Here is a 110927-nt window from a genome sequence, read left to right as displayed (position 1 = left end):
CTTCTGGAAAGAGCTTCCCGTCCTCATCGTGGTCGCCGTCGTGCTGGCCCTCGTCATCAAGGCGTTCGCGGTCCAGGCGTTCTACATCCCGTCCGGCTCCATGGAGAACACCCTCCAGGTCGGCGACCGCGTCCTGGTCAACAAGATCGTCTACCACACGCGGGACATCGCCCGCGGTGACGTCATCGTCTTCAACGGCCTCGACTCCTGGGACCCCGAGGTCCAGGTCGACGAGCCCAGCAACCCTGTCTCCAAGGCCTTGCGCGCCGTAGGCACCGCCTTCGGCGTCGCGCCCAACGAGAAGGACTACATCAAGCGCGTCATCGGCATCCCCGGCGACCACGTCAAGTGCTGCGACGCCCAGGGCCGCGTCACCGTCAACGGTGTCCCCCTGGAAGAGAAGTCCTACATCTTCACCGACCCGGTCACCCATGAGCAGAACAAACCCTCCAACGACCCCTTCGACGTCACCGTGAAGCCGGGTCAGCTCTGGGTGATGGGCGACCACCGCGAACTGTCCTACGACTCCCGCTCCCACCGCGGCGACCCGGGCGGCGGCACCATCCCGATCGACCGCGTCATCGGCCGCGCCTTCGTCATCGTCTGGCCTCTGGACCGCCTCGGCACTCTGCCGATCCCGGCCACCTTCAAACAACCCGCCCTGGAGAAGTCCGGCGCAGCCGCCCTCCCGGCGGCCCCCTACGCCCTGGGCATCCTCTGCACCTTGCCCCTCGCGTACCTCAGACGCCGCCACCACTACAAACCCTGACCGAAGCGCCAACCCCCAACGAAGCCGACCCGCGCCTGTGAATCCGCACGCCTGATCGGCCACATCGCCCAACCTGGCGCGCGAAACCGCCCTAACAGGGACATGCCGCGCGCTAACCCGCGCGTGACGCGCATCCGCAGCCGAGCTCGGACGGCAGGCACCGCCATGCCCGCCCATCCGTCCAGGCCCCCGGATCGCTCGCTGCCCCAACCCGCGGGATGCGGGGCCCGCCCAGGGAGCGCGTCGCTGCACTGCCGCTTCTGGCTTGGGTGGATTTCGGTGTGGTGCGGCATACGGCAGTAAGGGAGGCGTTCGGGGAGCGCTCGGGGCTTCCTGGGACGTACGCTGCGGAGCATGAACGGTCGTCCACTCCGCTTCACGCCGCGCCGGGACGCAGGACTGTTCGCGTACGAGCGGGCTCTCGGCCACGCGGGTTTCAGCCCCGTCGCCGGGGTCGACGAGGCGGGGCGGGGAGCCTGTGCGGGGCCGATGGTCGTCGGCGCGGTGATCCTCCAGGGCGGGCGAGGGAAGATCGACGGTCTCACGGACTCCAAGCTGCTCACACCCGCACGCCGGGAGCGGTTGTACGCCGAGATCACCGAGCGCGCCTACGCGTGGAGCGCCATCGTCATCCCGTGCCATGACATCGACCGGCTGGGTCTGCACCGGTGCAACATCACCGGGATGCGCCGGGCGCTGGCCGCCCTCGACAAGCGTCCCGCGTATGTGATCAGCGACGGCTTTCCGGTGCCGGGGCTGGACGTCCCCGGCCTCCCGATGATCAAGGGCGACCAGGTCGCGGCCTGCGTCGCCGCGGCGTCCATCATCGCCAAGGTCACAAGGGACCGGATCATGGTGAACCTCCATGAGCGGTATCCCGAGTACGGCTTCGATGTTCATAAGGGTTATGTGACCCGTGCGCACGGCAGGGCGCTCGAACTGCACGGTCCGTGTCCTGAGCATCGGTTCTCCTACGTCAACGTCGGGCGTGCCTTGCGTAACAATGGAGATGTGGTCCTGGAGGAGGAGACCGAGGGGGAACTCCCTGACGAGGACCGCACGGAAGGGGCACGAGCGTGAGCGCGGAGGATCTCGAAAAGTACGAGACCGAGATGGAGTTGCAGCTCTATCGCGAGTACCGCGACGTCCTCGGGCTGTTCACCTACGTCGTCGAGACCGAGCGCCGGTTTTACCTGACGAACTCGGTCGACCTCCAGGTGCGCAGCGTCGACAACGGCGAGGTCTTCTTCGAGGTCACCATGCAGGACGCCTGGGTCTGGGACATGTACCGTCCGGCCCGCTTCGTCAAGAACGTTCGAGTCGTCACGTTCAAGGACGTCAACGTCGAAGAACTGGCGAAGAGCGACTTCGAGCTCCCCTCCGAGCAGTAGCCCGTCGAAACGCACGAGCTGTCCTCCTGAGTCGATGTACGCCGGAAGAGCGCTCCTTCCCTCCAGCCAAGTTGGGTGCTCCCTCGCAAAGTCGCCGCTGATCTGGTGACTGCTGGGGGGAGCGAGTCCCTTCACGCCGGTCTGGTCGTTGCTCCAGCGGGCGGTCAGTGCGGAGCTGGTGTTGCTGGTGAGAGGGAGCGCTTCTCTTCGGCCAGGTTCGTCCTCAAGAGTGCGGTCGTCGCTGATCTGGTTGCTTGCTAGGGACGCATCCCTCCGGTTGGGTCGGTGCTCTATCGCGGGGTTGCTGCTGATCTGGTGTCTGCGGGGGGCGCGGGTCCGGTAGCTGCGCGGGGACGGTCGTTGATGGTGGATGTGTGCGGCCGGGTGACCTGTTTGCGTGGCTCGGTGTTCTCTGGGCTGCAGCCAGGGGCAGGCGTGTGATCGTGGTGTGGGTCATCGGGGTTCCTGTGGGTGGTCGTTGTCGGTGCGGGGGAGTTCCGGGGGGTCAGCTGCCTGGAGAGTGGGTGGCGTGTTCGACCTGCCGGACTTCGTCAGGCGCCAGCCGGAGGACGTGCGCTCTATGAAGCCGCCCGCGGCGAGCAGGCCGAGTTTGGCGTTGACGGTGTTCAGGTCCACGCCCGCCTTGACGGCGAGCTGGGCGGGGCCGGCCGCGCCGCGGGCCGGGAACGCCTCCAGCACGGAGCGGGTGACCGGTTCCAGCCGGTCGCGGGGCAGGACGGGGGTGGCGGGCGGCGGGGCCAGGTCGGTGCCGATGCGGCCGACGGCCTCGATGATCTCCTCGGGGCGGGTGACGAGCGTGGCGCCCTCCTCGCGCAGGAGGCGGTGGCAGCCGATCGAGGAGCGGGAGGTGATCGGGCCCGGCACCGCCATGACCATGCGGCCGAGCTTGGCCGCCCAGCCGGCGGTGTTGAGGGCGCCGCTGCGCGCTTCCGCCTCGACGACGACCGTGCCCCGGGAGAGTGCCGCGATCACCCGGTTGCGGACGAGGAAGCGGAGGCGGTGCGGGTGGGTGCCCGGCGGTGACTCGCTCACCAGGAGTGAGCGCCGCGCCATCTCGGCGAAGAGCCCCTCGTTGGAAGCCGGGTAGGGCACGTCCACGCCGTTCGCCAGGACCGCCACGGTCGGGCCGTCGGCGGCCAGGGAGCCGCGGTGGGCGGCCGCGTCGATGCCGAGAGCCCCGCCGGAGATCACCGTCCAGCCCTGGTCGGCGAGTTCGGAGGCGAAGTCGGCGGCGGCGCGCAGGCCGTAGGGGGACGCGGCGCGGGAACCGACGATGGCGACCGAACGCAGGCAGCTGTAGCGCAGGTCGCCGGGGCCGCGCAGCCACAGGGCGTACGGGCGGCCTGCGCCGAGATCGTCGAGGGTCGTCGGCCATTCGGGCTCTCCCGGGCAGATGAGGCGGCCGCGGAACTGGGCGCACACGGACATGTCCTGGTCGGGCTCCGCCGCGATGAGCCGGATCCGCCAGTTGTCGAGACGCCGGACCTCCTGAGGGGAGGCCGACAGGCCCTGGGGGAGCCGGGTGGTCCGGATGGCCTCCAGTGCGTCCTCGGGGCCGCAATGGTCGATCATCCGGTTGAGGAAGGCGTCTCCGGGTTCCGCGACCGCGGTCAGGGTGGCGCGGGCGGTTCGCTCGTCGCTCATTGGCGCCCCGCTGACCAGAGGGTGAGCGCTCCGCCGACGTCGTCCGGCCCCGGCTCGTCGTGGCCCGCGAGGTCGGCGATCGTCCAGGCCACCCGCAGGACGCGGTCGAGGCCGCGGGCGCTGAGCGTGCCCCGGTGCAGGGCTTCGTCGGCGCCGTGCATCGCATCCTGGGGCGGTGTGAAACGGCGACGCAGCTCCGGCCCGGGGACCTCGGAGTTCGATCGCCACGGGGTGCCGGTGAGGCGTCTCATCGTTCGTTCGCGCGCCAGCATGACCCGTTCGGCCACCACCTTGCTCGATTCGGCGAACTCCAGGTCGTAGCGGAGTTCGGCGCGGCTGGCCGGGGCGAGCTCCAGCTTGAGGTCGATGCGGTCGAGCAGCGGGCCCGACAGCCGGCTGGCGTACTTGCGGCGCACGCCCGGGGCGCAGGAGCAGTCGATCTGTTTCGCCGCGGCGCACGGGCACGGGTTCGCCGCGAGGACGAGAGTGAACCGGGCGGGGAAGTGCGCGATGCCCTCGATGCGGCTGATTCGCACTTCTCCCTCCTCGAGTGGTTGCCGCAGGGCGTCGAGTGTTCCGGCGATGAACTCCGGCGCCTCGTCCAGAAAGAGGATTCCTCGGTGGGCCAGGGAGACCGCGCCAGGTTGGAGCACGCGGCCCGAGCCGCCGCCGACCATCGAGGCACGGGAGGCCGTGTGGTGCGGTGCGTAGAACGGGGGCTGCGTGATCAGGGGCTGCCCCGGACGGAGGGTCCCGGCGATGGAGTGGATCGCGGTGACCTCCAGGGCGACCTCCGGTTCGAGGGGCGGCATCAGCGTCGGGAGCCGCTCCGCGAGCATGGTCTTCCCGCAGCCGGGCGGACCCGCGAAGAACAGGTGGTGCCCTCCGGCGGCGCTGATCTCCAGAGCGCGGCGCGCTTCGGCCTGGCCTCTGACGTCGGCCAGATCCAGGTCGGGCGAGATGTCCTGTTGCCGCAGGCCGAACCCCTTCGGGGGCGAGGGAGGGGCTTCCTCGTCCTCCTCGAAGGGCGGTGGCTCGTCGCGCAGTAGGCACAGCAGCCCGCGGAGCGTGTTCGCGGGCACCACCTTCGTATCCGGGACGAGTTCGGCTTCCTCGGCGTTGGCGCGCGGGACGACGACCGTGCGGTAACCGCGGTTCGCGGCGGCCAACACTGCGGGCAGCACGCCCTGGGCGGGGCGGATGCGCCCGTCCAGGCCCAGCTCTCCGATCAGCACCATCTCCGCGCCGCTGCGCGGTGGGATCACCTCCGCCGCCCCGAGCAGCGCGATCGCTATCGCCAGGTCGAAGGTCGCGCCCTTCTTCGGCATGCTTGCCGGGAACAGGGAGACCGTGACATGGCGGTTCGGCCAGTCCTCGCCGGAGTTGAAGATCGCCGCCCTGACGCGGTCGCGGGCCTCGCTGAGGGCGGTGTCGGGGAGGCCGACGAGGTGCAGGCCCGGGACGCCGCTGGTGATGGCCGCCTCGACGTCCACGACGAAGCCGTCCACGCCGACGAGGGAGACCGAGCGCGTTCTGGCGAGCGTCATCTAGCACACCTCCTTGAGATGATCGATCGAGAAGTCGTCGCCGTCGCCGATCAGGCCGAGCACGTCAACCCGCATCGGCGCGCCGCTGACGCCGTGCGCGGCGGCCCACCTCCAGGCCAGCCGCCGTAGCCGGGTCGCCTTGCCGACGGTGATCGCGTCGAGGGGATCACCGAAGCGGGCCGACCGGCGGGTCTTCACCTCGCACACGACGTGCCGGCGCCCGTCAAGGGCGATGATGTCCAGTTCCCCCTCGGGGCACCGCCAGTTGCGGTCGAGGATCGTCCAGCCGAGTCCGGCCAGGTACCGGACGGCGGCGTCCTCGCCGCGGCGGCCGAGATCAATGTGGGCAGTCATGGGCCTCACCTCCGGACTTCGACAGTGCCGGAGTCTCACGGAACGTAGTCGCAGAACCGCGTACTGTGGATAACTTGGGGGAGCTTCCGGGTGATTCGCTCGAAACCGGGGTTCGGTGCTTGCTTCGGTCGGGGCCTTGGCGCAGCGTGACGCCTGTGACCAACGCGCTGGAGGACGCCGTCGCCGAGTTCGGCCGTCATCTGCGCGCCGAGCGGGACGTCTCGCCCCACACCCTGCGGGCCTATCTCGGTGATCTAGCCGACTTGTGCGCCTATGCCGCCCTTGCCGGCCTGACGGAACCGGCCGAACTGGATGTCTCGGTGCTGCGGGCATGGCTCGCCCGTCAACATGCTCTCGGCCGCTCCCGAGCGACCCTGGCCCGACGGACGGCGGCGGCCCGCGCGTTCACCCGCCATCTGCACCGGCGGCGGCTTCTTGAGAACGATCCCGGTCTGCTGCTGGGCACGCCCAAACGACGGCGTGATCTCCCTGCCGTCCTCACTCAGGACGATGCGGCACATCTCCTGGATACCGTCGACGTTGAAGGTCCCGTCGGGCTCCGCGATCTGGCCGTCCTAGAGGTTCTCTACGCCACGGGAGTCCGCGTGAGCGAACTGTGCGGGCTCGACATCGACGACCTGGACACTGGGCGCAGGACCGTTCGAGTGCTGGGAAAAGGTGGGCGTGAGCGCACGGTTCCTCTAGGAGAGCCGGCTGCCCGCGCTGTCCAGGATTGGCTGCGCGCCGGACGTCCCGCACTCGCGACCGAGAACAGTGGCCCCGCCCTCTTCCTCGGCACACGCGGAGGCCGCCTGCACCCCACGAGCGCGCGGCGGATCGTCCATACGAGGATCTCGGAGGTAGGGCAGATTCCCGATCTCGCTCCGCACGGCCTCCGCCACTCTGCCGCCACCCACCTCCTCGAGGGCGGCGCCGATCTGCGAAGCGTCCAAGAGATCCTCGGCCACGCGTCCCTGCAGACGACCCAGATCTATACGCACGTATCCGCCGAGCGCCTGAGACAAGTCCATCGCCAAGCCCACCCCCGAGGCAGCCGCTCCGAGTAGCCCCGAGACAGGGCGGCGTTGTTCGGGGATGGCTTGCCGCCCGGCTCTGGTGGAGCCGGGCGGCATGGGTGGGTCTGGTCAGGGGGCGCGGCGTAGGTGGCGTTCCTGGGAGAGGTTGATGACGCCTGGCGGCTGACGGCGACGGCGGTGCAGTCGGAAGCGGAGGCGGGTTCGGCGCCACGCGAAGGCCAGGGCGAAGGCCAGAACCATGCCCGACAGTGCTCCGCCCGTGGCCGTGGCGGCGTCGCGCAGGGCCATCCTTGGCTGTGGCGACGGCGAATCGACGGGACGCGGCGTCGCCGTGGGTGTGGGCCGCTGCCAGAGAGGCAGGAGACGCACCTGGCGCTGGACGAGGTTGAGCGGATTCAGATATAGGGCACCGCGGCGCAGACCCCAGTGCAGGCATGTCATGGGGCAGTGGAGCAGCCCCCGTTCCAGAACGCCGATCCGTGTGCCGGACGTGACGCGGCGCCCGACATGGATGCCGGGACGGACGGGCAGGTACGTGGTCCGCAGGGCGCCGTGGTCGATGGTCACGACGCCTCGTCCCGCTAGATCGTCGGCGTACGCGACGCGTCCTGGCCCGGCGGCGTAGACGGACTGCCCCGGACGCGCCGCGAGGTCCACACCGCGGTGGCCCGCGCCCCAAGGGATGGCCGGAGGCGAGAAGCCGCGCACCACCGGCGGGGCCGGCGGCCCTAAGGGCCAGCGCCAGGCGTCCAGGCCGGGCGATCCGATGGCGATCATGCACGTAAGGAGCAGCGAGAACACGGTCATGGACCGAACCCTGCCCGGCGGCGGACGGGCTCGTCGATGGGGTTCGCGAACTGTGGATAACTGCGGGGAAATCGATGAGGCCCGGACACCTTCGCGCCCTGATAATCTGTAGGTGTGTCTGAGAGGACACCGGTCAGGGCCAGGCCGTCGTCGTTCCGCTCCAGGGCGGGCGGCGAGAAGCCGCTCCCAGAGCGGACGGGACCCAGATCCGGCAACGGGTCACAGCCGCCTGGAGGTATCCCGGCGGCTGATTTCACGCGTCCGCATGCCACCGCGATGGTGGGGCGCAGTCCCTCGGTCCGTCGCCTCGGCGACGGTGGGGCCGCACCCGGGCGCAGGCAGATAACCAAATGCGGCCCGACAGGGTCAGAGAAGGAGAACACGGGCAATGGCACCCGTCGTCACCATGCGGCAGCTCCTCGAGAGCGGCGTCCACTTCGGCCACCAGACCCGCCGGTGGAACCCGAAGATGAAGCGCTTCATCCTCACCGAGCGCAACGGCATCTACATCATCGACCTGCAGCAGTCGCTGTCCTACATCGACCGCGCGTTCGAGTTCGTCAAGGCCACGGTCGCCCACGGCGGGACGATCCTGTTCGTCGGCACCAAGAAGCAGGCCCAGGAGTCCATCGCCGAGCAGGCGACCCGGGTCGGCATGCCCTACGTCAACCAGCGCTGGCTGGGCGGCATGCTCACGAACTTCTCCACCGTCCACAAGCGGCTCACCCGGCTCAAGGAGCTGGAGGAGATCAACTACGACGACGTGGCCGGCTCCGGCATGACCAAGAAGGAGCTCCTCGGCCTGCGCCGCGAGAAGGACAAGCTGGAGCGCACCCTCGGCGGTATCCGCGACATGGCGAAGGTTCCGAGCGCCATCTGGATCGTGGACACCAAGAAGGAGCACATCGCGGTCAACGAGGCCAAGAAGCTCGGCATCCCGGTCGTGGCCATCCTCGACACCAACTGCGACCCCGACGAGGTCGACTACCCGGTCCCGGGCAACGATGACGCCATCCGCAGCGTCAGCCTGCTGACCCGCGTCGTGGCCGACTCCGTCGCGGACGGCCTCATCGCCAAGGCGGGCGCCGCGCCCGGTGGCGACGAGAAGCCGGCCGAGGGCACCGCGGCCGCCGGCAGCGAGCCCCTGACCGAGTGGGAGCGCAATCTGCTGAAGCCCGGCGAGGCCGAGGGCGCCGCAGAGGCCCCTGCCGAGACCGAGGCCGCGGCCGAGGCCCCTGCCGAAGCCCCCGCCGAGGCGCCCGCGGAGGCTCCCGAGGCCGCCGCCGAGGCCCCGGCTGAAGAGGCTCCGGCTGAGGAGGCCCCGGCTGAGGAGGCCCCGAAGGCCGCCGAGGCCGAGCAGGCTTGATCCGCCGGTCCCGGCGGTGTCCACGCGGACGCCGCCGGGACCGTCGCGGGTCCCACGACCAACGACGAGAGAAGCGAAGAGAGCGATGGCCAACTTCACCGCCGCTGACGTCAAGCGGCTGCGCGACCTGACCGGCTCCGGCATGATGGCCGTGAAGAACGCCCTCACCGAGGCGGACGGCGACTTCGAGAAGGCGACCGAACTGCTGCGTCTCAAGGGCGCCAAGGACGTCGGCAAGCGCGCCGAGCGCACCGCCGCCAACGGCCTGGTCGCCGAGCACTTTGCGAACTCCGGTGACGGGGCGCTCCTGGAGCTCAACTGCGAGACCGACTTCGTCGCCAAGAACGCGCAGTTCATCGAGCTCGCCCAGCGTCTGGTCGAGTTCGCGGCCGCCAACGGCGCCGCGGACGCCGCCGCCCTGCTGGCCGCCGAGATCGAGCCCGGCAAGACCGTCCAGGCCCTGATCGAGGAGAACAGCGCCAAGATCGGCGAGAAGCTGGAGCTGCGCCGGTTCGCCCACTTCCAGGGCGCCTATGTGGCCAGCTACCTGCACAAGTCCGACCCGTCGCTGCCGCCGACCACCGGCGTGCTGGTCGAGCTCGACACCGAGAACGCCGAGGTCGCCAAGGACATCGCCCAGCAGATCGCGGCGATGGCCCCCAAGTACCTCACCCGCGAGGAGATCCCCGCCGAGGCGGTCGAGAAGGAGCGGGCGCTCGCCGAGCAGCTCACCCGCGACGAGGGCAAGCCCGAGCAGGCCATCCCGAAGATCGTCGAGGGTCGGGTGAACGCCTACTTCCGCGACTTCGTGCTCGTTGAGCAGGCGTTCGTGAAGGACAGCAAGAAGACGATCGCGAAGGTCCTCGACGAGGCCGGCGTGAAGGTCGTCCGCTTCGCCCGGTTCAAGGTCGGGCAGGCTTAAGGGCACTCTGGAAACGAGTACCCGAGACATAGCGAACGCAACGAGGAGGCCGCCGACGTGCCGGACAAGACGACCAGTAGCGCGACGGCGGCCTCGTCGTCCGGCCAGCACGCGCCGCGCGCGGGCTGGAAGAGGGTGTTGCTGAAGCTCTCGGGCGAGGCCTTCGCCGGACGCGACCCGCTCGGCATCGACCCCGAGGTCGTCCAGCATGTCGCCGAGGCGATCGCCGAAGCCGTCCGGGACGGCGTGCAGGTGGCGGTCGTGTGCGGCGGCGGCAACATGTTCCGCGGCGCCGTCATGGCCGAGCGGGGCATGGACCGCGGGCGCGCCGACTACATGGGGATGATCGGCACCGTCATCAACTGCCTGGCCCTGCAGGACTTCCTGGAGAAGCTCGGGCTCGACACGCGCGTGCAGACCGCCATCACCATGAGCCAGGTCGCCGAGCCCTACATCCCGCGCCGCGCCATCCGGCACCTGGAGAAGGGCCGCGTGGTCATCTTCGGCGCCGGGCTCGGCCAGCCGTTCTTCTCCACCGACACGACCGCCGCCCAGCGCGCGCTGGAGATCGGCGCGGAGGCGGTACTGAAGGCCACGCAAGTGGACGGTGTCTACGATGCCGACCCCCGAAAGAATCCAGACGCGGTCAAGTTCGACCGTTTGGAATACGGTGAAGTTCTACAGCGGAGCCTGAAGGTCATGGACGCCACGGCCATCAGCCTCTGCATGGACAACGCGCTCCCCATCGTGGTCTTCGACCTCATGGGGCAGGGCAACATCGTCCGGGCCGTCCGGGGTGAGAAGATCGGCACGCTGGTCAGCCCGGCGGAGGGCTGACCGCAGCCCACGGCCGCGCCGGACGCGGCGCGGAACCGCAGGACCAGGGCCGACCAGATGACACGGGAGTCACAGTGATCGACGAGACCCTCCTCGAAGCCGAGGAGAAGATGGAGAAGGCGGTCGCGGTCGCCAAGGAGGACTTCCAGGCCATCCGCACCGGCCGGGTCACGCCCGCGATGTTCAACAAGATCACGGCTGAGTACTACGGGACGCCGACGCCGATCAACCAGCTCGCGTCCTTCACGCTCCCCGAGCCGCGGATGGTCGTCGTCCAGGTCTTCGACAAGTCGTCCATGCAGGCGGTCGAGCGGGCCATCCGCGACAGCGACCTCGGCGTGAACCCCACCAACGACGGCAACGTCATCCGGGTCGTCTTCCCGGACCTGTCGGAGGAGCGTCGCAAGGAGTTCATCAAGGTCGCCGGCACCAAGGCGGAGGACAGCCGGGTCTCGATCCGCAACATCCGGCGCCGCGCCAAGGACGCCCTCGACAAGCTGGCCAAGGACGGCGAGGCCGGCGAGGACGAGGTCAGGCGTGCCGAGAAGGAACTCGACGACACGACGCACCGCTACGTGGCGCAGATCGACGAGCTACTTGAGCACAAGAAGGCCGAACTGCTCGAAGTGTGATGAGACTCGATGACGCCGGGGAGCCCTCGGGCTCCCCGGACGAGCCGGAGGTCGACATGGCCGGCCCACCCCCCGGAGAAGCACTGGACTCGCCCCCCGGGCAGGGGTCGGACGGCTCCGGCGATCCCCCCACCCCCGGTGAACCCTCGCCTTCCGGTGGCGCGACCCCCGCTGGGAAGCCGCAAGGCAAGACGGGGCGCAACCTCCCGCTCGCGATTGGCGTGGGCGTCGCGCTCGGCGCTCTCGTGTTGCTTTCGCTGTACACGGTCAAGGAGATCTTCCTTGGCGTGATGGTCGTGTTCCTGTTCCTCGGTATGCGGGAACTGACCGAGGCCCTCAAGAGCCGTGACATCCGCGTCCCGTTCATCCCTGTCGCGACGGGAATGGTCGGCACGCCCGTCGTCGCCTACGTGTGGGGGTCCACCGCAACCGTCGCGGCGGTCTCGCTGACGGTCCTGGCGTTGCTGATGACACGCATGACGGAGGGCGCCTCCGGATACGTGCGGGACGTCACCGCCGGATCGCTCGTGGCCGGCTACCTGGTGCTGATGGGCGGGATCGTCGCGCTGCTCATGCGCCCCGCCGACGGCGACCACCGGATCGTCATCTTCATCGCCACCACCGTCGCCAGTGACATCGGCGGCTATTTCGCCGGTTCCTTCCTGGGCAAGCACAAGCTCGCGCCCACGATCAGCCCGAAGAAGACGTGGGAGGGTGTCACCGGGTCCGCCATCACCTGCATGATCGTCGGCGGGTGGCTGGTGTGGTGGCTCCTGGACGGCGGCCACATCTGGCAGGGCGTGATCATCGGGCTCGCCGCCGTGGTCACCGCGACCGCCGGCGACCTGGTCGAATCGATGATCAAGCGCGATCTCGGGATCAAGGACATGGGGACGCTCCTGCCCGGTCACGGGGGAGTGATGGACCGTCTCGACTCCCTGGTCGCGACCGCCCCCGTCGTGTGGCTGCTGCTGGAGTTGTTCGTCCCCAGTTAGGACGTCCCGGGGCGTTCCTTGCCCTGCCCGTGCCCCAGCCCCTGGGGGTCTCTAAGAGACGACCCACGAACGGCCCTGCTGGGCCAGTCGCCGGATGAGCGCGTCGGATCCCTCGCTCTTGGCGAATCTGTGTTCCTCGGCCGTGATGGGCACGAGCCAGAGCCATCGGACGGCGTCGCCGCTGAGTGTCAGGCCGGTCATGCCGGGCGCCTCAGGACCTGCGAGACGGTTCGGGTCGTCTAGGAGAAGCACTCCCTCCCACGACGACTCGCCATTGCCGAGGGGGAACGTGCGCGCCTCGTGGTACCACTTGACGACGTCCCCCGGAGCGAACCACGTCACCGAACGCCACGGATACTGCGCCAGCCACGGGAAGATGCTGCCCGACCGCTGGCTGGGCAGCGTACTGGCAACCGCCAACTCGATGCGTCCGTATGGGGCGACGTCATCTTCGTAGAGTTCGACCGTGGGCATCCGCTGGCGGCTCATCCCGACCGTGCTCAGAACGGTGAACTTCCGGTCACCCCTTGCGGGCCGTTCCGATACCCCTACTGTCGGGGCCATGCTCGGCCTGCCGTTCGCCAACTGGCGTCCGACATCGTGCCAGTAGTGGCCACTGGGACCCAGGCGTTGCAGGAGGTGACCGAGAATCGACTGCTGGAACTCCGCCCAGGAGCCGTCCGCGCGGCACCTTTTCCAGTGCTCGCGCGCCTGGTCGACGCGCGGTCCGAAGTCCTCGATCTCCTCGTCCAGAGGAAAGGCGAACGGGCTCTGCAGTGTGGCGTCGCGAGCGTAGCCGGGGATGCCGCGCCCTATGTCGGACCAACCGGGAATCACCGCCAGCAGGCCGCCCTCCTCCAGGAGCGCCACACCGTCGCCCTCCTCGAACCAGACGACCTCCAGCGTTTCCGGTGCCAGCGCTGGGCGTCCCGCGGGGTGGCGCACGTGGGACTCCGGCAGGAGAGGGGCGCGGCCCGCGTCGAGCCGCGACCGGTCCAGATCCCGTGGGGCTTCGCGGTGGTTCGCGACCCAGACCGCCCCGATCACCGAGTCTCGCGCGTCCTTCAGGTAGGCCGCGGTGACCTCGCCGTCGGTCTCGACGGTGAGCCGCCGGCTGCCGTACGGGCTGGCCGCCGCGTGGACGACCGTGGCCGCGGACCCCTGGGGCGAGGCGGCGCCCCTACGCAATACCGACATGATCGAGACCTTAGCCGCAGACAGGACCGTGTGCAGGAATGTCGCTGTTCACGTATGGGCGGGCGGCCAGGTACGGACGAGGCACGCGCAGGTGTTTGCGACACTGGAAGGACCATGTCTACCACCCAGCCCTCCGCGACCGGTGCCGCGCCCAAGAAGACCCCGGCGAAGCTCGTCTTCGCCGCACCGAGGCGCGGCAAGCCGCCGAGGCATCTCGCCGACCTCACCACGGCCGAGCGTCGCGAGGCGGTCGCCGCGCTGGGGGAGAAGCCGTTCCGCGCCGACCAGCTGTCGCGCCACTACTTCGCGCGTCTGGTCGACGATCCCGCCAAGATGACGGACCTGCCGGCCACCGTCCGGGATCGCCTCGTGTCCGAGTTGCTGCCCTCGCTGCTGATTCCAGTACGCGAGATGGACTGCGACGGCGGGACGACTCTCAAGACGGTCTGGAAGGCCTTCGACGGCGTCCTGTTCGAGTCGGTCCTGATGCGTTATCCGGACCGGGCGACGATGTGCGTCTCGTCGCAGGCAGGCTGCGGCATGAACTGCCCCTTCTGCGCGACCGGTCAGGCCGGGCTCACCCGCAACCTTTCCACGGCCGAGATAGTCGAGCAGGTCGCCGCGGGCGCGCGCGCTCTCGCAAGCGGACGCGTCCCAGGGGGTCAGGGGCGCGTCTCCAACATCGTCTTCATGGGCATGGGCGAGCCCCTGGCCAACTACAAGGCCGTGATAGGCGCGGTCAGGCGCATCACCGATCCGGCACCCGCCGGGCTGGGTATCTCTCAGCGTTCGGTCACGGTCTCCACGGTCGGGCTCGTCCCCGCCATCGAGAAGCTCGCCGCCGAGGACATGTCGGTCAGGCTCGCGGTGTCCCTGCACGCGCCCGACGACGAGCTGCGCGACGACCTCGTGCCCATCAACAACCGGTGGAAGGTCTCCGAGGTGCTGGACGCCGCCTGGGCCTACGCCGAGCGCAGCGGGCGCCGCGTCTCGATCGAGTACGCCCTCATCAAGGACGTCAACGACCAGGCCTGGCGGGCTGATCTTCTCGGAAGGCTCTTGCGCGGGCATCTCGTACACGTCAATCTGATCCCGTTGAACCCAACGCCGGGTTCCAAGTGGACCGCCTCCCGGCCCGAGGACGAGCGCGAGTTCGTCCGGCGCCTGGAGGCCCACGGGGTCCCGGTCACGGTGCGCGACACTCGGGGCAGGGAGATCGACGGGGCCTGCGGGCAGCTGGCCGCGGCGACCAAGGACTGAGCGCGCCGCGGGCGCGTTCCTGGTGCCGCGCGGTGCGCGGGGACACGGCTGAGGAGCGCGGTGCCGGTGAAGACGGGTACACGGCTGCCGGTGGTCTTGAGGGGCTATGACCGGGCCCAGGTCGACGTCCTGCTCAAACGGATCTCGCAGGCACTGAACGGCGGACCGCCGATGTCCGCGGACGAGGTGCGCCAGGTCCGCTTCACCACCGTCCTGCGCGGCTACGACCACCGCGCCGTGGACGAGCTGCTCCGCGAGTGCATCAGGGAGCTCCAGGCCCGGGCGCCGATCGGGGAACGTCCCGGCCGCACCCGTGCCCAGCCGGCCTGGCTGATCAACTGGATCCAGAACGCGCGGTTCTCCGGCGCCGGCCTGCGCCCCGGCTACGACGTGCGGGACGTGGACGCCTTTCTCGAGCGCGTGATCGCCGGCCTGCGCGGCGTGGCACCGCCCGTGACGGCCCGCGACGTGCGGGAGAGCGCGTTCCGGGCGGTCCGCTTCGGACCCGGCTACGACGAGCAGGAAGTCGACCGCTTCCTGCTGCAACTCGCCGCCGCCCTCGAACGCTGACGAAGTTATCCACAATTTCGCGGGATGCTGCGCGCCGTGTGAGGCCCACGCCACGCTACGTGCATGGATCCCTTCGCCGCACAGAACCGACGGCTCCGAGCCCTGTTCGACTCCTTCCTCACGCCTGAGATCACGGCGATCCTGCTGCCTTTGATCAAGCCCGGGCTGCGCCTCTCCACCTGCGGTGAGGTGCCCGTCCACCTCGGCGGCGCCCCGCTGCTCCCGCCGGACGAGCCATGGCCGACGTGGAACGGCCGCCCACTCGACTTCTTAGGGGCGATCGACTTCGCGGGCCTCGCCGGCCTGCCGCGGGCCTCCGGCCTGCCGGCCTGCCGCGCCGCGTTCTACTACGCGACCGAAATCCCCCGTCCATGGGGCGACGAACCTGGCCAACGCGACGGCTGGCGCGTCTTTACCGGCGCCCTTCGCCCTGTGACCCCGCCGGCGGGCACCCTGCCCTACCCGCAGACCACGCTGGGCGCCGCGCCGTTCCTCTCCCTGCCCTCTCCCCAGGAGGCCGTCATCCAGCGGCTGGAGATGGTTTGGGACGGCATCGTGCCCGTGTACGAACAATTGCACGCCGCATGGACGCGCCACACCTGCCCGGACGATGCACCCGCCCACCAACTGGGCGGCTGGCCGACCCTCGTCCAGCGCCCCCTCGGCCCCGACTGCCTTTACGCGTCGACCGGCCGCACCCTGAATTCCCTCAACCCACCGGCCCTCACGCCGGACGAGCAACGCGCGGTCGAGGAGTGGCACCTCCTCCTCCAACTCGACTCCGACGACCGCCTCGGCTGGTACTGGGGCGACCCGGGCCGCATCTACTTCTGCAACCGCCGCGACACACCTTTGGAGCAGACATGGCTAACCGTCCAGGCCGCGTAACGCACGCCCGGGCATATCCCGGACAGCCGCCCACCCCACCAGAGCAGGCCGCGCAACGGTGGTGGGTGGTCAGGGGGTGCGGCGGGTGGTGAGGAGGTAGGCCGTGCCTACGACTGTGGACCAGACGAGGAGATGGAGGGCTGTGGTGGGGAAGTGCGAGACGAAGACGTTCGGGCCGTCGTGAGCTGCGCGCATCCATCCGATCATTGGGATGGAGAGCCAGGAGAGGCGTCCCATGCCGAGGAGCAGGAGCGCGGTCGCGCCGCCGAGGAGCGCCATCAGCGAGATGCCGGGATCGGGGATGACGGCGCGGCTCGTCCAAGCCCCGAGCAGCGTGCCCGGGACGGCGACGAGGAGGTTCAGCGCACAGCCCGTCAGAATCGCCCGCCCAGATGAGCCCACCTGGAATGCCTGGATGAGAGGGACGGCCAATGCCGTGATGCCCAGTGCGATGTTCACGCTGTACGCGGCGAGCAGGCCCGCCCACGTGGGCCCGGACTGGTGGCGGGCCGCAGTGGCGGTCAGAGAGCGCTGCTCGTCGGGTTGCGTGTCGAGGAGGGCGCGGGCCGCCCAGGCCCACACGGGGAACATGAACGCCGCCACGTCCGCGAAGGTCCGTACGGCGAGCTCCCCGGCGTCAGGGCCGCTCGGCCCCTGCGCGAGGACCAGCGCCACGAGCAGGGCCACGACGATCAGCGGCTGCAGGACGCGCAGCGAGCGAAGGTAACCCGCCACCTGGAAGCGGATGATCGCGATCATTGTTCGCGCCTCCGCACCCGGTAGCCGTCGGCCCTCAGCTTCGTCTCCAGGGTGTCGGCCTCGTCCTCGGGCACCTCGACCTCCAGGACGGTCCAGTGACCGGCGCCTTCAGAAGAAAGCGGAGTAACGGTGCCGTTGGCGACGTGCAGGCGGTCGACGGCGGGCATCGCCTCGATGCAACGCTGATGGTCGCTGACGACGACCGTGGAGCCGCGCGAGGCGAACTCGGAGATCAGCTCGGGCAGCGAGTCGCGCGTGGCGGCGTCCAGGCCCGCGAAGGGTTCGTCCAGGATCAGCAGTTCAGGGTCCGCCATCAGCGCCTGCGCGAGCCCGATCTTCTGAGCGCTGCCCTTCGACAGCTCGGACAGCCGGACATCGAGGAGGTGGTCGAAGCTCAGTCGCTCCGCCCAGACGTCGCAGGTCGCCGCAGGGACGCGCCGTATGGCCGCCATGTGGCCCAGGTAGGCCCGGACGCTGAACGGCTGGTCGACCGGAAACCGCTCCGGCGCATACCCCACTCGTGCGGGACGGTCTTTGACGGCGCCCGCTCGTGGTCTACGCAGGCCGGCCATCACACGGAGAAGCGTGGACTTCCCCGCGCCGTTGTGACCGGTCACCTCGGTCACGCTGCCCTCCGGAAGCGACACCGTGACGTCCCGGAACACCCAGGGGTCCCGGCGCCGATAACGAAAGGCGACACGCTCCAGCCGCATGAAACCCAAACCGTAGAGACCCCCGCGTAAGGACGGTGTTAGCCCACACGGCCCCGACCCGCGCCTCCCCACAAGCAGACCGGCGGCGGGAGCCTTGGGCCCGCCGAGTACAGCCAATCGCTCTCACAACACATGCTCCCGGTCGCCCCGAGGTCGGCCTCAATGCCCGCGCCCCGAGGCCAGCCTCAAGCGCTGCTCGTCATCAGGAGATGTGATCTCAAGCGGGCCGGGATTCGCTCTTGCGGACGTCGGGGCGGGGCGGCGGGTGAAGCGGCCCGGTGGGGTCTGATTCTTAGTTCTTCCTCGCCGAGCAGTACCTGGTTGGGGAGTCATCGTCGATGCCGACTATGACGAGTTTGTCGGGGTTGGGGGGCGTGCTTGGTGAAGTGTTTGTTGACCGCGAACCGGGCACTGGCGTGTACCCGTCGCTGGAGGCTGGATGGCGCTGGAAGGCGGCGGGCTGGGGCGCTGAGCCGACGTGGTGTGGGGTGGCCGGTAGTCGTGCCGCCCGCTCGGCGGTGATGGGCTTGGCCGGGTCCTGAGCGCGGCGGGGTGGGTGGTGGCGTGCATGGGTGGCTGGCCGGGCGGTGGGCGATGGCGTGCGTGAGGTGGGCGTGGGGGGTGGCGGTTTGCCGGGTGGTGGTGGCCTTGTGGCCTTGTGGGGTGGGGTGGTCTGGGTGGTGGTGGGGTTAGGGCTGGAGTGCTTTGGTTAGGCGGGTTGCGTAGGTGGCGGCTTCGGAGTCGGAGGTGTATTTCTGGCGTGGCCAGAAGAAGCCGCGGAGGCCGTCCTTGGGATTGCGGGGAACTACGTGTACGTGCAGGTGGGGGACGCTCTGGCTGATCCGGTTGTTCATGGCTACGAACGAGCCCGCTGCTTCGAGGACGGATTCCATCGCTTTCGCAAGGCGTTGGGCTTGCGCGAAGAACGGCCCGATAAGGTCCTCGGGCAGATCCGTAAGCGTCTCGTAGTGCGTCCGGGGGACCAGCAGTGTGTGTCCCTTGAACAGGGGCCGGGCGTCGAGGAAAGCCATCGCGTCCGGCGTGTCCAGCACGACGTGCGCGGGCCGCTCTCCCTTGATGATTTCGCAGAACAGGCACGCCTTGGTCACAGGTTCACCCATCCCCCTATTCTTCAGCCCCACCCGTCGGCAACCGCAAGCATCCCCGGAGGTGCGCTTGTCACCATCTCGGCCCGTCACCGATGGGCGGAGGGCTGGGCGTGACCGGCAGGCCAGAGTCAGCGCGTGTGGAGGTGGCCGATGGGGCGGGGCCGCGTGTTGGGCGTGAGGGGTCTCGTGTGGCGGGTCAGGGCATGGCCAGTAGCAGGGCCGTGTAGGGAGGGATCGGGTCTGGGGCGGACTCCGCCGGTTCTTGGGCGGCGGCGTGTTCGTAGAGGTCGCGTTCGGCGCGGTCCAGGGCGGCTGACAGGACGAAGTCGGTGACCGACCAGCCGATCAGCTCGGCCGCCGCGCGGATCACGAGGAACTGCTCCGCGGTGGTCCGGAAGGCGATGTGATCGTCGGCGGGATCGGCCGGAAGGTTCTGGCGAACCGACTCGGGCATGGCCGGTCTCCTTCCTTGCGGCCTTTCAAAGTACGCCGCGAGGTGTTGCCTGGACATCCCCTCTGAGAACGAGAATCGTCGGGTATCGGGTGGAGTCAGCGGGTTCCCCAGGAGTAGGTCTGTTTGCGAAGTTTGAGGTATACGAAGCTCTCGGTGGAGACGACGCCCGGGATGGCGCGGATACGGCCGAGAAGTTCCAGAAGACGATCGTCGTCCTCGCAGACGAGTTCCAGGAGGATGTCGAACGAGCCCGCGGTGATCACGACGTAGTCGATCTCGTCCAGGGCCGCGAGTTCGTCGGCGGTCTTCTCCAGGTCGCCTTCGCACCTGACACCGATCATCATTTGGCGATGGAATCCGAGCATGAGCGGGTCGGTGACGCCGACGATCTGCATGACCCCGGTGTCGAGGAGCTTCTGCACGCGCTGGCGCACGGCGGCCTCGGAGAGGCCCACGGCCTTGCCGATGGCGGCGTAGGAGCGGCGGCCGTCCTGCTGGAGCTGCTCGATGATCTGCTTGGCGGTCTCGTCGAGCTGGACGCGGGGTGCCCGTTCCATCCGGATCTCCTAGCTGCGGCATCGAGGGTGTGAGGCCTCTGGGCCAAGTGAATCAGTCGTGAAATTCGATCGTAACAACGGAATCACTTGTGTTGGACGGACCTCTCTGTAAGGGTCGGGCCAACAGGACACAACGGGCGACGATGCCCAGGAGGGACCTGAGGATGAGCGGCGAGAGGCTGCGCAACTTTATCGGCGGAGAGTACGTCGACGCCAAGGACGGGCGGACGCTGGAGGTGGTCGACCCCAGCACCGGCGAGACGTACGCGGAGGCGCCCGTGTCCGGCGCCGAGGACGTCGACGCCGCGTTCCGTGCGGCGTCCGACGCGTTCCCCGCCTGGCGCGACGCCACGCCGGGTGAGCGGAGCCTGGCGATGCTGCGCTTCGCGGACGCGGTCGAGAAGCGGGCGGAGGACCTCGTCCGGGCGGAGAGCCGGGACACCGGCAAGCCGGTCCAGATGACCCTGGACGAGGAGGTGCCGCCGATGGTGGACAACCTCCGGTTCTTCGCCGGGGCGTCCCGGGTGCTGGAGGGCAAGGCGTCCGCCGAGTACATGGCCGACCACACCTCCTCGATCCGGCGGGAGCCGATCGGGGTGTGCGCGCAGGTGACGCCCTGGAACTACCCGATGATGATGGCGGTCTGGAAGATCGGGCCGGCGCTGGCGACGGGCAACACCGTGGTGCTCAAGCCGTCCGAGACGACCCCGGCGAGCACGCTGATGCTGGCGGAGATCGCGGCGGAGTTCCTGCCCCCGGGCGTCTTCAACGTGGTCTGCGGCGACCGCGGCACCGGGCGCTCGCTGGTGGAGCACCCGACGCCGCAGATGGTGTCGATCACCGGGAGCGTGCGGGCCGGCATGGAGGTCGCCGCGTCGGCGGCCAAGGACCTCAAGCGGGTGCACCTGGAGCTCGGCGGCAAGGCGCCGGTGGTCGTGTTCGACGACGCCGACGTCGAGGCGGCGGCGACGGGCATCGCCGAGGCCGGGTACTTCAACGCGGGCCAGGACTGCACGGCGGCCACCCGCGTGCTGGTCGCCGAGCGGCTGCACGGGGAGTTCACCGAGGCGCTGGCCGAGGCCGCCAAGGGGACGGTCGTCGGGCCTCCCAGCGACGCCGACGCCTTCTACGGGCCGGTGAACAGCGCGAACCAGCTGGAGCGCGTTCAGGGCTTCATCGAGCGGGCGCCCAGCCACGCGAAGGTCCTCGCCGGCGGAGAGCGCGTGGGGGACCGCGGTTACTTCTTCGCGCCGACCGTTGTGGACGGCCTCAAGCAGGACGACGAGATGGTGCAGAACGAGGTCTTCGGCCCTGTCATCACCGTCCAGAGCTTCTCGGACGAGGCTCAGGCGCTGGAGTGGGCCAACGGCGTCAAGTACGGTCTCGCCGCCAGTGTGTGGACGCAGAACCACGGCCGTGCCATGCGCATGAGCAAGGCACTGGACTTCGGTGCCGTGTGGGTCAACACCCACATCCCGCTGGTGTCGGAGATGCCGCACGGCGGCTTCAAGCACTCCGGCTACGGCAAGGACATGTCGATGTACGGAATCGAGGACTACACCCGCGTCAAGCACGTCATGCACTACATCGGCGGCTGAGCGCCGCCGACCGGAGCCCGTGAAGGAAGTCCCGCCCATGACCGAGACCCAGCCCGCCGCGGCGCGCGACGATCCGGCCCGCACGGTCCCCGCGATCGAGCTCGTGGGAGTCGAGAAGGACTACCACGCCTACGGTGAGACCGTGGCGGCCGTCCGCGGCGTCGACCTGTCGATCGCGGAGGGGGAGTTCTTCTCCCTGCTCGGACCGTCCGGATGCGGCAAGACGACGACCATGCGAATGATCGCCGGCTTCGAGGAGCCGACGGCGGGTCGGGTCCGGCTCCATGGGCGGGACGTCACGGACGTGCCTCCCAACAGGCGCGACGTGAACATGGTGTTCCAGTCGTACGCGCTCTTCCCCCACATGAGCGTCTTCGAGAATGTCGCGTTCGGCCTGCGCCGGCGCGGCGTTCCGAAGGCGCAGCTCACCCGGCGGGTGGGGGAGATGCTGGAGATCGTCGATCTGGCGGGACGGGAGAAGCGCCGTCCCGCCGAGCTGTCCGGCGGCCAGCAGCAGCGGGTCGCGCTGGCGCGGGCGCTGGTGAACGAGCCGCGGGCGCTGCTGCTGGACGAGCCGCTCGGCGCCCTCGACCTGAAGCTGCGCCAGGCGATGCAGGTCGAGTTGAAGCGGATCCAGCGGGGGGTCGGCGTCACGTTCGTGTACGTGACGCACGACCAGGGCGAGGCGCTGACGATGTCGGACCGCATCGCCGTCATGAACGACGGGGTGATCGAGCAGCTCGGCACGCCGCGGGAGATCTACGAGCATCCCGCGACGCGGTTCGTGGCCGGGTTCATCGGGACGTCCAACCTGCTGGACGGTGAGGTCACGGGGGCCGGGCCGAACAGCGCGGTGCTCTCCCATGGCCCGGACGGTCGGATCGAGGTGCCGATGCTCCGCGGACGGGAGGCCGTCGCGGGGGAGCGGGTGGAGCTGACCGTCCGCCCCGAGAAGATCGGCATCGGGCCGGACAGGCCGGGGGACGGGCAGTGCGCCGTCCGGGGCACCGTGACCGAGGTCGTGTACCTCGGCACGTCGACGAACTACAACATCACCACCTCCGCCGGCGCCGACGTCGTCGTGTTCGTGCAGAACGCGACGTCCGCCGACGATCTCGCCGTGCGCGGCGACAGCGTCTGGTTGTCGTGGGATCCGCGCCACTCGTACGCCATAGGAGCCCCGCAGTGAGCCAGTTCGACCCCGCATTCCTCCGCGGACTCACAAGGCCGCGCCTGGCGCGTTCCAGCACGGGCGGTCCGGCCCGCCGCGACGTCCTGAGGCTGATGGGCGCGGCGGGCGCCGGGCTCGCCCTGTCGGCGTGCGGGGTGAAGGGGCAGGGCGGCAAGGAGAAGGTCAGCCAGAGCGACGTCGAGAAGTACTGGGCGGGCAAGGCGAAGAACGGCAGGCTCAACTGGGCGAACTGGCCGGGCTACATGCAGGACGACCGGGAGACCATCAAGGCGTTCGAGAAGGAGACGGGCGTCAAGGTGACCTACAAGGAGGTCATCCAGGAGATGGGGCCGTGGTTCGGCAAGATCCAGGCGCCGCTGGCGGCCGGCCAGTCCATCGGCTTCGACCTGATGGTGATGACGAACGGCATCCAGCTGGAGCAGTGCCGCCAGCTCGGCTACCTGGCGCCCCTCGACCTGTCGAAGCTGCCGAACTTCCAGGCGAACGCGGGCCCGTCCTTCAAGAACCCCTCCTACGACCCGGGCAACGCCTTCACGGTCCCGTACGAGTCGGGCGTCACCGGCATCGCGTACAACACCAAGTACGTGAAGGAGGAGATCACCAGCATCGCGCAGCTGTTCGACCCGAAGTACAAGGGCAAGGTCGGCATGATGGGCGACTCGCAGGAGCTCGGGAACTTCGGGATGTTCCTGCTCGGCATCGACCCGGAGAAGTCGACGAAGGCGGACTGGGAGAAGGCCGCCGCCAAGCTGCGCGAGCAGCGCGACAAGGGCATCGTCCGCAAGTACTACAGCCAGGACTACGTCGACGCCGTCAGCAAGGGCGACGTGTGGATGACGATGGCGTGGTCCGGGGACGTGTACAGCCTGACGAGCCCGGACGTGAAGTTCGTGGTGCCCAGGGAGGGCGGCACGATCTGGACCGACAACCTGTGCGTCCCGAAGACCGCCGAGAACCCGGTGGACGCGCTGACCCTCATGAACTGGCTCTTCGTCCCGGAGAACAACGCGCCGCTGACCGAGTTCATCAACTACATGCCGCCGATCCCGGCGACCCAGAAGCTCATCGCGCGGAAGGCGGAGCAGGTCGGCGGCGCGGACGAGAAGGACCTGACCCGGCTCAGCACCAGCCCGCTGATCTTCCCGTCGCAGGCGGATCTGGCGCGGCTGCGGCACTACCGGCGGCTCACGCAGGCCGAGGAGACCGAGTACCAGAAGATCTTCGAGCCGATCTCCAAGGGATCGTGATGGCGGGGGTGCGGGGGCGGCTCGCGCCGTACCTCATGATCCTGCCGGGCGGGCTGTGGCTGGCGGCGTTCTTCCTCGTCCCGATCGTGCTGATGGTGTCCCTGTCGCTGCAGACCGGGAACCTCATCGACGGCTTCCAGCAGACGCTGCACTGGCGGAACTACACCGACGGGCTCAGCACCTACGGCGACAAGTTCGTCCGGTCGCTCTGGTACGGGCTGGTCGCGACGGTCGCGTGCATCGTGATCGCCTACCCGGCCGCGTACTGGATCGCGTTCCGGGGCGGGCGCGCCAAGTCGACGTACCTGTTCCTGCTGCTGCTCCCGTACTTCGTCTCGTTCATCCTGCGGACGGTGTCGTGGAAGCTCGTCCTCACCGACAACGGGCCGGTCCTCGGGCCGCTGCGCGACCACGGCGTCCTGCCGGAGGGCTTCCACGTCCTCGACACCGGCGTCGCGGTCGTGTCCGGGCTCGCCTACAACTTCCTGCCGTTCATGGTCCTGCCGATCTACGTGGCGCTCGAACGCATCGACCCGCGCGTGGTGGAGGCGGCCTACGACCTGTACGCGAGCCGCGCGCAGGCGTTCCTGCGGGTCATCCTGCCGCTGTCGCTGCCCGGCGTGTTCGCCGGCGTGATCATGACGTTCGTGCCGGTGTCCTCGGACTACGTCAACGCCGAGGTGCTCGGCGGCCCGCAGAACACCATGATCGGCAACGTCATCCAGACCGAGTACTTCAACAACAGCGCCTACCCGACGGCGTCCGCGCTGTCGTTCGCGCTGATGGCGATCCTGCTCGTCGGGATCTTCGCCTACGCGCGCACGCTCGGCACGCAGGACGTCCTGGAGGCGGCGGGACGATGACGACGCAGACCAAGGCCCAGGTGACGCTCACCAAGACCCCGCGGCGGCGCCGCGCGCCCCGCCGTTTCCGGATCTCCGGCCTGCACCTCTACACCCTCGCGCTGATCGGCTGGCTGATCCTGCCGATCGCGATCATGATCCTGTTCGGGTTCAACGACACCCGGAGCAAGCAGAACTTCCAGTGGCAGGGCTTCACGCTCCGCTGGTACCGGCACCTGTTCGACAAGGGCGACCTCACCGCGGCGGTCGTCAACTCGCTGACGATCGCGCTGCTCAGCACGCTGATCACGACGGTCATCGGGACGTTCGCGGGCCTCGCGCTCGGACGGTACCGGTTCCGCGGCAAGGGCTCGACGAACCTCGTGCTGTTCATGGCGATCTCCTGCCCGGAGATCGTGATGGGCGCGTCGCTGCTGTCGATGTTCGTGACGTTCAACCTGCCGCGCGGCTACCTGACGATCCTCCTCGCGCACGTGATGTTCTCGATCGCGTTCGTGGCCGTCACGGTGCGGGCCCGCGTCGTCGGGCTCGACCCCGCGGTGGAGGAGGCGGCGCAGGACCTCGGCGCCGGCCCGTGGACGCGGTTCCGCCTGGTCACCCTGCCGATGATCATGCCGGGGGTGCTGGCGGGGGCGCTGCTGGCGTTCGTGCTGTCCATCGACGACTTCGTCATCACCAACTTCACCAGCGGCGCCACCGTCACGTTCCCGCTGTGGATCTACGGGTCCACCAGGACGGGGACGCCGCCGCAGGTCAACGTGATGGGGACGCTCATCTTCGCGGTCGGCGTGCTGATCGCGGTGGTGTCGGCGCGGCGCAGCGCCCGCGCCCGCCGCTGAGGCGTCCGGGCACCGTCATGACCAGGACCATCGGGGGACGAACGTGAACGTGGCCGAGTCGCTCGCCGACGCCGCACCGGAGGCGTTCTGGCTCCAGGACCCGGCGCGCCCGGGCGCGGGTCCGGCGGCGGCCGGGGCGCTCACGTGCGACCTCGCCGTCGTCGGCGGCGGGTACAGCGGCCTGTGGACGGCACTGCTCGCGAAGGAACGCGACCCGTCGCTGGACGTGGTCGTGCTGGAGGCCGGCCGGATCGGCGCCGCCGCGTCCGGACGCAACGGCGGGTTCTGCGCCGCCAGCATCACCCACGGTCTGGAGAACGGCCTCGGGCGCTGGCCGGAGGACGTCCACACGCTCGAACGCCTCGGCTGGGACAACCTGCGCGCCATCGCTCAGACCCTGACCCGCCACGGCATCGACGCCGAATGGGAGCCGACCGGCGAGATGAGCGTCGCCACCGAGGAGTGGCAGGTGCCCGCGCTGCACGAGGCGGCGGAGAAGGCCTTCGAGCACGGCTGGGAACCGATCGTGCTCGGCCAGGAGGCGGTCCGCGCCGAGGTCGACTCGCCCACCTACCTCGCGGGCCTGTGGGACCGCGACGCGGTCGCCATGGTGCATCCGGCCAAGCTCGCCTGGGGCCTGGCGGACGCGTGCCGCGCCCTCGGCGTCCGCGTCTTCGAGAACACCCGCGTCACGGCGCTGCGCACGGACGCCCGCAGGCTCCGGCTGACGGCCGCCGCGCCTCCACGGCGAGGCGACCGGGCACCCCGGACGCTCGGGACGGTCACCGCCCGGAACGTCGCGCTGGGGACCGGTGCCTTCCCGCCGCTGCTGCGGCGCCTGCGCCAGTACGTCGTCCCGGTGTACGACTACGCGCTCGTCACCGAGCCGCTCACCCCCGCGCAGCGGGCGGCCATCGGCTGGCGGCACCGGCAGGGGCTCGGCGACAGCGCCAACCAGTTCCACTACTACCGGCTCACCGCCGACGACCGGATCCTGTGGGGCGGCTACGACGCCGTCTACCACTTCGGCAACGGGATGCGTCCCGGCCTGGAACGGCGCCCTTCGACGTACGCGACCCTGGCCCGGCACTTCTTCACGACTTTCCCGCAACTGGAAGGCGTGCGCTTCACCAACGCATGGGGCGGCGTCATCGACACGTGCAGCCGCTTCTGCGCCTTCTACGGGACCGCCTACGACGGGAGGCTCGCGTACGCGGCGGGCTACACCGGCCTCGGTGTCGGCGCCACCCGCTTCGGCGCGGACGTCATGCTCGACCTCCTGGGCGTCGGGCTCGCGCCCGGCGAGGAGACCGAGCGGACACGGCTGGCGGTGGTGCGCTCCAAGCCCGTCCCGTTCCCGCCCGAGCCGCTGCGCTACGGCGTCATCGAGCTGACCCGGCGCGAGATCGCCCGCGCCGACCGGAACGCGGGACGCCGCGGCCTCTGGCTCCGCACCCTCGACCGCTTCGGCCTCGGCTTCGACTCCTGAAGGCGGGTCAGTCCGGGGACTCTTCGACCGTGCCGAAGATGACCGACGAGACCTCCAGGTACAGCTGCTCCGGGTACGGCATGAAACCGACGTTGCGGAGCGCCTGCTTCTGGCCCGCGGACTCCATCACGAACTCGCCGTAGCCGAAGACCCGCCCCAGCACGGAGCGGTTGAGCGCGATGTCGGTGACCTTGGCGAGCGGCATCATCGCGACGTTGCGGTTGAGGACGCCGTTGACGACCATCACCCGGTGCTCGGTGACCAGGAAGAAGTCCACCGACCAGGCGATCACCTTCCAGGCCAGGTAGCAGACGGTGACCAGCCACAGCCACCAGATCCAGATCTGCCCGCTGACCGCGCTCGCCGCGCCGCACGCGATGAGCCCGGCCACGACGACCGCCACCGGCAGCAGCAGGACGGCGGGATGCCGCCGCACCGCGATGACCCGGCCCTCGTAGGACATCAGATACTTGTCGACCGTCCGCGACGAGGTGTCGCGGTGCACCATCATGTCCTGCAGATTCACGGCGTGTCCTCGTCATGATCCGGGTGGGTCAACCGTAGCCGACGCGGCACGGGCGGTGCAGGGGCCCGCGCGGTAAGGGCCCCGGCCCCCCGCGAGGCCTTGTCGGACGCGGATCCGTTCGCCGATCATGGTCTTCATGGACGGCGACGCCGAGAGACCGCGGGACCCCGGCGAGCCGCGCGGCGAGTTCGCGCCCGATGTGACCGGACGTCCCATCTGGCGGCTGCTGCTGAGGGGCCTCGGCGTGTACCTTCCCGGCTGGGAGATGCCCGCGGGCGCGCTGCGCGTCCGGGACGGGGCCCCGGCGGCGGGTTTCGGCCCGCCCGCCTACCTGAACGGCGACGCCGGCTTCGGCGTCCAGGTCCCCGACCGCCGCCGGGGCCTGGAGCCGGACCGGGAGATCTACGTGCGCGGCCGGGAGGACCCGAGCTTCGGGATCGTCGTCGCGGGCCCGTCGGCGGCGATCGGCAGCCGCGTGGTGGACGCCGCGGTGCTGATGCGGTTCGCGCGGAGGCTGACGTTCGAGGAGCTCGTCGACACCGGCGACGCCGACTCCGTCCCTTACGCGGTGCGCGGTGCGCGAGCGGTGGAGAACGCGGTGTTCCTCGACCGCGCCGCCGGGATCGGCCTGTGCGTCGAGGCCGACCCGCGGACCGGAGCCCTGCGCTGCCCCCTCTACGTGCGCATCGGCGGCCCCGCGGAACGGTCCGTGCGGGCCTACGGGGCGGTGGCCCAGCCGGTGAGGTCCCACAGCTGATGGGACGGCAGCCGCCGCAGCCGGACGCTCGCGTCGGCCGGGTCCCAGAAAACCTCGTCGCTCTCCAGCTCCAGCGACTGCGCGGCCGTCAGCACCGCGCACAGCAGCTCGTCGCGCGTCCGGACGGCCATGAGCGGGCCGATCTGCACGACGGCGCCCGAGCACTCCGCCAGCGTCCGCAGAAGCGACTTGAGGGCCGCCTCGTCCTCGGGGCCGCGCGCCGGCTCCACTCCGGCCGGGACACCCGGCTCGACCCGCGCCAGGCCCCGCTTGGCCTCGCCGCCGGAGAGGCCGTTGCCGGGCCGGGCGCCGGCGCCCGCGGAGATGAGCAGGGCGCTGAACACGCCCGCCAGGTCCTCACTGGCGTGCCCGCCCAGGAAGTAGCGGCGGCGCTCCGGTGAGCCGGGCGTGCCGTTCGCGCCCTCGGCCGTGCGGAAGCGCACCGCCAGCCGGCTGGCGCGCACGCACCGCTCGTACATGTCGCTGAGGATGTCCTCGAGCTGCTCGTCGCGCGTCCACAGCCGCCCCGTCGCGGTGACGGCGTCGCCGTGGGCGCGGGGACGTCCGGTGAGCGCGGCCGTGACGGTGTCGTCGAGCTCGCCCTCGGTGAACTGCAGCAGCTCGGCGACGACGTCCTCGACGTCCTCCAGGGTGCGGGTGAGGGCGCGCTGCAGCTCCAGGATCTCCTCGCCGCCGCGCTCCAGGTCCGCGAGCCGGCCGAGCGCCGCGTCGACCTTGCCCCCGACGGCCCCGCCGCCCGCGCCGGTGGCGGCCCGCACCGACGTCTCGACCTCGCCGAGCTTGCGGCGCAGCGCGGCGAGGGTGATGCGCTGCTGCTCCAGCTCGTGCAGCCGTCCCGCCTGGGTCCGCAGGTAGTCGTCCGCCTGGTGGACGAGGCCCGCGAGCTCCTCGACCTGCCCGGTGTTCTGCCGGAGCCGGGTGTCGAGCGCGGGCAGCACGTCCTGCTTGACGCGCGACAGCTCCGCGGTGAGCTGCTCGCCGACGGTGACCAGCACGTTGTTCTGCTTGGTGACCTGGTCGTTCAGCTCGTCGATCCGGCGGGTGAAGGCATGGGCCTGGTCCCGGCTCTGCTTGCCCGCGTACAGTTCGAGCGCCCCCACCACGACGCACATCACCACCAGGATGACCGTCGTCATTGCACTCCTCGGGCGTGACGGTGATTACCGGAACGGGTTTTGATCGCGACCATAACTTACGATCACGCGTGCCGACCGGAACTTACGTAACCGACTGATCTCCGTGACCGGCCGGTCTCACCTGCCCTTCCCGTGCCATTGCGTAACGCCTTCCGTGCGCTCGGTGACGAATTCTCAGACGCAGCCCTCGAATTGCGGGACGGTGGTGGTGGCCTTGAGTCCGGCGGGGCGGAACCACTTGTCCAGCAGCCGCGGCGCGGTGCCGTCCTGGTACATCCCCGTGATCGCCTTGTTGACCGCCTCGCAGCCGTCGACGTCGCCCTTCCTGATGCCGACGCCGTAGGGCTCGTCGGTGAACGGGGCGTTGACGAGCGTGAGAGCGCCCCCGGACGCCTTCGCCGCGAGGCCCGCGAGGATCAGGTCGTCGGTCGAGACGGCGTCGAGCCGCTCCCCGGTGAGCTCGGTGAGGCACCCGGCGTATCCGCTCGCCTCGACCGGCAGCGCGGCGACGCCCTGCTCGTCATGGACGCGCGGGAACGACACCGACCCGGGGACGCGGCAGAGCCGCCGCCCTTTCAGATCGTCGATGTTCCGGATGTCGCGGGCTTCGGACCTGCGGACGAGAATGTCCTGGTGGGCCACATAGTAGGGACCCGCGAACGACACCTTCACCTTGCGTTCCGGGGTGATGGAATAACTGGCCACCACGAGGTCGACGTCGCCGTCTTGAAGCATTTTCTCGCGGGTCGCCGACGTGACGCGCTTGAACGTCACATCGCCAGGACGCACGCCCATCCGCCGGGCGATCTCCTTCGCGATGTCGACGTCGAATCCCGTGAACGAGCCGTCGCCCCGGCTTTCGCCGAGTCCCGGCTGGTCGCCGTTGACGCCGATGACGAGCGCGTCCTTTCCGGCGACGGATTCCTCACCGGCGTCGGCGATCCCGCACGCCGTTCCCGCGCCGAGGACGGCCGCCGCCGCGAGGACCGCCGCCGCGAGGCGCCGCGCCCTCACTTCGACCACCGGTACTCGGCGAGACGGGGGCGCACGCCGGCCAGGACGAGCGCGGCGATGACGACGCCCGCCGCGGGCAGCACCGCGTACCAGCCGCTCGTCCCGCCGTCGCCGTCCTTCACCGCCTCGTCGAACGCCTTCTGGTGGATGGCGACCAGCGCCTGGAGGGAGCGGTCGTAGGCGGTGAAGTCGGTGGCGGCCGCTCCGCGGGCGGCGACCGCCTCGTCGCGCCGCCCCCGGTCGACGAGGTCGCGCATCCTGCGGTCGTTGGCCTGGACCTTCTGGTAGTCGGCGAGCACCCTGTTCATGACGTCCGTGAGCTGCGCCCTCTGCCGGGCCGACTGGACCGGCCTGTCGGCCTCGGTGCCGAGGAAACCGAGGAACCTCACGCGGCCGGGCTCGAAGGACAGGCCCTTCTGGACGGCCGCGTTGTACTGGGTCAGATTGCCCGCCTTCAGATAGAGGACGGTCTGGGACTTGCTCAGGTAGACCTGCTCGTAGGCGTCGGCCCGCCCGGGATCGAGCAGGAACCGGGTCTCGTCGGCGTTCGCGCTGTTGCTGATGGCGCGCGTCCGCGAGAGCCCCAGGATCGAGTCGAAGCCCTCCTCCTTGGCCTGGCGCAGATGGTTCGCCTGGCCGGTGAGCATGAGGGATCCGGCCGCGACCAGTACGAGCGTGCCGAGCGTCGCCAGCGCGAGCGGCACGTTCAGCAGCCGCCGGAACCGCCGCGCCAGGAAGAGCTGGAACCCGAGGAGGACGGCCAGGAGCGCCGCGCCCGTGACGAGGACGCCCGTGCGGCCCACGAGGACCGCCGAGCGCTTGTCCTCGTAGGTGTGCCGGACGAGGGTGCCGTTGTCGAGCGTCAGGTTGTAGGCCTTCGGCAGCAGGTCCAGCTTCATCAGGTCGGTCGCCTGCCGGTACAGGTCGACGACCTTCTGCGACGGCGGCCCGGACGCGTGCGGGGACTGCCGGTCCAGCAGCAGGGCCTGCCCGGCGAGGCGCTCGTAGCGGGCCAGCGCGTCCAGCAGGTCCCGGGCCGTGTTGTTCTCGGTCGTCTCGTCGGCGAGCTTCGCGGCCTTCAGCAGCGCGTCGCCGGCCCTGCGCCGGTTCTGGTCGTAGCGGGCGAGCGCCTGCTCGCGGCCGCCGCCCGCCGCGTCGCCGATGAGCAGCGCGTTGGCGAGCTGCGCGTCCATGTCGGAGAGCTGGAAGTACAGGTCGCCGGTGGCGACGACCTGCGGGCCCGCGTCGTGCCCGATGACCCGCACGCCCTCGCGGGCGTTCCCGATCGCCGCCCAGGCGACGCCGAGCAGCGCCACCAGCAGCACGAGCGACAGCGCCGTCAGCGTCCTGACGCGGGCCGCGACGGTGCGGGGGAGCAGCCGCGCGGGACCGGACGGCGTCCCGCCGCCCGGCCGGGTCCGCACGTCGCTGCCGCCCCGGGCGGGTGGCGGCGCCTGTGCGGCGGGGGCGGGCGGGCCCGCCGGCGGGGACTGCTGGACGGCCGTCATGTCGCCTCGCCTCGGGTGAGCGTGATGGTGGTCCAGGCGCCCACGTGGATCCGGTCGCCTTCGGAGACCGGGACCTCCACGTTGTACGGGATGGGGTCGGTGGAGCCGTTCACGCAGGTGCGGTTGGTCGAGCCTGGGTCGACCAGCGTCCAGGTGCCGTCGGGCTTCGCCAGCAGCACCGCGTGGACGTGGGAGACGCCGGGGTCCTCGGGGGGCTCGCGCAGGTCGATCTCGGGCGGGGCCGGCTGCGAGGAGCTGCGCCGTCCGATGCGGACCTGCTGCCCGGCGAGGGGGATCCGCCGCTCGGGCGCGTACGGGGGGAACGCCAGCGAGGCCGAGTCGGGCCCCTCCTCGGCGACGACCGTGTCGTAGTACTCGCGGTCGGCGCGCACGACCGCCGTCCACTCCGCCCCGGGCACCGGCGGCGCCGGAACGGGCGGCGCCGGGACCGGGGGAGCGGGCACGGGCGGCGCCGGCACCGGCGGGGCCGGGACGGGAGGCGCGGGGACGGGAGGCGCGGGCGGGCGCCGCGGATCGGACGGCCCCCGGTGCACCGTGCCCGGCCCGGACGGGACGGGCACCGCGGGCTCCGGTGCCGGGGCGGGCTCCGGCGACGGCGTGGGCTTGCCGCCTCCGATGGCGAAGTCGTAGCCGCACGCCTCGCAGAAGCGGTCGGTGCTGGGCGTCCCGCAGTCGGGGCAGGGAGACCCGCCCGGCGCCGGCAGCGGGCCGGGCGCGCCGGGGGCCGCGCCGGAAGGGGCGCCCTCGATGCGCTCGCCGCAGACGTCGCAGTAGTCCTGCGCCTGCGAGGTGTGTCCGCTAGGGCAACTCGCCATGCTCAGCCCTCGCCCCTCCTGGTGGTCACCGTCTCGTCCTTGCGGGTCCGGACCGTCTTGCTGGAGCGCGTGTCGAGCTCCATCTCGTCGGCCTTGGCGACGTCGCGCTTCAACCGGACGGTACCGGTCGCCTCGTCCACGACGTCCACCACCTTGCGGAGCATCGCGGTGATCTCGTCGTTGCCCGCCTCGCCCGCGAGCACGACGGCCCGGCCGAGCCGCGCCGTCGCGGTGTCGAGGTCGCCGTCCTTGCGGGCCTGCAGGCCCTCCTGGATCGCCGCGGCGAGCTCCGCCTGGCCGGTATAGCCCGCCACCCGCGGGTTGATCCGGGTGGACTCGGCCTCGTCGTCGGTCCACTGGGCGAGGACGTTCGCGGTCGCGACGACCCGTGCCTCCTCGCCCGGCGGGCCCGGCACGACGAGCTTCACCCACGCGGCGCGCAGCTCCTTGCCGAGCTCGCCCGGCGGCACCTCCACGCAGAGGTGGTAGTCGCGGCTCTCGGCGCCCCACGCTCCGAGCGGGTAGTCGCCGGCCTGCGGCGCCGACTCCGCGCGCTTGCCGGTGAGGTCCTCCACCGACGGCGAGACCTGCTTGACGAACCGCAGCCGCGCCGTCTGCGGCGTCCACACGCGCAGGGCGACGTCGGCGACGGACTTGCCCATCGCCGCCTCGGTCATGGCGCGGAAGTCCTCGACGAGGCCGGCCGGGTCGGCCACCATGCCGACGCTGCCGAGCAGCGCGGACGCCACCTTGCGCAGCTCGGCGACCTCCCAGTCGGTGCCGACGCCGCGGCAGTCGCAGACGAACCGCCCGCCGCAGCGGGCCAGGGCCGCGTCGAGCTCCTCCGTCGTCTCGTGCTGGTTCTTGCCGTCGGTCAGGAGGATCGCGTGCCGGATGCCGTCGCGGCCGCCGAACAGGTCGTCGGCCAGCCGCAGCCACGATCCGATCGCGGTGCCGCCCGCCGCCGTCAGCCGGCTCAGCGCGTGCTTGGCCTCCGCGCGGGTCTCCGGCGTCGCCGGGACCGTCCCCTGGTGCCGGGGGAAGACCATCTTGGCCGTGTTGGAGCCGGAGACGACCGCGAACTCCACGCCGTCGCGCAGCGTGTCGATCGCGACCTGCGCGGCCGCGATCGCCGCGCGCAGCTTGGTCTCGGGGTAGGACATCGAGCCGGAGGTGTCGATGATGACGACCTCGGACGCCCGGGCCGAGGACGGGGCGGGAGCGCCCTCGGCGGCGCTCGCCTCCACGGACACGATGGCGTGCACCTCGCGGCCGCCCTCGGGCAGGTACTTGTTCTGGTCGACGGAGAGGGTGAACTGCGGCTCGCTCATCGGGGCTCCTGCGTGCTCTGGGGGATGCTTTCCTGGACGCGGCCGCCGGAGCCGCCGGGGGAGGGGACCGGGATCACGGCGACCGTGATGTTGTCGCGGCCCCCGGCCTCCAGCGCCCGGCGCACCAGCGTCCGCGCGGCGCCGAGCGGGTCGGCCGCCGGGCCCGGGGACCCCTCGCCGCCGGCCAGCAGCGCCGCCAGGTCGGCGGCGGCCGGGAAGTAGTTCCACAGGCCGTCGCTGCACACCAGCAGCGTGCCTGGGCCGTCCGGCCGGAACGTCGCCACGTGCGGGCTGACCTGCCCGGCGTCGGCGCCCAGCCACGCGGTGATGACGTGCGCGTTCGGGTGCGCCTCCGCCTCCGCCTCGGTCAGCGATCCCTCGGCGACCATGAACGCGGCCCACGAGTCGTCCTCGGTGAGCCGGCGGGACGCGCCGAGCTCGGCCATGTCGCCGGTGCTGACCTCGGCCCCGTCCAGCTCGTCGGGCGCTGGCCCCGGCCCGGCGTCCTCGCCGGGCCCGGCGGATCCGTCCGCGGCGAGCCAGTAGGCGCGGCTGTCGCCGATCCAGCCGACCGTGACCGCGGGGCCGCGCGTCACCGCGGACACGTAGGTGCACGACGGCGCGTCGGACGGCGACGTGGCGAGCCCGGCGACGGCGGCGGCCGCGCGCAGCGCCGCGTGCCGGGTGGCATCCTCGGCGTCCTCCCCGGCGTCGAGCCGCGCGACCAGCTCGGCCAGCCCGGTGTCGGCCGCGGCGCGGGACGCCTCGTCGGGACGCTGCGAGGATCCGACGCCGTCGGACACGACGGCCGCGATGCCGGACAGGTGCGCGGCGAGGGCCAGCGCGTCCTCGTTGCGGCTGTAGCGGCGGCCGCGGTCGCTCGCGCCCGCCGCGACGACCGGGCGGGTGCCGTTGCCGCCGGACCCGGCCGGCAGCTCGATCTCGACGTGGTCGCGCTCGGCAGGCTGGCGCAGGCCGCACGTCTCGCAGTAGCCGTCGGCGTCGATCGCCGTCCCGCCGCACCCGGGGCACGGGCCGGGGCCGTCCGTCCGGCGGGCGGACGGCGCGGACTCCTGCCGGATCGTGGCGCCGTCGCGCCCGGCGGCCTCGGCGGGCGGTCCGTCGGCGAGCCGGTGCCCGCACTCCTCGCAGAAGATCTCTTCGGCGAACACCACGGCGCCGCAGGCGGGGCAGGCCAGCTCGGCCGCCTTCCCCTGGTCGGCCCCGGGGGCGCCGGTTCCGGTGGTCTCGTCGGCTCCGGTTCGGTCGTCGGTCACAGCAGCGTCCTCGGGCGTACGGCGTTGGCGGAGTCGACGAGCCGGCGGCACTCGTCCCTGTCACGGGTGCGGCGTGCCAGCTCCCGGTATGTCCCTTCCAGGAGGCGGCGCAGCGGGGCCTCGGCGAGCGGGGCGCCGAAGAGGGAGCCGCCCTGCGTCCCGGCCGCCGTGCCGGAGCCCGCCGTCATCCAGCCGAGCGCGGCCTCCAGCACCTCGGCGGCGAGCCTGTCGCGGCGCTCGGCGTCCAGGTCGAGGGCGGTGAGCCGGTGGCCCGCGGCGACCAGCTCGCCCGCCGTCAGTTCGGCGGGGGGACGGCCGCGCACCGCCGTCACGACGGCCGCGACCTGCGCGGGCACGTACCGGATCGAGATCTTCGGTACGGAGTCGAGCGCGGCGACGGCGGCGCGGCGGTCGCCCGCCGCCAGATGCACGCGGGCGAGGCCGAAGGCGGCGTTGATGTAGCTCTGGTCGGTGCGCCAGACCGTGTCGTACAGGCGGACGGCGTCGTGCGGCGCGGACCGCTCGCGGCAGTAGGCGAGGGCCAACTTGGGGGCCGCCTCGCCGGGCAGCAGAGCGTACAGCCGGTCGAACAGCGGCGCGGCCTCGTCCACGCGGCCCCGGGCGAGCAGCCCGACCGCGCGGTACCAGCCGATCCGCCAGTCGGAGGGGCGCTCCGTGGCCAGCGCGTCGAGCAGCTCGTCGGCCTCGCCCGCCTCGCCCAGTTCGATCTTGGCGCGGGCGAGCGCCAGCCTGACCTCGGGCGTGCGGTCGGGCGCGTTCGCCGCCGCCTCGGCCGCCTGCGCGGGCTCCAGCGCGCCGAGCCCCGACACGAACGCGGCCGCCTGGTCGGCGCCGTCCACCAGCGGGACCGGCAGCGACGCCGCGGCGACCGGCGGCGGGACGGGCGGCAGCGCCGCCTCCTCCCGTGCCTCGCCCGCCATCCGCGTCGTGAACCGCTCCGGCCCGAACAGCCCGGACGGCGCGGGACGCGGGATGCCGTCCTCGGCCGCCAGCACCTCGCGCAGCACGCCGGTGAGCTGCTCGGCCATCTCCGCCGCGTCCTGGAAGCGGGCGGTCGGCTCCCTGTGCGTCGCGCGGCGCAGCAACCGGTCGTAGGACTCGAACCGCTGGAGCACCGGGACGTCCTCGCGCGGCGGCAGCGAGTCGGCGAACCCGCGGGTGTAGCCCTTGAACGGGAAGCTCAGCACGGCCAGCGCCCGGCCGACCGTGTAGAGGTCGGAGGTCACCGAGGGGCCGGCGTCGGCGATCTCGGGGGCCTGGTAGCCGACCGTGCCGTAGATCGCGCCGTCCGGGTCGTCCAGCCGCCGCACCCCGCCGAGGTCGATCAGCCGGAGCTGCTCCTCGGACTGGATCACGTTGTCCGGCTTGAAGTCGCAGTAGACGAGGCCCTGCGCGTGCAGGTACTCGAACGCCCGCAGCACCTCCAGCCCGTAGGCGATGGCCTGCGCGACCGGCAGGTGCTTCTGGCCGGCCGGCAGCGGCTGCCGGAGCAGGATGTCCTTGAGCGACTCCCCGCCCACGTACTCCATGACGATGTAACCGTCGCCGCCGTGCTGGACGAAGTTGTAGATCTTGACGATGTTGGGGTGCTCGACCTCCGCGAGGAACGCGCGCTCGGCCGCCGCCGCGGCCATCGCGTCGGCGTCGCCGCTGTCGAGCAGGCCTTTCAGGACCACCCAGCGGTCGCTGACGTTCTTGTCCTGCGCCAGGTAGATCCAGCCGAGTCCGCCGTGGGCGATGCAGCCCAGCACGCTGTACTGGCCGCCGACGAGGTCGCCCGGGCCGAGCTTCGGGGTGAAGGAGAACCGGGCGCCGCACTTGGGGCAGAAGCCCTCCGTGCGTCCCGGCTGGTCGCCGCGCCCGCGTCCGACGGGCTCGCCGCAGCCGCTGCAGTACCGCTTGGCCTCCGCGACCTGCGGGTCGCTCATCACCGCGCTGGACGGGTTCCGGTAGGGGACGCGCGGCACCTCGACGAGGCCGGCGCCGAGCATGCCGCGGCGGCCGGACGAGCGGGCCGACCCGGTGCGGGTGCTGCCCGTCCGGGTGCTGCCGGTCGCCGTGCTCCCCGAGGTCGCCGTGCCGCCGGTGCTCGCCGGCCCGCCCCCGCTCCCGGACCTGCCCGCGGCCGCCTGGACGCGGGCGGTGTAGGCGGGCGGCGAGCCGCACACGTCGCAGTAGCCGTCCATGATCGTGCCGGAGCACCCGGCCTGGTGGCACCGGTCGGGCTGCTCGGCGGGCGGGCGCGGGGCCGGGACGCTCGGCGCGGCGCTCTGGGCGGCGCTCGGCGCGGGCGCGGCGGCCGCGGGGGGATTGCCGCACACGTCGCAGTAGCCGTCCGCGATCGTCCCGCCGCACCCCGGCTGCGCGCATTGGCTCATCGATCCGCTCCCTTCGCCCGCGAGGTGACGGCCCGCTGGTACGCGGTCAGGGCCACGGTGGCCTTCCGCAGATCGCAGGGGGAGGTCCACAGCAGCTCGCGTGCCTGCTCGTAGGACCGGGCCAGTTCGGCGTCCTCGGCGTGGCCGAGCCGCGAGGCCTTCACCCGGTAGGCCCGCAGGCGGCCGCGCAGCTCCTCGCGCCGGTCCAGCAGGCCTCGGATCAGGCCGGTGGTCTCGTGTGCCCGCGCCACCGCCGCGTCGGCGGCGCGCTCCAGGTCGGCGACCCGCCGCGCGGTCTCGTGCCAGCCGCCGCCCCGCGCGGCGGCGCCCGGCCGGGGCCGGGTGACGGCGGCGAGCCGGTCGGCGAGGGCGGCGGAGGAGTCGGGCGGGTCCGGCACCGCCGCCGCGGTGATCTTGACGAGGACCTCGTCGCGGACGGCGCGGGCCTCCGCCTCGGCCTCGCGCAGCTGGTCGAGGACGGCGGCGACGCCGCGGATCCGGGCGGCGAACCCCTCGCGCAGCCGCTCCGCCTCCTCCAGGCCGCGGCGCACGTCGGCGAGGCCGGAGCGGATCGCGTCCAGTCGCGCGGTGTCGGCGAGGCCGTCCCGCGCCAGCGCGAGCGGGTCGGCGCGCACGGTCGCGGCGACGGACGCCAGCTCGTCGCGGAGCCGTTCGAGGTCCGGGTCCGCGCCGCCGGCGGACTCCAGCAGCTCCTCGGCCGCCCGCCGTTCAGCCTCGACCTCGGCGAGCCGCGACAGCAGCGTCGACCAGACCGCGTCGAGCGCGGCGACCGCCCGCGCGACCTCCTCGTAGAGCGGCGTCATCCGTTCGACGGCCGCCCGCAGCGTCAGCCGCTCGCCGGACGGGACGGCCAGCAGCGTCCGCCGCTCCAGCGGCACCTGCGCCGCGGGCAGCTCCACCGACGGTCCGTCCAGCAGCCGGGTGAGTTCGGCGAGCTGCGCCTGGCCGGGCCTGCCGTGGCGGGCCCGCAGTTCCTCGGCGGCGGACAGGACGCGCCCGTGCAGGTCGAACAGCAGCCACAGGGACGCGGTCCGCGACCGCACGTCGGACTGCACGCGCAGCGTCGCGCCGCGCAGGGCCGCGCCCTCCAGCAGCTGGTAGCCCTGGTGGGCCTCCAGTTCCAGCAGGGCCGCGCCGATGCGCTCCCTCTCGTCCTGGAGGCGCGCGAGCGTTCTGTCCGCCTCGTCTCGGCTCATCGGAGGCCGGTCCAGGCGTGGCTCACTCAACGCCGGTCCACGACTTGACCCATGTTCGCCCCTGATTCCCCCGAATAGAGCACGTTGTCCGGGGCTCAGTTTTCACCATGCGAGGCCGCCTTCTCAAGCGCGGAGCCGATCACCGCCCGGACGGATCCCGGCCGCGCCGCGATGCCCGTCCGCCCCCGCAGGGCCCTCCAAAATGTCAGTGTTCGAACGTATGATCGAACCATGGCGAACGTTGCGACGCACCCCCAGACCGCGCCCACCGCGCCGGCCGCGCTCACGGCGGCGGAGATCGCCGCCCTCGCGCTCTCGCTCGCGCACCTCGGCACCGGCCCGCAGGCCACCACCGCGCGCCGCGCCCTGCACACCCTCCTCGACGCCACCCCGCACGACGACGTGGTCACCACCACGCTCGCCACCCTCACCACGCCCCTGGACGTCTCCACCTCCGACCGCGCCCGCGTGGTCGCCGCCGCCATCACCGAGCACCGCGTCGTCCGGCTCTGCTACGGCGACGCCGGCGCCAACGTCACGATCCGCGAGGTCGAGCCGGTGACCTGCCTCGTGCACCGCGACCACTGGTACCTCGTCGGCTGGTGCCGCATGCGCCGCGGCGTGCGCGCCTTCCGCTTCGACCGCATCCTCGCCGTCGAGTCCACCGGCCTGCTCGCCCGGCACCGGCGCGCCGACCGCTACCTCCCCTTCCAGCGGCGCAGCACGGACTGACCGCCCCGCCGGGGCCGCGGCGACGCGGCCCCGGTCAGACCGCCATCGTGCGGCGGACGGCGGCCGTGACCACGGTCCTCAGGTCTCCGGCCCGGGCGTAGGCGGCGCGCTGGAACCGGGCTCCGTTCCCGCGTTCCAGCACGCCGCCGAGAAGCTTGATCACGGTGTCCAGGTCGCCGGCGCGGTCGAGCGCGGGCGCCAGGTGCTCGACGAGCGCGGCGACGACCTCGCTGGCGGGGGCGGCGGTGTGGGTGCGCGGGTGGACGAGGTCGCCGCGCAGGCCCGAGCGCCCGGCCCGCCACATGGCCAGCCGCACCAGGTCCGCGCGCACCGGGTCGGGCGGCTCGCTCCGCCGCCACGCGTCCGCGGCGGTGTCGACCAGCGCCCGCACGAGCGCGCCCAGCAGCACGGCGTCGTCGGCGTCCAGGCACACGTCCGCGACGCGGATCTCGACCGTCGGGTAGTGCCGCGACAGCCGGGCGTCGAAGTAGATCATGCCCTCGTCCACCAGGACGCCGGTCGCGAGCAGCGCCTCCACCGTCGTCCGGTAGGCCCTCGCCGAGCCGAACAGCTCGGTCGGGCCGCTGGAGGGCCAGCGGCCCCAGACCTGGTGCCGCCAGCTGTCGGAGCCCGTGTCGGTGCCCTGCCAGAACGGGGAGTTCGCGCTGAGCGCGAGCAGCGGGGGCAGCCACGGCCGGATCCGGTCGAGGACGGCGACGCCCTCCTCCGGGGACTCGATGCCGACGTGCACGTGGCAGCCGCAGGTGAGCTGCTCGTCGGCGGTGGGCCCGAAGGCGTCGGCCATCCGCAGGTAGCGGTGCGACGGAGTGAGCGACGGGCGGACGCTGACCGGCGAGGTCGCCAGCGCGGCGACGGCGGCGCCGACCCCGGCCGCCGACTGGCCCGCCGCCACCCGCGCCGACCGGACGTGGTCGGACAGCTCGCCCAGCGAGCCGCAGACCGGGGTGGCCGTCTCCAACTGCTCCCGCTGGAGCTCGGTCTCCAGCGCGTTGGAGCGCCGCCCGCCGGTCAGGAACAGCTCGTCGTGCCGCCGGGCGTAGTGGATCACGGAGCCGGAGAGGGCCTGGGGCACACCCGACTCCGGGTCGACCAGGAGCAGCTCCTCCTCCACGCCGAACGTGCGCGCACCCGCGCGAAGTGTCACCAGACAATCCTTCCCGGCCAGCACGGATGTACGTCCCGCGAGGGGATCGTTCTGGCCGCGCGGGCATGCCTAGAATGCGCCCGCGTTGACCGAGCGCTTGGTCAAAAGGTGGTGGTATGTCCTATCTCGTCGGCCAGTGGGGAACCGGACCCGCCGGCAGGTCGTCGCTCGCGGCTCTGCTCGGGCACCCCGACCTCGAACTCGCGGGGGTGGTCACCGTCGACCCCCGGCACGCCGGCGTCGACGCCGCCGAACTGGCCGGAAGCGGCCGCCCGACCCGGATCCGCGCCACCGAGGACCCGGCGCCGCTCCTGGCACGGCGGCCCCACGTCGTCTGCCACACCGCCTCCCGCTCCCGGGACGTGGCAGGGGAGATCTGCCACATCCTGGAATCGGGCACCGGCGTGGTGTCGGACGTCCTGCCCGCGCTGGTCCACCCGCCCTCCGCCGACCGGGCCCTCGTCCGCCGGCTCCGGTCCGCGTGCGCGACCGGCGGCGCCGCCTGCCTCACCCTCGGGCCCAGCCCGGCGAACGACGTGCTCCCGCTGCTGCTGAGCGGCGGCTGCCTGCGCGTGCACGGCGTCAAGGTCACCCGGTTCACCTGCCGGGACGACCCCGAGGCCGCCGCCCGGCTCGGCTTCGGCGGCCCCCTCGGGCACCGCCCGCGGATCGTCCGGCCGGGCGGGCCGGCGCGTGCGTGGGGACCGGTCGTGCGCCTGCTCGCCGAGCATCTGGCCGTGCCGCTGGACGAGGTGGCCGAGACCTACGAACTGTGCCCGGCGCCCGAGGACATCGGGAGCGTCGCCAAGGGGACCCTCGCAGGCCTGAGGTTCCAGGTGTCGGGAGTGCTGCGCGGCCGTCCAGTGATCACCGTCGAGCACGTCGCCCGGCTGCGCGCCGACATCGCCCCCCACTGGCCCGCGCCCCCGCCGGGCGGGACCGGCGGCCACCGCGTCGAGATCGACGGCGAGCCGCCCTGGCGGATGGACCTTGCGGATCCCGCCGCGGCCGACCCGGCCGCGGCGACCGCGCTGCGCATGGTCAGCGCCGTCCCCGCCGTCGCCGAGGCGCCGCCGGGCCTGCACACTCCGCTGACCCTGCCGCCGTTCACCGGTCGGCGCCGCCTGCGCTGAGCCACGCGGAGAGCAGCGTCCCGGTCTCCTCCGGCCGGTCGACGTAGAGCATGTGCCCCGCGTCGACCTCGCTGATCACGAGGCCGGGCCCGAGCGCGGCGCGCAGTTCCACCACGAACTCGGGGCGGACGAAGTCGGCCTCCGTGGCGATGACCAGGTGGGTGGGCAGGTCCGCGGGCGGCGCCAGGTGCGGGCGCGCCATCTCCGAGTACGCGGTCACCGCGGCGGCGGGCTCGAACCGCCACCGCAGCCGCCCGTCCGGGCCGTGCTCCAGGTGCTCGGCGACCTCATCGTCCACGGCATCGGGCGGAGCCGCCGACCAGCGCGCAGCCCGGTCGGCGCGCGCCTCGGCGACGTCGCCGAACGACACCGGCGCCAGGTGGCCGCGCGCCTCCCGGGCCGCCGTCGCCGGGTCGAGGCCGATGGCCGGGTCGAGCAGGAGGAGCCGCCGGACCCGCCTCGGCGCGGTCCGCGCCAGATGCAGCGCGATCATCCCGCCGTAGGAGTGCCCGACGAGGTCGGCCCGCTCGACGCCCTCGGCGTCCATCATCGCCAGGACGTCGGCCACGTGCCGTTCGACGGTCCACGGCGGCTCGTGCGTCGAGCGCCCGTGCCCGCGCAGATCCGGCGCGAGGACGGAGCGGTCCGCCAGGTACCGCTCGGCGGTCCGGCGCCAGCGGGCCCCGTGCCCGCAGACCCCGTGGAGCATGACCACCGGTGCTCCGCCCGGGTCCCCGTACCGATGAACATGCAGTACCGCGTCCGCCATGGGTAAAGCGTATGCGCGCGGGCCCCGCCGCGAACGGCCTTCACCGGTCACCGGTCAGGTCAGGAACGTTCCCAGCGGACGGACGACAGGGCCAGCAGCGCCACGTGGAAGGACACGCACGACTCCACGTCGTCGAGGTCGGCGTCCAGGACCCGTTCGATGCGGCGGAGCCGCTCGTAGAAGGCGGGGCGCGACAGGTGCGCGTGCTGGGCGGCGACGGCCTTGTTCCGGCCGGATTCGAGGTACAGCTCCAGGATGCGGGTGAGGTCGCTGCCGCGCTGCGCGTCGTACTCCAGCAGCGGGCCGAGTTCGCGTTCGACGAAGGTCTGCACGCGGGCGTCGTCGCGGAGGAGGTGCAGGAGCCCGCGCAGGCGCAGGTCGGGCAGCCGGTAGTAGAGGCGGGCCCCGGAGCCGCGCGCCGCGACGTCGGCGACCTGCTCGGCCTCCAGGAAGGAGCGGCGGACGTCGCTGATCGTCTCCACCACCGACCCGGCCGCCATCACGGTGTCGCCGGACTGCTTGCGGATCCGGGTCGCGACCTCGGTGAGCGCGGTCTCCACGTCGGCGCGGGCGGGCAGGGACGCCAGGACGCCGACGCGGGCGTGCGGGCCGCCCTCGTCCAGGACGCCGACGAGCGCGGCGAGGCGCGCGTCCTTGCAGGCGGCCGCGGCCGTCTCGGCGAGCTGCGACAGCTCGCCGACGGGCGGGGCGGACCGGGACAGGGCGGGGCCGCGGTGCCGGAGCACGGCGCCGAGCAGCCGGCGGCCGGACAGCGGGACGCCGAGCGCGCGGGCGCGGGCCGCCGCCTCCTGCGGGTCGGAGTAGGCGTGCGCGAGGATCCGGGCGATGATCGTCCCGTGCGCCTGCCGCTCGACGCTCTCGGCGTGCCGGTCGAGGAGCCGGCCGAGCGCGAGGGTGGTGGCGGCCCGCTCGATCAGCACGGTCTCGCGCGGGGACGGCGGCGAGCCGAGGTCGACGATGAGCCGGCCCCAGTCCTCCCCCCGCGCGCCGACCATCGTGACCAGCCAGCCGGACGCCTCGTCGTAGCCGGTGCGGCGGCCGGGCCGGACGGCCCGCGAGCGGGTCTCCCACGCCGACAGCAGCTCGGCCGGGTCGGCGCCGCCGGCGTCCGCGGCGAGGACCTGGTGGGCGAGGTTCTCCAGCACCACCGGGTGCCCGCCGAGCGCCGCCACCTGCCGGACGACCTCGTCGGTGGAGGCGCCCTCGACCGAGAGCCGCGTGAAGATCTCGTGCAGCTGCTCGGAGGCGCGCAGCTCGGCGAACTGCTCCTGCACGATCCGGGCGTGCACCGACTCGGTGATGTCGACGAACGCGGGCTCGTGCGCCAGCACGATCACCGGCAGGCCGAACTCCTCGGCCGCGGCGATCAGCGCGGGCGGCAGCACGGTGGCGTAGCGGCGGCCGAGCTCGATCATCAGGCCGCTGACGCCGACCTCGGCGAGGTCGGCGATGTAGGCGCGCAGCCGCTCGGGCTCGTCGGGCAGCGCGATGCCGGTGGTGAGGACGAGTTCGCCGCCGTGCAGCAGGTGCGCGATGTCGGTGACCTCGGCGACGTGCACCCAGCGGACCCGGTTGCCGGTGCGGTCCGCGCCCGCGACGACGTGCGGCTGGCCGCGGCGTACCGCGTCGAGCTGGAGGACGTCGTCGACAGTGGGCAGCATCACCGGCGATGATAACCGGACAGGGTGTCAGCGGTGATGATCCGGTCGTTACAGGTTGTCAGCCGCCAGCAGACCGTTAACCGGAGGCGCCCGGTGCTGACACTCTGCGGGTGGCCGGGGCCGCCGGCGGAAACGAGACTTGGAGCATGCCGGAACACGCGAACCTGCTCCGCCGCCACCGGGCGGTCATGCCGTCCTGGATGGCGCTCAACTACCGGGACCCCATCGAGATCGTCGGCGGCGAGGGCAACCGCGTGACCGACGCCGAGGGCAACTCCTACCTCGACTTCTTCATCGGCATCCTGACGAACATGCTCGGGTACGACGTGCCCGAGGTCCGCGACGCGGTGGAACGCCAGCTCGCCACCGGCGTCGTCCACACCTCCACCGCGTACCTGCTGCGCGGGCAGGTGGAGCTGGCCGAGAAGATCGCCCGGCTGTCGGGCATCCCCGACGCGAAGGTGTTCTTCACCAACTCCGGGACGGAGGCCAACGAGACGGCGCTGCTGCTGGCCGCGTACGCGCGGCGCAGCGACCAGGTCCTCGCGATGCGGCAGAGCTACCACGGCCGTTCGTTCGCCGCGACGGGCGTCACCGGGAACCGCGGCTGGACGAACCTGTCGTACTCCCCGCTGGACGTCCACTTCCTGCACGGCGCCGACCGCCGGCTCCCGCAGTTCGCCGGGATGTCGGACGAGCGGTACATCGACGTGTGCGCGCAGGACCTGCGGCACGTGCTCGCCACCGCGACCGGCGGCGACGTCGCCGCGCTCATCGCCGAGCCGATCCAGGGCGTCGGCGGCTTCACGATGCCGCCCGACGGCCTGTTCGCCGCCTACAAGCGCGTCCTCGACGAGTTCGGGATCCTGTTCATCTCCGACGAGGTGCAGACCGGCTGGGGGCGGACAGGCCAGGGGTTCTGGGGGATCGACGCCCACGGCGTCACCCCGGACGTGATCACCTTCGCGAAGGGCCTCGGCAACGGCTTCGCGGTCGGCGGGGTCGTCGCGCGCGGCGACCTCATGGACGGCCTCCACGCGGTCGGCATCTCCACGTTCGGCGGCAACCCGGTGTCGATGGCGGCCGCCAACGCCACGCTCGACTACGTCCTCGACCACGACCTGCAGGCCAACGCGGCCAGGCAGGGCCGGACGATCATCGGGGGGCTGTCGGCGGCGGCGGGCAGGTTCCCGATCGTTTCGGACGTGCGGGGCAAGGGGCTGATGTTCGCGGTCGAGCTGGCCGACCCGCGGACCGGCGAGCCGAGCCCGCCGCTCGCCGCCGCGCTGACGGAGGCGGCGCGCGAGCGGGGGCTGCTGGTCGGCAAGGGCGGCCTGTACGGCAACGTGGTGCGCATGGCGCCGCCGCTGACCCTCAGCGACGACGAGGCCGCGGAGGGCCTCGGCATCCTGATCGCCTCACTGGAGGCCGTGAACGAGACCGCCGTCGCCGGAGGGCGCGGGCCGACTGCTCGCCGGGAGGAAGCATGACCAAGCACGTGACGCACTGGATCGGCGGGAAGCCTTTCGGCGGGGAGAGCGGCCGGCGGGGCGACATCTTCGAACCCGCGTCCGGGCGCGTGGCCGGGACCGTCGACTTCGCCGGGCCGCGGGAGGTCGGCGCCGCCGTGGCCGCCGCGAAGGCCGCGTTCCCCGGTTGGCGGGACGCCTCGCTCTCCCGGCGCGCGAAGGTGCTCTTCCGCTTCCGCGAACTTGTGGACGCGCACTCCGGGGAACTGGCCCGGCTGATCTCGTCCGAGCACGGCAAGGTGGTCGCCGACGCGGCGGGCGAGGTCGCCCGCGGGCTGGAGGTCGCCGAGTTCGCCTGCGGCATCCCGCACCTGCTCAAGGGAGGGTTCTCCGAGAACGTCTCCTCGCGGGTGGACGCCTACTCGATCCTCCAGCCGGTCGGCGTGGCCGCCGGGATCACCCCGTTCAACTTCCCGGCGATGGTGCCGATGTGGATGTTCCCGGTCGCGATCGCGTGCGGGAACACGTTCGTGCTCAAGCCGTCCGAGAAGGACCCGTCGGCGTCGGTCCGGCTCGCCGAGCTGTGGGCAGAGGCGGGGCTGCCGGACGGCGTGTTCAACGTCCTGCACGGCGACAGGGAGGCGGTGGACGGCCTGCTGCGCCATCCGGACGTCAAGGCGGTCAGCTTCGTCGGCTCCACCCCGATCGCGCGCCACGTCTACGAGACGGCGGCGGCGAACGGCAAGCGGGTGCAGGCGCTCGGCGGGGCCAAGAACCACATGCTCGTGCTGCCGGACGCCGACCTCGACCTCGCGGCGGACGCCGCGGTGTCGGCCGGCTTCGGGTCGGCGGGGGAGCGGTGCATGGCGATCTCCGTCGTCGTCGCCGTGGACCCGGTCGGGGACGAGCTGACGGCCAAGATCAAGGAGCGCGTCGCCGGGCTGAGGGTCGGTCCGGGCGACCACCCCGAGTCGCAGATGGGGCCGCTCGTCACGAAGGCGCACCGGGACAGGGTGGCCTCCTACCTGGACGGCGCCGTCGCGCAGGGCGCCACGCTCGCCGTCGACGGGCGCGACCCGGACGTGCTGGGCGGCGCCGGCGACGGGTTCTGGCTCGGCCCGGCCGTCCTCGACCACGTCACCCCGGACATGGACGCCTACCGGGACGAGATCTTCGGCCCGGTGCTGTCGGTCGTGCGGGCCGGTTCCTACGACGCGGCCATGGAACTGATCTCCGCCAACCCGTACGGCAACGGGACCGCGATCTTCACCGACGACGGCGGGGCGGCGCGGCGCTTCCAGAACGAGGTGGAGGTCGGCATGGTCGGCGTGAACGTGCCGATCCCGGTGCCGATGGCCTACTACTCGTTCGGCGGCTGGAAGGACTCGCTGTTCGGCGACAGCCACGTCCACGGCATGGAGGGCGTCCACTTCTACACCCGGACGAAGGCCGTCACGGCGCGCTGGCCCGACCCCTCCCACGGCGGGGTGAACCTGGGCTTCCCCACCGGCGGCTGAGGACCCGCGGGAATTACCTACCGAGCGCGTTTTTCCGTTGTCAATTTTCGTCCGGCACGGTCGGGCGAATAATGGCTCCACCCCATTGACTGGCTCTGTGTCCGGCGACACAATCTGACTGTCTCCCTTAATTGATGCGAATTCAAAAGTCAGGGTCGGCAGTCAGAAACCCGTGGTCCCCGGGCCGCGGGCCGGTGGAGCCGGATGTGCAGGAGCCGCGCTATGACCGCAGGCGACCACGCCGCCGAAGTGGACGCGCTCGGAAGGCGATTCCCGGGCTGGACCATTTGGTTCGGCCTGTTCACCGGCCATTGGTGGGCGCTGCCGCCCAGGGACCGCGACGTCGGCGACTTCCTCGAGGCCGAGACTCCGCAGCGGCTCATCGCGCGGATCGAGGTGGTCTCGGGCGCCGCTCCGGCGCGGCGGGCGGCCGGCGGGCCCCCGCCCCCCGGCGGCCGTCCCCGGCCGTTCCATGACACCCGGCAGGACGTGCGGCGTCCCTCGAACCTCCTCCGTCTCGAGGGCGTCACACCGCCGCCGTCCGGCCGGGTACCGGTGATCGCGTGGCCGGGCGGCACCGCACGGTGATCCGCTGTTCCCCACCCCCACCACGCGCACCGGTGCCGCCGCGGCCCCGGGCAGGACGCAGGCCCGCGCCATATCCTCTCCAGCAACCTCCGTGTATGGCGCGGACGCCAGCACCCACCGTCCTTCCGGGGCCCGGCGGACTCCCTCTCCGTGACCGGGCCGGAAATTCGCAACAAAGCGCGCGGCAATGGTCATGGCACTGTCACCCGTGGGAAAGGCCGCGGGGAAACGGCTGAGTCGCGATCTTCGGTAATTCCGGCCGCGCTGGCGATGGGACGGCGGGAAAATTCCGCGAAACCGGCGATCACATCGTCCGCGTCCGCCGCGACCCGCGCATCGGCGGCCGGAGGCCTCCGGTGCCGCCGTCCGCGAGCGGGGTCCGTGCGCCCGGCGGCCACGGAGACGCTACGCTGCGCCGACGGGCCCGTTCGTGAGGGGGAGGGCCCTGGCACGGATCGGGAGCGACATGCGGCGCAGGGCCACGGCACGGGTCAAGACGACGACGGCCCTGGCGGCGGCCGCGGCGCTCGGCGCCGCCCTGCTCGGCGCGTGCAGCGGCGGGGACGACAAGCCCGTCGGCGTCGCCAAGGTGGTGAGCACCCTCGGCCCCGGCGAGGGGACGCTGAACCTCCTCACGCTGCCCGGCTGGGTGGAGAGCGGCGGCACCGACCCGCGCGTGGACTGGGTCACGCCCTTCCAGGAGCGCACCGGCTGCAAGATCGGTATGAAGGTCGTCAAGACGGCCGAGGAGATGGCCGACCTCATGCGCGACAGGGACCGCCGCTACGACGGCGTCGCCGCGCCGCCGGAGGTCGCCGGGCGGCTGGTCGAGGAGAACCAGGTCGTCCCGATCAACCCCGACCTCGTGGACGGGTACAAGAAGCTCGAACCGAAGCTGCGCAAGCTCCTGGAGCGCGACGGCAAGCACTACGGCCTGCCGTACGTGTGGGGCTCCAACCTGCTGATGTACGACGCCCGGACCGTGCCGCCGCCGGCGAGCTGGGCCGCGCTGTTCGAACCCGGCCAGGCCCGCCGCTACGCCGGGAAGATCGTCATGCGGGACAGCCCGCTCGCGATCGCCGAGGCCGCGCTCTACCTCAAGGGCCGGCAGCGCAAGCTCAAGATCCGCGACCCCTACGCGCTGACGCCGGCGCAGCTCGCCGCGGCCGGGCGGGTCCTGGCCCGGCAGCGTCCGTACGTGGGGGAGTACTGGGACCTTCCGGCCGACGCCGTCAGCGCGTTCGCCGGGGGCCGGGCGGTGCTCGGCCAGGGGTGGCCCTACCACGTGGACGTGCTGAACCGCGCGTCGCGGCCCGTCCAGGGCGTCATCCCTTCGGAGGGCGCGACCGGGTGGATGGACGCGTGGATGATCGGCGCCAGGGTCCAGCACCCCAACTGCATGTACCAGTGGCTCCAGTGGACGGCCTCGCCGGACGTCCAGCAGCAGGTCGCCGAGTGGACGGGGGTGGCGCCCGCCAACCCGCAGGCGTGCTCGGGCGACCGCCTCAAGTCCGGGTTCTGCGCCGCCTACCACGTCGGCGACCGCGACTACCTCAACAAGATCGTCTTCGCGCACGCGCCGTCGAAGGCGTGCGGCGGCGAGTCGGGCAAGAAGGACTGCACCGACTACGCGGAGTGGACGCGGACCTGGATCCAGGCCACCAAGGCCTGAGGTCCGCGCGGGAGTCTCTCCGGCGCGCCCGACCGCCCCCAGCCGGGCGCGCCTGACGGGTGGTCCCGGGCTTCCCCCCGAAACGCCCAGGTCACCCTCTCCCTGGAGAGACCTCCATGACGGCGGCGCCCGCCGCCGTCCGCGCCGGTGGCGGCTCCCCCACCGCCGGTCCGGCGCCCGTGAGCGGCTCCCGGGGGCCCCGCCGTGCGCGGGGTACCGGCGGGGCGGGTGCGCAGTCGTCGCACGCGAACACCCCTGACGAGTCCGGCAGGCGGCCGACGCGGACGCGCGGCCGGGGCCACCTCTTGCGGCAGACGACGCACGCGTCGCCCAGGCGCTGAGCCGTGCTCAACCCTCGCGGGTCGACGACCGGCTCGCCCGTCTGGCCCATGTCTCCATCCCCCCGGTGGGAGTCGCCTTCACAGCCTCCTTTATAGGCGGGCAAGCGTGTTGTCGCCGCTACGGAAGGTGAAAAGGGCGGCAAAGCCTCACGTGTCGCCCGGCGGGTCACGGATCCTCGGGGTATGCGCGGCGCCGGTGCTGCGGGGACGCCGGTCCATGACCGCCTTTCGGCAGGTTATGCGGTCACCGGCCAGGCGCTTTGCCCTCTTTTGGGTGGTGCGTACGTACAAAGGAAGCATGTCGGCCAGGAACGTCGATGATCGGCGAGTCCGGCCGCCCAGGCCCCGCCCCCTGCGGGCGCGTGTGACGTCGGCGACGGTCGCCGCACTCGGCTCACTCATGGTGGCCGCGGTGGCGGTGGCGGCCGCCGTCCTCTACGCGCTCGCCGGTGTGGGCCGCCCCGGGGTGCTCGCGGCCGTCATGGCCGCGCTGGCGGCGGTGGCCGTCGCGTCGGCCCGCTGGGGGGTGGCGCACTCCGCGCGGGGGGCGCTCCGGCCGGTGAAACGGCTTCGACGGGAGCTGGAGAGGCTCGCCGGGGACGGCGGGTCCGGGCGCGTCGCCGTCCCCGCCACGGGAGACGAGGCGGAGCGGCTGGCCGAGCGCGTCAACGAGCTGCTCGCCCGGCTGGAGGACGCGGTCGAGCAGCGGCGCGCGTTCATCTCCGACGCCTCGCACGAGCTGCGCACGCCGATCACCGGGCTGCGCACCCGCATCGAGCTGGCCCTCGCCGCCCCCGACGACGGCGACGCCGTGGACACCCTGCGCCGCTCCCTGGCCGACATCGACCGGCTGCACCGGATCGTCGAGGACCTCCTCGTCCTCGCCCGCATCGACTCCGGCGACATCCCCGTCCAGGAGGCCATCGACCTCGGGGCGCTGGTGGAGGCGGAGGCCGGGCTGCGCAGCCCGCCCGTCCCGATGGTGGTGAAGGTCGAGCCGGGCCTCATCGTCGGGGGCAACCGGCAGCGGCTCGGCCGCGCGGTGCGCAACCTGCTCGCCAACGCCGAGCGCTACGCCGCCGCTCAGATCGAGGTCGAGGCGCGCGCGGACGGCGACGGGGCCGTCGTCGAGGTGCACGACGACGGCCCGGGCATCCCGTTCGCCGACCGGGACCGCGTCTTCGAGCGCTTCGCCCGCCTGGACCCGGCCCGGAGCCGCGACAAGGGCGGCAGCGGCCTCGGCCTTCCGATCGCGCGGGAGATCGCCGTCGCCCACGGCGGGACGGTGCGGGTCGCCGACGGCGCCTACGGCGCCCGGCTCGTGCTCCGGCTCCCGCTCGCCCGCTGACTCAGCGGAACGCCGCGAGGTTCTCCTCGGCCCACCGCGCGAAGGACCGGGCCGGGCGCCCGAGCACCTTCCGCACGTCGGGGCTGACGCGACGCTCGGCCTCGGTCGGCTCGCCGAGGATGTCGAGGGTGCCGTCGACGACCGGCGCGGGCATGAACGCCGTCATCTGCGCCCGGGCCTCCTCGCGGGTCTGCTCGGTGAACGCCACCGGCTCGCCGAGCGCGTCGCCGATCGTCCGCGCCCGCTCCCGCGGCGTGACCGGGGCGGGCCCGGTCAGCTCGTAGACGCGCTCCTCGTGCCCGCCCTCCCGCAGGACCGCGGCCGCGACCTCGGCGATGTCGGACGGGTGGACGAACGGCAGTGCGACGTCGGCGAACGGCGCCGCGGCCGCCCGGTGGGCGCGGATCGGCTCCGCCCACGCGAACGCGTTGCTGTCGAAGCCGCCGGGCCGCAGGATCGTCCAGGCGACCCCCGACTCCCGGACGGCGTCCTCGAACGCCCGGAGGTGGCTGTGGCCGTGCGCCGTCGGGCGCGTTCCGGCGCCCTGGGACGACATCAGCACGACCCGCTCCACACCGGCGGACTTCACCACGTCCAGGACGGCACGCGGGTCCAGGTCCTCGGGCGAGCCGAGCAGGGGCCCGGCGATGAGCAGGAAGAGCGCGTCCGCCCCGTCGAGGACGGGCCGGAGGGTCTCCGGCTCGGCGAGGTCGGCCGCGCGGTGCGCGACGCCCTCGGGCAGGTCGCCGGGATCGGTGCGCGACACCGCCGTCACCCGCTCGCCCGCCTCGGCCAGCGCCCGCACGAGCGGCCGCCCGACGTTCCCCGTGGCACCCATGACAACGATCATTGTTTTCTCCCTCTGAGCTGCACTGACACCGCCCGAGGGCGGTGCCGTCGCGGTGCGACCCGGTGAAGCTAGCATCCTCGGTATAGTAGGTACCTAGAAGAAAGTGACTACCCGGGAGGTCGCGAGGATGAACGCCAAGACGGGGGAGGCGCTCGACGCCGAGCTGGCCTGCCCGATCGCTCCGGTGGTCGACATCGTCTTCAGCCGCTGGACGACGCCGATCCTCTGGACGCTGCACGAGTACGGCCGGCAGCGGTTCGTGGAGCTCCAGCGCCGCATCGCCACGATCACGCCGAAGGTGCTGACCCAGCGCCTGCGGCAGATGGAACGTGACGGGCTCGTCGTCCGCACCTACCACCCGGAGGTGCCGCCGCGCGTCGAGTACGAGATCAGCGAGCTGGGCGGCAGCCTCGCGCCGCTCTTCGCGGCCCTCACGGAGTGGTCCGCCGAGAACCTGGAGAAGGTCGAGCGGGCGCGGAGCGCCTACGACGAGGGCGAGGGCTGAGACCGCGGCCGCGACGGGGTGGCGGAGCGGCGTCCGCGCCATCCCGGGGCGGCCGATGCCCGACAATGGACGCGTGATGACTCCTTCAAGGCCCGACGCGGCCGCCCGCGAGCTGGTCGTCCTCGGCTCCACCGGTTCGATCGGCACCCAGGCGCTGGACGTGGTCCGCCGCAACCCCGGCCGGTTCCGGGTGACGGGGCTCGCGGCCGGCGGCGGGCGGGTGGACCTGCTGGCCGAGCAGGCGCTGGAGTTCCGGCCCGAGGTCGTCGCGGTGGCCAGGGCGTCCGCCGCGCAGGAGCTCCAGCTCGCCTTCTACGCCGAGGCCAAGAAGCGCGGCTACGCCTCCGGGGACTACCCCATCCCCAAGATCGTGGCAGGCCCCGACGCGGTCGCCGAGGTCGCCGCCTGGCCGTGCGAGGTGGTGCTGAACGGCGTGACCGGCGCCCTCGGCCTCGCCTCGACGCTGGCCGCGCTGGACGCGGGGCGCACGCTCGCCCTCGCCAACAAGGAGTCGCTCATCGTCGGCGGGCCCCTCGTCAAGGAGCGGGCGCGCCCGGGGCAGATCGTCCCCGTCGACTCCGAGCACTCGGCGCTCGCCCAGTGCCTGCGCGGCGGGCGGGCCGAGGAGGTGCGGCGGCTCGTGCTGACCGCGAGCGGCGGGCCCTTCCGGGGGCGCGCCCGCGACGAGCTGGGGGACGTCACCCCCGAGCAGGCGCTGAACCACCCGACCTGGGACATGGGCCCGGTCGTCACGATCAACTCCGCGACCCTGGTCAACAAGGGCCTGGAGGTCATCGAGGCGCACCTGCTCTTCGACGTCCCGATGGACCGCATCGAGGTCATGGTGCACCCGCAGTCGGTCATCCACTCGATGGTCGAGTTCACCGACGGCTCCACGCTGGCGCAGGCGAGCCCGCCCGACATGCGGCTGCCGATCGCGCTCGGCCTCGACTGGCCCGACCGGGTGCCGGACGCCGCGCCCGGCGTCGACTGGACCAGGGCGCACACCTGGGAGCTGTTCCCCCTCGACGACGAGGCGTTCCCCGCCGTCGCGCTGGCGCGCCGCGCCGGTGAGCTGGGCGGGACGGTCCCCGCCGTCTACAACGCCGCCAACGAGGAGTGCGTGGACGCCTTCCGCGCGGAACGGCTCCCGTTCCTCGGGATAGTCGACACTGTCGCGCGGGTAATGGAGGAGCACGGTTCGGGCACCACCGGAGGCCTGACGCTCGACGACGTCCTCGCCGCGGACGCCTGGGCGCGGACCAGGGCCAGGGAGCTGACCGCGACCGCCTGACCCGGGGACCCGCCTCGGGAGGAACCTCGGAGGGGACCCGATGGCCTTCTTCCTCGGCGCGGCGGCGTTCGTGGTGGCACTGCTGGTCTCGGTGATGCTCCACGAGGGCGGGCACCTGCTCATTGCCAAGCGCTACGGGATGAAGGCCACGCAGTACTTCGTGGGTTTCGGTCCGACCCTGTGGTCCACCCGCCGGGGCGAGACCGAGTACGGCGTGAAGGCGGTCCCGCTGGGCGGCTTCGTCAAGATCGTCGGGTACACGCCGCTGGAGGAGATCCCCGCGGCCGACCGCCCGCGCGCGTTCTACCGGCAGCCCGCCGGCCGCCGCGCGGTCGTCATCTCCGCCGGGGTCGCCGCCAACTTCGTGTTCGCGTTCCTGCTGCTCATGGTGATGGCCATGACGATCGGCGTGCGCGAGGCCGGCACGGTGACCAGCACCGTCGACCAGATCACGACCTGCGTGCCCGCCTCGCTGTCAGGCGGCTGCGGCGGGGGCCGGCCGCCGTCCCCCGCCGCCCGGGCCGGGCTGCGCGCGGGCGACCGCGTCGTCTCGTTCGACGGCGCTTCGGTCTCCGACTGGGCGGCGCTCACCAGCGCGATCGACGCGGCGAAGCCCGGACAGACGGTGACGGCGGTGGTCGCGCGGCCGGGAGCGCCGCGGCCGGTGACACTGCCGATCACGCTCGCGGACGTGGACGGGCGGCCGTTCGTCGGCATCTCGCCGAAGGTCGTCGGGGCCGGGTACGAGCGGACCGGGCCGCTCAACGCGGCCGTGTTCGCGGGGCAGGGCATCGGCCGCATCGTCGCCGGCATCGGGCACGCCGCGGCCGACCTGCCCTCCGCGCTCCCGAAGCTGTTCTCGCCCGAGCGGGGGAGCACGCCCGGCGGCCAGGTCGGCAGCGTGGTCGGCGCCACCGAGGTGTCCGGGCAGATCTTCGCCGCCCGGGCCTCCGCCCGCGACAAGATCGCCCTCTACCTCTCGCTGGTCGTCTCGGTGAACGTCTTCCTCGGCGCGCTCAACGTGCTGCCCCTGCTCCCGCTGGACGGCGGGCACCTCGCGGTCGTCGCCTACGAGCGGGCTCGGGCCGGCGTCAACCGGATCAGGGGGCGGCCGGATCCGGGCACCGTGGACATGACCCGGCTCCTGCCCTTGACATACCTGGCCGTCCTGTTGCTGGTGGGTTTCGGGGTGCTGCTGATCCTCGCCGACGTGCTCAACCCCCTCCGACTACCGTAATGACGTGAAACGTTTACCGAGTGTGCTCAAATGGTCACACTGGTGGAAGCCGGGTGCCGTCAAGTCAGCCGCGCGGGGCACCTAGGCTTTGTACGGGGCCGAAAATTGAGGAGAGGGATGAGCGTTTCACTGGGTATACCGAGCGTCCGCGGCGAAGGCGACGGGCAGGGGGCGCCGGGTCCGATCGCGCCCCGCCGCAGATCCCGGCAGATCATGGTCGGCGGCGTCCCGGTGGGCGGCGACGCCCCCGTGTCGGTGCAGTCGATGACCACGACCCTCACCGCCGACGTGAACGCCACGCTCCAGCAGATCGCGGAACTGACCGCGTCGGGCTGCCAGATCGTCCGCGTCGCCGTGCCGTCGCAGGACGACGCCGAGGCGCTGCCGGCGATCGCGCGCAAGTCGCCGATCCCCGTCATCGCCGACATCCACTTCCAGCCCAAGTACGTGTTCGCGGCGATCGACGCCGGGTGCGCGGCCGTCCGCGTCAACCCGGGCAACATCAAGAAGTTCGACGACCGTATCGGCGAGATCGCCCGCGCCGCCAAGGACGCGGGCGTGCCGATCCGCATCGGGGTCAACGCCGGCTCCCTCGACAAGCGCCTGCTGGAGAAGTACGGCAAGGCCACCCCCGACGCGCTGGTGGAGTCGGCGCTGTGGGAGTGCTCGCTGTTCGAGGAGCACGACTTCCGCGACATCAAGATCTCGGTCAAGCACAACGACCCGGTCGTGATGATCGAGGCGTACCGGAAGCTGGCGGCGGCCTGCGAGTACCCGCTGCACCTCGGCGTCACCGAGGCGGGGCCGGCGTTCCAGGGCACGATCAAGTCGGCGGTCGCGTTCGGTGCGCTGCTGGCGGAGGGCATCGGCGACACGATCCGGGTGTCGCTGTCCGCGCCGCCGGTCGAGGAGGTCAAGGTCGGCACGGCGATCCTGGAGTCGCTCGGGCTGCGCAAGCGCGGCCTGGAGATCGTCTCCTGTCCCTCCTGCGGCCGCGCGCAGGTGGACGTGTACACGCTGGCCGAGCAGGTCACCGCCGGGCTGAAGGACTTCCCGGTGCCGCTGCGCGTCGCCGTGATGGGCTGCGTGGTGAACGGGCCCGGCGAGGCCCGCGAGGCCGACCTCGGCGTCGCGTCGGGCAACGGCAAGGGCCAGATCTTCGTCAAGGGCGAGGTCGTCAAGACCGTCCCCGAGGCGCAGATCGTCGAGACCCTGATCGAGGAGGCGATGCGCATCGCCGACGAGATGGGCATCGAGATCGCCGAGGACGGCACGGTCTCCGGACCGGGCGCCGACGTGGTGGTCGGCTGACGCCCGCGCTCCGGCCGGTGCTCCGGCCGGCGCCGTAGCGCGCCTTCAAGGCCCCGGGTCCCGCGACCCGGGGCCTTTTCGTGTGCCCGGAACCCCTCCCGGAGCTGGGCATCCGCGACCGGAACGTCCGGAGTTGTCACAGAGTTCCGCTGATCTTGTCACGATTCCGCATCCACTCTGATGGCCCCCTGTCGGGCGCTATGCCAGAACCGCCACAATCTTCACTCATTTACCCGTATGTCTGACTCAACCGGAGTCGGCACGATAGGGGGATATGTGAAGAGGACTGTTGTCGTGGCCGCGGTGGCCGGGCTCGGTCTCACCGGTCTCGGCGCCACAAGCGCACAGGCCGCGAGCCCCTCCGCCGGAACGGCCGGAGGATTCAACCCCTCGGCGGCCCAGTGGCACGCCTGCCCCGCGGACTTCGTCCAGACGGTGCACGACCTGTACGACGGGCTGTACCCCGTCTCCAAGATCGTCCAGTGCGCCGAGCTGTCGGTGCCGATGGACTACGCCAAGCCGCAGGGCAAGAAGATCACGATCCAGCTCACCAGGACGCCGCACACCGGCTCCGGTGCGGCCAAGGGCGACATCGTGGTCAACCCCGGCGGACCGGGCGGTGGCGGCGCGCTCTTCGGGCCGCGGGTGTTCGCGCAGAACTCCGCCCCGATGCGCGAGGCCTACAACGTCATCGGCTTCGACCCGCGCGGTGTCGGTATGAGCGTCCCGGCCCTGAGCTGCGACCCGAACTACACCAACGCCCCGCGCCCGGACTACGGCACCGGTGACCGCAAGTCGGTCGCCACCTGGCTGAAGCTGTCCAAGGGCTACGCCGAGGCGTGCGGCAAGGCCGACACGACCGGGCTGCTCAACCACATCAAGACGATCGACTCGGTCAACGACGTGGAGTCGATCCGCCGGGCGCTCGGCAACAAAAAGCTCGACTACTACGGCGCCTCCTACGGCACCTACCTCGGCTCCACCTACGCCACCGTCTACCCCAAGAACGTCGGGAAGATGGTGCTGGACGGCAACGTCGGCCCCTCCGACGCCTGGTACGAGGCCAACCTCAACCAGGACGCCCAGTTCGACATCAACATCGACTACTACTTCGGCTGGGTCGCCAAGTACGACTCGGTGTACCACCTCGGCACCACGCAGAAGCAGGTCCGGAGCTTCTTCTACGACCTGCGCGCGAAGCTCAAGAACAAGCCGGTCTACTACACCGACCCTGACAGCGGGCAGACCCTCGCCGTCGGGCCGGACGAGCTGACCGACGTGATCCTCAACGCCGGGTACCGGCGCAGCCAGGCCATCTGGCATGGGTACGCGTCCGCCCTGTCGGCGTACAAGTCGGGCGACACCGCCACGTTCGCGGGGACGTACGGCGCGCCGACCACCGGCGGCTCCGACGACAACGGCTACGCCGTCTACCTCGGCGTGCAGTGCACCGACGTCCAGTGGCCGCTGAGCTGGAACAAGTGGCAGCGCGACAACGAGCGGGTCAACAGGAAGCACCCGTTCGAGACCTGGGCCAACGCCTGGTACAACGCCCCGTGCCTGTACTGGCCCGCCAAGGCCGGCAAGCCGGTGAACATCGGCCACACCCGCGACCTGCCGCGCAACATCCTCATGTTCCAGTCGACCGCGGACGCGGCCACGCCGTACGCGGGCGCGCTGGAGATGCACCGCAGGCTCAAGGGCTCGCGCCTGGTCGTCCAGGACGGCGACCGCACGCACTGCATCGTGCACCGCGGCTCCGCCCAGGTGGACGCCTACTTCGACGCCTACTTCCTGCGGGGAGAGCGTCCGGAGCAGAGCACCGTCCACGTCCCGCAGCTCGGTGACCCGAAGCCGCCGTCGACGGCGACCGCCAGGACGCTGAGCGGCGGCTCGCAGAAGGCCGCGCAGCTCAAGGCCGACGTCATCCGCTGACGCCGGTAGCAGCACATGCGTGCCGGACCCCGGGGACCCGTCCCCGGGGTCCGGCACCCGCCGGCACACCCGGCGACACGCAGTAGGTACGCATCAGCCACGCATCGGCGACACCCCCCTCCGGCACGGCGCCGGCCCGGAGTCGCCGATCTGAGGGGGTCAAGTGAAAAGGATCGTTCTCGTCGCGACCGCGGCGGTCGTGGCGGCGGGCGGCGCAGGCGTCGCCGTCTCCGCGAGCGCTGACACCGGGCACTCCGGTGCGACGGTCGCGGCCAAGGGCATCAACTGGGGCGCCTGCGAGGTCAGCGGCCCCAGCGACCCGATGAACAAGGCGCAGTGCGCCCAGGTCGAGGTGCCGCTCGACTACGCCCGGCCCAACGGCCGCAAGATCTCCATCGCGGTGTCGCGCTTCCGGCACACCGACGAGAAGAACTACCAGGGCACCCTGTTCGTGAACCCGGGCGGCCCGGGCGGCAGCGGCCTCCAGTACGCGCCCGCCCTCGCCCGCTGGATCGGCGGCACCGGGCACGCCGACGTCGCCGCCAAGTACGACATCATCGGCTTCGACCCGCGCGGCGTCGGCTCCAGCAAGCCCGCGCTGACCTGCGACCCGAACTTCTCCGACCCGATCCGGCCGGACTACGTCCCCTCCTCCGCCAAGGAGGAGAAGGCCTGGATCGCCAAGTCGAGGAAGTACGCGCAGGACTGCGCGAAGAAGTTCGGCTGGCTGCTGCCGCACATGCGGACCACCGACGCCGCGCGCGATGTCGACGCGATCCGCGCCGCCCTCGGCCAGGACAAGATCAGCTGGTACGGCTTCTCGTACGGCACCTACTTCGGCGCCACCTACGCCACGCTCTTCCCCAAGCGCGTGAACCGGATGGTGCTCGACGGCAACGTCAACCCGAAGACGGTCTGGTACGACGCGCAGCTGGAGCAGGACAAGGCCTTCGAGCACAACATGAAGGCCTGGTGGGCCTGGATCGCCAAGTACGACTCGCTCTACCACCTCGGCAAGAGCGAGAAGGCCGTCGAGGCCAAGTACTACGCCGTCCGCGCCGCCGCGAAGAAGGCGCCGATCGGCGGCAAGATGGGGCCGGACGAGCTGGACGACACCGTGCTGTCCGCCGGCTACAACACCGGCTACTACATCCCGTTCGCCCAGGCGCTCTCGGCGTGGGTCAACGACAAGGACGCCTCCGGGCTCCTCGACTGGATGAGCCCCGGCGGTGACGACAACGGCTTCGCCGTCTACAACGCCGTCCAGGCCGCCGACGCCCGCTGGCCGCGCAACTGGAGCAAGTGGCACCACGACGCCGCGAAGCTCTACCGGCAGGGCTACAGGTTCAACACCTGGAGCAACGTCTGGTTCAACGCCCCGATCGCCTTCTGGCCGTTCCAGGGCGGGCCGGAGTTCAAGCTGAAGGGCGCCAAGGGCCTGGCGGGCATGCTGCTCGTGCAGTCCACCCAGGACGCGGCGACCCCGGTCGCGGGCGGCCTGGAGATGCACAAGCTCTTCCCGTCCTCGCGCCTGGTGTTCGAGGTCGGCGGCAAGACCCACGCCAACACGCTCAACGGCAACGTGTGCCTGGACGACAAGGTCGCGGCATACCTCGACAGCGGGGCCCTGCCGCAGAGCCACCGCGGCCCGGACGCCTACTGCAAGGCCGTCCCGGCGCTGAACGACCCCGACCCGACGGCCATGACCGCGAAGGCCGCGCGCGCCTCCGCGGGCAAGGACCTGCCGGTCGGGCGCCCCTGATACGGGGGTAGTACGGCAGCCGGTCGGTACCGCACGCCGTTTCGCGGTGTGCCGGGCCCGCCCCCTCGCGGGGCGGGTCTGGCACACCGCGTTTCGCTTTACGGGCGGTTGGTTTTCGGTGGTGCTCCCGTTTGGGGGCGGAATCGCGCGATCCTCTGGGGTACGCGGTTCCCGGCCGTCCCGCCGGTAGAAAGCGAACGTGCTGAACGACGCTGGAAAGAGGGCCGCCGCCGGGACGGCGGCCGCCGCGATCACGCTCGCCGTCGCCGGGGCCGCCGCGCTGGGGACGCCCGCGGACGCCGCCCCCGCCCTCCGCCCCGAGCCGAGGCCCGCCGGCCTCGCCTGGAGGTCCTGCCCCGCCAAGGACCCGGTGGAGGGCGCCCGGCTCAAGGGCCTGCAGTGCGCGTCCCTCCGGGTGCCGCTCGACTACGCCGACCCGGCCGGCAGGCAGATCACCCTCGAACTCAGCCGCGCCCGCCACACCGCGCCCAGGTCCAAGGGCGTGGTGCTGCTCAACCGGGGCGGGCCGGGCGCGCACGGGCGCGACCTGTCCGGCTTCTTCGCCGAGTCACTGCCCAAGCGGGTCGCCGCGTCCTACGACTGGATCGGCTTCGACCCCCGCGGCGTCGGCGCCAGCAGGCCCGAACTCGTCTGCGACCCCGCCTACCAGAGCCCCGGCCGCGCCCGCCCCGACTCCGTCCCCGCGAGCGCGGCGGAGGAGGAGGCGTGGAAGGCCAGGGCGCGGCACTACGCGGGCGACTGCGCCCGCCGGTACGGCGCGATCCTCCCGCACATGGGCACCGCCGACTCGGCCCGCGACATGGACGCCGTGCGCGCCGCCCTCGGCCAGCAGAAGATCAGCTACTTCGGGTACTCGTACGGGACGTACCTCGGCGCGGTGTACGCCACGATGTACCCGCAGCGGGTCCGCCGCATGGTGCTCGACAGCGTCGTCAGGCCGAGCGGGGTCTGGTACGGCGACAACCTCGACCAGAACGTCGCCTTCGAGAAGCGCATCCGCGCGTACTTCGCCTGGATCGCCCGCCACCACAAGACCTACCGGCTCGGCGACTCCGGCCGGAAGGTGGCCGCCGCCTACGCCAGGGTGCGCGCCGCGCTCAAGGCCAAGCCGATCGACGGGCGCGTCGGTCCCACCGAACTCGACGAGGGGTTCCTCGCCGACGGCTACGGCGACTACACCTGGGCCGCGCACGCGAGGGCGCTGTCGGCCTACGCCGTCCGGCGCGACCCGGGTCCGCTGCGGAAGGTGTGGCAGCCGCCGTCACGGCTCGACCAGAACAACTACACGGTCTACAACGCGGTCCAGTGCCGGGACGCGGCCTGGCCGCGCGACTGGGGACGCTGGCACGCCGACAGCGAGCGCCTCTACCGCCGGGGCTATCGTTTCGAGACCTGGAGCAACACCTGGTACAACGCGCCCTGCGCCTTCTGGGGCGTGCCGGGAGGCCCGCCGCCACGGGTGGGGGGTGGCTCCGCGCTGCCGCCGATCCTGATGGTTCAGGCCACCGAGGACGCGGCGACCCCGTATCGGGGCGTGCTGGAGATGCACCGCAGGTTCCCGACGTCCAGGCTGCTCGTCCAGGCCGGCGGGCGCAACCACGGCGTTTCGCTGTCCGGTGACCGGTGCGTCGACGGGTCCGTGGCCGCCTATCTCGGCGACGGGAGGCTGCCCGCGAACCGGCCGGGGCCCGACCAGAAGTGCGCGGCCGGGCCCGAACCGGTCGCGGCCAAGGCGGGCAGGGCGGAGCAGGCGGCCGCGCACCGGTGAATCCCGCCCGGACGGGGCCGTGACGGAGGCCGCAGAGGTGCGCGGCGCCCGGACGGCATAGTCTTGGCCACGTGGAGCTTTCAGTGGTGAGGGCCGGGGGCCGGTAGCCGTGCGGATGCTGGGCTCGATGCCGGTGCGCGTGCTGGACGACCGGTACCGTGCGGAGGCCCTCGCGATCCTGGACGCCGACCCGGTGTCCAACGTGTTCGTGAGTTCCCGCGTGCACGCCGCGGGGCTCGACCCGCGCCGCCTCGGCGCCCAGATGTGGGGCTACCTGCGCGACGGCAGGCTCGTCTCGCTGTGCTACTCGGGCGCCAACCTCATCCCGGTCGCGGCCGGGCCGGAGGCCGTCCGGGCGTTCGCCGAGCGGGCCCAGGCGCAGGGGCGGCGCTGCTCGTCCATCGTCGGGCCCGTCGGCGCGGTCGGGGAGCTGTGGGAGATCCTCGCGCCGTACTGGGGGCCGCCCCGGGCCGTCCGCGCCGCCCAGCCGGTGATGGCGACCTCGACCGTCCCCGACGTGCCCGCCGACCCCGGTGTGCGCCGGGTCCGGATGGAGGAGTTCGACATCGTCTACCCGGCCTGCGTGGCGATGTTCACCGAAGAGGTCGGGGTGTCGCCCAACGCCGGTGACGGGGGCGTGCTCTACCGGGCCCGCGTCGCCGAGCTGATCCGCGACGGCCGCGCCTTCGCGCGCATCGAGGACGGCCGCGTCATGTTCAAGGCCGAGGTCGGCGCCGTCACCCCGCGGGCCTGCCAGGTGCAGGGCGTGTGGGTGCCCCCCGACCTGCGGGGGCAGGGCCGGTCGGAGACGGGGATGGCCGCGGTGGTGCGGGAGGCGCTGCACGGCATCGCGCCGACCGTGTCGTTGTACGTCAACGACTACAACACCCGGGCCCGGGCGGCCTACCGCCGGGTCGGGTTCACCGAACTGGGCTCCTTTATGTCGGTTCTTTTCTGATTGTTATTGCGTGCCTGATCTGCCCCGGTACCTGAATCGATCTTCAGGGCCGGGTACCATCCCGCCGTGGAGTTCGCCGGGGCACTGCGGCAGGCGATCCAGGCGAGCGGGCTGACCCTGGAGCGGATCCGCCACCGGCTCGGCCGGCGCGGGCTCGCAGTCAGCGTGGCCACCCTCAGCTACTGGCAGCGCGGCCGCAGCCGGCCGCGCTCGCGCACCGTGGTCGTCGCGCTGGAGGAGATCCTGCAGGTGCCGTCCGGCACCCTCATCGAGCTGCTGGAGGACCCCGCGCCGAACGCCGTGCCCGTCCGGGGCGCGGTCGTGCGCGGGGCCGCCGGCCCGCCGAACGGGGCGGAGCGGGGGCGCGGCGTCCGCGACCTGTGGCCCGACCCCGAGCGCTACGCCTGCCTCGTCGGGCAGCTCGACCGCTCGGGCGACCACCGGCTCGAACGGCTCAGCGTCCACGACGTCTACCGGCTGGACGAGGCACGCCGGTCCTGGACGCTCTCGGTGCGCACCGTCCTGCGTGCGGCCGGCGACGACATCGACCGCGTGGTCTGCGTCCACCAGACGGGCGACGGAGACCTCGCCGGCGTCGCGGACGGTGGCGCCGGTGGCGCCGGCGGCGTGGCCGGGCTGCTGGACGTGCGGTACTGCCGCCCCGGCCGGATCCGCGCCGAGGGCGGGCTGGTGGCGTTCGAGCTGGTCTTCGACAGGGTGCTGGCGACGGGCGACACCGCGGTCATCGAGTACGAGCTGGGGCCGATCGGGCTGCCCGCGCCCGACGGCTACGACCGGCGCTTCTCCCATCCCGTCCACGACTACGTGGCGCTCGTCCAGTTCGACGGCGACCGGCTGCCCGCCCGCTGCTACGGCTTCACGGCCGAGAGCTCCGCGTCCCCGCGCCGGCGGCTCGGCGAATTGTGGATCGGCACTTCGGGAAGTGCGAACCTCGCGGTCGGAACCGTGCGCCGCGGGATAGTGGGCATCGAGTGGGAATGGCATTAACATCGGAAAGCGGGGGTCGGGGTAACTCCACGGACGGAATTCCGATGAAGAAACCCCTGTTCACGGCCGTCGCGGCGGCGTGCCTGATCGTAGTTTCCGCCGCCCCCGCCCCAGCCGTGACCTTTCGCGCGCCGCTGACCCTCGCCGCCTCGGGGCAGGGGATCGCCGGCCAGTACATCGTGACGCTGAAGCCAGGTGTGTCGATCGTCGCGACCGTTTCCGAGCACGGCATCAAGACCATGTACCGCTACGGCCGGGTGCTGAACGGATTCGCCGCGAAGCTCGACTCCCGGAAACTCGCGAAGCTGCGCGGCGCCCCCGGCGTCGTCCGCATCGAGCAGGACGCGGTCGTCCGCGCTGACGGCACCCAGCAGAACCCGCCCTCGTGGGGCCTGGATCGCATCGACCAGACCGCACTCCCGCTGTCGCACAGCTACACCTACAACGCGACCGGCGCGGGCGTGTACGCCTACATCATCGACACCGGCATCCATGCCGCACATCCGCAGTTCGGCGGGCGCGCGTCCAACGTGTACGACGCCCTCGGCGGCAACGGCGCCGACTGCAACGGCCACGGGACGCACGTCGCGGGGACGGTCGGCTCCACTTCCTACGGCGTCGCCAAGAACGTCTACCTGCGCGGTGTCCGCGTGCTGAACTGCCAGGGGAGCGGCACCAGCTCCGGCGTCATCGCGGGCATGAACTGGGTGGCGGGCCACCGCTCCCGGCCGGCGGTGGCCAACATGTCGCTCGGCGGCGGCTACTCGTCCTCGATGAACTCCGCCGCCGACAACCTCGCGAGCTCCGGCGTGTTCCTCGCCGTCGCCGCGGGCAACGACGGCCGCAACGCCTGCGACTACTCGCCGGGGAGCGCGGCGAACACCACCACGGTCGCGGCGAGCACGATCACCGACGCCAGGGCCTCCTACAGCAACTACGGGTCCTGCGTGGACCTGTACGCCCCGGGGTCGTCCATCACCTCGACCTGGCTGAACGGCGGGACGAACACCATCAGCGGCACCTCGATGGCCACCCCGCACGTCACCGGAGTCGCCGCCCTCTACAAGGCAGCCAACGGCGACGCCTCCTTCGGCACCGTCCGCAGCTGGCTCGTCTCCAACGCCGTCAGCGGCGTGATCAGCGGCAACCCCGCCGGCACGCCGAACCGCCTGCTCGACAAGCGCGGCCTCTGACCCGGCCTCCGGGCCCGCCCCGCGCCGGCGGGCCCGGAACCGCGGGCCGCGGCGCGGCCGTGAATTGGTACCCGATTCGGCGAAGGCCGGGCCCGACGGTTGTGACACTTTGCCTGTTGGCATCGGGGCCGCGGAGCCTTACAGTGAGCGCGGAAGTTGCAATTGCGGTAGTCAAGGCCGTTTTGCGGGGGCCGGCCGGAGCCGATCCGGAGGCCGAGCATGCAGAGTGTCGCAGAGGACGATCTTCTTCAGGTCCTCCAGTACGGGCCGTTCAACGTCGCCCTGCACGCGGCCATCCAGGCGCGCGGCCTGAGCCTGGACTCCCTGCGGCGCCGCCTGGAGGAGCAGGGCATCGCGGTCAGCCTGTCCACGCTGAGCTACTGGCAGCGCGGCCGGACCCGGCCCGAGCGCGCCGACTCGCTGCGCGCCGTCCGCGGCCTGGAGACCATCCTCGAACTGCCGCGGCACTCCCTGCTGACGCTGCTCAGGCCGACCACCGACCGTCCCGCCGGACCCTGGCTGCCGGTCGAGGAGCTGTGCCCCGAACCCGGCGTCCGCGACCTGCTGGACGAGATCGGCGACCGCGGCGAGCGGCAGCTCACCGGGCTCAGCCTGCACGACCAGTACCTCATCGGGCGGCGCCGGGAGCTGCGGGAGGTCCGCGTCCGCGCGGTGTTCCAGGCGCAGCAGCGCGGCGTGGACCGCTGGATCGCCGTCTACCACCATCCGCAGGGCGTGCTGCCCTCGTCCCGGACCGTGCGCGGCTGCCGGTTCGGCCGCGTCCGGATGGACGAGACGAGCGGCCTCATCGCCGCGGAGCTGCTGTTCGACCGGGCGCTCGGGCGCGGCGAGACCTACCTGCTGGAGTACGGCTTCGGGTTCGAGGAGACCGGCCCGCCCGTCACCGAGGAGGGGCGCGGCTTCCGGACCCCTCAGCACGAGTACCTCATCGAGGTCCGGTTCCATCCGGCGGCGCTGCCCGCCCGCTGCTACCGGACGTGGCGGCCCGACGGGCACACCGCGCTCAAGGACTCCGCCGACCTGCGGTTGTCCAGCTACCAGAGCGTCCACTTCATCGAGTTCGGGATGGCCGCCGGCTACCACGGCATCCGCTGGGAGTGGACCTGAGCCGGACGCCCACCGCTACCGCACGAGCAGGTCGAGGAGGCGGTCGAGCTCGGCGGCCGGGTCCCCGGTGAGCCCGGCGTGCACCGGGCCCGGCTGCACGATCGTGCTGCGCGGCGCGGTCAGCCACCGGAAGCGCGCGCCCGGGGCCTCTCGCGCGGCCTGGCCCGCGCGCTCGCCGCCGCAGCACACCGCGTCCACCGCGGTGAGGGCGGACCGGACGCCCGCCAGGTCGAGCGAGGGGTCCAGGGCGAGCAGGCGCCGCTCGTCCAGATGCGTGCGGCATCCGAGGTAGTCGAGGGCGCGGCAGTACACGACCACGCCGACGTTCATGGACTCGCCGCGCTCGACGCGCGGGACGACGCGCAGCGCGGCGTACTCGAACACCGTCGGCTCGGCCGCCGTCCTGATGTTGGTCGTCCTGCCGGCGGTCACGACGCGCCCCCGAGCCAGCCGGGACGGTTCTGGCCACGCCGCGCGGAGGTGTCGGGGCGGTGGCCGCTGAGGTCGAGGCCGGGCAGCCACTCGCGCGGCTTCCCGGCACGCGGCAGCAGGATGTCGAGGTAGGCGTCGCGGACGGCCTGCGGGCCGGTGAAGCCGGGCTCGCCCTCCAGCCAGCGGTCCGGGACGAGGCCGGCGACCTCGCGCAGCAGCCCCTCGGTGATCTTCGGGGCGAGCTCGGCCTCGGCCTCCTCCAGCCGCGTCGCGTACGGGGTCAGCACGTGGTCGTCCACGTCGTAGGGGCCGGAGAACAGCCGGGCCGCGTTCGACCACGCGTGGTGGAAGATCAGGCTCGCGCCGTGGTCGATGAGCCACACGTCGCCGTGCCACACGAGCATGTTGGGGTTGCGCCAGCTGCGGTCGACGTTGCCGATGAACGCGTCGAACCACAGCACCCGCGAGGCGAAGCCGGGGTCGGGGCTCCAGCCGAGCGGGTCGAAGCCGAGCGACCCGGGCAGGAAGTCGACGCCGAGGTTCCAGCCGGGGCTGGCCTTCAGCAGGTCCTGCACGTCGGGGTCGGGCTCGTGCCGTCCGATCGCCGGGTCCAGGTCGATGAGCACCTGCTCGGGCACCCGCAGGCCGAGCCGGCGGGCCAGCTCACCGGCGATCACCTCGGCGATCAGCGCCTTGCGGCCCTGCCCGGCGCCGTGGAACTTCATGACGTAGGTACCGAGGTCGTCGGCCTCGACGACGCCCGGGAGCGATCCGCCCTCGCGGAGCGGCGTCACGTAGCGGATGGCGGTCACATGTGGCAACACGTCGCAACGCTATCGGCTGGGGCGGCGGCCGGGATAATCGATTACATGGGCGTTGAGCTGCTCGACCTGTCCGTGCCGATCGTCACGGGCATGCCGGTCTATCCGGGCGACCCCGAGGTGGAGGCCGTCCCGGCCCTCACGGTCGCCGAGGCCAGGGTGAACGTGCTGCGGCTGCATCTGGGGTCGCAGACCGGCACGCACGTGGACGCCCCGTTCCACATCGACGACGCGCTGCCGAGGCTGGACGAGCTGCCGCTGGCACGCTTCACCGGCCCGGCCGTGGTGATGGACGTGCGGGGCCTGCCGCCCCGCGCGCCGATACCGCCGGACGCCGTCCCGCCGGGTCTCGCGCCGGGCGACGTCCTGCTCATCGCGACGGGCTGGTCGGGGCACTGGGGGACGGACGCCTACCTGGCCCATCCGTATCCGGCGCCGGAGACCGCGGAGGCCATCGTCGCCGCGGGCGTCAGGACGGTGGGCATCGACGCGCTGAGCGTCGACCGGACCCCGCCGCCAGGGTCGGACGACTTCTCGCTCGCGGCCCACCGCGTCCTCTGCGGCGCCGAGGCGGTGATCGCCGAGAACCTGACCGGCCTCGGCCGCCTCGCCGAGGCCCAGGCGGCGGGCTGCGCGATCGAGGTCTCCCTCTTTCCGCTGGCCCTGGCGGGAGCGGACGGCGCCCCCGTCCGCGCCGTCGCGCGCGTGGACGACCGCGCGGTCCTCGTCTGAACGCGGACCGCGTGCCGTCCGGCCCATACTGGGGGCCGGTCGACGGGAGGACGTGGACGGATGCGGGTGGAGTGGGCGACGGACCAGGGCAGCCCCGAGCGGCCCAACGAGGACTTCGTGGCGGCCGCCGCCGGAGCGGTCGTGGTGCTCGACGGGTGCGGGCTGCCGCTCGGCACCGACCTCGGATGCGCGCACGGGACCGCCTGGTACTCCCGCTCGCTCGGCACCCGGCTGCTGGCGCGGCTGCTGGAGGGGCTCGGCCCGCAGGCCGGTCCGCCCGTCGGGCCGCCCGAGGGCGCGCACCGGCCGGGGGCGCGGCCGCTGGTCGCCCGGCTCGCCGGCGCGATCGCGGACGTCGCGGCCGCCCACCGGGCGACCTGCGACCTGCGGATTCCGACGACGCCGGCGGCGACCGTGCTCGCCCTGCGGCTGCGGGGCGAGCTGGTCGACTACCTGGTGCTGGCCGACTCGACCGTCCTGCTGGACGGCCGCGACGGCCTGCGCGAGATCACCGGCGGCCGGTACTACGCGGCCGCGGACCCGGCGGTGGCCGACGCCGCGATCACCGGCACGGTGCCGGCCGCCGACCTGCGGCGCGCGTTCCTGCTGACCGACGGCGCGACGCGCCTCGCCGACCTGTTCGGCGTCACCGGCTGGGACGGGCTGGCGGCGCTGACCGTGGACCGGGGCCCCGCGGGGCTGATCGAGCGGACGCGGGAGGCCGAGCGCACCGACCCGGGGGCCGTCCGGTGGCCGCGCAACAAGGTCCACGACGACGCGACCGCGGCCGTCTGCCATCTCGGCGGCTGACCCACCCGGTCAAGCAATCGCTTGGTCGCGTCGGTAGGGTGCTGACGGCGGAGAGGAGAGGCGGCATGCGCCTCGGCATCACGATGTTCGCGACCGACCTGACCATGGCGCCGCACGAGCTGGCCCGGGAGGCGGAGGCGCGCGGGTTCGCCTCGCTCTACCTCCCCGAGCACACCCACATCCCCGTCTCCCGCGCCACCCCGCCGCCGACGGGCGCCGCGTCCCTGCCCGAGGAGTACTCCCGCACGCTCGACCCGCTCATGTCGCTCGCCGCGGCGGCCGTGACGACCGAGCGGATCGTCCTCGGCACCGGCGTCCTGCTGCCCGCCCAGCGCGAACCGATCGTCACCGCCAAGGCCGTCGCCACCCTCGACCGGCTGGCGCCCGGACGGGTCGCGCTCGGCATCGGCTACGGGTGGAACGCCGAGGAGGGCGCCGACCACGGCGTCCCGTGGAAGCGGCGGCGGGCCGTGGCGCGCGAGCACGTCCTCGCCATGCGGGCCCTCTGGACGGACGAGGAGGCCTCCTTCGAAGGGGAGTTCGCGGGCTTCGCGCCGAGCCGGGCGTGGCCCAAGCCGTCCCGCCGCGTCCCCGTGCTGCTCGGCGGCGCCCCCGGCCCGACGCTGTTCGCGCACATCGCCGAGTACGGGGACGGGTGGCTGCCGATCGGCGGCGCGGGCGTCCGCGAGGCTCTGCCCGCCCTGCGCCGCGCCTGCGAGGACGCCGGGCGCGCCACGGTGCCCGTGATCCCCTTCGGAACGCTGCCCACCCCCGGCAAGCTCGACCACTACGCCTCGCTCGGCATCGAGGAGGTCGTGCTGCGCGTGCCGGCGGGCGACCGCGACGCGGTCCTTCCGGTGCTGGACGGCTACGCCCGCTCCCACCTGTGAGCTAGCGGATCATGCGGAAGCAGAAGAAGGTCGGGAACCGGTAGTACTGGCCCTTGCCGGCCTTCACCGCGCCGAGGATGAGGAACACCCACCCGCCGATCAGGAGCTCCAGGTACGGGAGGGCGAAAAGCGCGAGGAAGGCGGGCGCGTCGAGCAGGATGGCCGGCGGGACGCAGACCGCCGCCACGGCCACGAGGTGGATCAGCATGGTGAGCTGGTAGTTCATCGACTGCGCCGCGTGGAAGCGGGTGAACGGCGAGGTGTTCTTCTTCACCAGGTAGATGACCAGCGGCGGCAGGAAGCCGATCAGGACGTTCCCGACATAGGCGAAGATCGCCCAGGTGGTCTCCTCGCCCGGGTGCGCGCCCGGGCCGTACGGGACGCCGGGAGGGCCGTACCCGTAGCGCGGGTCGTACGGACCGGCGCCGGGCGGACCGAACGGCTGGCCGGGCGGCGGCGAGCCCGGGGGCTGACCCGGCGGCTGGCCCGGCGGCGGGCTCGGCGGCTGGCCCGGCGGCTGGCCGTAGGCACCGTGATACGGCGGCGGCTGATGTGGAGGAGGCGGCTGGTCGGGCGGCGGCTGGTCGGAGGGTGGCGGGGGCTGGTCCGTCACGGTGTCGTCCTCATGTCCTCTTCGGGCGTCCCTCTGCGGGATACTGCAGGAATCTATAGGAATCGGGCTCACCAGCGCGCTTTCGAGCGACCCCTGGGCGACCGCTGAGCGGGACCTGCGTCCGGACCGCTCTCCGACATATTTTAGAATTTCGTTCGGCCAATGGGGCGATGGGGGCATGCCCCGCGAGGAGGCTGGACTTGAGCGCGATCCCGATGGAGCGGCCCGTGCTGGGGGACGACGAGGCGGCGGCGCTGACGGGCCTGGCGGCCCGCGTGCGCGAACTGGCCGAGGCCACCGTCCTCACCGGCGCCGACGCCGCCGAGGCCGCCGCGGTGGCGGACGAGATCGCGGCGCTGACGGCCCGGCTCACCGCCGAGCGCCGCGGCGCCCCGCCGTTCGTCACGCCCGGCGAGCGCCGCATGGACCGCCAGATCGCCAATCCCGTCAGCGGGCCGCTCAACCCCTTCGCGCCGCCGATCGGCCTGGACGTGACCTCGGACGGCGTCGTCCGCGGCGAGTTCACGCTCGGCGCCGTCTATGAGGGCCCGCCGTCCTACGTGCACGGCGGCGTCTCCGCGATGGTGCTCGACCAGGCGCTCGGCATGGCGGCGGCCGCCACCGGCACGCCCGGCATGACCGCGACCCTGGAGACGCGCTACCGGCGTCCCACCCCGCTCGGCGTCCCGCTCAAGGTGGAGGCGAAGGCGAGCCGGGTGGAGGGGCGCAAGGTCTACGCGTCCGGGACGATCAGCGCCCCGGACGGGCGGGTCACGGTCGAGGCGACCGCGATGTTCATCATGCCGCAGCGGTTCGTCACGTCGGAGTACTGACCGCCGCGCGCTCCTCCGCCGGGGCGGGCAGCAGCGCGAGCGCGCCCAGCGTCAGCACCGAGGCCACGATCATGCTGATCGAGATCGCCTGCCAGCCGTAGTCGTGCAGCAGCCATGTCGCCAGCAACGGCGCGGGGCCGCCGGCGAACACCGACGCGAGCTGGTAGCCGATGCCCGCCCCGCCGTAGCGCAGCCGCGTCGGGAACGTCGAGGCGATCAGTGACGCCTGCGGCCCGTACTGCACGGCGTGCGGGATCTGCGCTACCACCACCGCGACGACGACCAGCGCCGCGACCTCGGTGTTGAGCAGCGCGAAGTACGGGAACGCGAACAGCGCCACGCAGATCGAGCCGGCCGCGTACACCCGCCGCGGGCCGATGCGGTCCCCGAGATGCCCGGCGGCGGGGATCGTGACCAGCTCCAGCGCGGCCGCCACCGTCACCGCGCTCAGCGCGAGCCCCTGCGCCATGCCGAGATGCTTGTGCACGTAGGTGAGCGCGAACGAGGTGAACAGGTAGAACGGCATCTGCTCCGAGCAGCGCAGCAGCGCGCTCAGGATGATCTCCTTGGGGTGCCGCCTGACGACCTCGACGACCGGCACCCGGGCGACCTCGTCCCGCTTGACGACCTCGGCGAACAGCGGCGTCTCCATCACCCGGATCCGCACCCACAGCCCGATGCCGACGAGGACGAGGCTGAACAGGAACGGGACGCGCCACGCCCAGCTCCTGAACGCCTCGTCCGCCGACAGCGCGATGGCGGTCATCATGCCGGTGCCGAGGATGAGCCCGATCGGCACGCCGAGCTGCGGCAGGCTTGCCATCAGCCCGCGCCGGTTCCGGTCGCCCCACTCCATCGACAGCAGCACCGAGCCGCTCCACTCACCGCCGACCGCGACGCCCTGCAGGATCCTCAGCAGCACGAGCAGCACGGGCGCGGCCCAGCCGATCGTCTCGGTGCCCGGCAGCACACCGATCAGCGCGCTCGACACGCCCATCAGCACCAGCGTGACGATCAGCGTCGCCTTCCGGCCGAGCCGGTCGCCCCAGTGCCCGAAGATCGCCGCGCCCACCGGGCGGGCCGCGAAGCCCACCGCGTACGTCGCGAACGCCGACAGCGTGCCCGCGTAGTCGCTCGACTCGGGGAAGAAGACGTCCTTGAAGACGATCGCCGCGGCGGTGTTGTAGAGGAAGAAGTCGTACCACTCGATCGAGGTGCCGATCACGCTCGCGGCGGCGGCCTTGCGGACCTGCGCGCGGCGCTCCTCGGCGTCCGCGGCGCCGGCGCGGCCGGCCTCTCCGGGATCCAGAACCATGGGAGCCGTTGCCTTTCCGACCGCCCCCGCCGGTCCCAGCGATTTGACCCACTGTTTCCCGCTGGGTTGACCGCCGAAACCGTGGTGGCGCGAAACGGTCGACAATCGGGTGGTCGCCCGCTCAGTACTCGTAGACCTTGACCGCCGGGGCGTGCCCGTACCAGGACGCGACGACCGACGAGGTGTGCTCGTCGGAGAGGAAGTCGACCCGCAGCCAGCCCTCGGTCTGCGTCACGCGCGTCTCGTAGCCGGGGTTCGGTGTCGCCGACACCAGCCGCACCCGGTTCTCCTCGATGGACATCGCGGCGCTCCCGCCGCGCGTCGCGTAGCTGCGCACGTGGTTCGTCGGCCTGGCGGACGGGCTGCCGCCGCCCGGTCCGCCGTGCGTCGCCTTCGGGGTCCTGGACGGCGCGGGTGCCTCGTCCTGGCCGGTCGGCGGGCTCGACCGCACGGTGGGCGACTTCACGGTCGTCGGCCCCGGTGGCGTTGACGGGCTGGAATGGATCACCGGTCCGGCGATCGGCGGCGGCGCCGACCGGTCCGACACCGCGCTGCGCACGACGCCCCGCACGCCGAGCCAGGAGAGCGCCACCGCGAGCGCGGTCACCCCGGCCCACGGGGCAACATACGACATCGCGCGACGCATGGGCACATGGTGGCATACGGTTCCGCCATGGCGAGTGTGTTGGTGGTCGAGGACGACGCGAACGTCCGGACCGCCTTGATCAGGGAGCTGAGCGTCCGATCGCACGTCGTGCGCAGCGCCCCGACCGCGATGGACGCGTTGCGCGAGGTCACGCAATCCCCGCCCGACGTCGTCGTGCTCGACCTCGGGCTGCCCGACCTCGACGGCGCCGAGGTGCTGAAGATGCTGCGCGGCATCTCCGACGTGCCCGTCATCATCGCGACCGCGCGCGACGACGAGCCCGAGATCGTCCGGTTACTGAACGCCGGCGCCGACGACTACCTCATCAAGCCGTTCTCCATCGAGCACCTCAGCGCCCGGCTCGCCGCGGTGCTGCGCAGGTCGGCACGGTCCGGGCCCACCGCGGAGCTCAGCGTGGGCGGCCTGCACATCGACCTCGACCGCCGGGAGGCGCTGCTCGACGGCAAGCCGCTGGAGCTGACCCGCCGCGAGTTCGACCTGCTGGCCTACCTCGCCGCCCGCCCCGGCCGGGTCGTCGCGCGGCGCGAGCTGCTCGCCGAGGTGTGGCGGCAGGCCTACGGCGACGACCAGACCATCGACGTCCACCTGTCCTGGCTGCGGCGCAAGCTCGGCGAGACCGCCGCCGCCCCCCGCTACCTGCACACGGTCCGCGGCGTCGGGGTCCGCCTGGCCGACCCGCGCGCATGAGGCGGACCCTCGTCCTGGTGTCGCTGGCGGTCACCTCGATGGTCGCGCTGGCGTTCCTGATCCCGCTCGCCCTCACCGTCCGGGAGATCGCCCGCGACCGCGCCCTGACCACCGCCGAGCGGCAGGCCAGCGCGCTCGGCCCCGTCCTCGTCGTCACCGAGGACCCGGCCGCCCTCGAACGCGCCGTCGCCAGCACCCAGGCGGGCGCCGCCGGGAGGATGACCGTGCACATGCCGGACGGCGGCCTCGTCCCGAAGAACCCCCGCGAGGACGACGGTGCCCGTCCCGAGCAGCTCACCGAGGCGGGGCGCCGCGGCCGCTCCTACACCGCCCGCGTCGACGGCGGGTACGCGCTGCTCCAGCCGGTGTCGCTGGACGCGGGCCGCACCGCCGTCGTCGAGGTGTTCCTGCCCGACGAGGACCTGTCGCGCGGGGTGTGGAAGGCGTGGCTCGTCATGACCACGGTCGCCGCCGCGCTCGTCGCCGGGTCCGTCGCCGTCGCCGACCGGCTGGGCGCCCGCATGATCCGCTCCACCCGCCGCCTGGCCGAGGCCGCGGGCGCGTTCGGCGACGGGGAGCTGTCGGTGCGGATCGAGCCGGACGGGCCGCCCGAGCTGGTCGAGGCGGGGCTGGCGTTCAACGCGATGGCCGACCACGTCGTCCAGCTGCTGTCGGCCGAGCGGGAGATGGCGGCCGACCTGTCGCACCGGCTCCGCACCCCCCTCGCCGCGCTCCGCCTCAACGTCGAGGCGCTCGGGGGCGGGCACGTCGCCGACCAGACCCGCGAGGCCGTCGACCGGATCGAGCGCGAGGTCGACCAGATCATCCGGACGGTCCGGCGGCCCACCGGCCGGGGCAACTGCGACGCGTCCAAGGTGCTGCGCGACCGGGTCGCGTTCTGGTCCGTCCTCGCCGAGGACGAGGGACGCTCCTGCGAGCTGATCGGCGCCGAGGGCCCCGCGCCGCTGCCGATCCCCGGCACCGAACTGGCCGCCGCCGTGGACGCGCTGCTCGGCAACATCTTCCGGCACACGGCCGAGGGCACCGGCTTCGTCGTCACCCTCCACCAGGGGCAGGGCGTCACCGGCATCCTCGTCGCCGACGGCGGCCCCGGCATCGCCGACCCGGACGCGGCGCTGAAGCGGGGCAGCAGCGGCGGCGGCTCCACCGGCCTCGGCCTGGACATCGCCCGCCGCGCCGCCGAGTCGACCGGCGGCTACCTGCGCATCCACCGCAGCGTCCTCGGCGGGGCCCAGGTGCAGATGTGGTTCCGCACGAGATGGCTGCCCCCGGCCCGCCGCTCCCGCCGCCTCGTCCGCCGCCGCCACTCCCGCAGCAAACGCCCGGTATAGCTCCGCCTTAAATCCGCCTTAACCACGCTGCCGCCGGGCGCGGCACCGCCCTAACGTGATCTCGTGAGACGCCCCCGCCCCCAGTACGTCGCCGCCGGCCTCATCGGCGTCGTCGGCCTCGTGGTCGCCGCCCTCATCGCCATCGCCGGCCTGGCCGCCAGTGGCAACCTCCCCACGGCGCCCACCTCGTACAAGGTCCTGGGCCTCGCGGCTACGGACGCCGCCGCTCCACTGAGACCGGCATGAACGCGACGACCGGCCCCTGCCGCATCCGCGGCTGTGGCTGTGGCTGTGGCTCAGAGTCCCGGCCCACTTGGCTCGCCTGGCGGCTCCCTAGGTGACCGGACCTGGGCGAACACGGCATCGCTTCGCGATCTGCCCGGCGTCGCTCGCCTCCGGCTTCGCTTCACCGGGCAGGTCACGCGTTCGTGCGCACGGCCGAGGACACTTCGAGACAGTCCCTAGCCGTCGTCGCGGACGTGGTCGCCGGTCGCGCCGTCGAGCATTTCGCGGATGATGTCCATGTGCCCGGCGTGCCGCGCCGTCTCCTCGACCATGTGGATCAGCACCCACCGCAGGCTCACGGTCGCGCCGTGCCAGGCGGTGCCGGTGTCCGTGAGGGCCAGCTCCCTGATGACCTTGTCGGACGCGGCGCGCGCCCGCCCGTAGAACGCGACGATGCCCTCGATGGTCTCGCCGGGCTCGACCCTGAGGTCGGCCTCCGGGTCGTCGTCACTGAACGGAAGCGGCTCGGTCTCGCGTCCGAACGTCTCGCAGAACCAGTTGTACTCGACGGAGGCCAGGTGCTTGGTGAGGCCGAGGAGGCTCGTCCCGGACGGCGTCATGGGACGCCGCGCCTGCTCCTCGTCCAGCCCGTTCAGCTTCCACAGGACGACGTCCCGATGCCGGTCGAGGGCGGCCTGCAGACTTTCCTTCTCACCGCCGGTGTACGGCACTTCTTCCATGCGAGGACGTTAGCAACACGACGGAACCGGGTCGACGCCCGAGGGCGCCGACCCGGCGGGAAGCCCGCTCAGCAGTTGGAGTAGTTGACGTACCACTTGCCGCGGATGGCCCCGTCGTCAGCGCCGAGCATGTAGTCGGCGATCCACTGGGTGGAGTTCAGCCGGACCCACAGGTACCCGTTCCTGCGCTGGACGGAGTCCCAGTCCGTCCGGACCTTGGAGCCCTTCGCCAGGACGCCGACCTTCGCGTAGCCGGTGCCCGGCCCCGTGCGGACGTTGAGCCCGTCCGCCGGCAGGACGACCCCGTCGCACAGGCGAACGCGCTGCTCGTCGCGGACGAGGAGCCGGTTCATCGCCGCGGCGGCGCCCTCCGGCCCGACCTCGATGGCGCCCGGCCCGTGCCCTTCCTCCTCCGGAGGGCTGGGCTGGACCGCGGCCGACCCGTCCGGGCCCGGCGGCGGTGCGGCCCCGGCGACCGCGCCCGCACCGAGTGCGCTGCCGGCCAGCGTCGTGGTGACCAGAACGACGCCGAGCTTCGTGCCTATCTGCATCTGTACCTCCCGACTGAGGCGGCGGACTCACAACCTCATGTTACTCATAGTTATCGTACGAGTGCAGAGAGTTGCGCAGACATATCTTTGTGGCGCAGAAATGGGCGAGTTCCACTTCCCTTCACTGCCGTCCCGAATGACGTCCACCCGAACGGATCATTGGTCGCGGCGGCCGGTCACCACCCTGCCGCCTACGCCGCGCGGGTCCGGCGCCGGCGAGCGCCTCTTGTCCGCGTGACGCCGCCGAAGACTCGCAGCATGGTCGCGGGGTTCAGATAGGAGTCGGGCGGGAGCGCGCCCGAGAAGACACCGAGGAAGCGCGTGACCTCGGCTGGACGGTCGGCGACGGCGGCGTAAAGCAGCCGTTCGGCGATGCCGGGCGAGTGCCCGGCCAGCCCGACGGTGTGGTCGTACATCGGCCGGACGGCGCGGTCGCGCCGGCGGTGGTAGGCGGCGAGGGACGGAACGCCGTCCAGTTCGGCGGAGAGCGCTTCGGCGAGGAGGTCGGCGTCCCGCAGCGCGTTGGTGATCCCCTGGGCCGACACGGAGTCCATCACGACGCCCGCGTCCCCGACCAGCGCCCAGCCGGGGCCGTAGGGCCGGCGGAACCGGTTCGGCTGGTCGGGGGTGGTGCGCAGCCGCTCTTCACGCCGCGCCTCCCGCGCCCGCCCGCCGAGGTCCCCGCAGCCGTCCAGGGCGGCGAGGTAGTGCTTCTCGATGTCGCGGCGGAAGACCTCGAACCCGGAGAGCGGTTCGGACAGGTACACCATGGTCAGGTCGTCGTTGGTCGGAAAGACCGCTACCAATCGGCCCCGCCGCCGGTAGACCTCGCCCGCGGTGACGGGGAGCCCGGAAAAGTAGGTGTAGCAGGCGAATGCCCGCACCGGCCGCTGCCGATAGGTACGCGCTCCCACGGCCGAGGCGACGAAGGAGTTCTTCCCGTCTGCACCCACGACGATCCGGGCTCGGAGTGCGACCGAGGCGCCAAGCCGCTCCCTCCCGCGAACTCCGACCACCCGCCCCTCGCTCCACACCAGTTCCTCCACCCGGAAGTTCTCGCGGACGTCGGCGCCTGCCGACCGGGCGGCATCGACCAGGACGGCGTCCAGCAGGGTCCGGCGGGGACTGTAGAGCGCGTCCGCACCTTCGAACGGAGGGAACGAGCCGTCGAGCACGACCTCGCCCGCATCGAACCGGAGCCGGCGGGTCGGCGGAGTGCCCGCGGCGCGCATCGCCTCCAGCAGGCCCCATCGCCGCAGCCTGGCGACCCCGGGCACCTGGATCTGGTGGGAGGAGATCGTGTCGCTCGGGAAGGCCACCCTGTCGACCACCAGAACGCGCAGACCGCGTCGCGCCAGCAGCATCGCCGTCGTCGCACCGGCCACGCGCGCACCCACCACGATCACGTCGTAGTCCATCGCATCTCCTCAAGCCATACGCAACCGTATGTTCTCCGTACGGTACAGTACGGTCATGTCCGAGCGCGCGGCAAGACCCCAGCGAAGGAAGACCCGGCAGGACTGGGTGGACGTGGCCCTGACGGCGATCGCGGAGGGCGGCGTCGCGGCGGTCGCCGTCGAGCCGCTCGCCGCACGGCTCGGGACCACCAAGGGCAGCTTCTACTGGCACTTCCCCAACCGCGGAGCGCTCCTGGAGGCGGCCCTCGCGCACTGGGCGGAGCGAACGACGACCGCGATCCTGCGTGAGGTGAAGAGCGCCTCCTACGACCCGCGGGGCCAGCTCAAGCTACTGATCACCCGGGTGGTGGCCATGGCCGAGGAGGACCCGGTCGGACCGGCACTGCTGGCAACGGCCACACACCCCGCCGTCGCACCCGTCCTCCAAGACGTCACACGTACGCGCCTGGACGCCGTCATAGCCCTCTTCACAGAACTGGGCTTCCCCGCCGACGAGGCGAGAGCAAGAGCGCTCCTCGCCTACAGCGCCTACCTCGGCCACACGCAGATCGCCCACTCCACCCCGGAGCTGCTTCCGAGCAACAAAGAAGAGCGCCGCCTCTACCTAGACCAAGTCCTTCACATCCTCACAGCACCCTGAAAACCCGAGCCGATGCGTCGGCACACCACGCCGCTCGACACGCTCGCCGTCGCGCCAGATCCCCCACACCCAAGCTCCGAGCTCAGGGCGCGACAAAGCCGCACCCCGGTCACGCGCCCAGCCACTTCAAGACAGCCAATGCCAGCCGTTCAAGTTCGACAACACCACCCCGCCCCGCCCGACGCCCACAAGCTCCTCCCCGTGTTTCACAGATGAGCGCCTCCCTCGCCGACATTGCCGGACGTGCCCGGACGGAGCGCGAATAGGGGTGGCTCGGGGGTTCCCTAAGTGAGGCCCAGAGTTGGATTCTGCGTTGATCCAGGTGGGGGAGGGGGCCTCGACGCGTGCGCCGCAGGGGCACGTGTGACCGTGATGGCGCGAGGCATGTGCATGTTCACCGCCCCGCCGGGACGCGGGCCGGCACGTCGTCGCACGTGCGGGTGCTGAGCACACGCCTGGACGCGGTACCGACGCGGGACGTCTCGGCGAGCCTTCGCGCGGTCCGGCGCTCTTCGGCGTGGATGCCGATGACGAGCATCGCGAAGATTCCGCAGGTGGAGCCAGCGAGGAAGACGGCGAGGATCGCTGCCAGAACAAGGATCATCTGTGACCACTCCTCTCGTAAGGCCCGTATCCGGCGGGAACGGTCCGGGCGGTCGGTGTCTACGAGAAAGAGAGTGTGCCTGACCTGCGGAACGAGATCACTACATGACTGGACGTGTTCATGACGTCCTCCTAGGCTTGACCGGGTCCTAGGACGTCCCGGAATCCGGACGGGTGCATGCCGAACGAACGCCTACGCGCCGCCCTACTAGAGCAGGGCCTGACTATCGCCACGCTCGCCGAGTCGCTCGACGTGGACCCGAAAACGGTAGAACGGTGGATCACCAAGGACCGCACCCCTTACCGGCGGCATCGCTACGCATTAGCTTCGCGATTGGGCGTAGACGAGACTTTCCTGTGGCCGGGCGCCCTCTCCAATGAGCAGGTAACTGCAGCGTCCAGCAGCGAACTAGTGACGATCTACCCGCACCGGACATCCGTCCCGAGGGACGCATGGGGACGTCTCTTCGCCACCGCCAAAGAAGAGATCGGCGTCCTGGTCTACTCCGGCCTCTTCCTGTCCGAAGATTCCGGCATCCAACGCACGTTCGCCGAGAAAGCCGGAGCCCGCGTCCGCATCCTCCTCGGCGACCCGGACAGCCCACAGGTAGCCGAACGAGGCGACGACGAGGGCGCAGGCGACGCCCAAGCCGCAAAGATTGGCAATGCCCTAGTCCCCTACAAGAACCTGCGCAGACAAGACGGCGTCGAGTTCCGCTTCCACCGCACGGTCCTCTACATCTACCGCGCCGATGACCAGCTCCTCGTCAACACCCACGTCTACGGCGTCACCGGCCCCCACGCCCCCGTCTGGCACCTCCGCCGCATAGCCGGCGGAGACCTGGTCAACACCTACCTGGAGAGCTTCGAACGCGTCTGGGACGGCGCCACACCTATACCGGGGGACTGACCCATGGGCCGCAGAATTGACTACCACGATGATCCGAACGCCCCGAAAGCGAACAGCCTTGTCCCGTCCGTCGACGTCGTCGTAGAGAACGAAAAGGTGAGATCCTTGTGATTCGCCGCACTGACAACGACAATTGACCGCTCCCAGGCGGAGCCATTGATATAGGAGAGTCGGTGCCTCAAGCCGCAATGCGGGAAACTAAAGAAGAAACCGGAGTTGAGGTTGAGGCAGGAAAAAGTGATAGGAATCTATAGCGATCCAAAGCATGTGATTCACTACATTAGTGATGGTGAGATTCGCCAAGAGTTTTCGATTGCGCTAACTGCGAAACCAGGAAAAGGAGTTCCGACGCCAAGCTCTGAATCTAGCAAGGTAATGTGGGCGGATCGCGAAAGCGTGCTTCAATTGAATATGGATCGGCCAATGAGGCGAAGGGTATTCGATTACCTCTCTGGCGAGAATATGGTTCTAAGCTGACTTATGGTTGCGGTCGTGATCAAAGTCAAATCTTAAGGAGGTTTCTGGTGGAAGCTCGCCTATCTTTGGTATCTGCCGATCCCATCGCGGATCTTGAGTCGCTTGCGGATTGGCTCCAAGGTGAATCAGAGTTTCGTGGTAGAGTTACAGTTTCTTCGAAAGTCCCTGAAGATGGTCATTTGGGGACGGTCCCGCAGGCTCTAGTCGTGGCACTGGGGTCCGGAGGGGCCGTCTCGGTTCTGGTGACCACTCTAAAAGGCTGGCTCTCCCTGCCGCGGCGCTCAAGCGTAAAGATTAAGGTGGTAGGCAAGGATGGAACTGAAATTGAAATTGACGCCAAGAATATTCGAGAAAAGCGAATCGATGCACTAGTCGACGAAGTGCTTCACCGAGAGTCTGAATAGTATGCGTTTGCCGGACCCTGAGCGATCGCGCGTGGTTCTGATGGGCACAAGCGAGTATCACGACGAAGCAATTCCGGACTTGCCGGCGGCTGAAGCCTCGCTGCGTGATCTCTATATTTTGCTATCAGATCCTACGTTTGGAATAGTCCCCGAGCAAAACTGCATTTCACTTCTCAACGAAGGTGATATTCGTCTTTTAGGAAGAAGGCTGCGTTCAGCCATTCTGGAAGCAGAAGATCTACTTCTGGTATATTTTGCCGGTCATGGCTTGATTGGCGGTAAGCGTCACGAGCTCTATCTTGGTCTGCCTGATAGTGAATGGAATCATCCGGAATTCAGTTCATTGGAGTTTGAAAAACTTCGTAGTGCAGTACTCAATAGTCGTGCGACGACCAAGGTAATCATACTCGACTGCTGCTTCTCGGGCCGAGTTGTTTCAGACACGATGGCTGATCCGATCGCCTCCGTCGTTGGTCAACTTGAGGTCGACGGCACGTATGTACTTACTTCCGCGCAGCGTGATCAGGTCGCGCTGGTTCTTCCTGGTGAAGAGCACACTGCCTTTACCGGGAGGTTGATGAAGCTCCTGCAGGAAGGCATTCCTGAAGGCCCTCAGCTTCTCTCCATAGAGGACATCTACCGCCACCTCCTGGCAGTTATGCAAGCTCAGGGGCTTCCACAACCGCAGAAGCGTGGCACGCGTACAGCTGATCTGATAGCCCTTGCCAGGAATCGCGCTGTCGTGAGCCGCACCGCGTCTGCTTTGGAAAGTCGCTATCTTATAGCAGTTGAGTCTAGTCAACGCGGGGATTGGCTCCGCGTAAACAGCCTTCTTGAAGATGTGTGTGTCGCCCAAGCGGATCTACTTGGGGAGAACCATCCAGATTTCTTGAGGAGTTCTCAACTTCTCGCGCACAGCATCGGGGCACTAGGTGATCCCAGAGAGGCGGCCGTAGAACTTCACAATCTGCTCGCCAGACAAGTAGGAATTCTTGGCGACGAGCACGTAGATGTGCTGCAGACACGCCAGTACCTTGCGCTCAACATGGGGGAAGCTGGTTATCGCACTGACGCAATAAAGATTCTGCGCATCCTATTGCCGATGCGTCGTCGCGTTTTGGGGGCTCACGCCCCCGCGACGTTGCGTACATGTCACCTCCTTGCAAGAAACCTTATGGCTATCGGAGAAGTAGACGAAGCCGAGGCGCTGTTGCGAGAAGTTGTCGAGTGGCGAGAACATACTCTAGGCGCACACCACCCACACACTGAGAGGGCAAAGCGCGATCTCAGTCAACTCTAAACAGAGAGGCTGGATCGCGCCCGCGAATGCCATGAGTACTAAGCAAGAGCAACTCAAGGGACAGAATGTTGCACTTTTAAACTGCACATTCTGTGGGAAGAGTCAAACGCAAGTCCGCAAACTTATAGCGGGCCCCGGTGTATATATTTGCGATGAGTGTGTCGAACTCTGTAGTGAAATAATCACCGAAGAACATGAATTCGATCCTGAAATATATCGCCACCCTCCATATGAGCCATGCGCAATGGAGGAGGAGGATGTTTATGTTTGGACCATGAGCTGAGCGCGATTCACCTGGGCGATTTCCCGTGCAGTGTCTCTTCGATCTGCTCAACTGTATTGATGATATGAGTTGAAGATATGCGGATCGCGCGTGAAACTAAGTGTCCGGTTCCGTAGCGATCCAATATTTCTTTGAGTCGTTCCTTGGCTGTGAGTTGAGTTCCATCAGGGCTCGTCGTCATGGCACAGAAGAGCAATGAATCGCTCAACTGGGGAGCGATCGCGCTGAATTCTGCGGTCAGGGTTCGGTCCACACCGCGTTCGCGGGCTTCGACGAGCGCGCAGGAGTGGTGAGCGACCAGACGGAATAGGTGGTTGTCGACGAGGTGGGTATCTCGCAGATAGCGGGCGCCATCCAGAGGATGGAAGCCGGTGTCTACGAGGTCGGGGGTCGTGCCGTGCGCCACGTTGGCTCCTACCGTGGCCACGATGCCTACGGCGAGGCTCCACTTGGCCAAGGGTGGTGCGGGGTGCTTTCGGCGGCTGGCGTCCAGGATCACCATGGATGCGGCCCAGATGAGGCCGTCCACCGTGAACGGGACGAGGCGTGCGGTGGGGCCGGTCTCGCCGTGGGAGTGGACGAGTTCGTAGGCGTGGCGGTACGAGATGACCGCTGCCACGGTGGCTACTGCCACCACGGCGAGTGCGGTTGTGATGCGGATGAGGCGGTCAGTCACGGCCCAGCTCCCGTCGCCACTCCCGTGCGCACGGGTCGTCCTCGCCATGGGTGATGAGGCGTTCGGCGAGCATCAGGGCCGTGATTGCGGTGTTGCGGTCGACGGGACGTGAGCAGGTGGTGACGTGCCATCCGCAGTCGGTGCGGGTGGGGGCGACGACCTTGCCGGCTGCCGTGGCGGTCATCGTGGTTGCGGTGATTTCGAGGGCCATGGGTGTGGCCTCCTCCCTGCTGAGAGGGGGGAGCCACGGGAGCCAATCTCGGGAGCCAGCGTCAGTCGGTTTGGTTCGACGGTGCTGGATGGGCCCGGACTGGCCCCGTGGGCTCCTTCCCTTGTTTTTGCAGGTGAGCGGCTCTCTGGCCGACTTCCCCGGACTGTGCCGGACGGGGCGCGAATAAGGCTGACTCAGGGGTTCCCTAAGTGAGGCTTAAGGGCGTTCTGTTGGGGGGTGGGGCGGCTTAGCGTTTGGGGTGTCAGATCGGAGACACGGCGGAGGTGCACAGGCGGAGAGCAGAGCGATCGTCGGCTGAGGTTCCGACTGAGGTTCCTGATTGAGACAGGTTTCTGGCCTGCACGGCCCCCTAACCCCGCTCTGGGGCCGTGCGGGCCAGAAGTCTTTTCAGGGGCGGGGGAGGGCGCCGAGGAGGAGCAGGCGGAAGGCGTCGGCGGTGCCGGTGGCGGTGGTGTCGCCGGTGGCGAGGCGGCGGAGGGCCAGGCCGTAGAGCATCGCGACGATCGCCGGGGCGTGGGTTTCGGCGTCCGGGATGTCGAGGGCCTTCAGGATGGCGGTGGCGAGGCGGTCGTAGGCCTCGATGGAGCGCGTAGACGTCTCGCGGAGGGCCGGGTCGCGGGCGGCGTGCAGGTGCAGTTCGAGGTTCGCGATCTGCTCGGGGCCGTAGGCGAACTCGACGACGGCCTTCTCCACCTGGTCGGCGGCCTGGACGGGGGCGATACCGGACTCGGCCAGGGACGTGACGTAGGCCGTGATGCGGGCGATCTCCTGCTCCACGAAGGCGTGCAGCGCCTCGCGCAGCAGATCCTCCTGGCTGGGGAAGTGGTAGGTCAGGGAGCCGAGGGAGACGCCGGCGGAGCGGGCGACGGCCCGGTTCGTCACGGCGCCGATGCCCTGCTCGCCGATCAGGCGGAGGGTGGCGTGGAGGATCTGCTCGCGGGCGCTCATCGATGCACAGTCTTCCCCAGAACGCGGGCCTTCAGTATCGTTCGTTCGAACGAACGATAGCGGGAGGCGGCGTGGAGCTGGGGCTGGCCGGGCAGGCGGAGGCGCTGGCGAGGGGAGAGATCTCCTCGAGTGATCTGGTGGAGGAGAGCCTGGAGGCCATCGGCCGGCGGGAGTCGCTGGGGGCGTTCCGGGTAGTGCGGGCCGAGGCGGCCGCGCAGGAGGCGCTGGAGGCCGACAAGCGGCTGGCGGAGGGGGAGCGGCTGCCGCTGCTCGGGGTGCCCGTCGCCATCAAGGACGACACGGACATCGTGGGGGAGACCACGCCCTTCGCGGTGGCGGGGGACCACCGGCCGGCGAGGCGGGACGGGGAGGTCGTGCGCAAGCTGCGGGCGGCCGGGGCCGTCATCGTGGGGAAGACGACGACGTGCGAGCTCGGGTTGTGGCCGTTCAGCGAGTCGCGCGAGTACGGGATCGCGAGGAACCCGTGGAATCCCGAGTACTCGCCGGGCGGGTCGTCGGGCGGGTCGGCGGCGGCCGTGGCGGCGGGCATGGTCGCGGCGGCGGTCGGTTCGGACGGGGCCGGGTCGATCCGCATCCCGGCGGCGTGGACGGGCCTGGTGGGCATCAAGCCCCAGCGCGGACGGGTCTCCGGGTATCCGCACACCGATCCGTTCAACGGGATCACGGTGTGGGGGCCGCTCGCGCGCACGGTGGGGGACGCGGCCCTGCTGCTCGACGTGCTGACCGGCAGCCATGGCGAGGACGTCCACCGGCTCGATCCGCCGATCACCCCGTTCGCCGAGGCCGCGAGGCGGGAGCCCGGCAGGCTGCGGATCGCCGTCTCCTACCGGACGGCCCTCGGGGTCAGCGGGAGGCTCGACCCGCAGATCCGGGGGGCGGTCGAGCGGCTCGCGCGGAGGCTGACCGACCTCGGGCACAAGGTGTTCCCCGCGGACCCCGACTACGGGCCGGCGGCGCTCGGGCTCGTCCCGCGCGGCACGGCCGGGGTCGCCGACTGGCTGGACTCCCTGCCGAACCCGCGGCCCGATCCCCGGACGGAGGCCGAAGCGCGGCTGGGGAGGGTCCTCGGCAGGCGGCTGCTGCCTTTGGCCAAGCGGCTCGACCCGTATCTGCGGAGGCGGGTCGGGCGCATCTTCCAGATCGCGGACGTGGTGATGACGCCGACGACGGCGCAGCCGCCGTTGCGGGTCGGGGCCTTCGACGGGGCGGGCTACCACCGGACGCAGTCGGGGGTCGCGGCCGCGTGCCCTTACGCGTGGACGTGGAACGTGCTGGGATGGCCCGGAGTGAACGTCCCGGCGGGGTTCACCAGGGACGGGCTGCCCATCGGCGCGCAGTTGCTCGGTCACGACTCCGACGAGGCGACGCTCATCTCGCTCGCGGCGCAACTGGAGTCGGTCGAACGATGGCATGAACGGCGCCCCTAGACGCGTGACGGGCCGCCGGTGCGGGGTCCAGCCGGTACCGGCGGCCCATCGCGTTCAGTAGCCGGCGCCCGTGAGCATGCCGCCGTCGACGAGGACCTCGCTGCCGGTGCAGTAGGTCGAGTCGTCCGAGGCGAGGAAGACGACCAGCCCGGTGATCTCCTGCGTCCTGCCCATGCGGCCGAGGGGGAGCGCCTTCATGAACGCGTCGGCGCTGGCGGCCGTGGCCGAGACGATGTCGTCCTGCATGGTCAGGGGCGTCAGCACCCCGCCGGGGTGGATGGAGTTCACGCGGATGCCGTACTGGCCGAGCTCGCGGGCGGCGGACTTGGTCAGCCCGCGGACGCCGAACTTGCTGGCGCTGTAGGCGGCCAGGCCGGCCGCGCCGATGAAGCCCTCGGTCGAGGACACGTTGACGATCGAGCCGCCGCCGGCCGCGCGCATCGGGGCGGTGACCGTCTTCACGCCGAGCCACTGGCCGACGAGGTTCACCTCCAGGATCTGGCGGAACTCCTCGACGGCCATCTCCTCGATGGTCTTGTGCCGGAGGATCCCGGCATTGTTGACCAGGACGTTCAGCGCCCCGAACGTCTCCGTCGCGGTCTGGACGGCCCGCTGCCAGTCCTCCTCCCGCGACACGTCCATCCGGACGAAGCGGGCACCGTCCCCGAGGTCGGCGGCCAGCTTGGCGCCCTCCTCCTCCAGGACGTCGCCGAAGACCACTCTGGCGCCCTCGTCCAGGAACCGGCGGACGTGCGCCTTGCCCATGCCGCGCGCGCCGCCGGTGATCAGCGCCACCTTGCCGTCAAGCTGCCCCATCAACGCTCCTCGTCGCCCGTTGCCTCCCGGTCAACCTAGCGAACGCTTGGTCAACTGAACAAGGCGGCCCCTAGCCCGCGCGGAGCCCGCCGAACAGCAGCGTGAGCATCCGGTCGGCGTACGCGCCGGGGTCGGCGGTGCGCTCGGACGCCACGCCGATCGCGTTCGCGAGCCGCAGCAGGTCGCCGGGGTCGATCTCGGCGCGGACCGCGCCGGTCCGCTGCGCCCGCTCCAGCAGCCGGCCGAGCGCGGCGCGGATGGCGCCGGCCGCGGCGCCGAGCCCGGTGGCCGCCCACTCCGGCCCCATCGCCTCGATGATCACGGTGCAGGTGCCGCGCGGGCTCGACGCGCCGGCCAGGTAGGTGCGCAGCCAGCGGTCGAGCGCGGCCTCGGCGTCCGGTTCGGCCAGCAGCGCGTCGGCGTGCCCGAGCAGGCCGTCGATCCGCTCGCGCAGGACGGCGTGCAGCAGCGCGTCCCGGGTGGGGAAGTGCCGGTAGAGCGTTCCCGATCCGACGCCCGCCCGTTTGGCGATCTCGTCGAGGGACGCGCCCGTGCCGTGCTCGGTGAAGGCGGTGCGAGCCGTCGTGACGAGTCGCTCGTAGTTGCGGCGGGCGTCGGCCCGCATCGGCCGGGTCTCCATGGGCACCGTCCAGCGGTCGCGGGTGGCCTGATGCGGCCCCCGGCCTGCTTCTTCGGACGAGCCTGCCATCTTCCGGGGCGGGCGCGCTACCCGGAGCGCGCGGCGAGTGCGTCCCGCGACAGCCGGTCGGACCTGCGCGTCGTCTCCGGCAGCCGGTACTCGGGCGTCAGGGCGAGGACGGCGCGGCAGGCGGCGTCGAGGCCGGTGCGATGGCCGACGGACACGAACACCGGCTTCACGCCGTCCCTGGTCCGCAGGACCCGTCCGACGGTCTCGCCGCCGTCCAGCAGCGGGCTCGCGTCGCCGCGCCGAGGGCCCGGCTGCTCGTACGTCCCGACGAACGCGGTCTTGCCGACGCCGATGGACGGCAGTCCGGTCAGCACGCCGAGGTGGCACGCGAGCCCGAAGCGGCGCGGGTGCGCGATGCCGAAGCCGTCGCAGACGAGCAGGTCGGGCGTGGTCTCCAGGGCGCGGAGGGCGTCGAGCAACGTGGGCAGCTCCCGGAACGCGAACAGGCCCGGGACATAGGGGAACGCCGCCGTCCCCACGGCGACCGACTCCTCCACGACCTCCAGCGTCGCCGCGTCCAGAACGACCACGGCGGCGGCCAGCCGGTCGCCCGCGCCGCCGCCGTCGCCCGCGTAGGAGACGTCGAGGCCCGCGACGGTGCGCGGCGCGGCCGGGCCCGGGACATCGAGTTCGAGCATCGGACGCAACCGGTCCTGGATCTCCTCGGCTTCCCGCGGTGTGGACGGCCAGGGATGCAGATCGCGTACGTCCATGGACAGGACGCTACCGCCCGCTCGACGCGGTCCTCACGACAGCGACGCGTACGCCGCCTGCGTCAGCCGGTAGGCGCGCAGGTCGCCGGACGCCTGGTCTCCCATCAGGTTCGGCAGGTAGGCGAGCGCGAGCCCGGCCTCGGGGTCGCCGAGCCCGACCGAGCCGCCCGCGCCGGTGTGGCCGAACGCCGACTCCCGTCCCGCCCTCGGGGTGAAGAAGGTCTGCGAGGGGCGCATGAAGCCGAGGCCGAAGGAGCTCCGGACGAGCAGCGTGCGGTCGGGGCCGCTGACGCGCGGGCGGACGGCCTCGCGCAGCGTGTCCGGGCGCAGGATCCGGCCCGCCGTGAGGTCGCGGTAGAAGCCGGCGAGCGCGGGGGCGGTGGTCGTCATCCCGGCGGCGGGCCACCCCGCGCGCAGGACGACCGGGTTGTTGTAGCCGCCCTTGCCCGGGTGCGGGTTGTTCAGCGACCGGTTCATCATGCTCCGCGGGTCGGTGTAGGCCTCGGCGAGCCTGGTCAGGACGTCGTGCTCGGTGGTCCTGGGCGCGTCGGTCCCGCCGCCGGTGCGCCGGCCCGCCGACAGCTTCGCGGCCCGCTCGATCACCTCGTCCGGGGCGCCGACCCACAGGTCCAGGTCGCGGGCGAACTCGTCCTTCACGAACGCGCCGACCGTCCGGCCGCCGGAATGGCGCCGGACGATCTCACCGGCCAGCCAGCCGTAGGTCAGCGCGTGGTAGCCGTGGCCCTCGCCGGGCGTCCACTCGGGTTCCTGCGCGGCCAGTTCCGCCGCGCGGGCCGGGGCGTCCGCCGCCTCCTCGGCCGAGACGGGACGCGCGAACGCGGGCAGGCCCACCTGGTGCGACAGCAGGTGCTCGGCGGTCGCGCCGTCCTTGCCCGCGGCGCCGAACTCCGGCCACCAGTCCGTGACCGGGCCGTCGACGTCGTAGGCGCCGCGCTCGGCGAGCAGCAACGCCGCCGCGGCCGTCACCGCCTTGGTGCAGGAGAACCCGAAGCAGGGCGTGTCGGGCTGCCACGCGCGCCCGGTGCGGCGGTCGGCGACGCCGCCCCACAGGTCGACGACCTTGCGGTCGCCCGCGTAGACGGCGACGGCGGCGCCCAGTTCGCGTCCCTCGGCGAAGTGCTCCTCGAACACCGCGCGGACGCGGGCGAACGCCGGGTCGCAGTGGCCCTGCACCGTGCTGCTCATGCGCGGTCCTCTCAGGCGGGGACCTCCATAGAATCACGTTCTAGGACGTGCCGCCGAGCCGGGACCGTCTCAGGAGCGGCCCAGGTGGTGGACGGGCTCGGTGACCGGACCGGCGGCGCGCTGGGCGGGACGCGTCCGGCCGAACTCCAGCGTGAGCAGCGCCGCCGCCAGCCACGCGATGTCGAACCAGGACCGGAAGACCACGCTGCGCGGCTTGTAGGACGGCCTGAACTTCTTGTCGAACAAGTAGAGCGACTCAACCGCGATCCACGGGTCGAGAAGGTGCAGCGCCCGGTAGCCGGCCTTCTCCAGCAGGCCGCGCTCGTCGGCGTCCAGCAGTTCGCGGAAGGCTGCGAAGTTCAGCGAGACGAGCCCGTGCCCGCGCTCGGCGGCGTAGTCGACCATCTCGACGATGAGGCGCTCGTTGACGCCGTTCGGCCCGCCGGGGTCGCGGCGCATCGCGTCCAGGCTGATGCCCTCGCCCGCGGTGACGTAACGCTGGAACGCGATGGGCTCCTTGTCGTCGCCGTAGGCGATGGCGACGATCGCCCCCGGGTGGTACCCGGTGAGCAGCTCGTCCAGGTTCATGGAGAAGCCGCGCTCGGCCGCGCCGCCGAGGGAGCGGGACGCGACGTCCAGCAGCTTGCCGCGCAGCGCGGGCGTGAGCTCCCGCTCGGGGAGGATCTCGGACGAGACGCCGAAGTTCTCGGTGCGCTTGACGGCCTGCCGGACGTTGCGCATCTTCCGGCCGGACAGCGTGAACTCGGCGGGACGGATGACGACCTCGTCGCCGAAGCCGATCGAGCGGCACGGCCCCCAGGCGGGGAGCAGGGCCCCGCTCGCACCGAGGACGGCCGGGCGCCAGCCCGTCGTCCGGCACATCGCGAGGAACGCCCGCACGGCGTCGGCGTGCGAGGCGGGGTCGCCGACCGGGTCGCCGCCCGCCACCGCCATGCCGAACAGGACCCGGTAGCCGATCGCGGCGCGGCCGTCCGCGCTGAACACGTACGCCTTGTCGCGGCGCAGCGCGAACGGGGCGAGGGTGTCGGAGCCGGGGTGCAGGACGAGGCCCGCGACGCGGGCGCGCTCCGCCTCGTCGCCGGGCGGGGGCGCCGGATCGGGCGCGAGAAGGGTGATGACCAGGACGAGCAGGCCCGCGGCCCCGGCGAGGCCGAGCACGCCCGGCAGCCAGGACGCCCCGTCCATGGGCGCGCCGGTGGCGCCGAGGCCGCTCGCGACGTCGCCGACCGACCGGACCGACACCCCGCCGAGGACCAGCGAGAGGAGGGTCGCGGCGGCGAGCAGCACCGCGCCGGTCTTCACGGCCGTGCGGACGCGCTCGGGGTGCGGGCGCACGGGGAACCGGCCGCGCTCCAGCCACAGCCCGCCGAGGGCGGCGGCGAGCAGCGGCAGCCGCCACGGCGGGTCGTCGCCGGACACCACGGCGAGCAGGCCGAGGAGCGCCAGCGTGACGAGCCCGTACCAGGCGGCGCGGCGGCGCAGCAGCGCGCCGCGGGCGACGAGCGCGAGCGCCAGCGCCAGCACGACGGCGTGCTCCGGCCTCAGCGGGCTGCCGGTGACGACCTGGGAAAGCCGGCCGAGCCAGTGCGGGGAACCCGCGAACGCGGGCACCGCGATCAGTGCGGCGACCAGGGTCGCGGTCAGCGCGAGCGGCCAGACGGGACGCGCGTGCGGCGCCGTCGCCGGCCCGCCCGCGGCCGGAGGGCGGGAAAGGCCGTCCCTCCGCAAAGACTCGTCCGATAGCACGAAGCACACCTCCGCTGAGCCCCCAACCAAGATCTTCCGGAACTCATTCCCGGGATCGGTCGTTGTTATGGGGCCTTGATCCAGCGTACGGCCGCACCGGCGGGCCGGACACTTCGATCCGGGCATACCCGGCCGCGGGGGCGGGACACCGCTAGCCTCGTGGTGATGAAGAGGCTGCTGCTCGTCCACCACACGCCCTCGCCGTCCGTCCAGGCGATGGTCGAGGCGGTGCGCGCCGGCGCGTCGACCGACGACGTCCAGGGCGTGGAGGTCGTGTCCCGCGCGGCGCTGTCCGCGACCGCCGTGGACGTCCTGGAGGCCGACGGCTATCTCCTCGGCTCGCCGGTCAACCTCGGCTACCTGTCCGGTGCGCTGAAGCACTTCTTCGACCAGATCTACTACCCGTGCCTGGAGGAGACGGTCCGCCGCCCGTTCGGGGCCTTCCTGCACGGCAACAACGACGCCACCGGCGCCGTGCGCGCCCTGGACGCCATCACCACCGGACTGAAGTGGAAGGCCGTCCAGCCGCCCGTGGTGGTGACGGGCGAGCCCGGCAAGGCCGACCTGGAGGCGTGCTGGGAACTCGGCGCGATCGCCGCGGCGGAGCTCGGAGACGTCCGGGGCGGGTGAGGCGGCTGTAGCGTGCCGCCATGAGTGGTTTCCGGCACATAGCGCTGTTCAGATGGATCGAAGGCACGACGACCGGGCAGCAGGACGAGGTCGCGGCGAAGCTGCGCGAGCTGCCCGGCGCGATCCCGGAGATCCGGGAGTACGGCGTGGGGGTGAACGCCGGGGTGAACCCCGGCGCGTACGACTTCGCGGTGGTCGCGGACTTCGCCGGTCTGGACGACTACCTCGTCTACCGCGACCATCCGGTCCACCGCGCGGCGGTCGACGACTACATCACGCCGATCACGGCGGAGCGCGCGTCCATCCAGTACGAGCTTTAGCGGACCGGTACGGGAGGGCGGCGCCGCGGCGCCGCCCCGGGAGTGAAACCGAGCAAGCGCTTGTGCCCGAAGACTTTTCGGGTTAGTTTCCTCAGAGACGCCCGCTGGGAACGGATCGCGCCCCGTTCCCGGCGGGCGGCGAAGCGGACGCGGCGCTCGCGGAATGCCGGGCGTGCGCGGGACGCGGGGGAGTTCGGCCGCCGCGAGCGGTCACGAAACGCGGGGCGTTCACCGAGCGCGAGCGACGGCGCACGGCGGGCCGGGCGCGCTCACCCCCGCGACCGGATGCTCATGATCTCCTCGCGGAGCTGCTGCGAGGACGGCGCCTCCAGCAGCCGCGGGCCCTCGCGCAGCGGCACCATGGCCCACCAGGATCCCGTCGCCTCGCCGTACCAGACCCGCACGCCCGGGAACTGGGCCTGGAGGGCGCGCGCGGTGGCGGCGCGCAGGGCCGCGGGCATGGGCTCGTCGCGGCCCGCGGCCCCCTGCCGAGCCGTCATGCCGCCCTCCCCCGGTAGATCTCTCCCCTGACAGCGTCCCCACGGACCAAAGCGTCACTCCTACTCCGCAAATCGTGACTAAGCACACTATGGGCCTTCCGACCCCCGGACCGTGGGATACCGCGCCGGATGTACACCGGTGGATGTAGCGGGCTTCCCTGGGTGACACCGTCCGCCGGATGCCCCGAGCCTCAACCGGAGAGGACGCTGAGCGCGCAGGAACATCCCCTAGGCGCGGCGCGTCCGCGGAGGCGGTACCCATGAGACTCGCAAGGCTGGCCCGGTTCTGCTACCGGAGACGGCGCCTGACACTGGCGGGCTGGATCGCCGGCACGATCGCCGTCATGGCGCTCGGCTTCGGCTTCGCCGCCGAACCGCTGAACGACTTCTCCGGCGGCGGCTCCGGCTCGGCGAAGGCGTCGGACCTGCTGGAGGAGCACTTCCCGGAGCGCAGCGGCGACTCCATCACGCTGGCGGTGCGGGCCGACGCCGGCGTACGGGACCCGCAGGTGAAGGCGCGGGTGGAGCGGGCGCTCGACCGACTCGCCAAGACGCCGCACGTCACGTCGGTGGCATCGCCGTACCAGACGCCCGGGCAGATCTCCGAGGACGGCAGGACCGCCTTCGCCACGGGAGGTCTCGACGTCCCCTCCGACGACATGCCCAGAGCGGACGTGACCGCGCTCCTGGACGACGTGCGCGCCGACTCCGGGCCCGTCCGGTTGCAGCTCGGAGGGTCGGCGGTGGACGCCGCCGAGACGCCGGGCGGCGGCCCGTCCGAGGGCATCGGCCTGCTCGCCGCCATCGTCATCCTGCTGGTCGCGTTCGGGTCGGTGCTGGCGATGGGGCTCCCCATCGTGACCGCGCTGTTCGGCATCGGCACCGGGCTCGCGCTGATCATGCTGCTCGGGCACCTGCTGCCCGCGCCGTCCTTCAGCCCCATCATCGCGGCGCTCATCGGGCTCGGCGTCGGCATCGACTACGCGCTGTTCATCGTCACCCGCCACCGGGAGGAGATGCACGCGGGCGCCGGCCCGGAGGAGGCGGCGGTCACCGCCGTCACCACCGCCGGACGGGCCGTGCTGTTCGCCGGCACCACCGTCGTGATCGCGCTCATGGGCCTGTTCATCATGCAGCAGAGTCTGCTGAACGGCGTGGCGGTCGCCGCCGGCGTCGCCGTGCTGATGACGATGCTCGCCGCCGTGACGCTGCTGCCCGCGCTGCTCGGCTTCGCCGGGCACGCCATCGACCGGCTCCGCGTCCCCGGACTCGGCCGGGCCCGCCGCCCGCTCGCCGAGCGATGGGCGCGGGTCGTCCAGACGCACCCGGTCGTGGCCGGGCTGTGCGCGGCCGCCGTCCTGCTGGTCCTCGCCGTGCCCGCGCTGTCGATGCGGCTGAGCCTGCCGGACTCCAGCACCCAGCCCCACGACCACAGCGGCTACCAGGCCAGCCGGATCATGGCGGAGGGCTTCGGGCCCGGGACCGCCGCGCCGCTCGTCATCGTCACCGAGGGCGGCGGCCTCGCCGAGGCGGGACGGATCGCGGACGCGGTCCGCGCGACGCCGGGCGTCGCCGCCGTCCAGCCCCCGCGTCCCAGCCGGGACGGGAAGGCCGCCATCGTCATGGCGTTCCCGAAGACCGGCCCGCAGGACGAGCGGACGCCGCGCCTCGTCCACACGCTGCGCGACGACGTCATCCCCGGCGCCGCCGGAGGGACGGGCGCCCGCGCCTACGTCGGCGGCCCGAACGCCGCCTCGATCGACTTCGCCGAGAGCGTCTCCACCCGGCTGCCGCTGCTGATCGCCGTGGTCGTCGGCCTGTCGCTGCTGCTGCTCGTGGGGCTCGTCCGGTCGGTCACGGTGGCGGTCCAGGCCGCCCTGATGAACCTGCTGTCCATCGCGGCCGCGTACGGGGTGCTGACGGCCGTCGTCCAGTGGGGGTGGGCGGGGCGCGCGCTCGGCTTCCCGGTGGACATGCCCGTCACCACCTGGGTGCCGCTGATGATGTTCCCGATCCTGTTCGGGCTGTCCATGGACTACGAGGTGTTCCTCGTGCCCCGCATCCGCGAGACCTACGAGGAGGGCGTGGCCACCCGCGAGGCCGTGGCGCTCGGCCTGTCGCGCACCGCCCGCGTGATCAGCGCGGCGGCCGCCATCATGGTGATGGTGTTCCTGTCGGTGCTGCTCGGCGCGGACGTCGCCGTCAAGCAGATGGGACTCGGCCTCGGCGTCGCGATCCTGATCGACGCGACCGTGGTCCGGTTGGTGCTCGTCCCGGCGCTGATGGAGCTGTTCGGCGAGGCGAACTGGTGGCTCCCCGGGCCGCTGCGGCGCGTCCTGCCCTCCCGTCCCGCGCGCGAGGCGGGCCCGGAGCGGGCGAGCCTGCGGGCTAGTGCAGGTTGATGCCGTCGAACATCACCTTGAGGTAGTGCTCGGCGAGCCCCTGGGCGTTCAGCCGGCCCCCGGGCCGGAACCAGCGGACGGCCACCCAGACGGTGTCGCGGATCATCCGGTAGGTCAGCTTCGGGTCGAGGTCGGGACGGAACAGCCCTTCCTCCTGGCCCGCCTGGAGCGTGGTCACCCACATCTTCTCGACCTCGTCCTCGGACTTGGTCAGGTAGGCGAACCGGTCCATGCCCCGCAGGTAGTTCCAGTCGTTCTGCATGACCGTGATCGCGGCGCGGTGCGGCTCCAGGGTGCCGAACGCGACCCGGACCAGCCCGGCGATCGTGTCCCGCGGGTTCTCGTTCTCGTCGATCACCGCCTGGTAGGAGGCCATGATCTCGGTGAAGAAGCCGGACAGGATCTCGTCCACGATCGACTCCTTGGAGTCGAAGTGGTGGTAGAGGCTGCCGGACAGGATGCCCGCCTCGTCGGCGATGTTGCGGACGGTGGTGGCCTGGAACCCCTTCTCGGCGAACAGTTCGGCCGCGAGCCTGACCAGGTGGGCGCGCCGTTCGGACGCCAGGGCGGGGGACCCGCGGCCGCGGCGGCGGGGCGCGTCCTCGCCGGCGCCGCGGGTTCTCGATCGTCCGGACTTGGCGCTCGTGGTCGTCACCCTCTCATTATGCCGTGTCGCCCAACCGCTTGCTCGATTCGGCGGCCGGACCAGCGTACGATGTGCACCAAGCGCTTGCTACAGAGGTTTCCCGGGCCGCCGCCCGCGCCGAATAGGCTCGTGCCATGCCCGATGTGATCGTGTTCGACCTGTACGGAGTGATCGCCCGAACCCAGACGCCCGAGGCGGTGCGGCGGATCGAGGAGATCGCCGGGACGCCGGGCCCCGCGTTCTGGGACGCCTACTGGGCCTGCCGCCCCGCCTACGACGCCGGCCAGGAGAGCGCGTCCTACTGGGCGGACGTCGCGAGCCGGCTCGGCGCCACGTTCCCCGACGTCCCCGCGCTGACCGAGGCCGACCTCGAAAGCTGGACCGACGTCGACGGGGAGATGGTCGCCCTCGTCGGCGAGCTGGCCGACGAGGGGCGCACGCTCGGGCTGCTCTCCAACATCATCGGCGACCTGGTGCCCCGCTTCGAGGCCCGGCACGGCGCCTGGCTCTCCCGCTTCGACGAGCGCGTCTACTCCTGCCGCATCGGCGTCGCCAAGCCCGACCCCCGCGCCTACGAGATCTGCGCCGGCCGCCTCGGCGTCGACCCCGCCGACGTCCTGTTCTTCGACGACAACGAACGCAACGTCCTCGCCGCCCGCGAGACCGGCATGCGCGCCGAACTCTTCACGTCCCCGGCCCAGGTCCGCGCCCTCACCGCCTACTAGGCGGGGGGTGGGAGCTCGCCGCCTGCTTCGGCCGCCTTGGCGAGGCGCTCGCGGAGGGTGCGCAGGAGTTCGTCGCCCTGCTCGGTCAGGCGTTCGATGGCGGGGAGGGCGAGGTCGTCCCGGACGGTGTCGGCCAGCAGCTCGTCGTACTCGTGCGCCTTCTCCGCGATCGACTCCAGGTGGCGCTGGGCGCGCAGCACCTCGTCGGCCGACCTGGCGCGCTCGGCGTAGCGCTCCAGGGCCTCGATGCGGCGCGTCACCGCCTCCACCGAGGTGTCGAGCTTGTCGCGCAGCGGCCGCAGCGCCGCCTGCACCTCGGGGATCGTCTCCGTCCCGGCCATGTCGGCGTGGTCCGTGCGCAGCCTCGACTGCTTCGCCAGGACCTGCGCGATCTCCCATTCCTGGCGCGGCAGCGTGACGGCGTTGTCCACCGCGTCCAGCAGGCCCTCGCGGTTGACCTGCGAGTCGCGGACGGCGTCGACGGCCGCCTGGACGCGGGCCAGCAGCGCGCGGCCGTCGTCGTCGAAGTCCTCGGGGACGAGGTAGCGGTCGCGGCGCCGCTCCAGCTCCCGGGCGCGCCGCAGGTCCAGCGAGACCGACGGGGTGCCGAGCGCGACCAGCACCGCGAGCATGCCGAGGCCGATCAGCCACAGCGAGCCGAGGAGCGGGGAGCCGAGCAGGCCGAGGGCGAGGACCGACAGCGGCGCCAGCCACACCAGCGGCCTGCGGCGCGCGACGATCGTGTCCAGCTCGGCGCGCAGCGCCGGGTCGGCGACCGGGCGAGGCTCGGCCGGGGCGCCGTCCTCGGGGGAGCGGGGCGGTGCGATGCGCCGCCAGGACGTGGAGACGTGCGTCTCGAACGCGAAGTCCGTCTGCGCGATCTCGATCTCGGTCGGGCCGGCGGGCAGCGGCCACGAGCCCACGGGATCGCCTCCGCCGGGGCCGGTGAAGCGCACCCACCAGCCGCCCTTGCCGTCCTCGCAGCGGTAGCGGCCCGGGGCGATGTCGATACCGACGAAGAACGTCCCGATTCCCGGTATGGAATCGCTCCATGCGCCATGGGTCACCGGCGACCTCCCGTACCTGAACGACGTCCGGGGGACGGCAAGAGTTGCAGTACCCACTACCGCTCCCGGGAAGCGGAACGCGGTTTGGAATACTCCACGGGTGCGACCCGACTATGACCCCCTTGACGACCCGCCGTGGGCGATGCAACTGGTGGTACGCGCCGAGAAGGCCGATCCGCCCAGTCACGACGCGGTCTGCGAGGCGGCGGCGACCGCGGTCGTCCTGCTGCTGAGCGACCCGCGCGCCGCCGAACCCGAGGGGGAGTGGCGGGAGGCCGTCCGGGAGTGGGAGTCGCGCCGGATCCGGAAGGTGACGCGGCGGGCCCGCGGCGTCCGCTGGCCGGAGGCGGAGGCGCTGCCCGGCGTCACCGTCCGGCACGCGGGGGCCCAGGTGCGGGCGTTCCCGCCGGGGCCGGTGTCGGACGTCCCGCCCCAGCTGGCCAAGCTCCAGGTCGCGGGCCTCGATCTCGCGCAGGCGCAGGAGGCGGCGCCGCCGCCCGAACCCCCGTACGCGGTGATCGCGCTCAATCCGGACGTGACGATGACGACGGGGAAGGCCGCCGCCCAGTGCGGGCACGCCGCCCAGCTGCTGCTCCGCCAGGGCCGCCGCCGTCACGTGGCGGCGTGGATCGAGGCGGGCGCCCCCGTCCACCTGGCGCGGGACGTGCCGTGGGACCGGTGCGTGAAGGAGGCGGCGGTCGCGGTCCGGGACGGCGGCTTCACCGAGGTCCCGCCCGGCACGATGACCGCGATCGCCTGGCTGGTGCGGAAGTAGGGCACGGCGCGCCGGAGTGGGCCGGCGCGCCGCGCGGGACGGGTCAGGGAAGGACGACCGCGACCGGGGTGATCCCGGCCTTGCGGATCAGGGACGGCAGGCGCCCGGCGAACGGGTGGTGGTCCGCCGGAAGGCCCCGCGGGTTGTCGATCACGTAGTGGACGACGCCGCCGGCGCCGCGCCGCGTCCACGTCGCGCCGGCGGCCCGCAGCAGGGACTCGGCCTTCGCGGCGTCCGCGGCCTTGACCGAGACACGGATCGGCGACTCGTAGGACGGCAGCTGCGCCGCCTCCTGTGCCGCCTTCGCCGTCGCGGCGGCCTGCGGCGCCGCCGCCTTGGCGGGGTCAGGGCCGAGGATCGCGTTGTAGAGCAGCTTGGCCGTCCCGTCGCTGAACGCGCGGAAGTTCGGCTCGGCCGCGAACAGCACGGACCGTCCCTTCCCGAGGGGCTGGTCGACGACCGCCGCGGTGCCGCCCAGCTCGGACGCGCCGCGCTCGAACCCGGACACGAACCAGTCGGGCGAATCCGCCTGCGGGTACGACACGACGACGCCGCTGGACGCCTTCATGACCGGGTCGTAGGACGTGAAGTTCCACGCCGTCGCGCCGACGCCCTTCGACAGCGGGCTCGCCCCGTCCACCTTCACGCGGAGCAGCGTGCCGGGAATGTCGGACGTCGGCTCCGCGAGCGTCGCGGTCGTCAGGCCGAGACGCGCCGCGAGCTGCGTGCCGCCCTGCCAGCCGATGTAGCGGCCGCCGTCCCGCGTCCACTGCTGGAGCGCGGCGCGCCCGGCGTCGCCGAGCGCCGTGTAGGCCGACGCGGCCGGGCCGTTCGGCGTGACCAGGACCTCGACGCCCTTGAGCCTGCCGGCCGCGACGTCCGCCGGGGTGAGCAGCGTGAACGGCAGCTTCCAGTCGCGGTCGAGGCGGTGCCTCAGCCATCCGGCCGACTGCCGCGCGGACGAGGACGTCCCCGACAGCTGGAGGACGCCCAGCTTGGGCGCCTTGCCGTCGTGGCCCGGACGCGCCTCCGGAAGCGTCCGCAGCGGGACGGACCGCGGGTGCAGGACGGCGCCGGACGACCCGCCGGCCACGTTGCCCAGCAGAGGCAGGCTCCACGCCGTCACGTCGTAGAAGTACGGGAACGGTGTGTAGGAGTCCTCGTTCAGCATGGACTGGATCCAGTGCTTCTGGCCCTGCGCCATCGAGATCCAGTACGTGCCCGCGGGCAGCGTCGTCGCGGCCTCCGGACGCCCGTACGGCTTGAAGTCCGGGACGGCCAGCGGCCGGGTGAGCTTCTCGACGCGCACACCCATGCGCTGCAGCCGCCGCACGACGAGCGCGACCTCGGCGCGCTTGGCCGGGTCGTCGTCGCGCAGGAAGTAGCCGCGCACCTTCCGGTCCGGCACCTGGCGGTCGACCGTGTTCGGCGGGTTGTATATCTGGTTGGGCTCCAGCTTCCCGGCCCTGCCCTGCGCGTAGGCGTCCACCGTCATCTGGCGCCACTCGGTGAGGATCCGGTGCCGGTTGCGCGCCGCGGCCGACAGCGACACCCACTGGGTGAGGTACTGCTCCTTCACCCGGTCCGGGTGCGGGCTCTCGTCGCCCTTCTCGTAGGTCATCCCGGCGGCGTGGAACGCGCTGGTCGGCACCGTGTCGCCGTAGCCCTGGTAGAAGAGGTCGTAGACGTTCCTGTTGAAGAAGTCGATGCCCTGCCGGGTGAACTCGGCCGCCATCGACGCGCCGTACAGGTCGTTGATCCAGCCGATCGCCTGCTCGGGCGTCTCGTGGTAGATCGGGTCGGCGTTAGGCGGGAAGAAGAACGAGTCCCCGCCCATCTCGTGGGCGTCGATGTAGAGCGCCGGCGGGTACTGGTTCAGCATCGCGAGCTTGCCGTCGGTCTCCGGCTGCGTGCGCGCGAACCAGTCGCGGTTCATGTCGAAGCCGTAGGCGTTCTGCCGCGTCTGCAGCGTGCGCCCGTCCGGGTTCTGCGTCGGCAGGACGATCACGAGCGCGTTGGCGAGGATCCCCGTCGCGGCGCAGTCGGCGCGGTCGCCGAGGTCGCGCAGCACCCGCAGCGCCGCGTCCGTCCCGCTCGGCTCGTCGCCGTGGACGTTGCCGCTGACCCACAGGATCGGGACGCCGCGATCGGTGATCCGTTTGGCGAGCGCGGCCGGCGTGCGGGGGTCGCGCAGCCGGCCGGCCTCCCAGCGCACCTTCGCCAGCCCGGCCTTGGAGATCAGCTCGGGCCGTCCGGCGATCGCGTACTTCAGCGGACGTCCCTGCGCGGTGGTGGCCAGCGTCCCGGACACGACGCGCTCGCTCCGGACGGCGACCGTCTCCAGGTAGGTGTCGGACTCGGCGGCGCTGACCGGGCGCTCACCGAGGTCGAAGCCGAGGACCTGCTCGGGGGAGGGGACCTTGCCCCGGTAGACCGGTGCGGTCCGTGTCGGGTCGCAGCCGGACGCCGGCGCGGCCGGCAGCGCGGCGGCGGGCGCGGCGAGCGACGCCGGGACCGCCAAGGACGCGGCCATCACCACAGGCAGCGCCAGTTTTCGGGCTCTCATGAGGCACAACGTGGCACCCGCCGGGAGCGCCACCAAGGGCAACATCTGCCAAGATCAGTCGCGCTTGTCCGGGCGCGTCCGCGGGCCGGTGAGCGCGGCGGCCCGGTTGATGGCCTGGAGCGCGAACTCCTGCGTCCACGTCAGGCCGCTCGGGCCGCGCGGGGAGCCGTCCGGCGCGGGGCCCTTCGGGGCCTTCGCGAGCTGCGCCTTCGCGCTGAGCCCGTAGGAGAGGAAGAGCAGCACGACGAACGCCGCCAGGTAGGCCAGGTGCTCGACGAGCCCGCCCCACCTGCCCGTGAAGACGTCCAGGACGGCGAACATCGCGAACCCGGCCATCCAGCCCGCCACCGGCGGAACCAGCAGCAGGTCGCGGCGCATGAGCACGCCCGCCACGGCGGCGACCACGAGCAGGACCTCGACGGCCTTGGCGAGGACGAGGATCCCCGAGGCCGGTCCGGACCCGAAGTAGCCCTCCATCTCGTCCAGCCGGTCGCCCCACAGCGCCGCCGCGCTCGCGAGGGCCGCCACGCCGTAGGCGATGACGAACACGCCGACCGCGTAGTGGAACCGGTGCCACGTCCGTGCGGCGCCGCCGGCCGGCGCGGACGGCCCCGAACCTGGCTGGGCACTCGCTCCCACCGTCATCGTCAGCCCCCGTGTGCCGGTTCATCTGCCAAGCGCAAGATATCCCGGATAAGGTCCGGACGACCTCCGAAACGCGGTGCGCCCCTCGCGGCCCCGCCCGTTCGGCTCGCGGGCACCGGGCCGGGGTGCTTGCGCCCGGGCGGGTGAAGGGGGAGGCTGAGGTGCACGTCGGGCCGCACGGAGTCCGTGAGGGAACAAGGATGACGCCTGACGATACGGGAACAGCCGCGCCGTCGAAGACGCGGATCGAATATCTGGAAGAACTCGGCGAGGAGCTGGTCAAACGCGGCCTCCGGGTGCGTCTCACCCTGCCCCGCGGCCAGTCGCCCAGCCTGCACGTGATGAATCCCGACGCCGCCGCGCTGACCGAGAACATCCTGGCGGAGCAGGGCGCGGACGGCTGGTGGTACTGGTGGTCGTGGGCCGAGCGCATCGCGCCCGCCGCCGACGCCGCCGCGGCGGCCGACCGAGTGGCCCGCGTCCTGTCCGCCTGACCCAGGCCCCGGCGAAACCCGGGGCCCCAAACCGCGACCCGCGGCATAAGGCACAGCGCGCCCTGAGCCATGCCCTGACGCGCACCCGCCCCACGACGAAGCGCTGGCTGGCCCGGCCTGAGAGACGGCGTGCGTTGTGGCGCAGCCCTCCAGAGGTGCGCCTCAACTTGCGCACGCCCCCATTGGTGCGCGGTCAGGGTTGAGAGACGACGTCGGGTGTGGCGCGGCCCGGTTGAGGCCTGCGCCGGCTGTGGACGCTCCCGGGATGGAGCGCGGCCCGGCTTGTCGCCCCCCCCCCGCGACGGAGTGTGGCTCGGGTTGGTGTGGGGCGTGGGGTGGGTTGGAGTGGGGGCTGGGGGGTGCGGTGTCCTTCTGGCGCGGGGGCGTTTGACTTGTGGTACTGGGCTGGGTTTGGGGCGCTGACCTGCGGTGCTGCGGCAGTTGGGGCTGGGTGCGTCGGGTGCGGGGGCGTCGTTTCGTGCGTGGCGGGGGCGCTGGGGTGAGGCGCGGGTTGACGGCGGGTCGCGGTGAATGTTGACCCACGAAACATTTACGCCGACGGGGGTCCGTTCGGGTGTGGGCGAGCGGTGGCCGGTGCCCTCCTGCGGGTCGTGCGGCAGGCCTCGTGTTCCACCCGTGTTGATCTCGTGTTACATGATTGTTACCGCCGACAACAAATGAACTTTCGCTGAAGTCTGGCGCGACGGACATGCGCGACGTAAGTTGCGGGACACAACATTCCCGTCGGTAGCGGGTGATCTCGCTCACCGGCTACCACCCCCGGCCGCACGGCGGCCACCCCCCAGAAAGGACCCGGGCAATGCGCAAGGGGATCCTCAGCTTCTTGGCCGTCACGACGGCGGCGGCGCTCAGCCTCACCGCGTGCGGGGACGGCGACTCCAACGACGCGGGCGGCGGCTCGAAGGGCAAGGTCGGCGTGATCCTGCCCGACACCACCTCGTCCGTCCGGTACGAGAGCTTCGACCGGCCGTACCTGGAGCAGGCCTTCAAGGCCGCCGGCGTGGCCTACGACATCCAGAACGCCGAGGGTTCGACCCAGCGCTTCCAGACGATCGCCGACCAGATGCTCACCAGCGGCGTCACGGTCCTGGTCCTGGACGGCATCGACTCCAACTCGGCGGCCGCCGTGCAGCGCAAGGCGCAGGCCCAGGGCGTCAAGACCATCGACTACGACCGGCTCTCCCTCGGCGGCGTCTCCGACTACTACGTCTCCTTCGACAACGTGAAGGTCGGCGAGGAGCTCGGCAAGGGCCTCCAGAAGTGCCTCGGTGACAAGGCGGCCAACGTCGCCTACCTGAACGGCGCTCCGACCGACAACAACGCGACGCTGTTCGCCAAGGGCGCGCACAACGTGCTCGACAAGGTGACCTCCTACAAGAAGGTCGCCGAGCAGGCCGTCCCGGACTGGAAGGCCGAGCAGGCCGCCACGATCTTCGAGCAGATGTGGACCGAGAAGGGCGGCAAGATCGACGGTGTGGTCGCCGCCAACGACGGCATCGGCGGTGCGGTCATCTCGATCCTCAAGAAGAACAAGGAGGCCGGCAAGGTCGCCGTCACCGGCCAGGACGCCACGCTCGAGGGGCTGCAGAACATCCTCGACGGCAACCAGTGCATGACGGTCTACAAGCCGGTCAAGCAGGAGGCCGACGCGGCCGCCAAGCTCGCCGTCTCCCTCATCAAGGGCGAGAAGGGCGAGACGAACGGCACCACGAACGACCCGGAGGGCAAGCGGGACGTGCCGTCGGTGCTCCTGACCCCGATCGGCGTCTTCAAGGACAACATCAAGCAGGTCACGGACGACGGGTTCGTCAAGAAGGAAGACCTGTGCAAGGGCGCGTACGCGGCCAAGTGCAAGGACGCGGGCATCCAGTAGGAGCCCGACGCTGACTCCGTGGCGGGCCCCTCCCCGCTGAGGGCGTCCCGGCCTCCCGGAAACTCGGGACGCCAGGGGCCCGCCACGGTCCTAGACGCCCGAACCTCTGGAAGGAAACTCGTGGCTGAAAAAGGAGACCCCGTCCTCCGCCTGACCGGGCTCAACAAGAGCTTCGGCCCCGTCCATGTGCTGCACGACGTGGACTTCTCCGTGCGCCTGGGTGAGGTCATGGCCCTCGTCGGCGACAACGGAGCCGGCAAGTCGACCCTGATCAAGTGCATCGCCGGGATCCACCCCATCGACTCGGGGCAGATCGAGTTCGAGGGCAAGCCCGTCTCGATCGACGGACCGCGCACCGCCTCCGCGCTCGGCATCGAGATCGTCTACCAGGACCTCGCCCTCGCCGACAACCTCGACATCGTGCAGAACATGTTCCTCGGCCGCGAGCGGCGCAAGGGCATCGTGCTGGACGAGCCGTCGATGGAGGAGGCGGCCCGTGAGACCCTCGCCCGGCTCTCGGTCCGCACCGTCAAGTCCGTCCGCCAGCAGGTGGCGAGCCTGTCCGGCGGGCAGCGGCAGACCGTCGCCATCGCCAAGGCGGCGCTGTGGGAGTCCAAGGTCGTGATCCTGGACGAGCCCACGGCCGCGCTCGGCGTCGCCCAGACCCGGCAGGTCCTCGACCTCGTCCGGCGTCTCGCCGACACCGGGCACGCCGTCGTGCTCATCTCGCACAACATGAACGACGTGTTCGAGGTGGCCGACCGCGTCTCGGCCCTCTACCTCGGCCGGGTCGCCGCGGACGTCGCCACCTCCGAGGTGACCCACGGACAGGTCGTGGAGCTCATCACCGCCGGCCGTTCCGGTGATCTCGGCCTCGCGCCGCAGACCGCCGCCGAGAGCATCTGAAAGGGGACCAGATGTCCACTGACGCCCCCCAAAGCAAGGAGGCCGCCGTGAAGCTGGCGGACTCGGACTTCTCGAACGACCGGCGCAAGCACGACATGAACTCCGCGCTGCTGGACTACTGGCACAAGATCAAGGCCGGTGAGCTGGGCGCGCTCCCCGCCATCCTCGGCCTGATCGCGCTGGTGGCCCTGTTCACGGCGCTGAAGCCCGACACCTTCCTCAGCAAGGGCAACATCGCGAACCTGGCCACCCAGGCGCTGCCCATCACGATCCTCGCCATGGGTCTGGTCTTCGTCCTGCTGCTGGGCGAGATCGACCTGTCGGCCGGTGTGGCCAGCGGTGTCTGCGCCGCGGTGATGGCCAAGCTGATGGTCGACTCGGGACAGTCCTGGTACGTCGCGGTGCTCAGCGCCGTGGCGATCGGCGTCGTCATCGGGACGGTGATCGGCTGGCTGGTCGCGTTCCTGCGCATCCCATCGTTCGTGGTGACGCTGGCGTTCTTCCTGGGCCTGCAGGGCATCACGCTGTGGCTGATCGGCGACGGCGGGACGGTGCCCGTCCGCGACGACTTCGTCGTGGCGCTCGCCAACAAGAACATGCCGATCTGGCTCGGCTGGGTGCTCGCCATCGCCTGCGTCGTCGGCTACTCCGCGACGCTGCTGCTGCGCTGGCGCCGCCAGAACGTCCGCAACCTGCACTCCAAGCCGCTGGGCCTCGTGGTCGCGCAGTGCGGCGTCGTCGCGGCCGCGCTGCTGATCAGCACCTACGTGCTGAGCCTGGACCGCGCTCCCAGCCCGCTGATCACCCTCGGCGGGATCCCGTGGGGGGTGCTGCTCGTCGGCGGCCTGCTCGTGATCTGCACGTTCGTGCTCGGCCGCACCGGCTACGGGCGGCACATCTACGCGGTGGGCGGCAACTCCGAGGCGGCCCGCCGGGCCGGCATCAACGTCACCCGCATCAAGATCTCGGTGTTCATGATCGCCTCCGGGCTGGCGGCGGTCAGCGGCATCGTCGCCGCGTCCCGCCTCAGCTCCGTCGCGACCAACTCGGGCGGCGGCAACACGCTGCTGTACGCGGTGGGCGCCGCTGTCATCGGCGGGACGAGCCTGTTCGGCGGGCGCGGCAAGGCACGCGACGCCGTGCTCGGCGGCCTCGTCATCGCGCTCATCGAGAACGGGCTGGGGCTGCTCGGCACGAAGGCCTACCTGAGCTACCTCATCACCGGGATCGTGCTGCTGTTCGCCGCGAGCATCGACGCCCTTGCGAGGCGCCGCCGGTCCAGCGCGGGCAGATGACCCGGTGGACGCGGTAATCCCGTGAACACGGTGACCCCGTGAGCGCGGCCGGAAACGCCCGGGAGTCGGTGGCCCGCCCCACCGGCTCCCGGGCCTGGCCGCGAGGCCGCTCGGACAGGCCCTCCGACGGTGCCCGGACGGAGAATCCGACTGCTACGCTCACTCACCACGACCGCCAGGCGCGCGGCGGCGGTGCGGCACGGTGGGAGCCCCTCGGCATGTCAGTGACGCCTGTTCTGGACCTGCGCGGCATCGACAAGAGCTTCGGCTCGGTGAAGGTGCTGCAGGACGTCGCGTTCTCCGCCTACCCGGGCGAGGTCACCGCGCTCGTCGGCGACAACGGCGCCGGCAAGACCACCCTCGTCAGGTGCATCGGCGGGATCCACTCCTTCGACAAGGGCGAGTACCGCTTCGAGGGCGAGCAGGTCCGGGTCGGCTCCCCCCGCGACGCCAGCCGCCTCGGCATCGAGATCGTCCACCAGGACCTCGCCCTCTGCGAGAACCTCGACATCGTCCAGAACCTGTTCCTCGGCCGTGAGGAGCGCCGCGGCCTCGCCCTCGACGAGACCCTCATGGAGGAGCTGGCGCGCACGACGCTGTCGGGCCTCGCCGTCCGCACCATGGGCTCGGTCCGGCAGCGCGTCTCGAACCTGTCGGGCGGCCAGCGGCAGACCGTCGCGATCGCCCGCGCCGTGCTGTGGGACAGCAAGGTCGTGGTGCTCGACGAGCCCGCCGCAGCGCTCGGCGTCGCGCAGACCCAGCAGGTCCTGGAGATGGTCCGGCGGCTCGCCGACAAGGGCCTCGCCGTCGTGCTGATCTCCCACAACATGAACGACGTGTTCGCGGTCTCCGACCGGATCGCCGCGCTCTACCTCGGGCGGATGGTCGCCCAGGTCCGCACCGCCGACGTCACCCACCGGCAGGTCGTGGAGCTGATCACCTCCGGCTCCAGCGGAGAGCTGGGGCTGCGCCGATGATGAGGGCGGGCCCGTCACAGGAGGACATCCGGCGCCACAACCTCGGGACGCTGCTGCGCTTCGTGCACCTGCGCGGCCCCGCGTCCCGGGCCGTGCTCGCCGAGTCCCTCGGCCTCAACCGCAGCACGATCATGGCGCTGACGTCCGACCTCACCTCCGCCGGGCTGGTGCGCGAGGAGCTGCCGCGCGGACCGGGGCGCCGCGCCGGGCGTCCGTCGCTCGTGGTGCGGCCCGAGTCGACCCGCGTCTACGTGCTGGCGTTCGAGGTCGGCGTCGACCGGCTCGTCGTCGCCCGCGTCGGCCTCGGCGGCGTCGTGCTGGACCGGCGCGAGGGCGTCCGCGCCCGCGACTCCGACCCCGCCGACCTGCTCGGCGTGCTCGTGGCGGGCGCCCGCTCCCTGGTCCGCAAGGCCGAGCGCGACGCCGTCTGCGTCGGCGCCGCCCTCGGCTTCCCCGGCACCGTCCGCCGCTCCGACGATTCGATCATGTTCGGGCCGAACCTGGACGTGGGCGGGCTGCGCCTCGGCGACGCCCTGTCCCGCCGGCTCGGCCTCGGCATCCCCGTCTCGGTGTGCAACGACGCCAACCTCGGCGCGGTCGCCGAGCACGAGCGCGGCGCGGGGGTGAACTGCGACAACCTCATCTACCTGCACGGCGACGTGGGCGTCGGCGGTGGCATCATCGCGCACGGCCGGCTGCTCGGCGGCGACGAGGGGTTCGGCGGCGAGATCGGGCACATGGTGATCAATCCCGGGGGCCGGCCCTGCGCCTGCGGCTCGAAGGGCTGCCTGGAGGCCGAGGTGGGGGAGCGGACGCTGCTCGACCTCGCCGGCCGCAAGGAGATACCCGGCCAGCCCGGGCGCGACGCGGTCCGCGCCGTCGTCGCCGCGGCCGACGCCGGCGACATCAAGGCCCGGGAGGCGCTGCACCGCGTCGGCAACTGGCTCGGGCTCGGCGTCGCCAACCTCGTGAACCTCTTCAACCCGGGCCTGGTCATCTTCGGCGGCACGCTCCGCGACATCTTCCTGGGCGCCGCCGCGCAGATCCGCAGCGTCCTGGCGACCAACGCCCTCGCCGCCCCCCGCGAGAAGGTCAAGCTGCGCACCGCCACCCTGGGGGACGACACCACCCTGGTCGGCGCCGCCGAGTTCGCCTTCGCCGAGGTGCTGGCCGACCCCGTCCAGGTCCTGACGCGGCTCAGAGCCCCTGAGACGGTGTGAAGCGCGTGAAGGCGCCGTAGCCGCTCCCGTAGAAGACCAGGGGGCCCGCGCCCTGGTGCTCCGCGAGGTCGTGGGCGCGGGCGACGACGATCAGATGGTCGCCGGCGACGTGCTCCTGCTCGACCGAGCACTCGATCCAGGCCAGCGCGCCGTCGATCAGGGGAGCGCCGCCGGGGCCGCGCGTCCAGCGGACGCCGTCGAACTTCTCCGGGCCGCTTCCGAAGGCGAGCCGGTCGGAGACGTCCCGTTGCGGCTCGGCCAGGATGCTGACGCACAGGCGGGCCGCGGTGCGCATGATCGGCCAGGTGGTGCTGGTGTGCGCCACGCAGAACGCCACCAGGGGCGGGTCGAGGGAGACGGACGTGAACGAGTTCACGGCCAGGCCCGCGGGGAGCCCCGATGCGGGATCGATGGCGGTGACGGCGACGACGCCGGTGGGGAACCTGCCCAGCACCGAGCGGAACGCGGCCGGGTCGAGGCCGGTCGCCGAGGGGCCGGACGAGCGGTCGGGCGATCCGTGCATTGGGGTCCGTTCCGTCGGCGGGGGTACGTCGATGTCCACTAAAGCCCGTGCCGCGGCTCGCTGATTCCCCTCCGGGACGATCTCCGTCGAAGGTCCCGCCCGGGTTCGGTCCGCGGACGGAGGCCGCCGCTACGGGCGCGGCGCCTCGGCCGGAGTCTGGGCCGGGACGGCCGTGTAGGGGGTGAGGAACACGACCGCGGACATGCCGTCCATGATCAGGCGTCCGGTACCGGCCAGCGCCGCCCTGGCGTGGGCCGGGAGGCGCGGGCCCTCGTGCAGCCCGGCCCAGGCGATCCAGCCGACCCCGACGACGGCCCAGTAGGAGACGAGCCGGTACAGGCCGACGGCCGCGGCGGCGGGTGACAGCGTCGCGCCGAACGCCACCAGCGACGCGGCCATGCTGCCCTCGATGGCGCCGAGGCCGCCGGGCAGGAGCGGGAGCAGGCTGCCCGCCGCCTGGGCGGCGAAGTAGGTGAGGGCGACGCCGTTCGGTGCGACGTCGACGCCGACCGCGTGCGCCGCCGACAGCAGCGCCAGGATGTCGAACACCCAGTTCAGCAGGGCCAGCGCGATGAGCGCGGCCCAGTCGCGCAGGGTCGGCCGCAGGATGTCGCGGACGCCCGCGAGCCGCTCCGCGTACGGTGCGATCTTCGGGTGGGCGAGCGCGGCCCGGTGGGCGCGGCGCAGCGGCGCCGTCAGCAGGGCGCGCAGCGGGCGCCACCGCAGCGCGGGGACGAGCAGCACGGCCAGGACCAGCGGGACGGCCAGGGCGAGCAGCGCGAAACCGCGGGCGTGCGGGTCGGCCACCAGTGCCAGGAGGCCGATCAGGGAGTAGGCCGAGGTGGTGATCACTCCGCCGGCCAGGATCACCGCGGTGGCGAGCTGGGTCGAGGCGCCCGCGCGGCGGAACTGCCGGAACGTGTAGACCACGCTCACCGCCGGGCCCGCCGGCAGCGTCGTGGACAGGGCGTTGCCCGCGTAGGTGATCGCGAACGCGCGGCGCAGCGGCATCCGCAGCCCGCCGACGCGCAGCAGCCGGCGCTGGAGCCGGGCGAACGCGCCCATCGAGCCCGCCACGGCCAGCACGACCATGGTCAGCCAGCCCGGGTCGGCGTGCGAGGCGGCCCTCCAGATGGCGCCGAGGTCGGGGAGTTCGTCGCGGTAGAGGGGGAGCGCGGCCAGGGCGCCGAGGACCAGCGCCCACTGGACGATCAGACCGGCTCTGCGCCGCCACCACGGGCGCACCGGGGCCTGCTCGTCAGGCTCGTTCAGGAGGGGGAACGGCGGGTCGGCTTCGGCCGGGGGATGGACCGGTGCCGTGACTGTGTCGTTCATGTCCCGGTCACCTCGCAAGCTCGCCCGCCATGCGCAACCTACGGTCCGGGTAGGACATTCCCCCGGGAGTGAAAACAAACCGCAAAGTGACTTGTGCCACGTCCGTCGCGAGGACGCGGCCGGCGGGCGGATGGAAGACCTGTCGCAGTGCCTCGCCGGATGATCGTTTGATGTCCGGCGTTTCTGTTCTGTCCTGATTTCTGCCCGTTCTCGCGGAAAGGACGCCCTCCGGATCGGGTGAAGGCCGGGTGAAGAACTCCCGCAACTTCGACTTCCACGGCACCGTCCGCGCCAACCTCGCCCACTACCGGCCTGACGAGCGCC

General features: G+C 71.8%; 108 protein-coding genes and 2 pseudogenes (1 of these 110 running past the window's edge). 62 read left to right on the top strand and 48 right to left on the bottom strand.

Translation table 11 applies throughout. The features are described 5' to 3' along the window. From lepB to AB0C84_RS24945, 3 genes are all read left to right on the top strand, one after another. A protein-coding gene (gene lepB, locus AB0C84_RS24955) for a signal peptidase I (protein ID WP_361070605.1) crosses the window boundary here: on the top strand, window positions 1–769 show its 3' portion. It extends 113 nt beyond the left edge of the window; only the last 769 of its 882 coding nucleotides appear in the window; its start codon lies beyond the left edge, outside the window; its stop codon occupies window positions 767–769. Window positions 770–1123: 354 nt separating this feature from the next. Continuing rightward, complete coding sequence (locus AB0C84_RS24950; RefSeq protein ID WP_258938536.1) at window positions 1124–1849, top strand: ribonuclease HII; 726 nt, start codon at window positions 1124–1126, stop codon at window positions 1847–1849. Beyond that, window positions 1846–2160, top strand: a complete 315-nt coding sequence (locus AB0C84_RS24945; protein WP_179843322.1) for a DUF2469 domain-containing protein — start codon at window positions 1846–1848, stop codon at window positions 2158–2160. Before AB0C84_RS24950 ends, AB0C84_RS24945 begins: the two co-directional genes overlap by 4 nt. 453 nt (window positions 2161–2613) lie before the next feature. On the opposite strand, the gene dprA is transcribed toward AB0C84_RS24945, so the two are convergent. The 3 genes from dprA to AB0C84_RS24930 are packed head-to-tail and all read right to left on the bottom strand — an operon-like array spanning window position 2614 to window position 5726. Next, window positions 2614–3825, bottom strand: a complete 1212-nt coding sequence (gene dprA, locus AB0C84_RS24940; protein ID WP_361070600.1) for a DNA-processing protein DprA — start codon at window positions 3823–3825, stop codon at window positions 2614–2616. Then, window positions 3822–5372 (bottom strand): YifB family Mg chelatase-like AAA ATPase, encoded by a 1551-nt coding sequence (locus AB0C84_RS24935; RefSeq protein ID WP_361070597.1) that lies wholly within the window; start codon window positions 5370–5372, stop codon window positions 3822–3824. Before AB0C84_RS24935 ends, dprA begins: the two co-directional genes overlap by 4 nt. Further along, entirely contained in the window at window positions 5373–5726 is a 354-nt protein-coding gene (locus AB0C84_RS24930) for a YraN family protein (RefSeq protein WP_361070593.1), read from the bottom strand. A gap of 155 nt (window positions 5727–5881) precedes the next feature. Here AB0C84_RS24930 and AB0C84_RS24925 point away from each other — a divergent pair, with 155 nt between their 5' ends. After that, entirely contained in the window at window positions 5882–6793 is a 912-nt protein-coding gene (locus AB0C84_RS24925) for a tyrosine recombinase XerC (protein ID WP_361070589.1), read from the top strand. 78 nt (window positions 6794–6871) lie between these two features. On the opposite strand, the gene AB0C84_RS24920 is transcribed toward AB0C84_RS24925, so the two are convergent. Further along, window positions 6872–7570 (bottom strand): M23 family metallopeptidase, encoded by a 699-nt coding sequence (locus tag AB0C84_RS24920; RefSeq protein ID WP_361070586.1) that lies wholly within the window; start codon window positions 7568–7570, stop codon window positions 6872–6874. A 388-nt stretch (window positions 7571–7958) separates the two neighbouring features. On the opposite strand from AB0C84_RS24920, the gene rpsB reads away from it, so the two are divergent. From rpsB to AB0C84_RS24895, 5 genes are all read left to right on the top strand, one after another. Beyond that, window positions 7959–8936 (top strand): 30S ribosomal protein S2, encoded by a 978-nt coding sequence (rpsB, locus tag AB0C84_RS24915; RefSeq protein ID WP_361070583.1) that lies wholly within the window; start codon window positions 7959–7961, stop codon window positions 8934–8936. An 85-nt stretch (window positions 8937–9021) separates the two neighbouring features. Then, window positions 9022–9858, top strand: a complete 837-nt coding sequence (gene tsf / locus AB0C84_RS24910) for a translation elongation factor Ts (protein WP_179843317.1) — start codon at window positions 9022–9024, stop codon at window positions 9856–9858. A 57-nt stretch (window positions 9859–9915) separates the two neighbouring features. Continuing rightward, window positions 9916–10695, top strand: coding sequence for a UMP kinase (gene pyrH / locus AB0C84_RS24905; protein ID WP_089312861.1), 780 nt, complete (start codon window positions 9916–9918; stop codon window positions 10693–10695). Window positions 10696–10769: 74 nt separating this feature from the next. After that, entirely contained in the window at window positions 10770–11327 is a 558-nt protein-coding gene (frr, locus tag AB0C84_RS24900) for a ribosome recycling factor (RefSeq protein ID WP_179843315.1), read from the top strand. Window positions 11328–11383: 56 nt separating this feature from the next. Continuing rightward, window positions 11384–12322 (top strand): phosphatidate cytidylyltransferase, encoded by a 939-nt coding sequence (locus tag AB0C84_RS24895; protein ID WP_361070618.1) that lies wholly within the window; start codon window positions 11384–11386, stop codon window positions 12320–12322. Window positions 12323–12373: 51 nt separating this feature from the next. Here the strand turns inward: AB0C84_RS24895 and AB0C84_RS24890 are convergent, their stop codons facing one another. Next, a complete protein-coding gene (locus AB0C84_RS24890; RefSeq protein WP_361070578.1) occupies window positions 12374–13519 on the bottom strand; it encodes a suppressor of fused domain protein in 1146 nt (381 codons plus the stop codon). Between the two features lie 114 nt (window positions 13520–13633). On the opposite strand from AB0C84_RS24890, the gene rlmN reads away from it, so the two are divergent. The 3 genes from rlmN to AB0C84_RS24875 all read left to right on the top strand — a co-directional run bounded on the left by rlmN (window position 13634) and on the right by AB0C84_RS24875 (window position 16237). Further along, window positions 13634–14779 carry a 23S rRNA (adenine(2503)-C(2))-methyltransferase RlmN gene (gene rlmN / locus AB0C84_RS24885; RefSeq protein WP_361070574.1) on the top strand — a complete coding sequence of 382 codons (1146 nt, stop codon included), beginning with the start codon at window positions 13634–13636 and terminating at the stop codon, window positions 14777–14779. Window positions 14780–14845: 66 nt separating this feature from the next. Continuing rightward, window positions 14846–15349, top strand: a complete 504-nt coding sequence (locus tag AB0C84_RS24880; protein ID WP_361070571.1) for a DivIVA domain-containing protein — start codon at window positions 14846–14848, stop codon at window positions 15347–15349. Window positions 15350–15412: 63 nt separating this feature from the next. Further along, window positions 15413–16237: a YwqG family protein gene (locus AB0C84_RS24875; RefSeq protein ID WP_361070568.1), complete on the top strand. Its 825-nt coding sequence runs from the start codon at window positions 15413–15415 to the stop codon at window positions 16235–16237. Between the two features lie 69 nt (window positions 16238–16306). On the opposite strand, the gene AB0C84_RS24870 is transcribed toward AB0C84_RS24875, so the two are convergent. The 5 genes from AB0C84_RS24870 to AB0C84_RS24850 all read right to left on the bottom strand — a co-directional run bounded on the left by AB0C84_RS24870 (window position 16307) and on the right by AB0C84_RS24850 (window position 19829). Beyond that, entirely contained in the window at window positions 16307–16996 is a 690-nt protein-coding gene (locus tag AB0C84_RS24870) for a hypothetical protein (RefSeq protein WP_361070565.1), read from the bottom strand. After that, on the bottom strand, window positions 16993–17709 hold the full coding sequence (locus AB0C84_RS24865) for an ABC transporter ATP-binding protein (protein ID WP_361070562.1): 717 nt from the start codon (window positions 17707–17709) through the stop codon (window positions 16993–16995). The genes AB0C84_RS24870 and AB0C84_RS24865 overlap by 4 nt, the downstream gene beginning before the upstream one ends. 689 nt (window positions 17710–18398) lie before the next feature. Continuing rightward, entirely contained in the window at window positions 18399–18830 is a 432-nt protein-coding gene (locus AB0C84_RS24860; protein ID WP_361070560.1) for an HIT family protein, read from the bottom strand. 184 nt (window positions 18831–19014) lie between these two features. Beyond that, the gene (locus AB0C84_RS24855; RefSeq protein ID WP_361070557.1) at window positions 19015–19272 is read right to left on the bottom strand and encodes a DUF1778 domain-containing protein; all 258 of its coding nucleotides are present in this window, start codon (window positions 19270–19272) and stop codon (window positions 19015–19017) included. Window positions 19273–19367: 95 nt separating this feature from the next. After that, window positions 19368–19829, bottom strand: coding sequence for an Lrp/AsnC family transcriptional regulator (locus AB0C84_RS24850; protein WP_179843305.1), 462 nt, complete (start codon window positions 19827–19829; stop codon window positions 19368–19370). A gap of 164 nt (window positions 19830–19993) precedes the next feature. On the opposite strand from AB0C84_RS24850, the gene AB0C84_RS24845 reads away from it, so the two are divergent. The 6 genes from AB0C84_RS24845 to AB0C84_RS24820 are packed head-to-tail and all read left to right on the top strand — an operon-like array spanning window position 19994 to window position 27057. Further along, entirely contained in the window at window positions 19994–21427 is a 1434-nt protein-coding gene (locus tag AB0C84_RS24845) for a gamma-aminobutyraldehyde dehydrogenase (protein ID WP_361070552.1), read from the top strand. Between the two features lie 37 nt (window positions 21428–21464). Continuing rightward, window positions 21465–22616 carry an ABC transporter ATP-binding protein gene (locus tag AB0C84_RS24840; protein WP_179843303.1) on the top strand — a complete coding sequence of 384 codons (1152 nt, stop codon included), beginning with the start codon at window positions 21465–21467 and terminating at the stop codon, window positions 22614–22616. Then, the gene (locus AB0C84_RS24835) at window positions 22613–23866 is read left to right on the top strand and encodes a spermidine/putrescine ABC transporter substrate-binding protein (RefSeq protein ID WP_361070548.1); all 1254 of its coding nucleotides are present in this window, start codon (window positions 22613–22615) and stop codon (window positions 23864–23866) included. Before AB0C84_RS24840 ends, AB0C84_RS24835 begins: the two co-directional genes overlap by 4 nt. Beyond that, window positions 23866–24729 (top strand): ABC transporter permease, encoded by an 864-nt coding sequence (locus AB0C84_RS24830; protein ID WP_361070545.1) that lies wholly within the window; start codon window positions 23866–23868, stop codon window positions 24727–24729. The genes AB0C84_RS24835 and AB0C84_RS24830 overlap by 1 nt, the downstream gene beginning before the upstream one ends. Then, window positions 24726–25568: an ABC transporter permease gene (locus AB0C84_RS24825; RefSeq protein WP_361070542.1), complete on the top strand. Its 843-nt coding sequence runs from the start codon at window positions 24726–24728 to the stop codon at window positions 25566–25568. Before AB0C84_RS24830 ends, AB0C84_RS24825 begins: the two co-directional genes overlap by 4 nt. Window positions 25569–25611: 43 nt before the next feature. Continuing rightward, window positions 25612–27057 carry an FAD-dependent oxidoreductase gene (locus AB0C84_RS24820; protein WP_361070539.1) on the top strand — a complete coding sequence of 482 codons (1446 nt, stop codon included), beginning with the start codon at window positions 25612–25614 and terminating at the stop codon, window positions 27055–27057. Between the two features lie 7 nt (window positions 27058–27064). Here AB0C84_RS24820 and AB0C84_RS24815 read toward each other — a convergent pair whose 3' ends face one another. Continuing rightward, entirely contained in the window at window positions 27065–27583 is a 519-nt protein-coding gene (locus AB0C84_RS24815) for a PH domain-containing protein (RefSeq protein ID WP_308206454.1), read from the bottom strand. Between the two features lie 136 nt (window positions 27584–27719). On the opposite strand from AB0C84_RS24815, the gene AB0C84_RS24810 reads away from it, so the two are divergent. Beyond that, entirely contained in the window at window positions 27720–28340 is a 621-nt protein-coding gene (locus AB0C84_RS24810; protein ID WP_338741425.1) for a hypothetical protein, read from the top strand. On the opposite strand, the gene AB0C84_RS24805 is transcribed toward AB0C84_RS24810, so the two are convergent. From AB0C84_RS24805 to AB0C84_RS24770, 8 genes are all read right to left on the bottom strand, one after another. Continuing rightward, a complete protein-coding gene (locus AB0C84_RS24805; protein ID WP_361070535.1) occupies window positions 28301–29497 on the bottom strand; it encodes a hypothetical protein in 1197 nt (398 codons plus the stop codon). The genes AB0C84_RS24810 and AB0C84_RS24805 overlap by 40 nt on opposite strands. A 174-nt stretch (window positions 29498–29671) precedes the next feature. Then, complete coding sequence (locus AB0C84_RS24800) at window positions 29672–30520, bottom strand: glutamate ABC transporter substrate-binding protein (protein ID WP_361070532.1); 849 nt, start codon at window positions 30518–30520, stop codon at window positions 29672–29674. Then, a complete protein-coding gene (locus AB0C84_RS24795) occupies window positions 30508–32019 on the bottom strand; it encodes a hypothetical protein (RefSeq protein ID WP_361070529.1) in 1512 nt (503 codons plus the stop codon). The genes AB0C84_RS24800 and AB0C84_RS24795 overlap by 13 nt, the downstream gene beginning before the upstream one ends. Then, complete coding sequence (locus AB0C84_RS24790) at window positions 32016–32855, bottom strand: FHA domain-containing protein (RefSeq protein WP_361070526.1); 840 nt, start codon at window positions 32853–32855, stop codon at window positions 32016–32018. The genes AB0C84_RS24795 and AB0C84_RS24790 overlap by 4 nt, the downstream gene beginning before the upstream one ends. A gap of 2 nt (window positions 32856–32857) precedes the next feature. Beyond that, window positions 32858–34186, bottom strand: coding sequence for a VWA domain-containing protein (locus AB0C84_RS24785; RefSeq protein WP_361070523.1), 1329 nt, complete (start codon window positions 34184–34186; stop codon window positions 32858–32860). Then, window positions 34183–35463: a protein phosphatase 2C domain-containing protein gene (locus tag AB0C84_RS24780; protein ID WP_361070520.1), complete on the bottom strand. Its 1281-nt coding sequence runs from the start codon at window positions 35461–35463 to the stop codon at window positions 34183–34185. Before AB0C84_RS24780 ends, AB0C84_RS24785 begins: the two co-directional genes overlap by 4 nt. Continuing rightward, a complete protein-coding gene (locus AB0C84_RS24775) occupies window positions 35460–37862 on the bottom strand; it encodes a tetratricopeptide repeat protein (RefSeq protein ID WP_361070517.1) in 2403 nt (800 codons plus the stop codon). The genes AB0C84_RS24780 and AB0C84_RS24775 overlap by 4 nt, the downstream gene beginning before the upstream one ends. After that, entirely contained in the window at window positions 37859–39079 is a 1221-nt protein-coding gene (locus tag AB0C84_RS24770) for a hypothetical protein (protein ID WP_361070514.1), read from the bottom strand. The genes AB0C84_RS24775 and AB0C84_RS24770 overlap by 4 nt, the downstream gene beginning before the upstream one ends. A 231-nt stretch (window positions 39080–39310) precedes the next feature. Here AB0C84_RS24770 and AB0C84_RS24765 point away from each other — a divergent pair, with 231 nt between their 5' ends. Beyond that, entirely contained in the window at window positions 39311–39811 is a 501-nt protein-coding gene (locus AB0C84_RS24765; RefSeq protein ID WP_258938565.1) for a WYL domain-containing protein, read from the top strand. Between the two features lie 34 nt (window positions 39812–39845). Here the strand turns inward: AB0C84_RS24765 and AB0C84_RS24760 are convergent, their stop codons facing one another. After that, window positions 39846–40976 (bottom strand): glutamate--cysteine ligase, encoded by a 1131-nt coding sequence (locus AB0C84_RS24760; protein WP_361070511.1) that lies wholly within the window; start codon window positions 40974–40976, stop codon window positions 39846–39848. Window positions 40977–41092: 116 nt separating this feature from the next. Here AB0C84_RS24760 and AB0C84_RS24755 point away from each other — a divergent pair, with 116 nt between their 5' ends. Then, on the top strand, window positions 41093–42109 hold the full coding sequence (locus AB0C84_RS24755; RefSeq protein WP_361070508.1) for a hypothetical protein: 1017 nt from the start codon (window positions 41093–41095) through the stop codon (window positions 42107–42109). Here the strand turns inward: AB0C84_RS24755 and AB0C84_RS24750 are convergent. After that, window positions 42084–42878, bottom strand: coding sequence for an alpha/beta hydrolase (locus AB0C84_RS24750; RefSeq protein ID WP_361070505.1), 795 nt, complete (start codon window positions 42876–42878; stop codon window positions 42084–42086). The two genes, AB0C84_RS24755 and AB0C84_RS24750, sit on opposite strands and share 26 nt — an antisense overlap. A 59-nt stretch (window positions 42879–42937) precedes the next feature. Continuing rightward, window positions 42938–44560: a PucR family transcriptional regulator ligand-binding domain-containing protein gene (locus AB0C84_RS24745; protein WP_179843289.1), complete on the bottom strand. Its 1623-nt coding sequence runs from the start codon at window positions 44558–44560 to the stop codon at window positions 42938–42940. A 146-nt stretch (window positions 44561–44706) separates the two neighbouring features. Between AB0C84_RS24745 and AB0C84_RS24740 the strand changes: the two genes are divergently transcribed. From AB0C84_RS24740 to AB0C84_RS24725, 4 genes are all read left to right on the top strand, one after another. After that, entirely contained in the window at window positions 44707–46050 is a 1344-nt protein-coding gene (locus AB0C84_RS24740; RefSeq protein WP_361070502.1) for an aspartate aminotransferase family protein, read from the top strand. Continuing rightward, on the top strand, window positions 46047–47546 hold the full coding sequence (locus AB0C84_RS24735; protein WP_258938571.1) for a CoA-acylating methylmalonate-semialdehyde dehydrogenase: 1500 nt from the start codon (window positions 46047–46049) through the stop codon (window positions 47544–47546). Before AB0C84_RS24740 ends, AB0C84_RS24735 begins: the two co-directional genes overlap by 4 nt. Window positions 47547–47768: 222 nt before the next feature. After that, window positions 47769–48134: a hypothetical protein gene (locus AB0C84_RS24730; RefSeq protein WP_179843286.1), complete on the top strand. Its 366-nt coding sequence runs from the start codon at window positions 47769–47771 to the stop codon at window positions 48132–48134. Between the two features lie 466 nt (window positions 48135–48600). Next, entirely contained in the window at window positions 48601–49806 is a 1206-nt protein-coding gene (locus AB0C84_RS24725; RefSeq protein ID WP_361070496.1) for an ABC transporter substrate-binding protein, read from the top strand. A 91-nt stretch (window positions 49807–49897) separates the two neighbouring features. Here AB0C84_RS24725 and AB0C84_RS24720 read toward each other — a convergent pair whose 3' ends face one another. Beyond that, complete coding sequence (locus tag AB0C84_RS24720) at window positions 49898–50197, bottom strand: hypothetical protein (protein ID WP_089312832.1); 300 nt, start codon at window positions 50195–50197, stop codon at window positions 49898–49900. 248 nt (window positions 50198–50445) lie between these two features. On the opposite strand from AB0C84_RS24720, the gene AB0C84_RS24715 reads away from it, so the two are divergent. Continuing rightward, entirely contained in the window at window positions 50446–51495 is a 1050-nt protein-coding gene (locus tag AB0C84_RS24715) for a HAMP domain-containing sensor histidine kinase (RefSeq protein ID WP_361070492.1), read from the top strand. Between the two features lies 1 nt (window position 51496). Here the strand turns inward: AB0C84_RS24715 and AB0C84_RS24710 are convergent, their stop codons facing one another. Next, entirely contained in the window at window positions 51497–52345 is an 849-nt protein-coding gene (locus tag AB0C84_RS24710) for an NAD(P)H-binding protein (RefSeq protein WP_179843283.1), read from the bottom strand. A 127-nt stretch (window positions 52346–52472) separates the two neighbouring features. Here AB0C84_RS24710 and AB0C84_RS24705 point away from each other — a divergent pair, with 127 nt between their 5' ends. The 11 genes from AB0C84_RS24705 (at window position 52473) to AB0C84_RS24655 (ending at window position 66465) form a co-directional block, all read left to right on the top strand. Next, a complete protein-coding gene (locus tag AB0C84_RS24705; RefSeq protein ID WP_361070489.1) occupies window positions 52473–52850 on the top strand; it encodes a helix-turn-helix domain-containing protein in 378 nt (125 codons plus the stop codon). Between the two features lie 55 nt (window positions 52851–52905). Continuing rightward, window positions 52906–54144: a 1-deoxy-D-xylulose-5-phosphate reductoisomerase gene (dxr, locus tag AB0C84_RS24700; protein ID WP_258938577.1), complete on the top strand. Its 1239-nt coding sequence runs from the start codon at window positions 52906–52908 to the stop codon at window positions 54142–54144. Between the two features lie 40 nt (window positions 54145–54184). Continuing rightward, on the top strand, window positions 54185–55381 hold the full coding sequence (locus AB0C84_RS24695) for a site-2 protease family protein (protein WP_361070485.1): 1197 nt from the start codon (window positions 54185–54187) through the stop codon (window positions 55379–55381). A 117-nt stretch (window positions 55382–55498) separates the two neighbouring features. Then, window positions 55499–56692, top strand: a complete 1194-nt coding sequence (gene ispG / locus AB0C84_RS24690; RefSeq protein ID WP_361070482.1) for a flavodoxin-dependent (E)-4-hydroxy-3-methylbut-2-enyl-diphosphate synthase — start codon at window positions 55499–55501, stop codon at window positions 56690–56692. A gap of 276 nt (window positions 56693–56968) precedes the next feature. Then, window positions 56969–58627, top strand: coding sequence for an alpha/beta hydrolase (locus tag AB0C84_RS24685; protein WP_258938580.1), 1659 nt, complete (start codon window positions 56969–56971; stop codon window positions 58625–58627). A 163-nt stretch (window positions 58628–58790) separates the two neighbouring features. Further along, entirely contained in the window at window positions 58791–60389 is a 1599-nt protein-coding gene (locus AB0C84_RS24680; protein ID WP_361070477.1) for an alpha/beta hydrolase, read from the top strand. 199 nt (window positions 60390–60588) lie between these two features. Next, the gene (locus AB0C84_RS24675; RefSeq protein WP_361070474.1) at window positions 60589–62178 is read left to right on the top strand and encodes an alpha/beta hydrolase; all 1590 of its coding nucleotides are present in this window, start codon (window positions 60589–60591) and stop codon (window positions 62176–62178) included. 115 nt (window positions 62179–62293) lie between these two features. Then, entirely contained in the window at window positions 62294–63136 is an 843-nt protein-coding gene (locus AB0C84_RS24670) for a GNAT family N-acetyltransferase (protein WP_179849269.1), read from the top strand. Window positions 63137–63202: 66 nt separating this feature from the next. Beyond that, window positions 63203–64144 carry a hypothetical protein gene (locus tag AB0C84_RS24665; RefSeq protein WP_361070471.1) on the top strand — a complete coding sequence of 314 codons (942 nt, stop codon included), beginning with the start codon at window positions 63203–63205 and terminating at the stop codon, window positions 64142–64144. 44 nt (window positions 64145–64188) lie between these two features. Then, entirely contained in the window at window positions 64189–65337 is a 1149-nt protein-coding gene (locus AB0C84_RS24660; RefSeq protein WP_361070467.1) for a S8 family peptidase, read from the top strand. A 219-nt stretch (window positions 65338–65556) separates the two neighbouring features. Further along, window positions 65557–66465, top strand: coding sequence for a hypothetical protein (locus AB0C84_RS24655; protein ID WP_089312821.1), 909 nt, complete (start codon window positions 65557–65559; stop codon window positions 66463–66465). Window positions 66466–66480: 15 nt separating this feature from the next. Here the strand turns inward: AB0C84_RS24655 and AB0C84_RS24650 are convergent, their stop codons facing one another. After that, the gene (locus AB0C84_RS24650; RefSeq protein ID WP_258938586.1) at window positions 66481–66897 is read right to left on the bottom strand and encodes a DUF3037 domain-containing protein; all 417 of its coding nucleotides are present in this window, start codon (window positions 66895–66897) and stop codon (window positions 66481–66483) included. Then, window positions 66894–67721 carry a HipA family kinase gene (locus tag AB0C84_RS24645; protein ID WP_361070463.1) on the bottom strand — a complete coding sequence of 276 codons (828 nt, stop codon included), beginning with the start codon at window positions 67719–67721 and terminating at the stop codon, window positions 66894–66896. Before AB0C84_RS24645 ends, AB0C84_RS24650 begins: the two co-directional genes overlap by 4 nt. Window positions 67722–67766: 45 nt before the next feature. On the opposite strand from AB0C84_RS24645, the gene AB0C84_RS24640 reads away from it, so the two are divergent. The 3 genes from AB0C84_RS24640 to AB0C84_RS24630 all read left to right on the top strand — a co-directional run bounded on the left by AB0C84_RS24640 (window position 67767) and on the right by AB0C84_RS24630 (window position 70150). Beyond that, window positions 67767–68450: a cyclase family protein gene (locus tag AB0C84_RS24640; protein WP_361070460.1), complete on the top strand. Its 684-nt coding sequence runs from the start codon at window positions 67767–67769 to the stop codon at window positions 68448–68450. Window positions 68451–68510: 60 nt separating this feature from the next. Further along, entirely contained in the window at window positions 68511–69260 is a 750-nt protein-coding gene (locus AB0C84_RS24635) for a hypothetical protein (protein ID WP_258938588.1), read from the top strand. Window positions 69261–69325: 65 nt separating this feature from the next. Next, on the top strand, window positions 69326–70150 hold the full coding sequence (locus AB0C84_RS24630; RefSeq protein ID WP_361070456.1) for a TIGR03619 family F420-dependent LLM class oxidoreductase: 825 nt from the start codon (window positions 69326–69328) through the stop codon (window positions 70148–70150). Between the two features lies 1 nt (window position 70151). On the opposite strand, the gene AB0C84_RS24625 is transcribed toward AB0C84_RS24630, so the two are convergent. Next, complete coding sequence (locus AB0C84_RS24625; RefSeq protein WP_361070453.1) at window positions 70152–70763, bottom strand: DUF4870 domain-containing protein; 612 nt, start codon at window positions 70761–70763, stop codon at window positions 70152–70154. Window positions 70764–70963: 200 nt separating this feature from the next. Here AB0C84_RS24625 and AB0C84_RS24620 point away from each other — a divergent pair, with 200 nt between their 5' ends. Continuing rightward, window positions 70964–71596: a PaaI family thioesterase gene (locus AB0C84_RS24620; RefSeq protein WP_258938591.1), complete on the top strand. Its 633-nt coding sequence runs from the start codon at window positions 70964–70966 to the stop codon at window positions 71594–71596. On the opposite strand, the gene AB0C84_RS24615 is transcribed toward AB0C84_RS24620, so the two are convergent. Both AB0C84_RS24615 and AB0C84_RS24610 read right to left on the bottom strand, forming a co-directional pair. Continuing rightward, the gene (locus tag AB0C84_RS24615; RefSeq protein WP_361070449.1) at window positions 71580–72911 is read right to left on the bottom strand and encodes an MFS transporter; all 1332 of its coding nucleotides are present in this window, start codon (window positions 72909–72911) and stop codon (window positions 71580–71582) included. The two genes, AB0C84_RS24620 and AB0C84_RS24615, sit on opposite strands and share 17 nt — an antisense overlap. 121 nt (window positions 72912–73032) lie before the next feature. Continuing rightward, window positions 73033–73557 (bottom strand): hypothetical protein, encoded by a 525-nt coding sequence (locus tag AB0C84_RS24610; RefSeq protein ID WP_179843268.1) that lies wholly within the window; start codon window positions 73555–73557, stop codon window positions 73033–73035. 27 nt (window positions 73558–73584) lie between these two features. Between AB0C84_RS24610 and AB0C84_RS24605 the strand changes: the two genes are divergently transcribed. The 3 genes from AB0C84_RS24605 (at window position 73585) to AB0C84_RS24595 (ending at window position 75863) form a co-directional block, all read left to right on the top strand. Next, entirely contained in the window at window positions 73585–74265 is a 681-nt protein-coding gene (locus AB0C84_RS24605; protein WP_258938594.1) for a response regulator transcription factor, read from the top strand. Further along, window positions 74262–75617, top strand: a complete 1356-nt coding sequence (locus tag AB0C84_RS24600) for a HAMP domain-containing sensor histidine kinase (protein WP_361070444.1) — start codon at window positions 74262–74264, stop codon at window positions 75615–75617. Before AB0C84_RS24605 ends, AB0C84_RS24600 begins: the two co-directional genes overlap by 4 nt. 63 nt (window positions 75618–75680) lie before the next feature. Next, entirely contained in the window at window positions 75681–75863 is a 183-nt protein-coding gene (locus tag AB0C84_RS24595; protein ID WP_361070441.1) for a hypothetical protein, read from the top strand. 215 nt (window positions 75864–76078) lie between these two features. On the opposite strand, the gene AB0C84_RS24590 is transcribed toward AB0C84_RS24595, so the two are convergent. The 3 genes from AB0C84_RS24590 to AB0C84_RS24580 form a co-directional block, all read right to left on the bottom strand. Then, window positions 76079–76582 carry a DinB family protein gene (locus tag AB0C84_RS24590; protein WP_361070438.1) on the bottom strand — a complete coding sequence of 168 codons (504 nt, stop codon included), beginning with the start codon at window positions 76580–76582 and terminating at the stop codon, window positions 76079–76081. 68 nt (window positions 76583–76650) lie between these two features. Then, the gene (locus AB0C84_RS24585; RefSeq protein ID WP_361070435.1) at window positions 76651–77133 is read right to left on the bottom strand and encodes an SH3 domain-containing protein; all 483 of its coding nucleotides are present in this window, start codon (window positions 77131–77133) and stop codon (window positions 76651–76653) included. A gap of 191 nt (window positions 77134–77324) precedes the next feature. After that, window positions 77325–78551 carry an NAD(P)/FAD-dependent oxidoreductase gene (locus tag AB0C84_RS24580; protein ID WP_361070432.1) on the bottom strand — a complete coding sequence of 409 codons (1227 nt, stop codon included), beginning with the start codon at window positions 78549–78551 and terminating at the stop codon, window positions 77325–77327. Window positions 78552–78606: 55 nt separating this feature from the next. Between AB0C84_RS24580 and AB0C84_RS24575 the strand changes: the two genes are divergently transcribed. Next, window positions 78607–79191, top strand: coding sequence for a TetR/AcrR family transcriptional regulator (locus AB0C84_RS24575; protein ID WP_361070429.1), 585 nt, complete (start codon window positions 78607–78609; stop codon window positions 79189–79191). Between the two features lie 394 nt (window positions 79192–79585). Here the strand turns inward: AB0C84_RS24575 and AB0C84_RS24570 are convergent, their stop codons facing one another. Further along, the gene (locus AB0C84_RS24570; RefSeq protein ID WP_361070426.1) at window positions 79586–79795 is read right to left on the bottom strand and encodes a hypothetical protein; all 210 of its coding nucleotides are present in this window, start codon (window positions 79793–79795) and stop codon (window positions 79586–79588) included. Window positions 79796–79972: 177 nt separating this feature from the next. Here AB0C84_RS24570 and AB0C84_RS24565 point away from each other — a divergent pair, with 177 nt between their 5' ends. The 5 genes and pseudogenes from AB0C84_RS24565 to AB0C84_RS24545 form a co-directional block, all read left to right on the top strand. Further along, window positions 79973–80704, top strand: a complete 732-nt coding sequence (locus AB0C84_RS24565; protein ID WP_361070423.1) for a helix-turn-helix transcriptional regulator — start codon at window positions 79973–79975, stop codon at window positions 80702–80704. Window positions 80705–80707: 3 nt separating this feature from the next. Beyond that, window positions 80708–81181 (top strand): annotated as a pseudogene (locus AB0C84_RS24560) (NUDIX domain-containing protein). Beyond that, window positions 81082–81585: a hypothetical protein gene (locus tag AB0C84_RS24555; RefSeq protein WP_361070420.1), complete on the top strand. Its 504-nt coding sequence runs from the start codon at window positions 81082–81084 to the stop codon at window positions 81583–81585. The pseudogene AB0C84_RS24560 and the gene AB0C84_RS24555 overlap by 100 nt, the downstream one beginning before the upstream one ends. Before the next feature lie 40 nt (window positions 81586–81625). Beyond that, window positions 81626–82885, top strand: a complete 1260-nt coding sequence (locus tag AB0C84_RS24550; RefSeq protein ID WP_361070614.1) for a tetratricopeptide repeat protein — start codon at window positions 81626–81628, stop codon at window positions 82883–82885. A gap of 31 nt (window positions 82886–82916) precedes the next feature. After that, window positions 82917–83078 (top strand): annotated as a pseudogene (locus tag AB0C84_RS24545) (ClpX C4-type zinc finger protein); the annotation flags it as partial. A 97-nt stretch (window positions 83079–83175) separates the two neighbouring features. On the opposite strand, the gene AB0C84_RS24540 reads toward AB0C84_RS24545, so the two are convergent. From AB0C84_RS24540 to AB0C84_RS24530, 3 genes are all read right to left on the bottom strand, one after another. Further along, window positions 83176–83844, bottom strand: a complete 669-nt coding sequence (locus AB0C84_RS24540) for a DUF2637 domain-containing protein (protein WP_361070417.1) — start codon at window positions 83842–83844, stop codon at window positions 83176–83178. Then, window positions 83837–84055, bottom strand: a complete 219-nt coding sequence (locus AB0C84_RS24535; RefSeq protein WP_361070414.1) for a hypothetical protein — start codon at window positions 84053–84055, stop codon at window positions 83837–83839. The genes AB0C84_RS24540 and AB0C84_RS24535 overlap by 8 nt, the downstream gene beginning before the upstream one ends. A gap of 408 nt (window positions 84056–84463) precedes the next feature. Further along, complete coding sequence (locus AB0C84_RS24530; RefSeq protein WP_179843260.1) at window positions 84464–85024, bottom strand: TetR family transcriptional regulator; 561 nt, start codon at window positions 85022–85024, stop codon at window positions 84464–84466. Window positions 85025–85095: 71 nt separating this feature from the next. On the opposite strand from AB0C84_RS24530, the gene AB0C84_RS24525 reads away from it, so the two are divergent. After that, entirely contained in the window at window positions 85096–86472 is a 1377-nt protein-coding gene (locus tag AB0C84_RS24525; RefSeq protein WP_361070411.1) for an amidase, read from the top strand. A gap of 54 nt (window positions 86473–86526) precedes the next feature. On the opposite strand, the gene AB0C84_RS24520 is transcribed toward AB0C84_RS24525, so the two are convergent. The 5 genes from AB0C84_RS24520 to AB0C84_RS24500 all read right to left on the bottom strand — a co-directional run bounded on the left by AB0C84_RS24520 (window position 86527) and on the right by AB0C84_RS24500 (window position 91683). Next, entirely contained in the window at window positions 86527–87288 is a 762-nt protein-coding gene (locus AB0C84_RS24520) for a glucose 1-dehydrogenase (protein WP_361070407.1), read from the bottom strand. A 70-nt stretch (window positions 87289–87358) separates the two neighbouring features. After that, a complete protein-coding gene (locus AB0C84_RS24515) occupies window positions 87359–87928 on the bottom strand; it encodes a TetR/AcrR family transcriptional regulator (RefSeq protein WP_361070404.1) in 570 nt (189 codons plus the stop codon). An 86-nt stretch (window positions 87929–88014) separates the two neighbouring features. After that, window positions 88015–88710 (bottom strand): endonuclease V, encoded by a 696-nt coding sequence (locus AB0C84_RS24510; protein WP_258938603.1) that lies wholly within the window; start codon window positions 88708–88710, stop codon window positions 88015–88017. 33 nt (window positions 88711–88743) lie between these two features. Next, the gene (locus tag AB0C84_RS24505; RefSeq protein WP_179843257.1) at window positions 88744–89916 is read right to left on the bottom strand and encodes a serine hydrolase domain-containing protein; all 1173 of its coding nucleotides are present in this window, start codon (window positions 89914–89916) and stop codon (window positions 88744–88746) included. A gap of 69 nt (window positions 89917–89985) precedes the next feature. Continuing rightward, window positions 89986–91683: a phosphatidylglycerol lysyltransferase domain-containing protein gene (locus AB0C84_RS24500; RefSeq protein WP_361070399.1), complete on the bottom strand. Its 1698-nt coding sequence runs from the start codon at window positions 91681–91683 to the stop codon at window positions 89986–89988. 165 nt (window positions 91684–91848) lie between these two features. Between AB0C84_RS24500 and AB0C84_RS24495 the strand changes: the two genes are divergently transcribed. Both AB0C84_RS24495 and AB0C84_RS24490 read left to right on the top strand, forming a co-directional pair. After that, entirely contained in the window at window positions 91849–92313 is a 465-nt protein-coding gene (locus AB0C84_RS24495; RefSeq protein WP_179843255.1) for a flavodoxin, read from the top strand. Window positions 92314–92333: 20 nt separating this feature from the next. After that, window positions 92334–92633 carry a Dabb family protein gene (locus AB0C84_RS24490; protein ID WP_179843254.1) on the top strand — a complete coding sequence of 100 codons (300 nt, stop codon included), beginning with the start codon at window positions 92334–92336 and terminating at the stop codon, window positions 92631–92633. A 269-nt stretch (window positions 92634–92902) separates the two neighbouring features. Here AB0C84_RS24490 and AB0C84_RS24485 read toward each other — a convergent pair whose 3' ends face one another. Continuing rightward, entirely contained in the window at window positions 92903–93133 is a 231-nt protein-coding gene (locus AB0C84_RS24485) for a hypothetical protein (protein ID WP_179843253.1), read from the bottom strand. Between the two features lie 260 nt (window positions 93134–93393). On the opposite strand from AB0C84_RS24485, the gene AB0C84_RS24480 reads away from it, so the two are divergent. Continuing rightward, a complete protein-coding gene (locus tag AB0C84_RS24480) occupies window positions 93394–95535 on the top strand; it encodes an MMPL family transporter (protein WP_361070394.1) in 2142 nt (713 codons plus the stop codon). Here AB0C84_RS24480 and AB0C84_RS24475 read toward each other — a convergent pair. Further along, entirely contained in the window at window positions 95522–96190 is a 669-nt protein-coding gene (locus AB0C84_RS24475; RefSeq protein ID WP_179843251.1) for a TetR/AcrR family transcriptional regulator, read from the bottom strand. The two genes, AB0C84_RS24480 and AB0C84_RS24475, sit on opposite strands and share 14 nt — an antisense overlap. 125 nt (window positions 96191–96315) lie before the next feature. Here AB0C84_RS24475 and AB0C84_RS24470 point away from each other — a divergent pair, with 125 nt between their 5' ends. Beyond that, window positions 96316–96906: an HAD family phosphatase gene (locus AB0C84_RS24470; RefSeq protein WP_258938609.1), complete on the top strand. Its 591-nt coding sequence runs from the start codon at window positions 96316–96318 to the stop codon at window positions 96904–96906. Here the strand turns inward: AB0C84_RS24470 and AB0C84_RS24465 are convergent. Further along, window positions 96903–97973, bottom strand: coding sequence for a hypothetical protein (locus tag AB0C84_RS24465; protein WP_361070389.1), 1071 nt, complete (start codon window positions 97971–97973; stop codon window positions 96903–96905). The genes AB0C84_RS24470 and AB0C84_RS24465 overlap by 4 nt on opposite strands. Before the next feature lie 100 nt (window positions 97974–98073). Here AB0C84_RS24465 and AB0C84_RS24460 point away from each other — a divergent pair, with 100 nt between their 5' ends. Then, on the top strand, window positions 98074–98748 hold the full coding sequence (locus AB0C84_RS24460; RefSeq protein WP_361070386.1) for a peptidyl-tRNA hydrolase: 675 nt from the start codon (window positions 98074–98076) through the stop codon (window positions 98746–98748). A 43-nt stretch (window positions 98749–98791) separates the two neighbouring features. Here the strand turns inward: AB0C84_RS24460 and AB0C84_RS24455 are convergent, their stop codons facing one another. Further along, window positions 98792–101314: a M14 family zinc carboxypeptidase gene (locus AB0C84_RS24455; protein WP_361070383.1), complete on the bottom strand. Its 2523-nt coding sequence runs from the start codon at window positions 101312–101314 to the stop codon at window positions 98792–98794. A 54-nt stretch (window positions 101315–101368) separates the two neighbouring features. Then, window positions 101369–101959 (bottom strand): hypothetical protein, encoded by a 591-nt coding sequence (locus tag AB0C84_RS24450; RefSeq protein ID WP_361070380.1) that lies wholly within the window; start codon window positions 101957–101959, stop codon window positions 101369–101371. A gap of 200 nt (window positions 101960–102159) precedes the next feature. Between AB0C84_RS24450 and AB0C84_RS24445 the strand changes: the two genes are divergently transcribed. The 6 genes from AB0C84_RS24445 (at window position 102160) to AB0C84_RS24420 (ending at window position 108745) form a co-directional block, all read left to right on the top strand. Beyond that, entirely contained in the window at window positions 102160–102453 is a 294-nt protein-coding gene (locus AB0C84_RS24445) for a hypothetical protein (RefSeq protein WP_179278877.1), read from the top strand. Between the two features lie 820 nt (window positions 102454–103273). After that, window positions 103274–104347 carry a substrate-binding domain-containing protein gene (locus AB0C84_RS24440; RefSeq protein WP_361070377.1) on the top strand — a complete coding sequence of 358 codons (1074 nt, stop codon included), beginning with the start codon at window positions 103274–103276 and terminating at the stop codon, window positions 104345–104347. A 120-nt stretch (window positions 104348–104467) separates the two neighbouring features. Continuing rightward, window positions 104468–105253, top strand: a complete 786-nt coding sequence (locus AB0C84_RS24435; protein WP_179843245.1) for an ATP-binding cassette domain-containing protein — start codon at window positions 104468–104470, stop codon at window positions 105251–105253. A gap of 11 nt (window positions 105254–105264) precedes the next feature. Then, window positions 105265–106548, top strand: coding sequence for an ABC transporter permease (locus AB0C84_RS24430; RefSeq protein ID WP_361070372.1), 1284 nt, complete (start codon window positions 105265–105267; stop codon window positions 106546–106548). Between the two features lie 218 nt (window positions 106549–106766). Continuing rightward, on the top strand, window positions 106767–107525 hold the full coding sequence (locus AB0C84_RS24425) for an ATP-binding cassette domain-containing protein (RefSeq protein ID WP_361070369.1): 759 nt from the start codon (window positions 106767–106769) through the stop codon (window positions 107523–107525). After that, complete coding sequence (locus AB0C84_RS24420) at window positions 107525–108745, top strand: ROK family transcriptional regulator (protein WP_361070611.1); 1221 nt, start codon at window positions 107525–107527, stop codon at window positions 108743–108745. The genes AB0C84_RS24425 and AB0C84_RS24420 overlap by 1 nt, the downstream gene beginning before the upstream one ends. On the opposite strand, the gene AB0C84_RS24415 is transcribed toward AB0C84_RS24420, so the two are convergent. Together AB0C84_RS24415 and AB0C84_RS24410 are read right to left on the bottom strand one after the other, a co-directional pair. Next, window positions 108723–109268 carry a flavin reductase family protein gene (locus AB0C84_RS24415; RefSeq protein ID WP_361070366.1) on the bottom strand — a complete coding sequence of 182 codons (546 nt, stop codon included), beginning with the start codon at window positions 109266–109268 and terminating at the stop codon, window positions 108723–108725. The genes AB0C84_RS24420 and AB0C84_RS24415 overlap by 23 nt on opposite strands. Window positions 109269–109397: 129 nt before the next feature. Further along, window positions 109398–110603 carry a lysylphosphatidylglycerol synthase transmembrane domain-containing protein gene (locus AB0C84_RS24410; protein WP_361070363.1) on the bottom strand — a complete coding sequence of 402 codons (1206 nt, stop codon included), beginning with the start codon at window positions 110601–110603 and terminating at the stop codon, window positions 109398–109400. Window positions 110604–110927: the final 324 nt, after the last annotated feature.

The sequence above is a fragment of the Actinomadura sp. NPDC048955 genome, assembly GCF_040649435.1.
GTDB classification, from domain to species: Bacteria; Actinomycetota; Actinomycetes; order Streptosporangiales; family Streptosporangiaceae; genus Spirillospora; species Spirillospora luteofluorescens.
Note: the sequence above shows the minus strand (reverse complement) of the source record. Positions and strands in the feature narration are given on the sequence as shown.

What these genes read in the sequence shown, in the direction of transcription:
- AB0C84_RS24550 (WP_361070614.1), top strand. Translation starts at nt 81,626, where the DNA reads ATGGGCACAAGCGAGTATCACGACGAAGCAATTCCGGACTTGCCGGCG.
- AB0C84_RS24935 (WP_361070597.1), bottom strand. Translation starts at nt 5,372, where the DNA reads ATGACGCTCGCCAGAACGCGCTCGGTCTCCCTCGTCGGCGTGGACGGC.
- AB0C84_RS24520 (WP_361070407.1), bottom strand. Translation starts at nt 87,288, where the DNA reads ATGGGGCAGCTTGACGGCAAGGTGGCGCTGATCACCGGCGGCGCGCGC.
- tsf (WP_179843317.1), top strand. Translation starts at nt 9,022, where the DNA reads ATGGCCAACTTCACCGCCGCTGACGTCAAGCGGCTGCGCGACCTGACC.
- AB0C84_RS24755 (WP_361070508.1), top strand. Translation starts at nt 41,093, where the DNA reads ATGTCCTATCTCGTCGGCCAGTGGGGAACCGGACCCGCCGGCAGGTCG.
- AB0C84_RS24415 (WP_361070366.1), bottom strand. Translation starts at nt 109,268, where the DNA reads ATGCACGGATCGCCCGACCGCTCGTCCGGCCCCTCGGCGACCGGCCTC.
- AB0C84_RS24420 (WP_361070611.1), top strand. Translation starts at nt 107,525, where the DNA reads ATGAGGGCGGGCCCGTCACAGGAGGACATCCGGCGCCACAACCTCGGG.
- AB0C84_RS24605 (WP_258938594.1), top strand. Translation starts at nt 73,585, where the DNA reads ATGGCGAGTGTGTTGGTGGTCGAGGACGACGCGAACGTCCGGACCGCC.
- AB0C84_RS24930 (WP_361070593.1), bottom strand. Translation starts at nt 5,726, where the DNA reads ATGACTGCCCACATTGATCTCGGCCGCCGCGGCGAGGACGCCGCCGTC.
- AB0C84_RS24445 (WP_179278877.1), top strand. Translation starts at nt 102,160, where the DNA reads ATGACGCCTGACGATACGGGAACAGCCGCGCCGTCGAAGACGCGGATC.
- dprA (WP_361070600.1), bottom strand. Translation starts at nt 3,825, where the DNA reads ATGAGCGACGAGCGAACCGCCCGCGCCACCCTGACCGCGGTCGCGGAA.
- AB0C84_RS24615 (WP_361070449.1), bottom strand. Translation starts at nt 72,911, where the DNA reads ATGGTTCTGGATCCCGGAGAGGCCGGCCGCGCCGGCGCCGCGGACGCC.
- AB0C84_RS24765 (WP_258938565.1), top strand. Translation starts at nt 39,311, where the DNA reads ATGGCGAACGTTGCGACGCACCCCCAGACCGCGCCCACCGCGCCGGCC.
- AB0C84_RS24870 (WP_361070565.1), bottom strand. Translation starts at nt 16,996, where the DNA reads ATGATCGCGATCATCCGCTTCCAGGTGGCGGGTTACCTTCGCTCGCTG.
- AB0C84_RS24630 (WP_361070456.1), top strand. Translation starts at nt 69,326, where the DNA reads ATGCGCCTCGGCATCACGATGTTCGCGACCGACCTGACCATGGCGCCG.
- AB0C84_RS24890 (WP_361070578.1), bottom strand. Translation starts at nt 13,519, where the DNA reads ATGTCGGTATTGCGTAGGGGCGCCGCCTCGCCCCAGGGGTCCGCGGCC.
- AB0C84_RS24495 (WP_179843255.1), top strand. Translation starts at nt 91,849, where the DNA reads ATGAAGAGGCTGCTGCTCGTCCACCACACGCCCTCGCCGTCCGTCCAG.
- AB0C84_RS24740 (WP_361070502.1), top strand. Translation starts at nt 44,707, where the DNA reads ATGCCGGAACACGCGAACCTGCTCCGCCGCCACCGGGCGGTCATGCCG.
- AB0C84_RS24785 (WP_361070523.1), bottom strand. Translation starts at nt 34,186, where the DNA reads ATGAGCGAGCCGCAGTTCACCCTCTCCGTCGACCAGAACAAGTACCTG.
- AB0C84_RS24515 (WP_361070404.1), bottom strand. Translation starts at nt 87,928, where the DNA reads ATGGAGACCCGGCCGATGCGGGCCGACGCCCGCCGCAACTACGAGCGA.
- rlmN (WP_361070574.1), top strand. Translation starts at nt 13,634, where the DNA reads ATGTCTACCACCCAGCCCTCCGCGACCGGTGCCGCGCCCAAGAAGACC.
- AB0C84_RS24840 (WP_179843303.1), top strand. Translation starts at nt 21,465, where the DNA reads ATGACCGAGACCCAGCCCGCCGCGGCGCGCGACGATCCGGCCCGCACG.
- AB0C84_RS24430 (WP_361070372.1), top strand. Translation starts at nt 105,265, where the DNA reads ATGTCCACTGACGCCCCCCAAAGCAAGGAGGCCGCCGTGAAGCTGGCG.
- AB0C84_RS24705 (WP_361070489.1), top strand. Translation starts at nt 52,473, where the DNA reads ATGAACGCCAAGACGGGGGAGGCGCTCGACGCCGAGCTGGCCTGCCCG.
- AB0C84_RS24730 (WP_179843286.1), top strand. Translation starts at nt 47,769, where the DNA reads ATGACCGCAGGCGACCACGCCGCCGAAGTGGACGCGCTCGGAAGGCGA.
- AB0C84_RS24410 (WP_361070363.1), bottom strand. Translation starts at nt 110,603, where the DNA reads ATGAACGACACAGTCACGGCACCGGTCCATCCCCCGGCCGAAGCCGAC.
- AB0C84_RS24530 (WP_179843260.1), bottom strand. Translation starts at nt 85,024, where the DNA reads ATGAGCGCCCGCGAGCAGATCCTCCACGCCACCCTCCGCCTGATCGGC.
- AB0C84_RS24535 (WP_361070414.1), bottom strand. Translation starts at nt 84,055, where the DNA reads ATGGCCCTCGAAATCACCGCAACCACGATGACCGCCACGGCAGCCGGC.
- rpsB (WP_361070583.1), top strand. Translation starts at nt 7,959, where the DNA reads ATGGCACCCGTCGTCACCATGCGGCAGCTCCTCGAGAGCGGCGTCCAC.
- AB0C84_RS24745 (WP_179843289.1), bottom strand. Translation starts at nt 44,560, where the DNA reads ATGCTGCCCACTGTCGACGACGTCCTCCAGCTCGACGCGGTACGCCGC.
- AB0C84_RS24770 (WP_361070514.1), bottom strand. Translation starts at nt 39,079, where the DNA reads ATGAGCCGAGACGAGGCGGACAGAACGCTCGCGCGCCTCCAGGACGAG.
- AB0C84_RS24610 (WP_179843268.1), bottom strand. Translation starts at nt 73,557, where the DNA reads ATGCGTCGCGCGATGTCGTATGTTGCCCCGTGGGCCGGGGTGACCGCG.
- AB0C84_RS24575 (WP_361070429.1), top strand. Translation starts at nt 78,607, where the DNA reads ATGTCCGAGCGCGCGGCAAGACCCCAGCGAAGGAAGACCCGGCAGGAC.
- AB0C84_RS24640 (WP_361070460.1), top strand. Translation starts at nt 67,767, where the DNA reads ATGGGCGTTGAGCTGCTCGACCTGTCCGTGCCGATCGTCACGGGCATG.
- AB0C84_RS24715 (WP_361070492.1), top strand. Translation starts at nt 50,446, where the DNA reads ATGTCGGCCAGGAACGTCGATGATCGGCGAGTCCGGCCGCCCAGGCCC.
- AB0C84_RS24805 (WP_361070535.1), bottom strand. Translation starts at nt 29,497, where the DNA reads ATGACGACGGTCATCCTGGTGGTGATGTGCGTCGTGGTGGGGGCGCTC.
- AB0C84_RS24845 (WP_361070552.1), top strand. Translation starts at nt 19,994, where the DNA reads ATGAGCGGCGAGAGGCTGCGCAACTTTATCGGCGGAGAGTACGTCGAC.
- AB0C84_RS24950 (WP_258938536.1), top strand. Translation starts at nt 1,124, where the DNA reads ATGAACGGTCGTCCACTCCGCTTCACGCCGCGCCGGGACGCAGGACTG.
- AB0C84_RS24635 (WP_258938588.1), top strand. Translation starts at nt 68,511, where the DNA reads ATGCGGGTGGAGTGGGCGACGGACCAGGGCAGCCCCGAGCGGCCCAAC.
- AB0C84_RS24895 (WP_361070618.1), top strand. Translation starts at nt 11,384, where the DNA reads ATGGCCGGCCCACCCCCCGGAGAAGCACTGGACTCGCCCCCCGGGCAG.
- AB0C84_RS24790 (WP_361070526.1), bottom strand. Translation starts at nt 32,855, where the DNA reads ATGGCGAGTTGCCCTAGCGGACACACCTCGCAGGCGCAGGACTACTGC.
- AB0C84_RS24825 (WP_361070542.1), top strand. Translation starts at nt 24,726, where the DNA reads ATGACGACGCAGACCAAGGCCCAGGTGACGCTCACCAAGACCCCGCGG.
- AB0C84_RS24455 (WP_361070383.1), bottom strand. Translation starts at nt 101,314, where the DNA reads ATGAGAGCCCGAAAACTGGCGCTGCCTGTGGTGATGGCCGCGTCCTTG.
- AB0C84_RS24750 (WP_361070505.1), bottom strand. Translation starts at nt 42,878, where the DNA reads ATGGCGGACGCGGTACTGCATGTTCATCGGTACGGGGACCCGGGCGGA.
- AB0C84_RS24860 (WP_361070560.1), bottom strand. Translation starts at nt 18,830, where the DNA reads ATGGGTGAACCTGTGACCAAGGCGTGCCTGTTCTGCGAAATCATCAAG.
- AB0C84_RS24725 (WP_361070496.1), top strand. Translation starts at nt 48,601, where the DNA reads ATGCGGCGCAGGGCCACGGCACGGGTCAAGACGACGACGGCCCTGGCG.
- AB0C84_RS24670 (WP_179849269.1), top strand. Translation starts at nt 62,294, where the DNA reads ATGCTGGGCTCGATGCCGGTGCGCGTGCTGGACGACCGGTACCGTGCG.
- AB0C84_RS24505 (WP_179843257.1), bottom strand. Translation starts at nt 89,916, where the DNA reads ATGAGCAGCACGGTGCAGGGCCACTGCGACCCGGCGTTCGCCCGCGTC.
- AB0C84_RS24660 (WP_361070467.1), top strand. Translation starts at nt 64,189, where the DNA reads ATGAAGAAACCCCTGTTCACGGCCGTCGCGGCGGCGTGCCTGATCGTA.
- AB0C84_RS24720 (WP_089312832.1), bottom strand. Translation starts at nt 50,197, where the DNA reads ATGGGCCAGACGGGCGAGCCGGTCGTCGACCCGCGAGGGTTGAGCACG.
- AB0C84_RS24875 (WP_361070568.1), top strand. Translation starts at nt 15,413, where the DNA reads ATGGATCCCTTCGCCGCACAGAACCGACGGCTCCGAGCCCTGTTCGAC.
- AB0C84_RS24600 (WP_361070444.1), top strand. Translation starts at nt 74,262, where the DNA reads ATGAGGCGGACCCTCGTCCTGGTGTCGCTGGCGGTCACCTCGATGGTC.
- AB0C84_RS24585 (WP_361070435.1), bottom strand. Translation starts at nt 77,133, where the DNA reads ATGCAGATAGGCACGAAGCTCGGCGTCGTTCTGGTCACCACGACGCTG.
- dxr (WP_258938577.1), top strand. Translation starts at nt 52,906, where the DNA reads ATGCCCGACAATGGACGCGTGATGACTCCTTCAAGGCCCGACGCGGCC.
- AB0C84_RS24485 (WP_179843253.1), bottom strand. Translation starts at nt 93,133, where the DNA reads ATGACGGCTCGGCAGGGGGCCGCGGGCCGCGACGAGCCCATGCCCGCG.
- AB0C84_RS24565 (WP_361070423.1), top strand. Translation starts at nt 79,973, where the DNA reads ATGCCGAACGAACGCCTACGCGCCGCCCTACTAGAGCAGGGCCTGACT.
- AB0C84_RS24580 (WP_361070432.1), bottom strand. Translation starts at nt 78,551, where the DNA reads ATGGACTACGACGTGATCGTGGTGGGTGCGCGCGTGGCCGGTGCGACG.
- AB0C84_RS24425 (WP_361070369.1), top strand. Translation starts at nt 106,767, where the DNA reads ATGTCAGTGACGCCTGTTCTGGACCTGCGCGGCATCGACAAGAGCTTC.
- AB0C84_RS24450 (WP_361070380.1), bottom strand. Translation starts at nt 101,959, where the DNA reads ATGACGGTGGGAGCGAGTGCCCAGCCAGGTTCGGGGCCGTCCGCGCCG.
- AB0C84_RS24710 (WP_179843283.1), bottom strand. Translation starts at nt 52,345, where the DNA reads ATGATCGTTGTCATGGGTGCCACGGGGAACGTCGGGCGGCCGCTCGTG.
- AB0C84_RS24850 (WP_179843305.1), bottom strand. Translation starts at nt 19,829, where the DNA reads ATGGAACGGGCACCCCGCGTCCAGCTCGACGAGACCGCCAAGCAGATC.
- AB0C84_RS24735 (WP_258938571.1), top strand. Translation starts at nt 46,047, where the DNA reads ATGACCAAGCACGTGACGCACTGGATCGGCGGGAAGCCTTTCGGCGGG.
- AB0C84_RS24480 (WP_361070394.1), top strand. Translation starts at nt 93,394, where the DNA reads ATGAGACTCGCAAGGCTGGCCCGGTTCTGCTACCGGAGACGGCGCCTG.
- AB0C84_RS24830 (WP_361070545.1), top strand. Translation starts at nt 23,866, where the DNA reads ATGGCGGGGGTGCGGGGGCGGCTCGCGCCGTACCTCATGATCCTGCCG.
- AB0C84_RS24440 (WP_361070377.1), top strand. Translation starts at nt 103,274, where the DNA reads ATGCGCAAGGGGATCCTCAGCTTCTTGGCCGTCACGACGGCGGCGGCG.
- AB0C84_RS24590 (WP_361070438.1), bottom strand. Translation starts at nt 76,582, where the DNA reads ATGGAAGAAGTGCCGTACACCGGCGGTGAGAAGGAAAGTCTGCAGGCC.
- AB0C84_RS24490 (WP_179843254.1), top strand. Translation starts at nt 92,334, where the DNA reads ATGAGTGGTTTCCGGCACATAGCGCTGTTCAGATGGATCGAAGGCACG.
- AB0C84_RS24920 (WP_361070586.1), bottom strand. Translation starts at nt 7,570, where the DNA reads ATGACCGTGTTCTCGCTGCTCCTTACGTGCATGATCGCCATCGGATCG.
- AB0C84_RS24775 (WP_361070517.1), bottom strand. Translation starts at nt 37,862, where the DNA reads ATGAGCCAATGCGCGCAGCCGGGGTGCGGCGGGACGATCGCGGACGGC.
- AB0C84_RS24695 (WP_361070485.1), top strand. Translation starts at nt 54,185, where the DNA reads ATGGCCTTCTTCCTCGGCGCGGCGGCGTTCGTGGTGGCACTGCTGGTC.
- AB0C84_RS24795 (WP_361070529.1), bottom strand. Translation starts at nt 32,019, where the DNA reads ATGACGGCCGTCCAGCAGTCCCCGCCGGCGGGCCCGCCCGCCCCCGCC.
- AB0C84_RS24655 (WP_089312821.1), top strand. Translation starts at nt 65,557, where the DNA reads ATGCAGAGTGTCGCAGAGGACGATCTTCTTCAGGTCCTCCAGTACGGG.
- AB0C84_RS24470 (WP_258938609.1), top strand. Translation starts at nt 96,316, where the DNA reads ATGCCCGATGTGATCGTGTTCGACCTGTACGGAGTGATCGCCCGAACC.
- AB0C84_RS24570 (WP_361070426.1), bottom strand. Translation starts at nt 79,795, where the DNA reads ATGATCCTTGTTCTGGCAGCGATCCTCGCCGTCTTCCTCGCTGGCTCC.
- AB0C84_RS24810 (WP_338741425.1), top strand. Translation starts at nt 27,720, where the DNA reads ATGGACGGCGACGCCGAGAGACCGCGGGACCCCGGCGAGCCGCGCGGC.
- AB0C84_RS24510 (WP_258938603.1), bottom strand. Translation starts at nt 88,710, where the DNA reads ATGGACGTACGCGATCTGCATCCCTGGCCGTCCACACCGCGGGAAGCC.
- ispG (WP_361070482.1), top strand. Translation starts at nt 55,499, where the DNA reads ATGAGCGTTTCACTGGGTATACCGAGCGTCCGCGGCGAAGGCGACGGG.
- AB0C84_RS24855 (WP_361070557.1), bottom strand. Translation starts at nt 19,272, where the DNA reads ATGCCCGAGTCGGTTCGCCAGAACCTTCCGGCCGATCCCGCCGACGAT.
- AB0C84_RS24865 (WP_361070562.1), bottom strand. Translation starts at nt 17,709, where the DNA reads ATGCGGCTGGAGCGTGTCGCCTTTCGTTATCGGCGCCGGGACCCCTGG.